Consider the following 115,343-nt stretch of genomic DNA (forward strand, 5'->3'; position numbering starts at 1 on the left):
AGCTAGAAAAACAATAGTGGAAGAGGTGATCGACCCAAGACTAGAGATTTCCTTAGAAGCGGCGCGTCAAATTAATCCTAATTACCAATTAGATGATATTGTAGAATTAGAAGTCACCCCAAAGGATTTTGGGAGAATTGCAGCACAAACTGCTAAGCAGGTAGTGACACAACGGATCAAAGAGGCGGAACGAGGAATCATCTATGAAACTTTTGTGGATCGAGAAGAAGATATTGTTACTGGCATTGTTCAACGTCAGGATCAACGTTTCATCTATATAGACTTAGGAAAAACAGAAGCTCTTTTACCAATCAATGAGCAAATGCCAACAGAAAGATTTAAACATGGAGATCGAGTAAAGGTCTATATCACCAAAGTGGAAAAGACAACAAAAGGCCCACAAATATTTGTATCAAGGACACACCCAGGTTTATTAAAAAGACTATTCGAACTGGAAGTTCCGGAGATTTATGAAGGTGTTGTAGAAATTAAATCTGTTGCAAGAGAGGCTGGATATCGATCAAAAATTGCGGTTTATTCTCAACAAGAAGAAGTAGATCCTGTAGGAGCATGTGTTGGGCCTAAAGGTGCCAGGGTTCAAACGATTGTGAACGAGTTGAAAGGTGAAAAAATTGATATCGTAAAATGGTCAAATGATATAGAAACATATATTTCAAATGCACTTAGTCCCTCGAAAGTGGTTAGTGTTGAGGTTAATGAACAAGAAAAGATGGCAAGAGTGATCGTACCCGACTATCAATTGTCATTGGCAATTGGTAAAGAAGGACAAAATGCAAGACTTGCAGCAAAATTAACTGGATGGAAAATCGATATTAAAAGCGAATCCCAGGCTACCATGTAAAAAGGTAAGGTGATTTTGATGAAAACAAGAAAAATCCCAATGCGGAAATGTGTAGCTTGCCAAGAGATGAAGCCAAAAAAAGAGTTGATTCGGATCGTTAGAACGCCAGAAAAAGAGATAATAGTGGATTTTACTGGAAAAAAATCGGGGAGGGGCGCTTATTTGTGTCGACAAGGGGAATGCTTTCAGATTGCAAGGAAGAAAAAACAGTTGGAACGGTCCCTTGAGGTTAAAATTGATGACGATATCTATGAACAATTACAATTGGAGATTAACGGGCGAAATGAGTAATCAATCTAGAATAAGTTCTATGCTTGGATTGGCAGCTAGAGCGGGAAAAGTGATCTCAGGTGAAGAACTAGTGATAAAAGGAATTCAAAAAGGGAAGGTAACCTTTGTTATTTTATCAGGAGATGCATCTGATAACACAAGCAAAAAGGTTAAGGATAAATGTTCCTTCTATCAGGTTCCTTATCGAGTGATATTTAATCGCGAGGAACTAGGACATGCCATTGGCAAATCTTCACGGGTTGTTGTCGGAATAACCGATTACGGTTTTAGTAAACAATTAGAAAACTTAGTGGAGTAGAAATCCGGAGGTGAATGAAATTGAGAGTTTATGAGTTTGCAAAGAAGCACAATATTCTGAGCAAGGAAATGGTTAATCTTCTAAAGAAACTTAACTTTAATGTAAGTAATCATATGAGTGTGATTACTGATGAGATGGTACAAAAAGTAGATAAATATTTTCATGAGTTAAAACATGGGAAAACAAAAGAAACATCATCATCAACTACAAGCAACCATGAGAGTCATATAAGTGAACTTAAGCAAAAAAAAGACATCAAGAATAAAGACAAAGAGGGATCAAAACAAGTGAAAATCGATGATCATATTGATGTAAAAGAAGTGAATAAAGTAAAAGAAGTGAATTTTGAAGAAAGTGAATCGATTGGAAAAACGAAGAAGAAATCAAAACCTAACAATAAACGTTTTGATGACAATAAAGTTAGTGATCACCGGGATGCAACTTCAAAGATTAAGGTGAATAAAAAGAGACCTTCTTCAAATCAAAAACAACCACAGCAAATAAAACAAACAGACAAACCAATAAAGAATATTGTATATACTGGCTCATTAACAGTTGGCGAATTAGCAAAAAAATTAGGTAAAGAACCATCAGAAATCATAAAAAAATTGTTATTTTTAGGAATTATGGCTACTATCAATCAAGAAATCGAATTAGAAGCCATTCAATTGATTGCCGAAGAATATGGCGTAAAAGTTGAAGAGAAGATTGAAATTGACGAAGATCAATTTGAATTGATTGAGGATCACGATGATCCAGCTGACTTAACTGTACGTCCACCTGTGGTTACGATTATGGGCCACGTTGACCATGGGAAGACCACATTATTGGATGCGATCCGTAAGTCTAAGATTGTAGCAGGTGAAGCTGGTGGAATCACCCAACACATTGGAGCTTACCAAGTCGTTATCAATGATAAAAAAATCACGTTTTTAGATACACCTGGTCATGCAGCTTTCACTAGCATGAGAGCACGCGGAGCGAAAGTTACAGATATTACCATTCTGGTAGTTGCTGCTGATGATGGAATGATGCCACAAACAATAGAGGCCATTAACCATGCAAAGGCGGCAAACGTTCCAATTATAGTTGCGGTAAATAAAATGGATAAACCTGAAGCTAATCCTGATAGGGTTAAACAACAATTGGCTGAACATGGTCTTCTTCCTGAAGAATGGGGAGGAGATACAATTTATGTACCCGTCTCTGCTTTGAAGCAAGAAGGGTTAGATGAATTATTGGAAATGATTTTACTTGTTGCTGAGGTTCAGGAATTAAAAGCAAATCCTAATCGTTTAGCAAAAGGTACGATTATTGAATCGCAATTAGATAAAGGTCGTGGAGCTGTTGCAACTGTACTCGTTCAAAACGGTACATTACGTGTAGGTGACCCAATCGTTGCTGGGGCAACTTACGGAAAAGTGCGAGCAATGGTAAATGATCGAGGAAAAAGAATTAAAGAGGCGGGACCCTCTACACCAGTTGAGATTACTGGATTAAATGAAGTACCACATGCAGGTGACCCCTTTGTTGTATTTGAAGAAGAGAGAAAAGCTAGGGTCATTGGTGAAAAAAGGGCATTAAAGCTAAGACAAAGTGAATTAAATGCCACTTCAAAAGTTACGCTTGACGATTTATATAAGCAAATTCAAGAAGGGGAAATTAAAGAATTAAATGTCATTATTAAAGGAGACGTACAAGGTTCTGTTGAGGCCCTACAAGGTTCTTTAGAAAAAATTGATATTGAAGGAGTAAGGGTAAAAATTATCCATAAAGGTGTTGGAGCTATTACTGAGACAGATGTTACCTTGGCTTCAGCTTCCAATGCCATTATCATTGGTTTTAATGTCCGCCCTGAGCCACAGGCAAGAACATCGGCTGAGCGAGAAAAGGTGGATATTCGCCTACATCGTATCATTTACAATGTCATAGATGAGATTAAAGCAGCTTTACAGGGTATGCTTGATCCAGAATATCGTGAAGTAATTACGGGGCATGCGGAAATTCGTCAGGTATTTAAGGCGTCAAATATCGGTACAATTGCTGGTTCTTATGTAACAGAAGGGAAGATTATTCGAACTGCTCAAGCTAGAGTTATTCGTGATGGTATTGTTATCTTCGAAGGAAACATCGATTCGTTAAAACGTTTTAAGGATGATGCAAAAGAAGTTGCACAAGGTTATGAGTGCGGAATCACAATCCAAAACTTTAGTGATTTTAAAGAAGGAGATATTATTGAATCCTTCGTGATGGAAACTGTCAAAAAATAATGGGGTGATGTTATGGCAAATGTTCGGATAGGTAGGGTCGGTGAACAAATTAAGAAGGAAATTAGTCAACTAATTCAATATGATTTGAAAGATCCTCGAATTGGATTTGTCACAATCACAGGTGTTGAGGTAACTGGTGATTTTTCTCAAGCCACCATTTACCTAAGTATAATGGGCCAGGAAGATGAAGTTAAAGAGTCAATAAAAGCGCTTGAAAAAGCAAAAGGATTCCTAAGATCCGAATTAGGCAAACGAATCCGTTTAAGGCATACACCAGAATTGATATTTAAAGTGGATCAGTCCATTGCTTATGGTTCCAAAATAGAGAAGTTGCTACAAGACATTAAGGAAGAACGATAAGAAATGAAGGACTTAAATGAATATAAAAGGGAGTTATCACAGGCTGGCCAATTTATTAAGCAACATGATAACTATTTGATTGTGTCACATATCAACCCAGATGGGGATACCATATCCTCATCTTTAACTATGGCGCTTTTACTAAGATTCCTTGGTAAATCTTTTACATTAGTCAATGAAGACCCTATTCCAGATAAATTTAATTTTTTGCCATTATCTGACCAAATTCTATCGATTTCAGAAATTAAAAATACATTCTCTCATGTCATTACTGTGGATGTGGCTGATCAGAAAAGGATGGGAATGATTTCACCTTTACTAACTGACGATGTAGAAATTCTTAATATTGATCATCATCCCACGAATGATCGTTTTGGCCATCTTAATGTGATTTTACCTACGGCGGCTGCAACCTGTGAAATCATGTATGACCTTGTAAAGGAATTAAATATACCACTTAGTCAAGATCTTGCATCATGTATCTATACCGGGTTATTAACTGATACGGGAGGATTTCGTTATACAAATACTTCTCCAAAGGTGATGAGAATAGCGGCAGAATTATTAGAATACGGTGTATCTCCGGGTGAAATTGCTGAAATTGCATTAGAAACGATAAGTAAAAATCATATTTCAGTTTTACAGATCGCTTTATCCCATTTACAAGTAATTGAGAATGGTTTTATCGCTTGGACTTATTTAAAAGCGAATGAGTTACCGCAAGACGTTACAAGTGATGATACAGAAGGAATTGTGAATTATACTAGAAATATAGAAGGCGTAGAGGTGGGTATCTTTTTTAAAGAAGTGAAAGGGAATGTCTTTAAAATTAGCCTGCGCTCTAAAAAATATGTAGATGTAGGAGCGATTGCAAAAGCTTATCATGGAGGAGGACATGCTAGAGCCTCTGGTTTCACATTTTATGGAGATTTAGAAGAAGTACTACAACAATTGATTGATGCAATTAAACAGTCTGAAGGATGGAAGTATCTTGAAAACAAATCGAATTGATGGGGTAATACCGATTTTAAAGCCTGCTGGAATGACTTCTCATGATGTTGTAGCAAAATTAAGAAGAATCATAGGCACAAAAAGGATTGGTCATACTGGGACATTAGACCCTGAGGTAACTGGTGTACTTCCTATCTGCATTGGAAAAGCGACCCGTTTATCAGAATATATTATGGAACAACCGAAAATTTATCAGGGTCAACTAACATTAGGCAAATCAACCACAACTCAAGATTTTACAGGGCAGGTCATTGAAGAAAAAAAGGTTAAACGAATTACAGAGTCTGATGTTCAACAAGTATTTCAAACCTTTATTGGTGAGATTGAGCAAATTCCGCCGATGTATTCTTCTGTTAAAATTGGAGGAAAAAAATTATACGAACTTGCTAGACAAGGGAAAGAAGTCGATAGAAAGCCAAGAAAGGTAACCATCTATGAGTTAAAAATACGACAAATAGACCTTTCAACTGAATTTCCAACGATAGATTTTCAAGTTAAATGTTCAAAGGGAACATATGTTAGAACATTATGTGTGGATATAGGAATCAAATTAGGATACCCTGCACATATGTCAAAATTGGTTAGGGAAAAAAGTGGCTCCTTTACGATTGAACAATCCTTTACATTGGAACAAGTAGAAAACTATGCTGATTTAGACCAATTAGATAAAATTATTGTATCTATGGCAAGTTCCCTTCCGCAATACCCTTCAATTATCTTATCTGAAAATGAGATTATTTATAAGGTTTTTAATGGACAACAAATTAAGGTAAGCTCTTTAATTGCATATGATGGTTTAGTAAAAGTATTAAATCAAAAAAATGATTTAGTTGCTATCTATCAAAAAAAATCACAGGTTTTAGAAGCAAAACCTGTTAAAGTTTTTAAAGAAGAAGAGAATTAGGTGACGTTTATGAAGGTCTTACAGCTTTCTTATCCACTTACACTAGACAGGTATCAACCTAGTGTAATTGCTATTGGTTATTTTGATGGCGTACATAAAGGCCATCAACAGGTGATTAAAAAGGCCTGTCAAATCGCAAAACAATATGATCTTCTTTGTGGTGTAATGACCTTTTTCCCTCACCCAAAAGAGGTCATTAGCAACGATAAAAAAATAGATCAGATTACCCCACTAGAAATGAAACTTCAACAATTTGAAAAAATGAATGTTGATCTAAGTTATGTTGTCCATTTTTCCAAAAGGTTCTCAAGAATCACACCTGAGGAATTTGTAAATGAATTTTTAGTTAAACTCAATGTAAAAGGGGTAGTTGTTGGGTTTGATTTTAAATTCGGTCATATGGGAATGGGTAATCCTGAAACTTTACGGAACTTAAACCAAGGTCGATTTTCTGTTGATGTAGTACATGCTTTCCAAGATGACATTGGGAAAATTAGCAGTTCAAGAATTAGAGATTATTTGTTATCTGGACAAGTGGAACTGGCAAATCAACTACTTGGTAGAAATTATTCCTTTTCTGGTCGGGTCGTACATGGAGATAAAAGGGGAAGGACGATTGGTTTTCCCACAGCAAATTTGCAATTACTTGAAGAGTATTTGACCATTAGAAAAGGAGTATATGTAGTCAAAACTCAGTATCATGGTCGTTCTTACGCAGGGGTCATGAATATTGGTTATAAACCAACTTTTTCTGATGATCAGAACCTTCCTACCTATGAAGTTTATCTTATCGATTTTGATGGGGATCTTTATGGTCAAGTATTAGAGATTGAAGTGATTAAATTTTTACGTGAAGAAAAAAAGTTCAATCACTTAAATGAATTAAAAAAACAGATCACTTATGATATTGAACAAGCAAAAAAGGCAATGATAAATATTATGATTTAATCTTTCCTTTCCTTTACTTTACTTTATATCGTTAATTATGTTATACTCTGTAATGGTTGTTTCAACTTGAAGCAATTAGTAGTGACCTTTTCTCGGATTAACGATTCACCAACGTTTCTCTGGGAATAGGCTGTAAAAACAAAGGAGGTGAATTAGGATGGCACTTAATCAAGAGCGTAAACAACAATTGATCGATGAGTACAAAGTACACGAAACAGACACTGGATCTCCAGAAGTTCAAATCGCTATCCTTACTGAAAAAATCAATTATTTAAATGAACATCTTCGTACTCATAAAAAAGACCATCACTCACGTCGTGGGTTATTGAAGATGGTTGGTCAAAGGCGTAATCTTTTAAATTATTTAAGAGAAAAAGATATTCAACGTTATCGTGAATTGATTGTTAAGTTAGGATTACGTAGATAGTTTTTTTAAAAAAGCGGGTTAATCCCGCTTTTTTTTGAATGAAAAGAAAGCACAAACAAAATCTAAATACATAATGCAAGAGAAGGAAATAATATGAAATACGTCGAAGTTCATGTTGAAATTTGAAAGGAGGCAATCTAGTAATGGATAAAAAAGTGTACCAAATGGATTTGGCTGGACGACCTCTTATTATTGAAACAGGTCAATTAGCCAAACAAGCAAACGGAGCTGTTCTAATAAGATATGGTGATACCGCTGTCTTAGTCGCGGTTACAGCCTCAAAAGATGCTAAAGACCTAGACTTCTTCCCGTTAACCGTAAACTATGAGGAACGCCTTTATGCAGTAGGAAAGATTCCAGGAGGGTTTATTAAACGAGAAGGAAGACCAAGTGAGAAAGCGATTTTAGCATCTCGATTAATCGATAGACCAATAAGACCACTCTTCCCAGACGGATTTCGTAATGATGTTCAAATTTCTGCAACAGTCATGTCTGCCGATCCAAATTGTTCCTCAGAAATCGCGGCTATGATTGGGACATCAGTAGCCTTATCTATTTCAGATATACCTTTTATGGGACCAATTGCTGGCGTGATTGTTGGACGTGTTGATGGTCAATTTATTATTAACCCAACGGTTGAAGCGATAGCAAAAAGTGATATCCATCTAGTAGTCGCTGGTACAAAAGATGCTATCAATATGGTTGAAGCAGGAGCAAAAGAAGTACCAGAGGAAGTCATGTTAGAAGCGATCATGTTTGGTCATGAAAAAATTAAAGAAATCATTCAATTCCAATCAAATATCGTTAATGAAATTGGAAAAGAAAAGATGCAAGTGGTACTTCATCAAATTGATAAACATTTGGAGCAAGTGGTTAAAGAATATGCAAAAGACCAATTAGTACAAGCTATACAAGTCGAAGAAAAACAAGCTAGACAAGATGCAATTGACCAAGTGATGAACCAAACAATTGAATATTTTACCGAAACCTATCCAGAACAATTAGGTATGATCAGTGAAATTCTCCATTATATTGTAAAAGAAGAAGTTAGAAGACTTATTCTTTTTGAAGGAAAAAGGCCTGATGGAAGGAATTTAAGCGAAATAAGACCTATTTCATGTGAAATCGGATTATTACCACGTACTCATGGCTCAGGGTTATTTACTCGTGGACAGACACAGGCTTTAAGTGTATGTACTCTTGGTGCTTTAGGAGATGTGCAAATTCTTGATGGTTTAGACCTTGAAGAATCTAAACGATTTATGCACCACTATAATTTTCCACCTTATAGTGTTGGTGAAGCCAGACCATTGCGAGGACCAGGAAGACGAGAAATTGGTCATGGGGCATTAGGGGAAAGAGCATTAGAACCAATTATTCCTCCTGAGGACGAATTCCCATATACAATCCGCTTAGTATCTGAAGTGTTAGAATCAAATGGTTCTACCTCACAAGCAAGTATTTGTGCAAGCACTTTAGCATTAATGCATGCTGGTGTTCCAATTAAAGCCCCTGTAGCAGGTATTGCAATGGGATTAGTAAAAGAAGGAAATCAAGTTGCTGTACTTACTGATATTCAAGGAATGGAAGACCATTTAGGAGATATGGATTTTAAAGTGGCTGGAACAAGCACTGGGGTAACTGCTTTACAAATGGATATTAAAATCAGTGGGATTGATCGCGAAATTCTAAAGAAAGCTTTGGAACAAGCAAAGGTCGGAAGATTATTTATTTTAGAAAAAATGTTAGCTACTATCGATAAACCAAATGTTGAATTATCAGAATATGCACCTAAAATAACCACTTTAAAAATCAACCCTGACAAAATAAGGGATGTGATCGGTCCTAGTGGCCGTATTATCAATAAGATTATAGAAGAAACTGGGGTAAAAATCGATATTGAGCAAGATGGTCGAGTCTATATTGCTTCAGTAGATCCTGTCTTAAATGAGAAAGCTAAGAAGATGATTGAAGACATTGTTCGAGAAGTTGAAGTAGGACAAACCTATTTAGGAACAGTAAAAAGAATAGAGAAGTTTGGAGCTTTTGTAGAATTGTTCCAAGGTAAAGAAGGATTGGTTCATATTTCACAGTTAGATGTAAAACGAGTTGAAAAAGTGGAAGATGTAGTTTCTGTTGGAGATCAAATTATGGTGAAAGTGACTGAAATCGATAATCAAGGTAGAATCAATCTATCTAGGAAAGCGATTTTAAAAGAACAAGAACAAAAAGATTAAAGAAGTTTGGAAGAGTCAGATTTTATTCTGTCTCTTTTTTATTTCACTGATGAAGTAAGGAAAAATTTTATAGTTTTAAATTAGGACATCACTCAATAAAATGTATTGAATAAGGAGAGTGGGGATGTCTAATGAAATGGGTTAAAATGACTGTGATTCTCTTAATAATGTTTACCCTATTTTTCAGTATTGCTAATTATAAACTAATTAACTCTTATATAAGTGTGATAAAGCAGCCAAGTAAGGAGTCAACAGAAAAATTAAGAAAAGTAATTCATAATTACGCGATCAAAAACAATATCAATCCAATTGAACCGAAAATAGATAAAATTTGGAAGTTAATCCCCGGTTATAATGGATTAGTTGTAGATGAAGAAACTACCTTAAAATTGGCTGAGAAACAAGATTTACAAGCAAACGATAAAATTCCTTATGTCTGGTTAGAAATTGAGCCGAAAAATGGGATAGATCAATTAGGGAACCACCCTATTTACCGAGGGAATCCAGAGAAACCAATGGTATCGTTAATGATAAATGTGGCTTGGGGCACAGAATATTTAGAGTCGATGCTAGATATTTTAAATAAGGAACAAGTAAAAGCTACCTTTTTTTTAGATGGTAGTTGGTTAAAGAAAAATCCAGATGTTGCAAAGAAGATAGCTGCTAATGGTCATGAAATTGGTAATCATGCTTACTCTCATCCGCAGATGAGTAGAATCAGCAATGAAAGAATCCGTGAAGAAATTTTAAAGACAGAGAAACTGATTCAACAAACATTAAATCAATCTTCTAAATACTTTGCCCCACCTTCCGGGGATTACGACCTGAGAGTGGTTAAAATAGCTCATGAATTAAAACTTCATACTGTTTTATGGACAGTTGACACGGTAGATTGGAAGAAACCCTCGCCTGAAACGATTATCAATCGGATCGTTCCAAAGGTACAAAATGGGTATTTAATCCTGATGCATCCTACAAAATCGACTGCAGAAGCTTTACCAACTTTGATAAGGGAAATGAAGAAAAAAGGGTTAATAATCAGTCCAGTTAAAGAAACTCTATCTTCAAAAAGAGTTCTTTCTGTTGAGTCATCTCCTAAATTTTGATATAGTTATATTCACAGTCTGAAGATTTTTCCTGTATAGGAGGATTTAAGTGATAAAAAGATATACATTAACAAATGGTTTAAGAGTAGTCATTGAGAAGATCCCTACAGTGCGGTCAGTGGCTATGGGGATCTGGGTAAAGACTGGGTCAAAAAATGAAAATCCAATGAACAATGGGATTTCTCATTTTATTGAACATATGTTGTTTAAAGGGACAGAAAATCGTACTTCTCAGCAGATTGCAGAGGTGTTTGATTCAATTGGCGGGCATGTAAATGCCTTTACTTCTAAAGAATATACTTGTTACTATGCAAAAGTCTTAGATGAACATCTAGAAGTTGGCTTAGATGTATTATCTGATATGTTTTTTCATTCTACTTTTGATCAAGAAGAATTAAATAGGGAAAGAAATGTAGTAGTAGAAGAGATAAAGATGTATGAAGACACACCAGATGATCAAATTCATGATCTCATTTCTAATGCAGCTTTCGGAAACCATCCACTTGGTTATTCAATTTTGGGAACTGAAGAGGTCTTACATACCATTACTAAAGAAATGATCCAAAAGTATATGAATGAAAGATACACTACAGAAAATACGGTTATTACCCTTGCTGGAAACACTCCTCCACACATTGTGGAACTGATTGAAGAAGCTTTTGGTACATTTAAACTCCATGGAAAAGAGGAACAAATTTCTGTTGCAACAGTTAAAGCTAGTGAAATCATTAAAGTGAAACAAACTGAACAATCTCATATCACCTTTGGTTTACCAGGATTAGCAGTAAATGACCCAGATATCTACTCTCTAATCTTATTAAATAATATTATTGGTGGAAGTATGAGCTCCAGACTATTTCAAGAGGTTAGAGAAAAACGTGGTTTAGCTTACTCTGTCTTTTCTTATCATTCCTCTTATCAGGATGGTGGATTATTTACGATCTATGCTGGCACTGCTCCAAACCAAGTAAATGAAGTGATCAATATTATTCAGGATATCCTTTTCTCTATTCAACAAAAAGGAATTGACGAGAAAGAAATCATAAAAGGAAAAGAACAACTAAAAGGTAGCCTGATGTTAAGTCTGGAAAGTACGAACAGTAGAATGAATCGTTTAGGGAAAAATGAGCTTTTATTGGGGAAACATCCTTCTTTAGATGAAATCATCGAACGAATAAATCAGGTAAATCAGCAATCTATTGAAAAAGTAATAAAACAAGTCTTTAATCACCCTATTTCATTTGCTATGATTAGTCCATACGAAGAGGTTCCTACGACACTTAGGAGGGATTTTCTTGTACCAAATTAAAATAAAAAGGTTACCTGGAAATGAAGATTTACCGACTCCGAAGAAAATGTCGGAATATGCTAGCGGTTATGATCTCTTCGCTTCAGTTAAAGAGAATCTTTTTTTGCAACCAGGAAAAAGCATCTTAATACCTACTGGATTTGCGTTAGAGATGCCAGCAGGAATTGAAGCACAGGTCAGGCCTCGAAGTGGTTTAGCATTAAAACATGGTATAACTGTTTTAAATACTCCTGGGACGATTGATGCTGATTACCGTGGAGAGATTAAGATTATTCTCATTCATTTAGGCACGGAGGAATTTGAAATTAAACGTGGAGATCGAATTGCTCAACTTGTTTTTATGAAGTTACCTACCGTTGAGTTAATAGAAGTAGAAGAAATTAACGAAACACCAAGAGGTATAGGCGGATTCGGTCATACTGGCCAATAAGGTCAAAGTTAAATTGGTAAAGGAGCGAAGAAAAATGAAAAAAGATACGACAGAGGATCTACTTAATGAAATAGAGAATCTTCGCAACCAATTACATCGTAAAGTTGGAAATCATTCAATTGAAGATCATGAGATACTGATGGATCATGACCTTTTACAAATGAGCAAACGTTTGGATGAGTTAATCCTTACTTATATGTCTTTGTCAAACAAAAAATAGCATGTAGAAAATAAGTGGAAGATTTATAAAGGGACTTCATGATGGAAGTCCTTTTTTTGTACTTTTTTTTACTTATATTGCATAGTAAGAGAACAGAAATGGAAAAAAGGAGAGGATCGTAATGCGTTTTAGTGAATTAAATGGCAAAGAAATTATTGATTTAAGCAGTGGAGAGCGGATTGGAACAGTTGGACATACAGAGTTAATTATTGACCCTAATTCAGGAGAAATAGAAGCAATGGTCTTGCCAAAAACATCTTTTTTAAACATAGGCAAACAAAAAGAAGAAGTTTATATTCCTTGGAATGCAATTCGAAAAATAGGGCCGGAAATGATTATCGTAGAAAAAAAAGCCAGGGTAAAATCGTATGAATAATGCTTAAAGGTTACTAAATAAAATGATAGAATGTCACCACTTTCTGGGCTATCGAATATGATGTTTTAGAAATAAGCAACTTTGCAATTTCGCTTTTTTCGAGTAAAATGTTTGGAAAGGGGTAACTTGAAATTGCTCACGGAAATTCATATGGCTTTTGTCGGTGGTGATGCTCGTCAGTTAGAAGTTATTAAAAAATGTATTGAAATGGATGCAACAATCACATTAATTGGCTTCGATAACTTAGAAAGTAAATTTGTAGGAGTTCACCAAAAAGACTTAGAACCAGATATTTTTCTTAATGTAGATGCAGTGATCCTTCCGATTGTTGGTACAGATGAAGAAGGAAATGTTGAAAGTATTTTTAGTCAAAAAAAATTGGTTCTTACAGAGGAACATTTATCAAAACTTCCCAAAAAAGCTAAAATTTATACAGGTATGGCCAAACCTTACTTAAAAAAAATATGCAACGACCTACAAATAGAATTAGTGGAATTATTGGATCGTGATGACGTAGCTATCTATAACTCAATTCCAACAGTAGAAGGCACTTTAATGATGGCCATACAAAATACTGATTTTACGATACATGGTTCTAATTCAATCGTTTTGGGCTTCGGTAGAACGGGTATTACTTTAGCAAGAATTTTACAGGCTTTAGGAGCCCACGTAAAAGTAGGTGCTAGAAGACCAGAACATATTGCTAGAATATACGAAATGGGAATGGTACCTTTCTACGTAAGCCAGTTAGAACAAGTGGTTTATGATGTTGATTTACTATTTAACACCATCCCTGAAATGGTTGTGACTGCAAAAGTAATTGCGGCCATGCCACATCATTCATTAATTATCGATTTAGCTTCAAAACCAGGTGGTACAGATTTTCGATATGCAGAAAAAAGAGGAATTAAAGCATTATTAGCCCCAGGGTTACCCGGAATCGTTGCACCTAAAACAGCTGGTCAGATTATAGCAAATGTTCTCACCAGATTAGTTTTAGAACAATTCGGCAACCAAGGGGGAAAGTAAAATGAATTTACGTGGGAAAACGATCGGTTTTGGCTTAACAGGATCTCATTGCACATTTGCAGAGGTAATGCCGGAAATAAAAAAACTGGTAGACGAAGGCGCAAATGTGATTCCAATCTTAAGCTATGCTGTTCAGACTACAGATACAAGATTTGGAGCAACATTAGATTGGCAGAAACAGTTAAAGGATATTACAGGTAACCAAATCATTATGACAATTGTTGAGGCAGAACCCGTTGGTCCAAAAGGAATATTAGATTTAATGGTCATTGCGCCAGCCACCGGAAATACGGTTAGTAAGTTAGCGAACGCCATTACTGACTCACCAGTTCTCATGGCTGCAAAAGGGCAGCTAAGAAATCTAAAACCAGTCGTTGTTGCTGTATCTACAAATGATGGCTTAGGTTTAAATGGCGTAAATATTGGACGATTATTAGCAACTAAAAATATTTTTTTAGTTCCTTTTGGGCAGGATTCTCCTACAAAAAAACCGAACTCTTTAGTAGCAAGAATGGATCTCATCAAAGATACTTGTGAAGAGGCATTAGATCATAAACAAATCCAACCTGTTTTAGTTGAAAAATTTAAATATTGATTATATTTAACTTTTAGGAGGAGAAAAAGATGAGGAAAAAAAGTAAATACAATGTGGCTGTTGTTGGGGCAACGGGAGCTGTTGGACAACAAATGATCCATTTATTGGAGAAAAGAAACTTTCCAATTGATCGTTTAAAATTACTTGCATCCAGTCGTTCCAAAGGCAAAGTTGTTCCATTTAAAGGACATGATGTCGTAATTGAAGAGGCAACTCCTGAAAGTTTTGATGATATCGACTTTGCTTTATTTAGTGCCGGTGGAAAAACTAGCAAATACTTAGCCCCGTATGCCGCGCAAAGCGGGGCTATTGTAATTGACAACAGCAATGCTTTTCGAATGGATCCCAATGTACCTTTGGTGGTTCCAGAAGTTAATCCTGAGGAAATTTTTAAACATCAAGGAATCATCGCTAATCCAAATTGTTCAACGATTCAGATGGTGACGGCATTAAAGCCGCTGTACGATCATTTTGGGATCGAACGTATTATTGTTTCCACTTACCAGGCAGTTTCAGGTGCTGGTAATCAAGCGATTCAAGAGTTAAAACAGCAATCAAAACAAGTATTAAATGGTGAAGAAGTAAGTAAAGCTATTTTACCAGTCGGTTCTTTGCCAATAAAAAAACAAATTGCTTTTAATGCGATTCCACAAATTGATGTTTTTGAAGAGAATGGCTTTACTCTTGAAGAGATGAAAATGGTAAGAGAAACGAAGAAGATTTTTGGTGATTCATCTATAAAAGTAACTGCAACTTGTGTACGCATACCTGTCGTGTATGGGCATTCTGAGTCAGTCTATGTTGAATTAAAACAATCTTATGATCTTAAACAGGTCATAGAATTATTAAAATCAGCTTCAGGTGTTGTTGTCATAGACGATCCATTACAACAAGAATATCCTTTAGCAATTGATGCAGCTGGAAAACTCGATGTTTTTGTTGGTAGAATAAGAAGAGACCTTGACCATCCAAACGCTTTAAATATGTGGGTTGTGTCCGATAATCTATTAAAAGGTGCTGCATGGAATGCAGTACAAATTGCTGAAGAAATCATAAAAAATGCAAAATAAAAGAGGGTAAAGGAATAATGGGGATTATTGTTCAAAAGTTTGGGGGTTCATCGCTTACATCGAAAGAATTTAGGCTAAGGGCAATTTATCATATTCAAAAAGAACTTTCATTAGGACATCAGGTCGTTGTTGTGGTATCGGCTATGGGGAGAAGGGGAGATCCTTATGCGACTGATACACTAATTGATCATATTAAAGAGAATGGTAATTCTTTGCCAAATAGAGAAATGGATCTGTTATTAAATTGTGGTGAAGTGATATCTGCTACTACTTTAAGTAGTATGATGTTCCAATTAGGAGTTTCGAACACTGTTTTAACTGGAGGGCAAGCAGGCATTATTACAAATGATCATTTTTCTAACGCACAAATTAAAACAATTCGACCAAGTCGGATTTTTTATGAATTAAAGCGAAATCAGGTTGTAATCGTCACTGGGTTTCAAGGTATGACAGAATCTGGCGATATTACAACCTTGGGTCGTGGGGGGTCAGACACGACAGCCACAGCATTAGGAGTAGCTTTAAATGCTGATATGGTGGATATTTTTACCGATGTGAATGGAATTATGTCTGCAGATCCAAGAATTGTACATGATGCTGAACCACTAACTGCTGTAACTTATGATGAAATATGTAATATGGCCTATCAAGGAGCCAAGGTAATCCATCCAAGAGCAGTAGAAATTGCAATGGAAAAACAAATTCCTATCCGTGTTCGATCCACATTTACCTGTGATGAAGGAACATTGGTTACTTCCTATGAAAAGATAGTTAAAAATAAGGAACAATTTAATATCAAGGATCGTATTATCACAGGAATTGCTCATGTTCCAAATATTACACAAATAAAAGTTTTTGCTAAAGAGGGGCAATATGACTTACAACTAAAAGTTTTTAAAGCAATGGCTGATCATCAGATTAGTGTAGATTTCATCAATGTGAATCCTGTTGGTGTAGCTTTTACTGTTCATGATCAAGTGGCAGATATGGCAAACGAGATTTTAGAATCAATGGGATATATGCCACAACTTACAAGAAATTGCGCAAAAATATCAATAATCGGTGCTGGAATGGCAGGTGTTCCAGGTGTCATGGCATATATTGTTGAAGCATTAACGGAAAAAGATATTCAAATTTTGCAATCTGCTGACTCTCATACCACAATTTGGGTATTAGTTCATCAAGAGGACACAGAAAAAGCCGTGTTGGCTTTGCATCATAAATTTTTTGAAATAGGAACAGAAAAGGAGTGAGAACAAGGTGGATTTTGGCAGATTAATCACAGCTATGGTTACTCCATTTAATCAAAAATTAGAAATAGACTTAGAAAAAACAAAGAATTTGGTGAATCATTTAATCAATACAGGTACAGAGACAATTGTAGTAGCTGGCACAACAGGTGAATCACCAACATTAACAAAGAATGAAAAATTGTTACTCTTTGAAAAGGTTATTGAATTTGCAGATGGTAGAGCGAAAGTAATTGCGGGTACAGGAACGAATGATACGAAATCGTCTATCGAATTGACAAAACAGGCAGAAGAAATCGGTGTAGACGGTGTAATGTTAGTTGCCCCATATTATAATAAACCTTCCCAAGAAGGTCTTTATCAACACTTTAAGTCTATTGCTGAAGAAACTGCATTGCCAATTATGATCTATAATATTCCTGGAAGGACAGGAATCAACATTCAGGCGAAAACAATGGTTCAATTGGCAAGTATCAGCAATATTGTTGCTGTTAAAGAGGCAAGTGGTGATTTAACACAAATGGCTGAAATCATTGCAAATGTACCTTCTGATTTCTATTTGTATAGTGGAGATGATAAATTAACATTGCCCGTATTAGCAATTGGAGGTCATGGAATTGTAAGTGTTGCAAGCCACGTAGTTGGTAACGAAATGAAAGAAATGATTGATCATTATTTTAAAGGAAATGTTAAAGAGGCAGCATTAGAGCATTTAAGATTATTACCACTTTTTGAAGCGATTTTTATTACTTCAAACCCTGCACCAATTAAGGCATTACTTGAAGAAATAGGAATAAAAGCTGGTTCTGTTAGATTACCTTTAGTCTCTGTAACTAGAGAGCAAATACAATTTGTTACAAATATTTATAATAGAACGAAAACCATTAGCTAAAACGAATAAATTATTTTTGATTTTTAGGGATCTATGTATCCCTATTTTTTATGTTCTAAAACTTCATCAGAAAAAAATTGCTGGTCATACTATAGTAAATAGAAGACACTTTTAAAAAAAAAACATTACTTGTTTTTTATGTTTTCATTCATGTATAATAATTTCAAGTGACTTGTGCGGTTTTTTGTGTAACTACAACTGAATATAGGAGGTATGAAGTTGCCAAAGAACAATAAAGAAAGATTGCTTATTTTCGCTCTGGGCGGATTAGGCGAAATTGGCAAAAACATGTATGTCATACAATACGCTGATGATATCGTGGTTGTGGATGCTGGATTGAAGTTTCCAGAAGAGGAGATGCTCGGAATTGATTTGGTCATCCCCGATGTTTCTTACCTTGTTGAAAATAAAGAAAAGGTAAGAGCCATCATTCTAACCCATGGCCACGAAGATCATATTGGCGGGTTATCGTATGTATTAAAAGAGATCAACGTACCGGTATATGGAACTAAATTAACGCTCGGGCTTGTAGAAAGTAAATTAAAAGAGGCAAATATTCTCAGTGAATCTAAGCTTATTTTAGTGAACAATGAGTCGGAAATTCAATTGGGGGCATTAAAAGTTTCATTCTTTAAAGTGAACCATAGCATACCAGATGCAGTTGGAGTAGTGATTGATACTCCTGAAGGTGTTGTGGTACATACTGGGGACTTTAAATTTGATTTGACACCTGTAAATAATCAAATGGCGGATATTCACAAAATGGCTGAAATTGGCAAAAGAGGTGTATTGGCTCTATTATCAGATAGTACTAATGCTGAACGTGAAGGACATACAGGATCTGAACGTTCAGTGGGAGAGTCCATTAGTGAAGTCTTTAGAAAAGCAAAACAAAGAATCATTGTGGCCACTTTTGCTTCTAATATTCATCGAATTCAACAAGTTGTTGATGCTTCAGTCGCCTACGATAGAAAGATTACCATTGTAGGTCGGAGCATGGTGAATGTTGTGAATATCGGTATTGAGTTGGGTTATCTTCACGTCCCTGAAGGTATGATTGTGGATGTAGATGAAATTAATAAATTACCTGCTGATCGTGTTGTTATCTTATCAACGGGTAGTCAAGGTGAGCCAATGTCCGCTTTGACACGTATGGCACGTTCAACTCATCGAAAACTTGATATCATGCCTGGTGATACTGTCATCATCTCTGCAACCCCTATACCGGGAAATGAAAAATATGTCGCTCGAACTGTTGACCAATTGTTTAGAATCGGTGCCAATGTGATATATGGTGGTTCGATCTCAGGAGTACATGTTTCTGGTCATGGAAGCCAGGAAGAATTAAAATTAATGTTAAATTTTATGCGCCCAAAATTTTTTATTCCTATTCATGGTGAATATCGAATGTTACGCCTTCATTCTGATTTAGCTGAATCCATCGGAATACCAAGAGAAAATATTTTTCTGTTAGATAATGGGGATACCATAGAGATTTCTAACGGTAAGGCTCGTTATGGTTCAAAGATTCCAGTTGGGAATGTCTTAATTGATGGATTAGGTGTTGGGGATGTCGGCAATATTGTTTTAAGAGATCGTAAACTATTGTCTCAAGATGGTATATTAGTTGTTGTAGTTACACTTAGCAAACAAAATGCTACGATTTTATCGGGTCCAGACATTATTTCTAGAGGATTTGTATACGTTCGTGAATCTGAGGAACTTTTAGAAGAAGCAAATCGCCTTGTCACTGTCACTTTACAAAAATTAATGATAGAGAACGTGAATGAATGGTCTTCATTAAAAAATAGTGTAAGAGATGTATTAGGAAGGTTCTTATATGAACAAACAAGAAGAAGGCCAATGATTTTACCAATTATCATGGAAGTTTAATAAAAAAGAGCAGCCAAATTAAATGGTTGCTCTTTTCCTTTGTATGATTTTTTGTAACTGCAGTTATACTACAAACATAAGGAGGAATGGAAATGAATATGGAATTAAATCTTAATAAAACGTCAATGGAAGAATCTGAAGAAGAACAACCAAACCTGCAAGAACAGCAAAAACAAAAAACGTTAATGGATACCCTTCAGAATCTTGGCCAGACAAATGTTCCAAGTATAGAAACCAATATTTTTTCCCTAAACATCATCGGACAAATAGAAGGTCACATTGTGCTTCCACCACAAAATAAAACAACTAAGTATGAACATATTATCCCCCAATTAATTGCAGCAGAACAAAATCCAAAAATTGAAGGCATTTTAATCACATTAAATACAGTTGGTGGTGATGTAGAAGCAGGGTTAGCGATTGCCGAAATGATTTCCTCATTATCAAAACCAACCGTAACGCTTGTTCTTGGGGGAGGCCATTCTATCGGAGTACCTATTGCAGTTAGTTCCGATTACTCGTTTATTGCAGAAACAGCCACAATGACGATCCATCCTGTACGTCTAACAGGCTTGGTGATTGGTGTTCCACAGACGTTTGAATACTTAGATAAAATGCAGGATCGAGTGGTTAGGTTCATAACACAACATTCCAAAATATCTGAAGAAAAATTTAAGGAACTCATGTTTAAAACTGGTGAGCTAACTCGTGATATTGGTACTAATGTTGTAGGAACGGATGCTGTAAAATACGGGTTGATCGATGCTGTTGGTGGACTTGGCGATGCGATTAAGGAACTAAATAGAAGGATTGCTGAGTGGAAAGAAACGAAAGCAAGACAGGGCGTGGTACAATGATTTTTTATAGCACGATTCCAATTGAAACCGTTTTTGATGGATTTGACCAAATGAAACTTAACTACAAAGAGGTACAAATGGGACATATGACAATGATTGTAGAGCCAACATCGGATTATCAGGCAAAAATTGTTAGATTGATTAGTCCTGTGGCACAAGATTATTTGAATCCCAAATATCAACCTGGTCAAACTCTTTATTTTAATTTTTCTGACTCTCATTAATTGCCTGTTGTTTCCTTGTTTTCCATGTTATAATGCTTATAAAAAGCAGCCTAGGTAGGCTGCTTTTTATAAGGAAGCTGATTGGAAAACGGGTGAGAAAAAATAATGGTTACAAAAAGGAAAAAAAATAGAAAACAAAGAATGAAACAACATCTTAAATTCGAAGCCTACGGTATATTACTTTTTGTGTTATTTATTATAGAATTATCCAAAATGGGCTATATTGGCGATTACCTAAATCTTTTTTTTCGATTTTTAGTGGGACAATGGGATTTTACTCTTAGTTTAATTGGCCTATACCTTTCGTTATACTTAATGACCAAAAGAAAATTTTCTTTTCATTGGTCTATGAGAAAAATTGGCCTACTCTTGATTTATATTTCACTTATTATCTTAAACCATGTAGTTTTTGTCGAAAATATTCAACTAAATGGGATGTATAAAGATATTGGAGTCTTAAAAGCAACATGGCAGCAATTTGTTCTGGAAATGAAAGATCATGGGAATGTTGATTTGGGTGGTGGAATGGTCGGAGCTTTATTTTATCAGCTATTTAATTACCTTTTTGACCATTCAGGAACAAAAGTAATATTAGTGGCACTTATTTTGGTAGGAATACTTCTTTTCTTTCATTTTTCTTATGTAGAGCTATTTAAAAAAATAAAGCTCTTTTTCCAAAACCAAATAACTGTATTAGAGGAAAAAGTCAAGGATTTTCTTTTATTACTTAATCAAAAACAACCCAAAGCAAAAAGAAGAAAATTACCACAAAAAAATAATGAAGAGCATATAGAAAATGAACCAAATTCTAATCACTTTGACCATTACGAAGAACCCATTATTCATGATTTTATGGATCGAAACGTGTCAACAAACCAGTCAACAATTAATCATAATACACATCCTTTAAATATGGATTTAGAACTAGAAAATCAAGAGGGTGACGATAATCAAGAAATTGAATTAAGTGGGATTTCTTTACAAAATGAAGAGAAAAATTATTTTATGCCTCCCTTTCATATCTTAAATTCTCCTGAATTTCAAGAACAAGGAGAAGAATTTAAAGATATTAGTAATAATGCAAAAAAATTAGAATCTACTTTAGAAAGTTTTGGTGTAAAAGCACGAGTAACACAAATACATAGAGGTCCTGCCGTTACACGCTTTGAAATTCAACCTGATGTAGGTGTAAAAGTTAGTAGGATCGTCAATTTAGCTGATGATATTGCTTTATCTCTTGCGGCAAAAGATATTCGAATCGAAGCACCTATTCCAGGAAAAGCAGCAATAGGAATTGAGGTTCCTAACTCAGAAATTGCAGTGGTTACTCTGAAGGAGGTACTAGAAAGTCAAGCATTTTATGAATCTAAGTCAAAACTAAGTCTCGGACTAGGTAGAGATATATCTGGTGAACCTATTATTGGGAATTTATCAAAAATGCCCCATTTATTAGTAGCTGGTGCTACTGGATCAGGTAAAAGTGTATGTATTAATTCAATGATTGTAAGTATTCTATATAAAGCAAAACCAAGTGAAGTAAAGTTTTTAATGATTGATCCCAAGATGGTTGAACTTAATGTTTATAATGGGATCCCCCATCTTTTATCACCAGTTGTAACTGATCCAAAAAAAGCATCAAAGGCTTTAAAAATGATTGTGAATGAAATGGAAAAAAGATATGAAAGCTTTGCTGAAAAAGGTGCACGTGATATCGAAAGATATAATGCACTTCTTATCGATGAAAGTCCTGAAAAGGCGCAAATTTTGCCATATATCGTTGTTATCATTGATGAACTAGCAGACCTAATGATGGTTGCGCCAAATGATGTAGAAGATGCAATTATTCGTTTGGCTCAAAAAGCTAGGGCTGCAGGAATTCATTTAATTGTTGCAACACAACGTCCTTCAGTTGATGTTATTACTGGTTTGATTAAAGCAAACATACCTTCACGAATTGCCTTTGGGGTTTCTTCCCAAACTGATTCAAGAACGATCATAGATATGGGGGGAGCTGAAAAATTACTTGGTAGAGGGGATATGCTTTACTTTCCTGTGGGCTACTCGAAACCTGTTCGTGTTCAAGGAGCATTTATAACTGATCTTGAAGTGGAGGCTGTTGTTCAATATGTGAAAGAACAACAACAAGCAAATTATCAAGAAGGAATTGTTACGGAACTAAATAAGCCAAATGAAGCTGAAGAAGTCGATGAGGTTCTTGATGACCTATTTTATGAAGCTGTAGAATTAGTGGTTGAAACAAAACAAGCATCTGTATCCATGTTGCAGCGAAGGTTGCGAGTTGGGTATACTAGAGCTGCAAGATTGATTGATGAAATGGAAAAGAGAGGTATTATAGGCCCTTATGAGGGAAGTAAACCACGTACTGTTCTTATTAGCATCGATCAGTATCAACAAATGAAGATCCCAATTTAAATGCTTTCATAGAAATTTTTGTTGATTTTTTGTTTAAAAAAAGTGAAAATAAATGTGAGATGTTAATGTAGTATAACGTCAGACGTCTAATATGAAAGGAATGCTTTTTAATGTCCTTAAGATCTGATCCACGGCCTCTTTATCTATTGGTTATCGATAAAATTAAGCAAGATATTGAACAAAGAATCTTAAAGCCTGGGCAGAAACTTCCATCAGAGTTTGAGTTATCTAAAGATTTGGGAATAAGTCGTGCTACCTTGCGTGAAGCTCTTCGAATTCTTGAAGATGAGAATATCATTACACGTAAACACGGAGTTGGAACATTTATCAATGCTAAACCTGTATATACAAGTGGTATTGAAGAATTATTTAGTATCACTCAAATGATTGAAAAGAATGGACAGAAAGCAGGCACTATTTATGTAAACAAAGCTTTTGCGTCTGCAACACAAGAAGATATAAAAACTTTCCATCTCGATGATTCAGATCTTGTTCTAAGAGTTGAAAGGATCAGAACTGCAGACGAAGAGCCTGTTGTTTATTGTATTGATAAAATTCCCGATAGTATATTAACGAAAGATTTTGATTTTCACCAATATGGTTCTGTATTTAAAAGCCTTGAACAACATGCTAATATTTTTATTTCCCATGCCATTACAGAAATTATTCCAATAGGTTATCATGAAAAAATTTCGCCATTATTACATTCACCACCTGAATCATCATTATTGATTTTAAAACAGCTCCATTTTGATATGAGCGATCGTCCAGTATTATTCTCAATCAATTATTTTAGGGCAGACAAGTTTAGATTTCAGGTGTTGAGAAAAAGATAAAAAGTAAGAAATGTTTTCTTTTGTAAGGAGGTGTTAATAATTTAGATAGGAATTCAATGAGTTCAATTTATTTTTAACATTATTTAAAATTAAATTGGGGGTTAAATTTATGAAAAAATTTTTCACATTAATGCTTATTTTTACTCTTGCTATGACTACCTTTTTAGTAGGTTGTGGTGCTGATAAAGAAGAAACAAAAAAACCAGACCAACAAGCTCAACCAGATCAAGCAACAGAAAAACAGCTAAAAGTTGCAATGGTAACTGACGTTGGTGGTGTGAATGACCAATCCTTCAACCAGTCTGCATGGGAAGGACTACAAAGAGCAGAACAAGAACTTGGAATTAAAGCTTCTTACAAAGAATCAAAACAAGATGCTGATTATGCACCAAATATGGAACAATTATTAGACGAAGAAAATGATTTAATTTGGGGAATTGGTTTCAAAATGGGAGATACTATTCTTGCTGAAGCTCAAAAAAACCCAGATCAAAAATATGCAATTATTGACTACGCTTATGATCAAACTCCAGAGAACTTAGTTGGGGTAGTATTTAAAGCAGAACAAGCTTCTTTCTTAGTTGGTTATATTGCTGGTAAGATGACCAAGACTGGAAAAGTTGGTTTTGTTGGTGGTATTGAAGGCGTTGTAATCGATGGTTTTGATTATGGTTTCCAAGCAGGTGTGAAGTATGCAAACCCTAATGTTACTGTTTTAAGACAATATGCTGAATCCTTTACAGACTCTGCAAAGGGTAAAGCAATCGCAAACTCCATGTACCAAGACGGAGCAGATATCGTTTTCCATGCTGCAGGTGGTGTAGGTGATGGAGTTATTGAAGCTGCTAAAGAACAAGGAAAATTCGCAATTGGTGTTGACAGAGACCAAAATAACTTAGCGCCAGATAACGTAATTACTTCTGCGATGAAACGTGTAGATAACGGTATTTACAACATTGTAAAACAGCTCAAAGAAGGGAATTTCCCTGGTGGGCAAACCGTCGTTTTAGGATTAGCTGAAGGAGCAGTCGATATTGCACCATCCTCTGACAAACACGTTCCTAAAGAAATTTTAGATGAAGTAAATGGTTTGAAAGAAAAAATTATCAATGGGGAAATTGAAGTACCTTACAATAAAGAAACCTTTGATAAATTTGAAGTAAAATAATAATTGTAAAGAAAAACTTAACGGCTCGGACAATTGTCTGAGCTGTTTCGATATGTAGATTGGATTGGAGGGTTCTTCTTTGAATCACATAGATTTCCAGGATAAAGTTGTTGAGATGAAAAGCATCACTAAGATTTTTGGAAATTTAAAAGCAAATGACAATATAAATCTAACTGTTCATAAAGGAGAAGTCCATGCATTATTAGGAGAGAACGGTGCTGGTAAATCAACGTTAATGAACATTTTATATGGACTTTATCAACCTACGTCTGGTGAAATATATATTAAAGGAAAAAAGATTGATATTACAAATCCAAACGTAGCGATTAAACATGGTATTGGAATGGTTCATCAACATTTTATGCTGGTAGAACCCTTTACAGTTGCAGAAAATATTATCTTGGGAATGGAAATAACCAAGGTACTCGGCAAACTAGATATGCAAAAGGCGATTCAGGATGTTCAATATTTGTCTGAAAAATATGGATTACATGTTGATCCTAATGCAAAAATTGAAGATATTACGGTTGGGATGCAACAAAGAGTTGAGATTTTAAAGGCTTTATATCGTGGAGCCGATATCTTAATTTTGGACGAACCTACTGCTGTTTTAACACCGCAGGAAATCAATGAATTGATTCAAATCATTCGTAATTTAACTGGTGAAGGTAAATCTGTCATTATCATAACCCATAAATTGAAAGAAATTAAGATGGCAGCAGATTATTGTACGATTATAAGAAGAGGGAAACATATTGATACTGTTGATGTAAGTGATACAACTGAAGAGGAATTGGCTGCTAAAATGGTAGGCAGAGAAGTAAGTTTCAAGGTGGAAAAAGAAGAAAGAGAACTTGGAAAACCAGTTTTCTCTATTGAAAACATTGTGGTAAAAGACAATAGGGGAATTAATGCCGTCAACGGATTGTCCCTTGAAATATATGCTGGAGAAATACTTGGAATTGCTGGTGTAGATGGAAATGGTCAAAGCGAACTCATTGAAGCCATAACTGGCCTTAGAAAGATTGAATCTGGCAGGATTTCAATTAATGGTAAAGATATTACCAATCGAATACCAAAAGAAATCATTGAAAATAAGATATCTACAATCCCGGAGGATCGACAAAAAAGAGGTCTTGTACTTGACTTCACCGTTGCTGAAAATATGATTCTAGAAAATTATCACAAGGAACCTTTTGCAAAAAAAGGAATATTAAATCATGATAAGATAAAAGAGTTTGCAAAAGAGTTGATCGAAAAATTCGACATAAGGCCAACAGATGAAAATGCCAAAGCAAGATCTCTGTCTGGTGGGAACCAACAGAAAGTGATCATTGCTCGTGAGGTAACAAATGACCCTGACCTGCTAATCGCAGCACAACCTACGCGCGGACTTGACGTAGGTGCTATTGAATATGTGCATAAAGCTTTAGTGGAACAAAGAGATAAAAATAAAGCAGTCCTTTTAGTGTCTTTAGAACTTGATGAAGTAATGAATGTATCAGACCGCATTGCCGTAATCTATGAAGGAAAGATTGTAGGAATTGTTGATGCAAAAGAAGCTGATGAAAACACATTAGGACTAATGATGGCAGGAGGTGGTGTCGATGTTGGACAAAAATAAAAACAGCAAATTATTAAGTTTATTTTCCGGAACCTTTGGTTTTACGTTGATTTCTATTTTGATCGGCTTAATTATAGGTGCCATCGTACTGTCAATTGCAGGATATAATCCGTTTGAAGCTTATAGTGTCATGTTTAAAGGGATATTTAGTAAACCCAAATATATTGCATACGCTATTATTTACGCTACACCACTCATTATGACAGGTTTATCTGTTGCCTTTGCCTTTCGTACAGGACTATTTAATATTGGTGCTGAAGGACAGTTTATTATTGGGGCATTAACAGCAGCTTTGACAGGTTACTTTTTAAAGTTGCCCCCAGTTATCCATGTCCTTGTGGTATTTGTTTTGGCTGCTACTGCTGCAGGATTGTGGGGAGGTATTTCAGGTTTTTTAAAAGCAAAATTTGGTGTTCATGAAGTTATTTCAACAATCATGTTGAATTGGATCGCATTATATCTAAATAACTATGTTGTGATGTTGGAAGGCTTTAAAAAACCTCAAAGTGAGGCATCTTATGAAGTTTTAAGTACTGCTAGCATAGGACTTTTGGAAAAATGGAAATTATCTGAAGCTGGTAGAGAATGGCTTAGAAACTTTCCATTTTTGGCTGATATGATGAGAGCACCAATTAACTTAGGATTTATTATAGCTATTTTACTAGCAATCTTAGTCTGGTTTATTTTAAATAAAACGACATTGGGATATGAATTACGATCAGTGGGATTTAACAAATTTGCTGCTGAGTATGGTGGAATTGGTGTGAAAAAAAGTATTATTATCTCCATGATGATTGCTGGTGCCTTAGCAGGGATGGCTGGTGCTGTTCAAGTATTAGGTGTTACGAAAAAAGTTGCAGTATTAGCTGCGATGGAAGGTTATGGATTTGATGGAATCGCTGTATCACTAATTGGGAGTAATACAGCTTTAGGTAGTGTTTTAGCTGGTCTATTATTTGGTGGTCTTAAGTATGGTGGACCTAAAATCCAGTCTGCTTTAGGTGCCCCATCAGAGGTCGTAAACATTGTAATGGGTACGATTGTATTCTTTATTGCTATTCCAAAGTTTATTAAAATGATGCTGTCGCTAAGAAGTAAGAAACGAGGTGAACAAGATGTTAGATAGTTTAGCATTTATTATTGGAACTACTTTGATGTATGCAACACCACTTATTTATACAGCTTTAGGTGGAGTCATCTCAGAGAATTCGGGAGTGGTTAACATTGGACTTGAAGGAATGATGACGATTGGCGCCTTTACTGGGGCAACAGTGGGTTATTTTTCAGGTGATCCGTGGATAGGATTTTTGTCTGCTGGAATTGCAGGAGGTGTATTAGCATTATTTCATGCTATTGCTTCTGTCACTTTTGCTGCTGATCAAGTGGTATCTGGTATTGCCATTAACTTTCTTGGCCCAGGACTAGCTTTGTTTTTAAGTCGTTTATTCTTTGACGGGGCAACGATGACAAAGCCAATACCATTAACTAATAAAATTCCAAGACCCTTTGATGGGGTATTTCCACAAAATTCTTTTTTAGATCTAGTGTTTAATCAGTATGCAACCGTCTATCTTGCTTTTTTTCTTGTACTTGTTATTTGGTATACCCTTTACAAAACGAAACTTGGTCTAAGAATACGAGCAGTTGGTGAACATCCAAAAGCAGCTGATACGTTGGGTGTTAACATTTATAGAATTAGATATTTAGCTGTGATTATGTCAGGAGTTTTTGCAGGTTTTGGTGGAGCGGCAATGAGCATTGCTGTTGTCTCTAATTTCAGACCTACCTTAATTTCTGGGCAAGGTTTTATTGCTTTAGCTGCAATGATTTTTGGTAAATGGAAGCCTCAAGGGGCAATGTGGGCATCTCTCTTATTTGGGGCAGCACAAGGTCTAATCGTTTACCTTGGAGGAACAGGTATACAAATTTCTTCGCAAATCTTAGCGATGTTACCATATGTATTAACATTAATTATTCTTATGGGTTTTGTAGGGAGAGCAGTTGCTCCTGCAGCAGATGGGATACCTTATGAAAAAGATCAACGTTAAAAGAAGCAATAAAAAACAGTCCTTTCATGATTGAAAGGACTGTTTTTTATTGTATCAAGATTTCATGTAAAAATTATGATAAATGGGGAAAGATAAACCTAAGCAAAAATGTTAAGGAGGATGAGAAAATGTTTATACGAATTAGAGCCAAATTCCCAGAAATAGAACATATCAATCAACCAGAGGTATTTCCTCCTGCCCCTCCAGAAGCTGAGCCATTTGAGCCGCCAATGCATCCTGAAAGACCGAATATAAAGGAGTAAAATTAATTTATGAAAGAAAGAGGAATCAACATGAACAAACGAATGTTAGCTATCCTGCTTTCAATCACATTAGCGTTAACAGGTATCTATGTTTCATATGATGAATGGTTTAAATCGGACCAAGAATCCTTTGGTAAAACTATTTTAGTCCGAGGAATGAGAGGCGGAGATGTTTACGAATTACAAGGTAGATTAAAATTATTAGGATTTTATACTGGACCAGTTGATGGGGTCTTCGGCTTAAGAACGTATAGAGCTGTTCGCCTTTTCCAATATGAATTTGGTTTAAAGATAGATGGTCTTGTTGGTCCTAAGACTAAGTTAAAGCTTTGGAAAGCGACGAAACACTGGCGGCCAGAATATACTGCTCCCAAAAAGGTAGCTAAAAAGCCTACATTGACTAGAAAGGTATCTACTTATTCAAGAGGAGGTTTCTCAGCTAATGATATTCGAATGATGGCGAATGCAGTATATGGGGAGGCTAGAGGAGAGCCTTATGTTGGTCAAGTTGCTGTGGCTGCCGTTATTCTTAATCGGGTGAAACACTCTTCTTTCCCAAATACTCCTTCAGGTGTCATATTCGAACCAGGTGCCTTTACAGCGGTTGCTGATGGACAGATTTGGTTAACCCCAAATAAAACAGCTGAGAAAGCAGTAAGAGATGCTTTAAATGGTTGGGATCCAACAGGGGGTGCGATCTATTATTTTAACCCTGACACTGCAACATCTGGCTGGATCTGGTCAAGACCACAGATTAAGAAAATTGGAAAACATATTTTTGCAAAATAGTACAAGATAGTATAATAGACCATTTATTACGGGAGTGAATTTATTTGTGGAATTGTGAATATTGTGGTAGTGATAAAGGAATGTATTATAAAGATGGCCAATTTGAAGGAATGCTTTGTTTAGATCCTAATTGTGGTCGTATTAACGAAATAAAAGAGGACCAAGTCATTTATGAAAGTGATTTATAAAGTGAAGAAGGGGGTAAATAGCCTCCTTTTTATTTTGTAAAGGCAAGAATAAAGATTATAATAGAGAATATGGTGAAAGATGGTAGTTGGATGATAATAGGAAGGAGTTGTATTACTGTTGAGACTATCTACTTCTCAAATAAATAATATAACGGTTCATTATTTGCAAACAAATAAATTCAAAACAAATACGATTGTTCTAAATATCGTCCAAGAGTTAACAGAAGAGGATGTTACAAAAATATCGTTGATCCCCAATATCTTGAAAAGAGGGACTGCTCATTTACTTTCAAATCAAATGATTCAAGAAAAATTAGATCAATTATATGGAGCATTATTCCATGTCAACGTCTTTAAAAGAGGAGAAAAGCAAATCGTCCAGTTTAATTTAGAAGTAGCAAACGAAAAGTTTATCAAAGAAGCAATAAATATATTAGCACAGTCCTTACACCTATTAAGTGATTTGTTAACAAATCCTTATACAGTGGATGAGGGGTTTAACCCTGATTTTGTCCAATCAGAAAAGCAATTATTAGCGAATCGTATCAATAGTATTTTGGATGATAAAATCCAATATGCTGAAATGAAGATGATCGATCATATGTGTAAGGAAGAAAGGTACCACCTTTTACCTGATGGGAAAATTGAAGACTTGGATCATATAACCGCTAAAAATTTGTATGACTTTTACCAGAGTTGGGTAAAAACTTCCCCTATTGATTTATTTATTGTAGGGGATTTTAACTCTGAAGAACTGTTACTAGAGATTCAGCGTCTGTTTCATATTAATCATCGTAAGGTGAAATCATTGTCTCCTACACAAGTACATGTACCCGTTAATCAAGAGAAAGTCATCGTTGAAGAGCTTGATGTGAAGCAAGGAAAATTAAACATTGGTTTAAGAACCTTTACAAGTATTCAAGATGATGATTATGTTGCATTGCTCTTATATAATGGAATCCTTGGTGGTTTTTCCCATTCTAAATTATTTGTTAATGTAAGGGAAAAAGCTAGTTTAGCCTATTATGCTGTTTCAAGATTGGATAGTCATAAAGGAATCATGACCATCCAAAGTGGAATTGAAATTGAAAATTATGATAAAGCAGTTCAGATCATTAAAGAGCAATTGAAATTGATGAAAGATGGGCAGATCTCTAACCAAGAATTTGAACAAACGAAGGCTGTTTTATCTAATCAATTAAGAGAGATGCTTGATCGTCCTAGAAAGTTGATTGACTTTGAATATCATTCTGTATTAAGTCAAAAAAATCGATCTTTGGATCAAATATTAAAGGAAATTGAAAGAACAACCATTGATGAGATTACCCAAGTAGCTCAAAAAATCAAAATAGATACGATTTATTTTTTAAAAGATAGAAAGGACAGATCTTGATGGAAAAAATCTTTTTTGAACAATTAGCTGAAACAGTATACTCAGAACAGTTAACAAATGGATTACGTGTTTTTGTGCTCTCTAAAAAGGATTATCAAAAAACATATGCAACCTTTACGACTAGATATGGGTCGATTGATCGTTCTTTCAAGATAGATGGGCAGTTGTTTAATGTACCGGATGGTATTGCTCATTTTTTGGAGCACAAAATGTTTGAAGAAGAAGATGGGGATATTTTTAATCGTTTTGCAATGCAGGGAGCTCAAGTTAATGCTTTTACAAGCTTTGATCGAACTACCTATCTTTTCTCAAGCACACAAAACGTAAAGGAAAATCTTAACACCTTATTAGATTTTGTTCAACATCCTTATTTTACAGATGAAAATGTTGAGAAAGAAAAGGGAATTATCGCACAAGAAATAAGAATGTATGATGATAATCCAGATTGGAGACTTTATTTTGGATTAATTCAATCTTTGTATTCAAACCATCCCATTCATATTGATATTGCTGGGTCAGTAGAATCTATTTATCAAATCACAAAGGAACAATTAGATCTTTGTTATCAAACATTTTACCATCCAAGCAATATGGTACTTTTTATTGTTGGTGGAATTGATCCAATAGAAATTCTCAAAGTAGTTGAAGAAAATCAATCTCAAAAAGTCTTTACTAAAAGAAAAAAAGTTGAGCGAAATTACCCTCCACAAGATGCTGAAGTGAAAGATCGCAACAAGATTCAGTTAACAGTTTCAATACCAAAAGTTTTAGTTGGATTTAAAGATCAACAAATAGGGTTAACTGGTAAAGATTTTTTATAAAGAGAATTTGGTATTCAAATTTTGTTAGAAATGATCTTTGGTACTGGATCGGATTTATATCAGGAACTTCTTGATCAAGGATTAATTGATGAAGACTTTGGCTTTGAATATCAAATAGAGAATCAATATGGTTTTTCTTTAATTGGGGGTAATAGTAAGGATCCAGACAAATTTATCAATCGAGTGAAAGAGGTATTAGAAAAGAAAAAAACAGGTGGGTTAAATCTTGATGATTTTAATCGAGTTAAGAAAAAGAAAATTGGGGACTTCCTAAGGAAAATGAATTCCCCTGAATATATTGCAAACGAATTTACACGATATATTTTTAATGAAGCGATATTGTTTGATGTATTGCCAACTCTTGAGAGTTTAAACCTATCAGATATTACAGTTCAACTAGAACATTTCAATTTTGAGCAAATGGCTGTTTCAATTGTACATTCTTAGGGAAAGCTGAGGAGAAAAACGGGAATGAAAAATATAGCGTTAGTTACTGGTGCTTCAGGTACCATTGGCTCTGCAATTGCAAAACATTTACTACTGAATAATATCGAAGTTATTATGCAATATCACCAACATCTTGATCGAATAAAAGAAATAGAACAACAGTTTATTAATCATCAGGTTAGGTTGTGGACGATACAAGCAGATTTATCAACAATAGAAGGGATCAATAATCTGTTTTTACATATTGCCCGACTTGGGTTACATCCTAGTATTCTTATAAATGCAGCAGGAATTTCTCATTATGGTCTTATCCAAGATGTCAGTTTTAAGGAATGGCAAAAGGTCATTCATTCACATGTATTGAGTGCGTATTTTTGTTCACAAAAAGTGATTCCAGAAATGATAAAGAATAAATATGGGAGAATCGTTAATATTTCTTCAATCTGGGGTGAAAAAGGAGCAGCCAATGAAGTTTTATATTCAATGGCAAAAGGAGCAATCAATACATTCACGAAAGCGCTAGCAAAAGAACTTGCTCCTTCAGGCATTACCGTTAATGCAATTGCTCCAGGAATAGTGATGTCGGATATGATGGCGAATTTTTCTCAGCTGGAACTTGAGGAAATGAAGAAAGAGATACCACTTCAACGTTTTGCTAGTCCATCTGAAATTGCAGAATGGGTTTATCATTTTTTAGATTCAAATTCCGCTTACGTAACAGGTCAAATTATTCATATCGATGGTGGCTGGAATTAAGCTTTACATCAAGAAAGAAATCAATCGATGATTTTAATTGATCCAAATCTACTAATGTATTTGTGCAAGGACCTTCTGGGCGAGTGTTGGCAATTGCAAGCACTGGAATATGTGAAGGCACATCTTTTACTCCTGCGTACAGGTCACGTTCACAAGCAACAGCGATAATACCTTTTGACTTCTTTTCTTTTAATATTTCTCTCGCTTGCGACCCACCAGCTGCGATATGAAAGTTTAAATGATAACTTTTGGTAAGCTCTATAAGTTCTTCCCTCGTTTGCTTTGATAAGCAACGAGGGACTAAAATTAAAAGTTCATCTTTTGCAATCGGTTGATAGAGAATACGTGTCAAATGATTCCCAACCTGTAGCATGGAATGGACGATCCGATCGTATGAAAAACCTAATTTTTTTCCTATTCCTAATGAGATTTTGGTGATTATTAAATCTGCTAATTGTTTATCTTTGAGATAAAAAACAAAAGGTTTTTTCAACCATAATGTTAATAGAAACAAAATAAAATAAGTAAGGATAAGAACAGTTATACTGATTGTAAGCCAATTTATAAAATTATGAGTCATAAAATTAGATATATGAGGTCGTATAAAAAAATAGACTGTCCAAATCAACCCTAGTAAAAGGATATTTGTGAGTGAGACTAGAGATAAAAATAATTTCGAATCTGTTGCAAGATTCCCCTCATTTTGTTCAATTTGCCCATTCCAATTTTCCCATTCATCACCTAATCGTCTTGGTTTAAGTTCAACGTATTCTTGCTTAGAATTCATTTCATCAATCCCTTTCATTGTTAATATATCAATATTTTGTAACGTATTATTCTTTTTTATTCACCTTTTTTTGTATAAAATATGTTAAAAACATACATATTACAAAATGAACGGAAAAACTATCCGTAAAATTCTAAACAGGAGGTTAAAAATCTATGTCAGTATTAGATAATTTTTCTAATTGGAAGAATTTTTTAAATGAACGGGTGGATCAAGCTCAAAAAATGGGAATGAATAATGAAACCATTTCTAATCTTGCATACCAGATAGGAGATTATTTAGCAGCACAAGTAGATCCAAAAAATAATGAAGAAAGATTATTAAAAGAATTATGGGATGCAAGTAACGAAGAGCAACAAAAAACATTAGCACAAGTTATGGTAAATATGGTTGATAAAAAACAATAATAAAAACCCTTCAAAAAATTGCCCCTCTGATGGGGCTTTTTTTTCAGTTTTTTTTTAAAATTAAAAGGAAATCTATCCATGATGTAGAATAACTCACAGTATGAAACTAAGCTGAGTGAGGTTTTAAAATGAATGTTGAACATCAATGGTATCTGGAATATCAAATTCATAAAAATAGGCCGGGACTATTAGGAGATATTTCTTCGATTTTGGGTATGATGTCTATTAACATTGTTACAATAAATGGAGTAGACCTGCAAAAAAGAGGAATGATTCTTCAAACGAATGACGAAGAGAAAATCAAATTATTAGGTGATGTGTTAAAATATATTGAAAATATTACAATCACTGCTTACAGGCCTCTAACTATACTCGATCGTCTTGCTGTAAGACACGGTCGGTATATTTGTAGGGATGTAACTGATAATAAAACATTTCGTTTTACTAGAGACGATCTAGGTTTATTAGTCGATTTCTTAAGCGAAATATTTAAGAAGCAAGGACATCAAGTAATTGGAATTAGAGGAATACCGAGAGTAGGAAAAACGGAATCTGTTGTAGCTGGTAGTGTCTCTGCGAATAAACGATGGACCTTTATCTCTTCTACATTACTTAGACAAACGGTTAGAAACCAATTAGCAGATGATGAATTTAATACAGATAATGTTTTTATTATTGATGGAATTGTATCTACTCTTCGATCTAATGAAAGACACCATTCATTAGTAAGAGAAATTATGAGAATGCCTGCAACAAAAGTAATTGAGCACCCAGATATTTTTATTAGAGAAACAGAATTTGACAATGATGATTTCGATTATATCATTGAACTACGCAATCATAATGATGAGGAAATCAGTTACGATTTGATCAACACAGGATTTTCATCTTTTGATATTAGTTAGAATGGAGGTGTATTTATGTCTGAATTAGGAAATATGCTTAAAGAAGTACGCATAAAAAAGGGGTATACAATTGAAGAGATACAAGAAATTACGAAGATACGTTCAAGATATATTCAGGCAATAGAAGATGGGAATTTGGATAAACTGCCAGGACAATTTTATGCCAAAGCCTTTATTAAAAGTTATGCAGAAGTATTGGAACTGGACCCAAGTGTGTTGGAAGAATACGAATCCTCGCTTAACTATTCAAAACCTGAGGAGATCACCATACACCAAGATTATCAATCCATGGCTGGACCTCCATCAAAATGGGGAAAATGGTTAGTTAAATCCCTTGTTTATATCTTAATAGGATTAATTTTATTGTTTATTTACAGGTTTATCGTTACCAATTTTGAAAAACAGCCAGAAACCATACCTGGGAAATCGATCGAGAAAATTGACTTTAGCACTACAGAACCACCACCTAAAAAACAGGAACAGGATCAAACTTCTACAAATAATGGGCAAAATTCAACAATAAATCCTGGAAAAGAAAACCAGCAAACAAAGTCTAATCTACAAATAACGAAGGTAAATTCTTCTACTTATAAAAATAGACCAATGGATGTATATGAAATTTTAGCACCAGTAAATGAAAAGGTGGAACTTCAATTAAAATTTATTGGAGAAAGTTGGTATGATATTCGTCAAGTTGATGCAAAGGGAAAACAGATCATGACAGGAATAATGAACAATGGCCAAGAAACTGAAAAAATAAAGTTAGACCAACCAATATGGGTTCATTTGGGTTATGCTGCTAATGTTGAACTCTATATAAACGATGAAAAAATAAAGGCAGGAATTGAAGATGGCCCCAAATACATTTCTATAGTAAGGAAGGAACCTTCAACACAAGTAAACCAATAGGAACAGACAAGACCTAGGCCTCCTCTTTGAGGCCTTTTTGACACTTTTTTTTTCTTGTATTATACTTGGTGAAGAATTAAGGCTTGGTAGAAAGTTGGGGGAATGAATGAAGCAAAAAAAGGTGTCAATTGTTACTTTAGGGTGTGAAAAAAACTTAGTAGATTCTGAGATTATGTTAGGCTTAGTGGAAAAAGAGGGTTACTCCATTACACAAAATAAAGATGAAGCTGATGTTATTATTGTTAATACTTGTGGTTTTATTGATGCTTCTAAAGAAGAGTCAGTGAATACCATATTAGATATGGCAGATTACAAATCGACTGGGAGGTTAAAGTCGTTAATTGTTACAGGATGTCTAAGCCAACGATACAAAGAGGAATTATTAAAGGAAATGCCTGAAATTGACGGAATCGTTGGCACTGGTGACTTTGATCAAATAGTAGAAGTAATTAAAGACTCTTTAGCTGGAAAAAAACCAATTCTTATTGGTAATCCAGTATTTTCTTATGAACAATCTTTACCTCGAAAACGATCAACACCTTTTTATTCTGCTTATATCAAAATAGCTGAAGGTTGCGACCATTCTTGTACTTTTTGTGTGATTCCTTCATTAAGAGGAAAGTTTAGAAGTCGTGGAATTCCATCCATTATTAACGAAGCAAAAGATCTTGTTGCTCAAGGAGTTAAAGAAATTAGTATCATTGCACAAGATACTACATATTATGGGATGGATAAATATGATAAAATAATGTTATCGGAACTTATTAATGAATTATCAATGATTGAAGACTTAGAATGGATTCGCCTTCACTATCTGTATCCGGGATACTTTTCTGATGAACTAATTGAGCTTTTTGCAACGAACCCCAAGTTATGCAAATATATTGACATGCCATTACAACATAGTGAAGATCATATTCTAAAAAAAATGCGTAGACCTGGACAACAAACCGATATAAGGGCATTAATTGAAAAAATCCGCACTCGTGTTCCCGATGTTGCATTAAGAACCTCTATTATTGTTGGATTTCCAGGAGAAACTGAAGAGGATTTCCAATCGCTACTTCATTTTATTCAGGAAGTTCAATTTGATCGCTTAGGGGTTTTTACTTATTCGGAAGAAGAAGGTTCCCCAGCAGCTCGCCTTCCTCAACAAGTCCCTCAAGATGTAAAAGAGAAGAGAGCAAATATTTTGATGGAAGTTCAGCGGGAAGTCGCAAAAAAAAGAAACGATCGTTTTATAGGTAAAGAATTAAAAGTATTATTAGAAAGATTTGACGAAAAAAGCCAAGTTTTTGTTGGTAGATCACAATTTGATGCTCCAGAAATTGATGGGGAAGTATTTGTGAGCATCAACAAGGCAAATATTGGAGATATCGTTAATGTGAAAATTACACATTCTTTTGAATTTGACCTCTTTGGGGAGGGTATAGAAAGTGAATCTTCCAAATAAAATTACACTTGCCAGAATCTTTTTAGTTCCACTAATCATGGTTTTTCTACTTATCAAATTTGATTTTGGAGAAATTATGATAGCTGGGAAAATTACAACATACAGTGAATTGATAGCGACGATCATCTTTATTATTGCTGCCAGTACAGATGGTTTAGATGGTTATATTGCTAGAAAAAGAAAGTTAGTTACGAACCTAGGGAAATTTTTAGATCCTTTGGCAGACAAATTACTAGTTACTGCTGCACTCATTTCCCTTGTTGAAATGCAACGTCTACCTGCTTGGATTGCTATTGTGATTATCAGTAGAGAATTTGCAGTCACTGGTTTACGCCTAGTTGCAGCTGCTGAAGGAAATGTGATTGCGGCAAGTAAACTTGGCAAATTAAAGACTGTGACACAAATTATTGCGATTGTCCTATTAATGCTTAACAATTTTCCATTTTCTTATTTTAATATTGCCGTAGACCAATGGATGATTTGGATTGCTGTTTTAATGACGATTCTTTCAGGTGTTGATTATTTTCTGAAAAATAGGCATGTGATCAGAATAACTAAACACAGTTAAGAAAAATAGTAGGTAATAGCCTACTATTATCTTTTGGAAATGGAAGGAAGGAAAACGGTCATGTTAAAAGGTGAGGTTATTGCAGTAGGAACAGAACTTTTGTTAGGGCAAATTGCAAATACAAATGCACAGTATATCTCGCAAAAAATGGCTGAATTAGGGGTTCCGATCTATTATCATGTAACTGTTGGAGATAACGGTGAGCGACTTAAAGAAGTCATTAAACAAGCTCAGACACGTTCAAACTTGATCATATTAACAGGTGGTTTAGGGCCTACACAAGATGATCTTACAAAAGAGAGTGCGGCAGAGTTGTTAAATCTTCGTATAGTCCTTGACGAGCCTTCATTTGCGAAGATCATTTCTTTTTTTGAACAGAGAAAGACCACAATGACAGAGAACAATAAAAAACAAGCAATGGTGATTGAAGGAAGTGAAATTTTTCCTAATGATCACGGTTTGGCTCCTGGCATTGCTGTTCAAAAGGAAGGAATTCATTATATTTTCCTTCCTGGACCCCCAAGTGAAATGAGACCAATGGTTGACCGATACTTTGTACCGTGGATAAAAAAACAATACCAAGGACATATTTTTTATTCCAAAGTGATGAGATTCATGGGAATCGGCGAATCAGCCCTTGAAGAAAGGATTGTTGACTTGATAGAAAAACAAGAGAACCCTACGATAGCACCCTTAGCAAAAGATGGGGAAGTAACTATACGTTTAACAGCACATGCAAGTACAGAAAATGAAGCTTTAAGCATAATTGAACCGGTTGAAAATGAGATCCATCATCGTTTGAAAAATCACCATTATGCTAATGGTGAGGAAGGAATAGAAGAAGTTGTTTTTCACTTACTAGATCGCCTACAGTTAACCTTATCTGCTGCAGAAAGTTGTACAGGTGGATTGCTTGGAAGACAATTAACAAGGATTTCTGGAAGTTCAAAAGTATATAAAGGCGGGGTCATCTGTTACAATAATGAAATCAAACACCATATACTTCATGTGCCAATAGAAATTCTTGATAGTAAGGGTGCTGTAAGCATGGAGACTGCTGAAATATTGGCAAATGAAAACCGTAAATTATTCAATACTGATCTATCTGTATCTATAACCGGTATTGCAGGTCCTGATCCGGTTGAAAATAAACCAGTTGGTTTGGTTTATATTGGAATTAGTGAAAAAGGAAAGAACACGGTAGTAAAAGAAATCCATCTGTCTGGAAGTCGGACATTTATTCAGCTCCGGGCAGCCAAATATGCTTATTATTACTTATGGGAAAGACTAAAAGAAAGGTTGACATAAGATTTATGAATCAATTTTCACAATTATCGTTACAACAAGATATTAATCGAGCTATTCATGAGATGGGATTTGAAGAACCCTCTCCTATTCAGCAGGCATGTATTCCCGTCATATTAAAAGGTAAAGATGTAATTGGTCATGCTCAAACAGGTACAGGAAAAACAGCAGCATTTGGTATTCCAATCGTTCAACTCGTTACAAAACAACCAAAAGTTCAAAGTATTGTTCTTACTCCTACTCGAGAATTAGCAATTCAAGTATCAGAAGAACTGAGGAAAATTGCCAAATACAAACGACTTAAAGTATTGCCTATTTATGGAGGACAATCAATAGGACATCAAATTCGTGCACTTAAACAAGGAGTACATATTGTAATAGGTACACCTGGCAGAGTTCTAGACCATATACGTAAAAACACATTACAACTACAGGATGTAAAGATGTTTGTGTTGGATGAGGCAGATGAAATGCTAGACATGGGTTTTATTGATGATATTGAAGAAATCATTCGTAAGACTCCTAATGATCGACAGACATTATTATTCTCAGCAACCATGCCATATGAAATTAAAAAACTAGCAAATCGCTACTTAAAAAATCCTGAAGTTATATCTATGAACAGAGGTGAAGTCACAGCACCTTCTATTGAACAAGTTTATTATAAAGTTCTGGAAAATAATAAATTAGATAGTCTATGTCGGATTATCGATCATCATGAAGTAGATTTAGGTATTATCTTTTGTCGAACCAAAAAGACTGTGGATGAGCTAACTGAATCATTGCTTGCAAGGGGATATATTGTCGATGGTTTGCATGGGGACTTAAGCCAAAATCAACGGGACAAAGTGATGAAGAGATTTAGGGAAAAAACAATTGAATTTTTAATTGCGACAGATGTTGCTGCTCGGGGAATAGATGTAGGGAACGTATCTCATGTTATTAACTATGATATCCCACAAGATCCTGAAAGTTATGTCCATCGAATAGGTAGAACAGGAAGAGCTGGAAAGACTGGTATTGCCATTACTCTTGTGACACCAAGGGAAATCAAATTGTTGAAAACAATTGAACAAGAAGTAAAAAATAAAATCACCCCACAGGAATTACCTACTATTGAAGAACTAAAATTGATTCAACAGAAACAATGGAAAAAACAATTGATTGATATAATAGAAAACAATCAAGAGAAGCTAGCAGATTTTAACCTTTTATTGGACGAGTTAGCGCAACAATATGATTGGAAAGAAATTGTTTCTGCTGCATTCAACTTGGCTTTTGTAGACAAATTTCTTTCCCAAAGTGTTCAAGATGAATACGATTTTGGAGAAACAGGTGCGAGACCTGGAATGGTTAGGTTTTTTATGAATATAGGACGAAATGTAGAGTTAACTCCGAAAGAGATTGTTCATATGATTTCAGAGGAGGTTGATATACCAGCACAATCGATTGGTAAAATCAACATTTTTGAAAAATTTTCATTTATTGAGGTTCCTGAGGAGGTAGCTCCATTTGTATATGAGGCTTTAAGATATTCAAGAGTAAATGGATATCGAATTGTTTTAGAGCCTGCTAGGCCTAAATCACAAAAAGTTTAGTTAAACAGCAAGAGAATAAACGTTCGTAAAAAACTCTTGTATATTTTTTAAATTCGGTATAAGATAAGTTTAAAGAGTGGTAGAAAATATTTTAGAAAAGGGGAGAAGACGGTGAGTGATCGTAAAGCTGCATTAGACATGGCGTTACGTCAAATAGAAAAACAATTTGGAAAAGGCTCCATTATGAAACTCGGGGAAGCCCATGCAGCCATGCAAGTTGAAACTGTATCAAGTGGCTCTTTGGCTTTAGATATTGCTTTAGGCATTGGTGGATATCCAAAAGGACGTATCATTGAGTTATATGGCCCTGAATCCTCAGGTAAAACAACTGTTGCTTTGCATGCAATTGCAGAAGTTCAAAAAATTGGTGGACAAGCTGCATTTATTGATGCTGAACATGCTTTAGACCCTCAGTATGCCAGGAATTTAGGAGTTAATATTGATGAACTTTTACTTTCCCAACCTGATACTGGTGAACAAGCTTTGGAGATTGCTGAAGCTTTAGTACGTAGTGGTGCAGTTGATATTATTGTTATCGACTCAGTTGCAGCCTTAGTCCCAAAAGCTGAGATTGAAGGCGAAATGGGTGATTCTCATGTAGGATTACAAGCAAGGTTAATGTCTCAGGCTTTAAGAAAATTATCAGGAGCTATTAGTAAATCAAAAACAATCGCTATTTTTATTAACCAAATTCGTGAAAAAGTTGGAGTGATGTTTGGCAACCCTGAAACAACACCTGGGGGTAGAGCATTAAAATTCTACAGCAGTGTTCGCTTAGAGGTTAGACGAGCTGAAACGATCAAACAAGGTAATGATATGGTGGGTAACAAGACAAAAATAAAAGTTGTAAAAAATAAGGTTGCTCCGCCATTTAAACAAGCTGACGTAGACATAATGTACGGTGAAGGTATTTCTAAAGAAGGTAGTTTATTAGATATCGGTTCGGATTTGGATATTATTGTAAAAAGTGGTGCGTGGTATTCTTTTAATGATGAGCGTCTTGGACAAGGCAGGGAAAATGCGAAACAATATCTAAAAGAGCATCCAGAGATTGCCGAATCAATAGAACAGAAGATAAGAGAATATCACAGTTTAGGTAAGGCTGTTTCTAAAAGTGCAACGGAAGAAGAGGAAGAAGAAGCCTTATTTGAAGTCTAAATGGGTATAGAATAAAGCACCTTTTTAAGGGTGCTTTATTTAATAATATTATTTTTTCAAGTGGTGAACGAGATGTCAAAATTAAAGATGATAACTAAAGTAGAACAGCAAAAAAATAACGCTAAGCGTTTTAATATTTATTTAGATGAACATTATGCATTTTCTGTTCACGAAGATATCTTAATCTCTTTTCGACTACTTAAAGGCAAAGAAATAGATGAAGAACTATTTATTAAAATCTTAGAAGAAGAAGAAAAGAATAAAATCAGGCAAAAAGCTTTGAAATATCTAAGTTATAGACATAGAACTGAAAAGCAAGTAAAACAACATTTGTTGGAACAAGGGTATGAGTTTGAACTTGTTCTCCATGTCATACGCCAATTAGAAGAACAGGAATGGATAAATGATAAACAATATGCAAATCAATTTGTTGAGCAAAGGATTCGTTTAAAACCTAGGGGGAAAAAATTAATAGCTTTAGAATTAAAAAGTAAAGGGTTAAATGATGAAGATATTGAAGAATCTTTAAATCAAATCGATGATGAAAAAGAATACCAGCTAGCATTACAATTAGCGAAAAAAAAGGTACATCAGTATCTTCATCTAGAATGGCATCAAGTTCAAAAGAAATTAGCATTTTTTTTGCAGAGAAAAGGGTTCTCCTATCCCATTATTAACCAAGTACTCCAAGAATTAAAGGATTGGTTTTTTGGACATCTTGACAACTATTCGCATGAATAATACAATTATGGTGCATATCTAGATTTGATATGATTATCATTTTCATATTTTTGTAAATTCTAGTTGAATAAGAAAAGATGAAATGAACGAGTTCAAAGGCCGAGCTGGGATCGGTCTTGTTTTTTAGGTAAGCAAAAGGAGGTGAACGTTATGGATTTTACAGAGATCGCCCTTTTGCTTGCGTCAACAACTGCAGGAATAGGTGTAGGTTATTTTATTCGCCGGTCCATTGCAGAAGCGAAGATCTCCAGTGCTGAGGAAGCAGCGAAACAAATCGTAGAAACAGCAAAGAAAGATGCTGAAGCTTCTAAGAAGGAAGTGATTTTAGAAGCAAAGGATGAGGTTCATAAGCTTAGAAGTGAAGCTGATCGAGATATTCGTGAACGCAGAAACGAAATTCAACGTCTAGAAAGAAGGTTATTGCAAAAAGAAGAAACCTTAGACAAAAAAATAGAATCGTTGGAGCGTAAAGAAGAAACTCTGAATCAAAAGGAGAAAAACATATTAGAGACGCGAGCAAAAGTTGAAGAATTATTACAGGAACAAGTTGCGGAATTAGAGAGAATCTCTGGACTAAGTACAGAAGAAGCAAAGCAAATGATCCTGGATAATGTTGAACGCGAAGTACGTCATGATGCTACTATGATGGTAAAAGAGATCGAGCAACAAGCTCGTGAGGAAGCAGATAAGAAAGCAAGAGAGATTATCACCACGGCTATACAACGTTGTGCAGCTGACCATGTTGCTGAAACCACAGTTTCCGTTGTAGCTCTTCCAAATGACGAAATGAAGGGTCGTATTATAGGGAGAGAAGGTAGAAATATTAGAGCCCTAGAAACTTTAACAGGGATCGACCTTATCATAGATGATACCCCTGAAGCAGTTATTCTTTCAGGATTTGACCCGATTCGACGTGAAATCGCAAGAACGGCATTGGAAAAGTTGGTAGCGGATGGTCGAATTCATCCAGCACGAATTGAAGAAATGGTTGAAAAGGCACGTAAAGAAGTTGATGAGCGAATTCGTGAATATGGTGAACAGGCCACTTTTGAAGTTGGGGTGCATAATTTACATCCTGACTTAATTAAAATCTTAGGACGACTTAAATTCAGAACAAGTTATGGTCAAAATGTATTGAAGCATTCGATAGAAGTTGCCCATCTATGCGGACTTATGGCTACCGAATTAGGTGAAGATGTTACATTAGCAAAACGAGCAGGATTACTTCATGATATTGGAAAGGCGATCGACCATGAAGTTGAAGGATCTCATGTTGAGATTGGGGTAGAGTTAGCGAAGAAATATAATGAACATCCTGTAGTGGTAAATGGTATTGCATCCCATCATGGAGATGTAGAGCCTACTTCAATTATCGCGGTATTAGTAGGGGCAGCAGATGCGCTTTCTGCCGCAAGACCTGGCGCGAGAAGAGAGACTCTTGAAACTTATATCAAACGATTAGAGAAATTAGAAGAGATATCAGAATCCTTTGATGGCGTGGAAAAGTCTTATGCTATACAAGCTGGTAGAGAAGTTAGAATAATGGTTAATCCAGAGCATATTGATGATAATGAATCCTATATTCTTGCTAGAAATATTACAAAACGAATCGAAAATGAGCTCGATTATCCTGGGCATATCAAAGTAACCGTAATTAGGGAGACAAGAGCTGTAGAATATGCAAAATAAAGTGGCGAATGCCACTTTATTTTTTTCAGATATGATTCAGTTATGATATTGTATAAAAAGGTATGATTAGTAAATGATTTTAAGATGGTATACATAAAATCAAGGAGTGAAAATCGTTGAGAATTTTATTTTTTGGTGATATTGTCGGTTCGATTGGGAGATCTGCTTTAAAAGATCATTTATTGAAAATTAAGGAGAGATATCAACCGCATATCATCATAGCAAATGCTGAGAATGCAGCTTCAGGAAGGGGCATTAATAAGAAAATTGTAAAAGAATTCTTCGAATTGGGGATTCATGTGCTCACGATGGGAAATCACACATGGGATCAGAAAGAGATTTATGAGTTTATTGATGATTATAAAAATTTAATACGGCCTGCTAACTTTCCTATCGGGACACCGGGAAATGGATACACAATTATCAACTTTAATGCATATAAATTAGCAGTTATCAATATTCAAGGAAGAACTTTCTTGCCTCCTTTAGATTGTCCATTCCGAAAGGCAAATGAAATTATAGAAAAAATTAAAAGTATAACCCCAAATATCATTGTCGACTTCCATGCAGAAGCGACATCTGAAAAACAAGCAATGGGTTGGTATTTAGACGGTCTAGTTTCTGCAGTTGTTGGTACACATACCCATGTCCAAACAGCTGATGATCGAATTCTACCAAAAGGTACAGCTTATATTACAGATATCGGAATGGTTGGCTCTTATGATGGGATCCTTGGTATGAGTAAAGAAGCTGTAATTGATAAATTTCTTACATCTTTACCACAAAGGTTTGAAGTTGACAAGAATGGAAGGTGGCAAATCAATGCCGTTATGATCGAACTTAATTCTGATACTGGCAAAGCAAAAAGTATAGAAAGAATTCGAATTGATCAAGAACATCCGTTATGGAATATGTAATGAAAGTTATTCGAAATTTTTTGATATTTTTCTTGGACTAGAAGGAATTTTTTAAGTATTGAACGAATATATATCATAGTAGTGTTCATCATCCATCATTCAAGGAGGGTTACAATCCATGGAAGTATTAAAAGTTTCAGCAAAATCTAGCCCCAACTCTGTTGCTGGTGCACTAGCTGGGGTGCTACGCGAACGTGGTGCCGCTGAGATTCAAGCGATTGGTGCAGGTGCACTTAATCAAGCTGTAAAAGCAGTAGCAATTGCTAGAGGTTTCGTTGCACCAAGTGGTGTTGACCTTATTTGCATCCCTGCATTTACAGATATTGTGATTGATGGCGAAGAAAGAACCGCTATTAAGTTGATCGTTGAGCCTAGATAAGTCCGACATTGAGAACCTGTTTTCCCCAAGGAAGACAGGTTTTTCTCCGTGTTTAGGAAAATGGAATGAAAAAAAATTCAAGAAAGGAAAGAAATAAATTGATCATTGATGCGCACACAGATGTCCTTTGGAAAATGTTAAATCATCCAGATATTGATTTTTATGAGGCAAGCAATCAATTAGATGTGAACTTTCCCAATATGGAAAAGGGAAATATCGACGTTCAGGTATTCGCTATTTTTGTTTCAACTTATTCTAAGACGTCTAGGTTTTCCATTGCTATGCAATCCATAGATGATTTTTATGAAAAGATTTTAAGACCTAATCAAATTCAATTAGCTACTAATTTTAAACAAATTGAATCGGGTTTAAAATTAGGAAGAAAAATAGCTTTATTATCACTAGAGGGTGCTGAAGCAATCGAAGGAGATTTGAGTAAACTAAGAGCCTTTTATCGTCTTGGTGTGAGAGCAATGGGTTTAACATGGAATCATGCTAATGAGGTTGCTGATGGAGTTGGAGAATCTAGAAATGGAGGGCTTACCTCGTTTGGCAGACTTGTTGTAGAAGAAATGAATCGCTTAGGAATGATGATCGATGTTTCCCATTTAGCTGAAACAGGGTTTTGGGAGGTTATTGAATTAACCAAAGCTCCTATTATTGCCTCACATTCAAATAGTAGACAAATTTGCAACCACCCAAGGAATTTAACAGATGAACAAATTCAAGCAATCATCGAAAATGGTGGTATGATCGGGGTTACCTTTGTTAGAGATTTTACAGCTCATAAGGAAGACCCAAATATTGAGGATTTAGTCAAACACATTGAACATATTGCAGAATTAGGGGGAATATCGAATATTGGATTAGGTTCCGATTTTGATGGTGCAACTCCAGTAGTTGGTTTGGAAAACGCCAGCAGAATAAATTGTTTAACGAATGTATTATCTAAACATTACCCAGATGATCAGGTGCAAGGCATTTTAGGTAAGAATTGGTTAAATTATTATAAAAAAATCTTATAATAATTACTAAACATTATTAAATATTGCGAAAAATGTAAAGATTCTTTGAAATAATGAGGAAATAACCGTTGATTTTAGAAAATAAGCAATATATTTTGTTCCTGCATCTTCTAAAAACAAATACAATATTGTAAACGGTTTGCATTTTTCTTGAATAAAGCATACACTTGAATAAGTTTCAGGTAATTGTAGATGTGAGGTGAAGGGGAGAAATTGAAAAAATAGTAGTTTCATAGAAACAGTTTTTAATTAACCATTTCAAAGGGGTGGAGAAAATGATTAATCAACTTTCTTGGAAAGTTGGCGGACAGCAAGGGGAAGGAATTGATAGTACAGGGGAAATTTTTGCTATTGCATTAAATCGTTTAGGATATCATTTATTTGGTTATCGTCATTTTTCATCCAGAATTAAAGGTGGTCATACAAACTATAAAATTCGTGTAAGCACTGAATCTATGAGAGCGATTTCAGACGACTTAGATATATTAATAGCTTTTGATCAAGAAACCATTGATTTGAACAGTAAGGAATTACGAAATGGTGGCGTCTTAATCGCAGATTCTAAATTTAATCCAGTTGTGACAAAAGAAAATATTCGTTTCTTTTCTGTCCCAATCACTGAAATTGCCCAGAATCTTGGTACTTCATTGATGAAAAACATGGTTGCTCTTGGTGCAACAAGTGCATTGCTGGGTTTACCTACAGAGATATTTAAAGAAATAGTAGAGGAAATGTTTTTGAAGAAAGGTCAAGAAGTTGTAAATAAAAATATGGAAGCACTTAATCAAGGTGCAGAATTTATCAATAAAGAAACAAATGGACCCTTAGAGGCTTTTCAACTTGCAAAAGCAGATGGGAAAAAGCGGCTCTTTATGACTGGTAATGAGGCTGTTGCACTCGGATGTATTTCAGCTGGAGTTCGCTTTATGTCAGCTTATCCAATTACACCTGCAACTGAAGTAATGGAATATTTGATTAAAAAATTGCCTCAGTTGAATGGTTCAGTTGTCCAAACTGAAGATGAAATAGCTGCTATTACGATGGCAATCGGTGCATCATATGGTGGTGCCCGTTCAATGACATCTACTTCTGGACCTGGTCTTTCTTTGATGCAGGAAGCAATCGGTTTAGCTGGTATTACAGAGACTCCTATTGTTATTATCGATGTGCAAAGAGGAGGCCCAAGTACAGGCTTACCCACAAAAAATGAACAAAGTGACTTTAATGCGGCTCTCTACGGAAGTCATGGAGAAATTCCAAAAATTGTAATTGCACCAAACTCTGTTGAGGATGCATTCTATGATACAGTGCAAGCTTTTAATTTAGCTGATCAATATCAATGTCCTGTTATTGTGCTTACAGACTTAGCGTTAGGTATGGGGAAACAAACGGTGGAACCTCTAGATTATGATAGGATAGAAATTGATCGTGGCAAATTCTTAGGAAATGAAGAATTACCAGAATTGGAAGGCCCAATGTATAAGAGATATTTATTTACTGAGGATGGAATTTCTCCACGTGTCATTCCAGGTCAAAAACATGGTATTCATCATGTAACTGGAGTTGAACATGCTGAAACTGGAAGCCCTTCAGAAAATCCATTAAATCGTAAAAAGATGATGGATAAACGTCTAAATAAAATTAAGAATGTTAAATTTAATACCCCTGTTTATACTAAAGCGATGCATGATAATGCAGACCTATTAATTGTTGGTATTGGATCAACCCAAGGTGTTATTGCTGAAGCAATTGGTCGTTTAGAAAATGAAGGATTAAAAGTAAACCAAGCACATATTCGTTTGGTTGCACCATTCCCTAAGGATGAAATGAAAGCGTTAATGAGTAAAGCAAAAAAAGTAATTGTTGTTGAGAACAACGGTACAGGCCAAATTGCTAACTTGATCAAATTAAATGTTGGGATGGCTGAAAAAGTTCAAAGTCTCTTAAAATATGATGGTAATCCATTCTTACCTTCGGAAATTTATAATGGATGTAAGGGGTTGATGTAAATGGCAACATTTAAAGATTTTCGTAATGATATCAAACCAAACTGGTGTCCAGGCTGTGGAGATTTTGCTGTTCAGGCTGCTATTCAAAGAGCTGCAGCAAATATAGGAATAGAACCAGAAAATTTTGCTATTGTATCTGGAATTGGTTGTTCAGGGCGTATTTCCGGCTATATTAATGCTTATGGATTTCATGGTATCCATGGTCGTGCCCTTCCTATTGCACAAGGCTTAAAAATGGCAAATCGTGAATTAACGGTTTTAGCAGCTGGTGGTGATGGAGATGGATTTGCGATTGGAACCAACCATACCATTCATTCGATTCGTAGAAATATTGATATTACTTATGTGGTTATGGATAACCAAATTTATGGTCTAACAAAAGGTCAAACATCACCAAGAAGTGCTTTTGGTACAAAAACAAAAAGTACGCCAAAGGGATCAATTGAACCATCAATTCGACCTCTAGAATTAGCCATCTCAGCTGGAGCAGGATTTGTAGCTCAAGGATTTTCAGGAGATTTAGCACAATTAACTAAAATAATTGAAGAAGGTATGAAGCATAAAGGCTTTGCTTTTATCAATGTTTTTAGTCCTTGTGTAACTTTTAATAAGGTTAATACTTATGAATGGTTTAAAGAAAATATTATAAATCTTGATAACGATCCGGATTTTGATTCTTCTAACCGTTCATTGGCAGTGCAAAAGGTAATGGAACATGATGGATTGGTAACCGGTATTATTTATAAAGACAGCGAAAGAGAATCTTATGAAAATTTAGTTCCTAATTTTAAACAAACACCACTTATTAAGCAAGATATGAGCTTATCGCGGGAAGACTTTACATCTTTTTTAAAGGAATTTGAATAAGAAAATAGTTGAATAAAATAAAAGACCACCTTTTGGTGGTCTTTTATTTATAATATAAGAGGGTCAAGTAAAGGGTATTTCTCCCTAGATCTAGGATATCCAAACTTTTGCTCATTTATACAAAAAAAGAATTATTTTTCGTATAAATTGATATGATATTCAAAATATAAGCTTGTATTTCATTCGGTTTAATTTGTCATCTTGATAAAAAATAAGGTATAATATGTATTGGTTTTTTTTCATCACATATTAGGAAGGAGTTTTCATGATGAAAGTACCTGTAGGTATTTCCAATCGTCATATTCATCTCTCACGTAAAGATTTAGATATTCTATTTGGTGAAGGGTACGAGTTAACTGTACTCAAAGACCTATCCCAACCAGGTCAATTTGCTTCAGAAGAAGTTGTTACCATCGAAGGGCCAAAAGGAAAAATCAATAATATTCGTATTCTTGGACCCGTTAGAAAAGAAACACAAATTGAAATCTCAAGAACAGATAGTTTTGTTTTAGGGGTCAAACCACCTGTTCGTGATTCAGGCTATCTTGAAGGTACTCCAGGGGTTAAGGTTATTGGCCCAAAAGGAGAAGTTGAATTAGAAAAAGGTGTAATTATTGCTGCTCGCCATATTCATTTTCATACAACAGATGCCGAAAAATTTGGTGTAAGAGATCAAGATCGTTTACGTGTAGTTGTTGAAGGTGAACGTGGAGTTATTTTTGAAAATGTTTTGGCAAGGGTATCTCCTAATTATGCTTTAGATTTCCATGTAGATACAGATGAAGGGAATGCAGCTGGATTAAAAAATGGAGATATGGTTGAAGTATTAAAATATGAGGAATAAGATGAAAGCTTCCTATAAGGGAGCTTTTTCTCTAAGGGGGATTACAAATGAAGGTAACTGTTATAGGTTATCAATCACCATATCCTGGACCAGATCACGCCGGTCCTGGTTTTTTGTTAGAGCATGAGAAAAAGTATTATTTAATTGACGTAGGAAGTGGAGTACTTTCTCGTTTACAAAAAATGATTGATTTAAATAAACTAGATGCTGTCTTTATTTCACATTTACATCATGATCATATGAGCGATTTTCTTGTTCTTCAATACGCAATTCAAATGCAATTTATTATGGAAAGAAGGACAAAGCCATTACCAGTTTATTTTCCTGGCATTCCAAATCAAATTGCAGATCTGATCCCTTTTCAACATTTTATTGATCCACATATCATTGATGAGCAAACATTGTTATATTTAAATGACTTAGAAATTTCTTTTTTACGTACAGAGCATGCAGTACCTTGTTTTGCTATGAAATTTAAAACGAGGGAAAAAACTTTTGTTTATGGCGCAGATTCTGGCACCGGTACAAAGTGGTCTCCGTTTGCAGACCAAACAGATTTACTTATTTTAGAATGTACATATATGCAAAAAGACAGGCCTGCACGACCATCAGCCCATTTGGCAACATCTGATGTGGCAGAGATTAGCCAATGGTTAAAACCGAAACAGCTATTATTAACCCATTTTTATCCTAAGTATGATCCAAAGGAAATTGAAAAAGAAGTAGTTGACTATGGTGTTTTAGGAACGTTACATCTACCTGAGTTTGGAAAGGTTGTATTTGTCTAATGACTTTGTTTCATATCTTAACCTTTGCTCAAAACTTATTAAAGGAAAGAGTTCAGACTGGCGACATCGTGGTTGATTGCACCTGCGGAAACGGAAATGATACCCTTTTTTTAGCTCAATTGGTAGGAAAGAGTGGGAAAGTATATGGTTTTGACATCCAGCAACAAGCTATAGAAAAAACGAAGGAGTTATTAAAAGAGCACCAACTTTTAGATCAAGTTAAATGCATTCAAGACAGTCATGAGCACATAACACAATGGATTAACGAACCAATCACTGCAGCTATGTTTAACTTAGGATATTTACCAGGAGGAGACAAAAAAATAACAACCCATTATGATACGACAATTAAAGCGATAGAAGGTCTACTTCCTTTATTAAAGGTTAACGGATTGATTACCATAGCTCTTTATGTTGGACACGATGTGGGAAATGAAGCGAAAGAAGTAGAAAAGTTTTTAATGAGTCTGCCGCAAAAGCAATTTTCTGTATTAAAATATCAGTTTATTAACCAAGTTAACTTCCCCCCCTATTTGATTGTAGTCGAAAAGAAAAAATAATATTTTATAAAAGTAATGAAAAGAGAGTTATACTTTCTTTATTGGATCAAAAAGCAGCAGCCTACCGACTGCTGCTTTTCTTCTACCTATCCTTCATTAGGGGAGCCAACTTTCATTTTAAAACTAGGTTTTTTCCCTTTTAAACCTTCATTATGCTCAGGAAAATATTGATATCTTTGTGATTTAGCTTCTCTAGCTCGTGGCCTTCCAACAGGCTTATAGAATTCAGTCGCAAATTCTTCTCTAGCAAAATCTCTTTTGTTATGAAAGATATCATTATGGTTAGGCATATTTTCCCCCCTCTAGAATGGTATATCTATATTCTTCCCGTCTACATAATACTCATACGAACAGCCAATGAATTCCTTTAACTACGCATGAAAAATATGATATAATAATCATCGTGACTTCAAAAACAAAATTCTGAATTTGACATAAAAGGAGGTATTTAAATGGCAAAGGAGAATCCAACGGACTTAAAATCCGAACAGGATGTTTCAAAGTATTTTATTCCCCCTGATTTAAAAAAGGCAAAAAAACGTGGTAAAGAAGATGTAAAAGTGATTAGGGATTTTGATATTCCTGAAGATATGCAAAAAATTGGAAAAGGTAAGTATTATTTAGTTCGTACCTATGGGTGTCAAATGAACGCACATGACTCTGAAACAATGGCTGGTATTTTTGAAGCGATGGGATATCAAGAAACTGAAGAAGAAAATCAAGCGGATGTCATCCTTTTTAATACGTGTGCTATCCGCGAAAATGCTGAAGATAAGGTTTTTGGTGAACTAGGTAGACTTAAACACTTAAAATTAGAAAAACCTGATTTGATTTTAGGTGTGGCAGGATGTATGTCACAAGAAGAAAAAGTGGTCAATAAAATTCTTAAGTCATACCAACATGTAGATTTAATTTTTGGAACCCACAATATTCATCGTCTTCCAGATTTGTTAAGGGACGCTTTATTCAACAAAGAACTGGTTGTTGAGGTATGGTCTAAAGAGGGAGATATTATTGAACAGATGCCAAAGGTCAGGGAAAATGGCCTAAAAGCATGGGTAAATATCATGTATGGCTGTGATAAGTTTTGTACGTATTGTATCGTCCCCTATACTCGTGGAAAAGAGCGTAGCAGACGACCTGAGGACGTCATTGCAGAAGTACGAGAGCTTGCGCGTCAAGGCTATAAGGAAATAACGTTATTGGGACAAAATGTGAATGCGTATGGGAAAGATTTAGAAATTGATTATGGTTTTGGACATTTGTTGGATGACTTAAGAAAAATTGATGTTCCTAGAATTCGGTTTATGACAAGCCATCCAAGAGATTTCGATGACTATCTGATTGAAGTATTGGCGAAAAGAGGAAATTTAGTTGAGCATATTCATCTGCCATTCCAATCGGGTAATACTGAAGTTTTAAAAAAGATGGCAAGAAAATATTCTAGGGAACAATATCTTGAGTTAGTGAATAAAATTAAGAAGGCAATCCCAGATGTGGTATTAACCACAGATATCATTGTTGGATTCCCGGGAGAAACGGAAGAACAATTCCAAGACACCTTATCCTTGGTAGAGGAAGTAGGTTTTGATTCTGCTTATACTTTTATCTATTCTCCTCGTGCAGGTACTCCCGCAGCTATAATGGAGGACAGTATCCCGGAAGAAGTAAAAAAAGACCGTCTTCAACGCTTAAATGATCTGCAGAACAGAATAAGCCGTGAGCGGAATGAAGCATTAAAGGATCAAATTGTTGAAGTATTAGTTGAAGGTGAAAGTAAAAATGACCCCGAGGTCTTATCTGGTAGAACAAGAACGAATAAGTTAGTCAACTTTAAAGGGGATAAATCGCTAATTGGCCAAATGATTGATGTGCGAATTACGGAACCACAGACTTGGACTTTGAAAGGTGAAATTGTAGCTATGCCTTTAAAGGAGGAAATTCTTGATGTCGCAAATGGATAGGGAACAAATTCTTGAAAAAGTGAAGGAATTGGCCAATTCAATTTGTGAACAAGAGGAGATTCAAATTTATCAAAAAGCTGAACGTCAGATAAAGCACCATAGAAGAATACAGGAATTGATTGTTTTAATAAAAAAGAAACAACAGGAGTTAGTCAATGCAAAACATTTAAAAAAAACAAATTATATAAAACAACTTGAAAATGAATTAGATCTATTAAATAATGAACTTCATTCGATTCCCTTAGTTAGTCAATACCAACAAAATCAACGGGAGATTAACAGATATCTTCAATCAATTATTAAGCTTTTGAAGGAACAAATTTCAGATCAACTTTTATTCGATGAGGATGATCTTCCAAACCCGGAACTCGATCAGGTTTTTCAGTTGAAACTTTGACACCTACAGATCTTTCTGTAGGTTTTTTTATTGGTTTCTTTCACCATAGACATATGCCCTGCATACTATTAATTGAGAATCGATTGAGGAGGGTACAAAATGTTGCATACAGAAAAAGACCTGCAATGTCGAGAAATAATCACTAAAGCGGTCTGTGGTAAAGGACGAAAGTTCTCTAAAGCAACACATACCATAGTTCTCGATAACAAACCATCTAATATTCTGGGAAGCTGGGCAATTAACCATTCCTTTGAAGCTGAAAAAGTTGGCGACATGATTGAAGTAGTAGGTACTTATGATATCAACTTATGGTATTCATATGCGAATAATACGAAAACAACAGTAGCTACAGAAACAGTTTCTTATGTTGAACAAGTACCACTATCTTTTCTAGATAGTAACTGCACAAATAATCATCTAGAGGTCTCAGCAATAGCTACTCAAGCTCCTACATGCATAGATGCCAAAATCGCATCAAATGGAAATGCAGTCATGGTGGAAGTAGAGAGGGAGTTTTTAGTTGAAATTGTAGGGGAAACGAAAGTTTGTGTTGTGATTTGCCCAGGAGATTGTGACGACGACAAAGGATTCTTACTGGATGATGAAGATGTGGACACAGATGAAGCAGAAGATTTAGATCCATCTTTTATCATTGATGACTTAGAGTAATGAGAGTGGTAAAAAGAGGGGGGGAATCTCCCTCTTTTTTCACTATTTGTCATGTTTCTGAATATGATAACGTTGTATCCCTAGAAAAATGGGGGAAAAAACATGACATTTATGCATTATGAAGAAATTCAAAAAAAGGAAAGTAACATGGGACTGTTAAATAAAAAGGCTCATTTTATAACCATTGATAATAATGGACTAATACAACAATTTAAACATTTAAATATTCATGGTATCAATACAATGTTAATAACAGACAAAAATGGAATAGAAAGGTTCAGAAGATTAAATTTTAAAAATATCTATCTTATTCCAGTATTCCAACAAAAAATTCTTACTTTTTTTAAACAAAAGCAAAAGAATACCACAAATTGGAGTAATAATGATATTTTCCAACAAAAAGGGAAAAAAGTGATTGAAGAAATTCCTAAGCTGAATACAAAAAGAGAACAAAGAATAATAAGTGAAATTGCCATTCGAGCAGTTTATGCTCTTAATCTAGATTATGCTTTAGTGAAAGTAGGGGTAACTGTCGGTGAAAAACCATGGATTTTATATGTAAATCCTACAATTGAAGGCAATGAAAAAATTGAAGAATTATTTAACGTGGCCATTCAAGAGTTCCTGACAAAATGGAATCAGTTATTAAGTGCTTCTTCTTATAAAGTAACCCTTGGAGCTGATCCTGAATTTGTTTTAAGAGGACCAAGTGGACAGTTGATTTTAGCATCGCAATATTTACCTAAGAAAGGATTGGTAGGCTGTGATGATATATGGACGAATCACGATCGTTCACAACTGCCATTAGGTGAATTTAGACCAATTCCTAGTGAAGATCCAAAGAAATTATTGATTAATCTTTATAGAACAATGTTATTAGGAAGTAAAAAGATAAGAAATACCCATGTTGAATGGTTAGCAGGAGCTTTACCAATTAAAGGGTATCCAATAGGTGGGCACGTTCACTTTAGTCATATTTGGCTTAATTCTTTTCTTTTAAGGGCTTTAGATAATTATTTGACTTTACCTATTTTTTTACTAGAAGACCCAAATGGAAAAGGTAGACGGCCGAAATATGGATTTTTAGGTGATTATAGGGAACAGTTTCATGGTGGGTTTGAATATCGTACCTTACCAAGCTGGATTGTTTCGCCAACGATTACGAAAGGGGTATTTGCTTTAGCCAAAATAATTGCTGAGAACTATATATACCTTTACCAAAATCCATTACAAGAAATTGAAATACAGCGAGCCTATTATGAAGGAGATAAAGATGCAATCAGGCCTGTGGTTGAAGGATTATGGGAAGAATTAAAACAACTTAAGGACTATCAAACATATCAATCCTATCTAAATCCATTAAAGAATTTAATCGATCGTGATTATTCTTGGGATGAAAATAAAGATATTAGAAAGCTATGGAAGCTCCCGCCATATCATAAATAACGTATTTTGAATCATCCACCACAAAACAAATTATATGTTATAATAAAAAGCATAAAATTGTATGTTTTAATGGAGGATGAAGATGGCCACATATACGCCAATGATCCAACAATATTTATCAATTAAGGCAGAATATCCTGATGCCTTTTTATTTTTTCGTTTAGGTGATTTTTATGAAATGTTTTTTGAAGATGCAGAAGTAGCTTCAAGAGAACTAGAAATAACTTTAACAGGCAGAGATGGTGGAGTAGAGGAAAGAATTCCAATGTGTGGGGTTCCTTATCATTCTGCTGAATCCTATATTAATAGATTGATTGAAAAGGGTTATAAAGTAGCAATGTGCGAACAAGTAGAGGATCCTAAGACAGCAAAGGGTGTGGTCAAAAGAGAAGTTATTCGTGTAATTACACCCGGAACTGTTATGGAAGGCAAAGTTTTGGAGCAGCGTGGGAACAATTATTTAGTATCTGTTGCTTATGATGCTGTATTAGACTCTTTCGGTTTATCGGTATCTGATGTGTCGACAGGTGAGTTTTATGGAACGGAGATTACTAGGAATTTTGAAGATGTTATCATGGAACTATCACAATATCATCCATCCGAAGTTCTTATTGAGGAAGATATATACCAACAACATATTCACTTGTTACAACAAGTTAATGCTACTTATACAGTATGGAAGGAAAATATTAAATTAGAACAATTAAACCAAATAGTAAGCGAACATTTCCCACATTTAGAACCAATCTCGAAATCGATCTTAATCAGTGCTGGGAATCTATTAAGTTATTTACATAAAACACAACATAAGCGATTCGTTCATTTTAATGAATTTCGTATTTATGATACGAATCAATATATGGTTTTAGATACTTTTACACGAAGAAACTTGGAACTTACACAAACTTCAAGAGATCAGTCGAAGAAGGGTTCTTTACTATGGCTTTTGGACCAAACGGAAACAGCAATGGGAAGTCGTTTGCTTCGCCGTTGGTTGGACAAGCCTTTATTGTCGGTGCATCGTATTGAAGAGCGTCTATCAGGAGTTGAGGCCTTATACAACAACCTGATATTAGCTGAAGATTTAAGCGATCAATTAAAACAAGTTTATGATTTAGAACGAATTATTTCTAAAGTATCTTATGGGAATGCCACTCCAAAAGATTTGTACCTCTTACGAAAAAGTTTAGAGCGCGTTCCTGCAATCATTCAAATAGTTATAGAAAGTGAAGCTGATCCTTTAAAAAAGATTGTCAAGGATTTTGATCTAGTACAAGATGTTTCATCACTCATTGAAAAATCGATTGTAGACGATCCACCTATTTCTTTAAAAGATGGTGGAGTGATAAAGCGCGGCTTTCATCAAAAATTAGATCAATATTATATCGCTAGTACGGAAGGAAAACAATGGCTTCAAGATTTAGAGTTTAGAGAAAGAGAAGAAACAGGTATAAAATCACTAAAAGTAGGATTTAATAAAGTTTTTGGATATTATATTGAAGTGACTAGGTCGAATTTATCCCAGGTACCTGATCGATACATTAGAAAGCAAACTTTAGCCAATGCAGAACGATATATTACAGAAGAATTAAAGGAAAAAGAGTCACAAATTTTAGAAGCTGATGAAAAAATGTTAGATTTAGAATATCAAGTCTTCATAGAGATTCGGGATGCAGTTTCTAAGCAAACTCAACGTTTACAACAATTGGCGCAAAAAATTGCATATCTTGATGTATTACTCTCTTTTGCAAAAGTAAGCTTGAAATATTCTTATGTTCGACCAACCTTTAATCAACTTGGTCACATTACTATTAAAAAAGGACGACATCCTGTAATTGAGGCTGTTCAAAAAGGACATCCTTATATTCCTAATGATGTTATTTTAAACCAGCATCAAGAGCAAATATTGTTAATAACAGGTCCAAATATGGCTGGTAAGAGTACTTATATGAGGCAAATTGCAATTACAGTGATTATGGCACAAATTGGTTGTTTTGTTCCTGCTGAGAGTGCAGATTTATCAATGATTGACCGTATCTTTACTAGAATTGGAGCTGGTGATGACTTAACAAGTGGTCAAAGTACGTTTATGGTTGAAATGACGGAGACAAAACAAGCAATTACTCAAGCTACATCAAATAGTTTGATTTTACTTGATGAAATTGGTAGGGGAACCTCCACCTATGACGGAATGGCTTTAGCTCAAGCAGTCATTGAGTATATTCATGAACATGTAAATGCAAAAACGTTATTTTCTACTCATTATCATGAATTAACTAGTTTAGCAGATCGTTTTCCAAGGATTCAAAATGTCCATGTAAATGTGATCGAAAAAGATGGAAAAGTAGTATTTTTGCATAAGATTGAGAAGGGGAAGGCAGATCGAAGTTATGGTATTCATGTAGCAGAATTAGCAGGGATGCCAAAAGAAGTGATTAAAAATGCAAAAAAGATTTTAGAAGATTTAGAAGCTCAATCAAAACGAGCTCAAGAGTCTGAAAATGATTTGGTTCAACTTGAACTTTTTGAAATTGAACCAAAAATGAAAGCGAGCAAAAAATCAATTGATCCATCTTTGAATGAAAAGATAGCTTTGTATGAAAAGGTCATGACACAAATAGATTCCCTAGATCTATTGAATATGACGCCGATGGAAGGTTTTCAAATTTTATATGATATACAGAAAAAGTTAAGGAAGTGATCACCTTGGGCAAAATAATCGTCCTAGATGACCATATTGCCAATCAAATTGCGGCAGGTGAAGTGGTAGAAAGACCAGCTTCGATTGTAAAGGAATTAATTGAAAATAGTATTGATGCCAGAAGTACAAAGATAGAAATTGAGATAGAAGAAGGTGGATTATCACTTATAAGAATAAAAGATAATGGTGAAGGAATGGATGAAGACGACGTAGATAAGGCATTTTTTCGTCATGCAACAAGTAAGATTAAAACGGGAAAAGATTTATTCAAAATTCGCACATTAGGCTTCAGAGGAGAAGCTCTGCCTAGTATTGCAGCTGTTTCCCGTTTAATCCTGAAAACTTCTTCTAATGAATTTGGTAAAGGAGTAGAAATTCAATTAGAAGGCGGCAAAATAACTCAAAAAAAAGAGATTAGTTATACTCGTGGAACTGAGATTATTGTTAGGGATGTTTTTTATAATACCCCTGCAAGGTTAAAATATATGAAATCGTTACAGACAGAGTTAGCACATATTACGGATTACGTTAATCGTTTAAGTTTAGCCTACCCTTATATTTCTTTTACTTTGATTCATAATGAACGTTTACTTTTAAGAACAAGTGGCGATGATAAACTTTTACATGTAGTTGCTTCAATCTATGGAACCAATCTGGCTAAAAATATGGTAGAAATAGTTGGGGAAGATTTAGACTTTAAAGTGACTGGTTATGTTGCAAAACCCGAGATAACTAGAGCGAATAAAAATCATATTTCTATTTTTATAAACGGAAGATATATTAAAAACTACCTATTATCGCAATCAATAATCAAAGGCTTTAATACGTTATTAATGGTTAATCGCTTTCCTATCGCTATCGTATATATTGAAATGGATTCTTCTTTAGTTGACGTAAATGTTCATCCTGCAAAGTTGGAAGTTCGCTTTAGTAAAGAACAGGAGCTTATGAAATTAATTGAAGATACGGTTTACAAAGCCCTCAATCAGCAAGCTTTTATTAGGGAACCCTTAAAATCGTCCTCTGGCACTTTCCAAAAACCAGTTCAGGAAATGTTTGATTTAACTCTGAATTACGAGAAAGGAAATTCAGAGAATAAAATAAGTTCAACTCAAAGACTTGATGATAGGATAGACCAAACCAGCTTACAGGATAACCAAGTTGTATTTACAAAAGAGGAAAACCTGACCTATGGCAGAACCATAGAACAACAACAGATAGAAAAAACCATTACTAAGTTACCCCTTTTAGATCCAATTGCTCAGTTTCAGGGAACTTATATTATTGCTCAAAGTGAAAAAGGTTTGTATCTAATTGATCAGCATGCTGCCCATGAGCGAATCTATTTCGAAAAAAATTTAGCTTTAATGAATGAAGAAATAGGGAGTAGCCAAGAATTGTTAGTACCGATCACGATGGACTTTCCTAAATCAGAAATGATACAAATCATGATGAAACTGGACCTATTCAAAAAATATGGCCTTCAAGTCGAAGCTTTTGGAATGCAAACCTTAATGTTTCGTTCCATTCCTCAGTGGATTCCTAAAGGGGAAGAACATCTTATGATTGAAAAAATGATTCAAATGGTTCTTCATAAAAATGAAATCAATTTGGAAGAATTAAGACAAGAAATGATTGCGACAACATCATGTAAAACGGCAATTAAAGCGAATCATTATCTAACAAAGCAAGAAATGGAACAATTACTTGAACAGTTAAGACAAACTAACAATCCCTTTTCTTGTCCTCATGGTAGACCGGTAATTATCCATTTCTCCACTTATGAAATTGAAAAAATGTTTAAAAGAGTGATATAAAATGATCGTAACCACCTCATACGAACCAGACCAGGAGATGATTCTTCGAGCTATAAATATTGCCAGACAAGTTGGTGGACAATTTATAGAAAGAGGCAAATTCTCATTATTAGAATTGAATAAAAGCTATAACACAAGAGAAACAATTGTGATTGAAAAAGAACTTACGAAATATTATTCTACGGAAACAGAAAATCCTTTTTTCTTTCATCCTAGTATGGCAACACTACGTATAAATCGCTTAAAACAGGGTGATAATGATATAATGGTTGATATTTCCAAACTGAAGCTAGGTGATACTTTTTTAGATTGCACATTAGGTTTTGCTTCTGATTCAATTGTTGCTTCTTTTGTGGTAGGTTCAACTGGAAAAGTAGTCGGAATTGAAAGTCAACCCATTATTTCTGCCATTGTACAAGATGGGTTGAATCAAGGATGGCCAAAGGATAAGGATATTGATCAAGCGATGAAAAGAATTGAAGTCTTGACAAAACATTATTTACCTACACTCAAAATTTTTCCTAGTAAAAGTTTTGATGTGGTATATTTTGATCCAATGTTTCGTCAAGGCCAAAGAAAATCTTCATCAATGAATCCCTTAAGAAAGTTAGCTAATGCTGAACCTATTCAAGTAGAGGCAATTGAAGAAGCAAAAAGAGTAGCAAAAAGGATGGTTATATTAAAAGAACATATCTACAGCAGGGAATTTGAAAGACTAGGTTTTACACCCATCCACCGATCATCTTCAATCACTTATGGAATAATCAATGTGAATGGGGATGAGCAAAAATGAAAGAAAATCTATTGGTCATTGTTGGACCAACAGCTGTAGGCAAGACTGATTTAAGTATTGAAATTGCCCTTCATTTCCAAGGAGAAATAATATCTGGTGACTCGATGCAGGTCTATAAAGGCATGGATATCGGTACAGCTAAGATTAGAGTTGAAGAAATGAAAGGAATCCCTCACTATTTGATTGATGAATTCAATCCTGATTATGCTTTCTCTGTAGCTGAATTCCAAGAGATTGCAACGGCAAGAATATCAGAAATTAACAGAAGGAATCATCTTCCAATTATTGTTGGAGGTACCGGTTTATACATTAAATCGGTCACGCATCAGTATCAATTTTCAAAAGCTTCGATGAATGAATCCATTCGTTCAGAATGGTATCATTATTTGGAAATATATGGTAAAAAAGCGTTGCATCAGAAACTAGCCGATATTGATCTTGAAACAGCCAAAAAGCTACATGTCAATGATGTGAAGAGAATTATCCGAGCGTTAGAAGTTTACTATCAGACAGGAAAGACCATGTCCCAGTTGCTTAAAGAACAACAACTTAAAATTCCTTACCATTTATTGATGATAGGTTTGACTATGGATAGGGAAAAATTGTATGATAGAATCAATCGTCGAGTTGATCTCATGCTTGAACAAGGGTTAGTAGAAGAGGTAGAAAAGCTACTTGAACTAGGGTATGATGAAAGATATACTTCAATGCAAGGTATTGGGTATAAAGAAATCATAAGTTATTTAAAGGGAGATCTTTCTTTGGAAGAAGCTGTTAATCAGATAAAGCAAGGAACAAGGAGATTTGCCAAAAGACAACTTAGTTGGTTTCGTCAAATGCCTGAAATTAACTGGTTCGATATGACTGAGAGAAAGGAACAAGTACAAAAAGAAATTATGGAAAAGATTTCTCATCATTTTGCAGGAAAGCTCATATATTTGAAGAATAATTAAATATTCTATACATAACATGATATCTAGGGGGTAAAGAGATGAAACAAAGTATTAACATTCAAGATTCATTTTTAAATGTGGCACGTAAAGAGAACATACCGGTTACCATTTTTTTGATGAATGGTTTTCAACTAAGAGGATTAATTAAAGGTTTTGATAATTTTACCGTTATTCTTGAAACTGAAGGAAAACAGCAAATGGTTTATAAACATGCTATTTCTACTTTTGTACCTGCTAAAAATATTTCCTTAGCACAAGAAATGAAAGAGGAATAATTATTATTTGTATCTTTCATTCAGTAAGCATTCTTTATGAAAAACATAAGGAATGCTTTTTATTTTTATCAATATCATAGTCATATAGAGTTTTTATTATAAAGGTTGGGGTGGATATGGAATATCAAATGATTAGTCAATTAGATGCACCAAATACTGTGCAAGAGTGGTTGAATCAAAAGCAGAATGAGGATGTTTACTTTATTCTTAAAGAGGAGAATAAAACTTACGTGGTGATTAGAAGAAAAGAAGTGGATTCTGGGGGATATGGTATTAAACTAGTTGGAATTGAAGAGCAAGAGAAGGATATATTAATCAAGGTGGAATATACAAATCCTAAACCAGAAGAAATCGTTACACAAGTCATCAATTCACCTGTGACTGTTCTAGAACTTGAACAAACGAACAAACCTATTCGAATAGAAGTCCAATATAATAAATGAAGAAAATAAAGAAACTCAGCCCTAAAAAAGCCTTAAAAAGGGCTATTTTTTTTAGCCAAAGATAAATCGAATTTTGGAAATCAATAGGCTTTAGCACATTTTGTTAGGCACTCGCGTATACTGTAAGGAATATGTAAATGTGAGGTGACCTATCATGAATAAGAAAGTGGCTGCTAAATCAAATCCATCCCATAAGATTCATATAGTCTTAGATAAGAATCAAGAGGTAGCTAAGTCGAAGGGACAACTGACATCGAATTACAAAGTTACCTCAACGAATTCAACGATACAGGAAAAATTCAAGGCAGTTGTCCAAGAATTAGATCGTTTAGTTGGGTTATATGAAGTGAAAAGACTTATTTTTGAAATCTTTGCATTTATTCAGATTGGCCAACAAAGGTCATCTCTAGGTTTAAAATCTGATTCTCAAGTATTTCATATGATTTTTAAAGGAAATCCTGGAACAGGGAAAACAACTGTGGCCAGAATAATAGCCAAAATGTTTAAAGAGATGGGGATTCTCTCAAAGGGACATCTTATCGAGGTGGAACGGGCTGATTTAGTAGGTGAGTATATTGGTCATACAGCCCAAAAAACAAGAGAACAAGTAAAAAAAGCCATAGGAGGAATCCTTTTTATTGATGAAGCTTATTCATTGATCAGAGGAGGCGAAAAGGATTTTGGAAGAGAATCGATCGATGCTTTGGTAAAAGCAATGGAAGATCATAAAAATGAATTTATTTTGATTTTGGCAGGCTACTCTTTTGAAATGGAGAGTTTTATCCGTTCTAACCCTGGACTTCATTCAAGATTTCCTATCCAACTTCATTTTGATGACTATTCAATTGAGCAGTTATTAGATATTGCAGAGGTAATGGTCAATGAAAGAGAATATATTTTATCTAGCTCTGCTAAACAAAAGTTGAAACAGTTTCTTACCGAAGAAATTAATAATCCACTACGAAGTTTTAGTAATGCAAGACTTGTTCGTAATTGGATTGAAAAAGCGATTCGGAATCAAGCTGTTCGTCTTATTAGTGAACAACAAATTCCAAATTCAAAACAGGTTTTGATGACCATTCAGCCTGAAGATTTTTTAGAAATTAAAATACGTGGGAAAGAATCATTCCTTTTTTAATTAAAGAAAGTCAACTTTCTTTTCCGTATTTGAGAGCCCCACAAAAGTAGTCGGAATAGCTTTTAAGGAATCCGTCACTTTTGTGGGTTTTATTATAGGGGATGTCTTTTTCGTATTAAAAGTGTATTATAGTAGTTGATGATTTTGTTAAAAAAGGGTAATGTAAAGGAATCTTTATAAGAGAAAGGAAGGACTATATATTGATGTCTGAATCAGGATTTAATGCCTTATTAAGTTAACAATATATATTAGAAGGAATGATTTTGGCATGTTTTCGTTTTTTAAATATGGCAAGGAATTCGAAAGGATAGTCATTCAAGTAGAAAAACAAATTTCGACTCGTATACAAGAGATTGATCAAATTGCAAGCTATAATCAAGGTAAAGTTTTGAAGGCTTTTCAAAACCACCATGTTTCAGATTTTCACTTACTTTCTTCAACTGGTTATGGTTATGATGACATGGGGCGGGATATGTTAGATCAAATTTATGCAGATGTATTTGAAGCTGAAGCAGGTCTAGTTCGTCCTCATATTGTATCAGGTACTCACGCTTTATCTATAGGCCTATTTGGGTTACTACGACCTGGGGATGAACTCTTATATATTACAGGTGATCCATATGATACGTTGGAAGAAGTGATTGGTATTCATGGTGAAGGTATGGGATCATTAAAAGAATGGGGAATTACATATCAATCTGTTCCTTTAACCAAACAGGGAAAAGTTAATTTTGAAGAAGTGGCCAAAAAAATCAATCAAAACACTAAAGTCATTGCGATTCAACGTTCTAGAGGATATTCATGGAGACCCTCTTTTAGTATTGAAGAAATAAAGGAGATGGTTACTTTTGTAAAGGAGATTAAACCAGATCTAATTACTTTTGTTGATAATTGTTATGGAGAATTTACTGAAAAACAAGAACCTACTGGAATTGGTGTTGATGTTATTGTTGGTTCTTTGATCAAAAATCCTGGTGGAGGTTTAGCTAAAACAGGAGGATATATTGTAGGAAAAAAAGTTTACATTGAGAAAATTTCTTACCGATTAACAGCCCCGGGTATTGGGGCGAAGGTTGGCTCCATGCATGGGCATATGGCTGACTTTTATCAAGGCTTTTTCTTAGCCCCTCATTTTGTGGGCGAAGCTTTAAAGGGGAGTATTTTTGCTGCAGCCCTATTCGAACAACTAGGTTTTGAGACCAATCCTAGTTGGAATGAAGTCAGACATGATATTATTCAAGCTGTAAAGTTCAATAATCCAAATACACTAATTACTTTTTTACAAGGGATTCAAAAAGGATCACCAATTGATTCTCACGTTATACCAGTGCCAAATCAGATTCCCGGATATCAAGATTCTGTTATTATGGCAGCAGGTACATTTATACAAGGAGCAAGTCTTGAATTATCTGGTGATGCACCTATCCGTTCTCCATATATTGCTTATGTTCAAGGTGGGCTTACCTACCACCATGTAAAATGGGGGATATTAACGGCTATCGAGATAATGGTAGACAAGGGGATTTTATCTATTGCTTAATCATATATTTTGTTTGCATTTTAGGAAAGAGGCTATATTTTGATGTGAGAGATGCCTCTTTATTTTTTATAATTTTATATGTAAGTTTTTCTAACATATTATTGACAATAAAACTAACATGAATTAAAATAAAACCATTATATGATAAGGATATATGATAAGGAGAGTTTTCATGAATGATTTTGAACGAAGAAATCGACCGCTATTTCCGATTAGTATTGTAATGGAACTTACGGAATTGTCTGCTCGACAAATTCGTTATTATGAAGACCAAGGTTTGATAAAACCAGCAAGAACCAAGGGTAGGCAACGTCTCTTCTCATTCCATGATATTGACCATCTATTAGAAATAAAAAGTCTGTTAGATAAGAAAGTAAATATAGCAGGAATAAAGGAAATTCTCTTAAGAAATGAAATAGAGCAACAAGAGCTTGAAATGAAACAATTACAACAAACACAACGGTCTGAGATCTCAAAGACAGAATTAAGACAAATTTTAAAGAGAGAAATTTTACAACAAAAGCCAGGTCAGACTTCGCTAATCCAGGGGGAGTTATCGAGATTTTTCCATTAAAACTTAAATGCGACTGCATTTGAGAATAGATAAAAAGGAGAGTATGAAGATGTCCAAATTTAGTAGAGAAGATATTATTAGGATGGCAAAGGAAGAAAATGTACGCTTTATTCGTTTAATGTTTACTGATTTAATGGGTTCTATTAAGAATGTTGAAGTACCTGTGAGTCAACTGGAAAAAGCATTGGATAATAAAATCATGTTTGATGGATCTTCTATAGAGGGATTTGTTCGTATCGAAGAATCTGATATGTATCTGTATCCTGATCTTGACACTTGGGTTGTTTTTCCATGGGGATCTGAGGAAGGAAAAGTGGCACGTTTAATTTGCGATATTTATATGCCAGATGGTACTCCGTTTGAAGGGGATCCAAGGGGAATTTTAAAAAGGGCTTTAAAAGAAGCTGAAGAATTAGGTTTTACTGCTATGAACGTTGGGCCAGAACCAGAATTCTTTCTATTTAAGACGGATGAAAAAGGAGAACCTACGTTACAATTAAACGATAATGGAGCTTATTTTGATTTAGCTCCTGTAGATTTAGGTGAAAACTGCCGACGTGATATCGTACTTACTTTAGACAGAATGGGATTTGAAGTTGAGGCTTCTCATCATGAAGTAGCTCCAGGTCAGCACGAGATTGATTTTAAATATGCTGATGCTGTTCGTACTGCAGATAACATTCAAACTTTTAAGCTAGTCGTAAAAACGATAGCTCGTAAACATGGTTTACATGCTACCTTTATGCCAAAACCCTTATATGGTGTGAATGGCTCAGGAATGCATAATCATCTTTCTTTATTTAAAGGTAATGAGAATACATTCTATGATCCAAACGATTCATTGGGGTTATCTGAAACAGCTAGATACTTTATTGCAGGCATACTTAAACATGCGCGTTCATTAGCAGCAATAACAAATCCAACAGTGAATTCATATAAAAGATTAGTTCCAGGTTACGAAGCTCCAGTATATGTTGCTTGGTCCGCACAAAATAGAAGTCCTTTAATTCGTATCCCTGCTTCCCGAGGTTTAAGTACGAGAATTGAAGTGCGTCATCCAGATCCATCAGCCAATCCATATTTAGCTTTAACTGTACTATTGAAAGCAGGATTAGATGGAATTAAGAATAAAATCAAATTGCCAGCTCCTGTCGATCGTAACATTTACGTTATGACAGAGGAAGAACGAATTGCAGAAGGAATAGATAATTTACCAGCAACTTTATTAGAAGCTATTCATGAACTATTAAAGAATGAAGTCATTCTATCTGCGCTAGGTAGCCATGCAGTGGAGCATTTTGTTGAGGCTAAACAAATTGAATGGGATCTATTTAGGACCCATGTTCATCAATGGGAAAGAGACCAATATATGAAGCTATATTAAAAAATTAAATCTATTTTAATTTAAAATGAAATCCCCCTTCATCCTTATGGAGAAGGGGGATTTATAGTAGAATTACTAATGTTAGTGAATATTTCTAAATAATCCAATTACCTTTCCTAAAATAGTCACTTGTGGTAATAAAATAGGTTTCATCGTTGAGTTTTCAGGTTGAAGTCGAATATGGTTTTTTTCTTTAAAAAATCTCTTAACCGTTGCTTCTCCCTCATCAGTCATGGCTACGACAATTTCCCCATTATTAGCTACAGGTTGCTGGCGAACAATCACATAATCTCCATCATATATACCGGCTTCAATCATGCTTTCTCCTTGAACAACAAGCATATAAACGTCATCACCATTTACAATACTAGCAGGTAGTGGAAAATAATCTTCTACATTTTCAATGGCAGTGATAGGCTCTCCAGCAGTAACCTTTCCTATCAATGGAACTCTAACCATCTCTTTGTCCATCTTAGGTAAATCATCATCTACCAAAATCTCAATAGCCCTAGGCTTTGTAGGATCTCTTCGAATTAAGCCCTTCTTTTCTAATCTAGACAAATGCCCGTGTACTGTTGAACTAGAGGCTAAACCAACAGCTTCTCCAATTTCTCTAACTGATGGGGGATAACCTTTTTCTTTCACCTTTTGTTTAATAAAATCAAAAATTGCCTTTTGTCTGTTCGATAAATTATTCATCATCATTCACCTCTGAAATACCATATCTTTCTTGTTTTTTATTATAACATAAATCAATCGATTGCGCAAACACTCGTTCGAAATTTTAGCTTGACAGGAACATTTGTTCTAAAATATAATAAAATTATAATTAAGAATAAATGTTCGGAGGGTTCTTATGAAAAGGATTTTAATAGTTTTATTTGTTATTTTAATAACGTTTGTGATCTCAACAATCGTGTATGGAAAGGAAATTAATCAGAAGAAAACGCCACAATACATTGAAGTAATAGTCCAAGAAGGTGATACATTATGGTCAATAGCCAAACCTTATTACAATGGCAAAATGGATTTTAGGGAATTGATATACAACATTCGAGAATTAAATGAATTATCAGAAGCAATGATTTATCCTGGCCAAGTGCTTAAGATTCCTCTAGACTAATTTATACTAAAATATTCTTCTTTTAGACATAATGTATTATAAAGGAGGGATAAGATGATACCGGGGTTTCCTAATGATATTGCAAGGGTAGATCCGCATTTTTTTCCACAAGAGGAATACCAGATAAGTCGAGTGAATGTGAATGAATCAACCGGAAGAGAGGAAGTCCTCCATTATTCTTATGGTCGATTTGATGATTTCAATCCATATCATCATGTTGAAACTTTAATCAATGGATACCTTCCATATGATTAGATAGGTTAATTTTTTAAACAAAGAGTAACCGCGTGTTACTCTTTACTATTTTCACCATCAGCACATTCTTGCATTGATTAAATTTCAAACTTTCATTATAATCATTTAACGTAGCACCCTATTATAGTGAAAGGAAGATATATAAAAATGAATCAATCTACGAAAATCTTTTTAGCGATGATACTTGGTATAGGGGCAGGATTTTTTATCAACCTTCTAGTTCCTGATGAAATGATTCAATTTTTAGATAAAAACATTCTGCATCTAGTAGGCGTTGGTTTTATTAAATTGATCCAATTTATAGTAGTACCATTGGTGCTTGTTTCATTAGTAACGAGTATGTCAAGTTTGGGTGACATCAAGAAAATAGGGAGATATAGCATTAAATTACTGTTTTTATATATCTTTACCTCAGTTATTTCTCTTATCATTGGTTTGATTGTGGCTTATGTTTTAAAACCAGGAATAGGCGTAGAAATGCTTCAACAAAAGGTTGAAGGAAAGCAAGGCCTTCCTTTATCTGAATGGCTATTAAGTATTATTCCTAGCAACCCTTTTGAATCGATGAGCACAGGCCATATGGTTCAAATTATTATAACGGCATTAATGTTAGGATTAGGAGTTACTCTTGCAGGAGAAAAGGGAAAACCGTTTTCTGTCTTTATCGATAGTGCAAATGAAGTTATTTTTAAGATTATGGGAATTATCTTAAGACTAGCACCTATAGGCGTTTTTTCCTTAATGGCTTCTGTGATTGCAACACAAGGATTAGGGATCATTAAGAGTTTATCATTGTATGTGATTGGATTAATCATAGCAATTTTATTGATGGCATTTGGAATTTATAGTATTCTTTTAATTGTTACAGGACAAAATCCGATTAAGTTTTGGAAGGCATTTTATCCAGCTTTTGGACTTGCATTTGGAACAGCTAGTAGTAATGCGACTCTTCCATTAGCAATGGATAATGCTGAGCATCGTTATGGTATGAAAAAGGAACTTGTTAGTTTCGCTATTCCTTTTGGAGTTTCCCTCAAAAAAGATGGTGCTGCGATTCTACAAGGTTTCACAGCAGTTTTTGTTTCTCAGATGATCGGTGCTAATTTGAGTATAAACCAAATTATTGCAGTTTTTGTAAGTGCGATCTTAGTTTCATTAAGTACTGCTGGTGTTCCTGGAGCAGGAATTATTATGATGTCTACTGTGCTAAGTGCTGCAAATTTACCGTTAGAAGCCATTGCGATTATAGCTGGTGTTGACCGTTTAACTGACACATTTAGAACAGCATTAAATGTGATTGGAGTCGTTGCAAATGCAGCGATTTTAGAGAAGTGGGAAAGGAGAACGACGTAGAAGAATGAAACAAGAAAAAATAGATCGAATTAATGAACTCTCTCGTAAATCTAAAACGGTTGGATTAACCGAAATAGAAAAAGAAGAGCAATCAAAACTTCGACAAGAATATATTGCCGCTTATCGTGAGAGTTTACGTGCACAATTACATTCTATTAAAGTCATAGATGCAAATGGAAACGACATTACACCAAATAAATTAAAAGAAGCTAAATCAAAACGAAATTTTCATTAAAGAAACGAGGAGGGTGCAGATAGATAGAAACCCTCCTTTTTGTATTCATAGGGAACTTTAAAAGTAATTGAAATATGAAAAAAAGCTATATTAGCTTATAGTTCTAAAAAATATGGTAAAATAGAAATATATAATAGCTTAAAATATAATAATTAGGGGTGAAAGGGTATTGTTATCTAGAAATTTAGACAAAGCAAGAGAAGCATACAAGAGTAATAATAAAGAAGCAAGTAAAATTGTACATCAACAAAGAAAACATGCTCCTGAAGGACATAACCAAGAACAAGGCCAATACATAAAAAGTTTTATATATGGTGGGTTAGATGGTATAATTACAACTTTTGCAGTTGTTGCTGGAGTTGCTGGTGCACAGCTTTCTTCAGGTATTGTGCTAATCATGGGTTTTGCTAACCTGATTGCGGATGGTCTCTCAATGGCAATTGGCGACTATTTAAGTACAAAGGCTGAAAATGAATTTAAACAGTCAGAAAGGGAACGAGAACTTTGGGAAGTGGAAAATTTTCCAGAGGGGGAAAAACAAGAGTTAATTGAACTTTATGTGGCAAAAGGAATGGATGAATCTGACGCTAAAGTCGTTACTGAGATTATTTCCAAAAATAAAGAAGCCTGGGTTGATATTATGATGGTTGAAGAATTAGGGATTTTAGAAGAAAATGAATCACCTGTAAAAAATGCGATTGTAACTTTTATTTCGTTTTCGGTTTTTGGTTTTATTCCATTAGTTATTTATGTAGTTGCAGGCTTTACTCCAGGGATTCAAAACTTCACATTTCTTATCGCAATCATTCTTACCGGATTTACTTTATTTGTTTTAGGTGCATTAAAAGTAAAGTTTGTTGACAAGCATTGGTTTACATCCGGGTTAGAAATGCTAATTGTCGGTGGGATCGCTGCTGCTTCGGCTTATGGAATAGGGATCTTATTATCAGGATTAGCGTAAATTATATTCTAATTAGCTGAAATGGATATACAACACAAAATGTATTTAGGAACGCCTAATGGTGTTCTTTTTTTATTTATATCTAGATGAGTGACCTTCGATTTGTCCTCTACATATTTTAATAATGACAAATCATGAGAGGGGATAAACCATGGGTATAATTAGCTTGATTTTAGTAGCAACTGCAGTGAGTATTGATGGATTTTGGGGTGGATTTTCTTTTGGATTACGCAAAATCAAAATCTCATATTTGTCTTTAATGATCATTTCTTCTTGGTCTGTGGTTGGAACGATGATAACGATGGTGCTAGGTAGTAAATTGCAAGACTATATTTCATTAAATATTGGGAAATATATAGGTGCGATATTATTATTCTTATTAGGGCTATTCACCTTGATAGAGGGAGTTAAACAAAAAAAAGAAGCTAAATTAAACCAAAAAGTGATTAGTAATCTTAAAGTAAAGAATTTAATTAAAGTGATAAACAATCCGATTCTAGCCGATATTGACCAAGAAAACGATATTAAGCCGATAGAAGGAATGATATTAGGGATTGCTGTAGCTATGGATGCTTCCATTGCAGCATTTACTTTATCCTTTTTTGACTTGAATCCTTATCTTACACCATTTTTATTTGGACTAATGCACTTTATTCTAATAGGTTTGGGTAATATACTGGCTAGAAAAAATATAATCAATGTATTTGTTGAGAATTTTTCTTTGTTGCCAGGTATTATTTTAGTTACTCTTGCTATTATTAGGTTAATGTAAAAGAATTGCAAAGTTGTTTTTCTATATATCTGAATCAATTTCATAAATGAAATTCATTGATACACAAGGTTTTCAAGCGACAAAAAAAGGAGTACCTCCCCAAAATCTCGAAATAAGTAAGTGATTAGAAAACTTAAGAGATTGGAGGATGACTCCCTATGTCTATTATACGACAAGGAAGCCTGTTTACACTAGAAGAATTGTTTGATATGGAACCTACCTATCGATTTGATGCCATATTTTCAACAATTAGCATCAATACAATATTAGTGGCAGTTTCCAAAAAAACATCATATGGCGCACTAAATTATGCTGCCATGATATTCGTTAGTTGCAAGAGTAACAGAGTGTATTCCAACTATTAAAGATCTTGTTAAACGTCTAAAAAACGATTTCATATTTCGCTTAGATTGTGGATTTCATTTATCTGATGAGATTCCATCAGAAGCTTCATTTTCAAGATTTATTCGCAAGATAAAAGAAGCAAATATCCTTGAACAAATCAATAAAGACCTTATCATCCAAGCCATTGAAGAAGGCTTCGTTGAAGACGAGCATATAGCTATTGATGCTACACACATTGAATCTAGAGATCGTTTTATTCCCAGCGATGAACCTACTGACAATTCACCAATGCAACCCAAAAAGCGTGGTCGTAAGAAAAAAGAAGAACTGGAAGCTTGGCAAAAAGAGCAAGAAGAAATCGAAAAAAACTTACCCCTTGAACCCAAATGGGGAGTAAAGAAAAATTCTGAGAATATTGGTATGGCTATAAAGGACACTTTGCTGTTGGAACAAAAAGTCAATATCTACTCTTACCATTATTATCATCAGCGAATATGAATGATTCTAAAGTTGCTATTTACAATGTGCACGCTGTAACGCTTTACAAGACGTCTTCCTACTTTGAATCCAAGTTTATGCAGTTCATTTCTTATTCGCCTAACCTCAAATGAAGGCTCTTTATAGTGGATTCTATCAATAACATTCTTAATGTTGATTTCGTCTTGTGATGGATCAATTTCAACTGGCACATGATAAGCGGTCGATCTTGAAAGACTGATGAGGCTACATTGACGTTTTATCGTCAACTTTGAACCCTTAAAATCAATTAATGACTTTTTTCCTCATTTGTGAAACCTGATTGTGCTTTTTTTAAACCAATCTATATCAAGAGTTAGTTCGCCAATTTTCTTTACAAGAAGCTGCTTTTCTTCTTCATATTCTTTTTTCAGCTTTTCGATATCTTCATTTTTTTTATTGAAGACTGCTGCCATATTCCCGACGAATTCGGCTTTCCAACGACTTAAGACTGGTTGTGCGATATCATATTTCTTTGATATTTCAACCAATGTATTTTCTTCTCTTTTTACTCATCATATTTATATCATAACTTATTTTCAAGGAATTGTGTCCAACCTTATGTGTACATTATATTGCGCATGCTTTGGGGTGGGAGGTTTTATAATTACTACCATCAAACTCTTAAATCTGGTATACTCACATAGTGGGCAATTAGTAAAGGAAAGCTTATATTTAGCTTTTTATATAGAGTATTAGAGTTTTAAGGAGGGAAAATGATGCTAGATCAAAAAAACAATTGTTTATAATCCTACAATAATCGAACCAAAATGGCAAAAATTTTGGGAGGAAAACAAAACCTTTAAAGTTCTAAATGATGATACCAAACCGAAGTTTTACGCGTTGGACATGTTTTCATACCCATCCGGTGCCGGTCTTTATGTTGGCCATCCGGAAGGATATACGGCAACAGATATCGTATCACGTTATAAACGGATGAAAGGATATAATGTATTGCATCCGATGGGCTGGGACGCTTTTGGGCTCCCGGCAGAACAGCATGCGTTGGATACCTGAGAACATCCTCGAGATATTACGTTTAAAAACATAGATAATTTCCGACGTCAGATTAAGTCATTGGGATTTTCCTACGATTGGGACCGTGAATTTAGTACAACTGATCCGGATTATTATAAATGGACCCAGTGGATTTTTTTGCAACTATATAAAAAGGATTAGCCTATGTTTCGGAAGAACCGGTTAATTGGTGTCCTGCATTGGGAACAGTGCTAGCTAATGAGGAAGTTATTGACGGAAAAAGTGAGCGTGGCAGGCATCCGGTTATCCGCAAACCGATGCGGCAGTGGGTACTGAAAATAACAGCATATGCAGAGCGTCTGCTTGAAGATTTAGAAGAATTAGACTGGCCTGAGAGTATAAAAGAAATGCAGCGCAATTGGATTGGTAAATCCAATTGCGCTGAAGTATACTTTGATATCGCTGGATTTATAATGGAAATGAAGAAAAATTAAAAGTCTTTACAACCCGTCCTGATACCTTATTTGGTGCTACATACTGCGTATTGGCACCTGAACATGAATTAGTACATAAAATTACTACCGCGCGAGAAGCGATGGAACATTTTGTGCAGATGCTTTCTCCAATAGCACTGCACATTGCTGAAGAGCTATCGCAGATTCTCGGCAACACGGAAACGATAACTTACCAACCTTGGCCGGAATACGATGAAGAGCTAACTATTGAAAACGAAGTAGAAATAGTTGTCCAAGTAAACGGTAAAATTATGGAACGGGCAAATATTCCAACCGATATGGACAAGGATGCAATGATTGAAATGGCACTTGATCTGGAAAAAGTAAAAGCAGCGATCGAAGGAAAAACACTTTGGAAAAAGATTGCTGTACCGGGTAAACTGGTTAATATTGTGGTAGGATAAAACCTACCACAATTTTTTCATAGGTGAGGGGGAAGCTGGATGCCAACAAGGATGAAATTAACTGATATTGATTTGATCAATGTTTTAAGTTCTCCAGACTTGAGTGATTATTTCAAGGAGTTTCGGGAAAAACAGTTTTTTAAAAAAGAAGTAATTTTTACTCCTAATGAGCACAGTAACTTTATTTTTTTAATAAAGACCGGTCGGGTACGGGTTTATCTGGTAAGTGAAGACAAAGAATTTACGTTATCTATTTTAGAACCGGGTGATATTTTTAGTACTCATACCAGAGCATTTTGTCAAGCCTTAGAAATTACTACAATATTAGTTGCTGATATTCAGGTTTTAAGAAAGATAATCGCAGAAATACCTGATGTAGCATTAATTATGGTTCATGTGCTTGGCGATTTACTGAAAAATTCCATCACTATTATTAATGGTTTGGCTTTTAAAGAAGCTCGCATGAGATTGGCAGAATTTATTATTAAAGCTGTAGAGGATAAGGGAATGCAAACAGCAGACGGCATTAGGGTAGAAATAGGGTTAACTACTGAAGAATTGGCTATGATTATAGGCTCTACCCGACAAACAGTATCTATGCTTTTAAATGACTTTCGTAAATCAGATATCCTTAAAAAAATTGATCGGCGATCTTTCCTCATTCAAAATTTACCAAAGCTTGAGCAGTTGGCAATGGAATAAAAACAAATTTCAGATTAATTTTTATTTTTATCGAATACTGTCGGTTACCCGACAGTATTTTTTTTCTGTGCTTGCTACAATGAATGTGATAAATATCACAGTGATATATAACGGGAGGTTAAAGAATGAAGGAGAAATTATTATCAGTGGAAGATTTAACCATTGATACAGGTGTACAGCAAATGATCCTCAAGTCACGTGATGAAGGCGTTAAAACTGCATTTGATCGCAACTCGGAAATCGGTGCACGCTGTACGTTTGGAGAATTGGGGGTTTGTTGTAAGCGCTGTCTTGCCGGACCGTGCCGCATTTTACCCGGAGGTAAAGGTCCTCAAACAGGAGTGTGCGGTGCTACTGCTGACCAGATAGTAGCAAGGAACTTTTTGGAGATGGTGGCCCAAGGAATGGCTCCTCACATTGAGCATGCCAGAGAAGTTGCATTGACCCTGTTAGAAACAGCAGAAGGGAAAGCACCATATGAGATTAAAAACCCGGAAAAATTAATCAATATTGCCTCAAGATTAGGATTAACAGTAGATGGCAAAGAAATTGAGGAAGTGGCTAAAGATGTTGCTTTAAAAGCTTTGGAAAGCTTTCAACAGCAGTATGGAATACTACCTTGGTTAGAAATGAATGCTAATCAAAAAACTCTGGCAAGATGGAAAGAGTTAAATATAATACCGGCAAATGCCCATCAGGAGTTAACAGTTGCTATTAATCGTGTAACCATGGGCTCCGATGCCGATCCGGTCAACCTGTTACTCGGTGTTATGAGATTAGGTATAACTGACGGATATGCCGGATTACACCTGTCTACTGATTTACAGGATGTTCTGTTCGGTACTCCTGGTCTAGTGAAGTCCAAATATCGTTTAGGTGTAATTAAAGAAAAAATGGTGAATATTTCTGTACATGGTCATATACCTATGCTTGCAGATAAGGTGGTTGAGTGGGCAGAAAAGCTTGAAGATGAAGCTAAAGCTGTTGGCGCTGAAGGGATTAACGTATTTGGAATCTGCTGTTCAGCCAATGAAGTTTTAATGCGCAAAGGTATACCTGTAGCAACTAATTTTGCCAGTCAAGAAGCCCCCATTTTAACAGGCGCTGTTGAAGCTATGGCAGTTGACATTCAATGTGTAATGCCTAGTTTACCTACGGTGTCAAATGATTACCATACAGAGGTAATTACTTCCCTCCCCTACTCCAAAATCCCGGGGGCTTCTCATATTGAATTTACTCCGGCAAAGGCTGACGAGGTGGCACAAGCCGTTGTCCGTAAAGGTATAGCTAATTTTGGGAAAAGAGATCCGGAAAAAATGCAAATTCCACCGGAAATTGTTGATGCTTATGCCGGATTTTCTACTGAACAAATCGTCGAGGCTCTCAAAAATGTAAACCCGGAAGATCCGTTAAAGCCATTAGTAGACAATATTAAGGCCGGTAATATTTTAGGTGTTGTAGCGTTGGTAGGCTGTACAAATCCAAGGGTTAAGCAGGATTGGGCAAATGTAGAAATGGCAAAGGAACTGCTAAAGCATAATGTGATGGTTGTGGCTACAGGTTGTTCCGCCCATTCTTTAGGTAAATTCGGATTACTATCATCTGAAGGATTGGAGTACTGTGGTGATGGATTAAAACAGGTTCTTACAGCTGTTGGTCAGGCTAATGGTATGGAAGCTCTACCTTCTGTTCTGCATATGGGTAGCTGCGTTGATAATTCACGCATAGCTGACTTGGTAAGTGCTTTAGCTGATTATATCGGTGTAGAAGCAAAGGATTTACCTGTTGCGGGTTCAACGCCTGAAATAATGAATCCTAAAGCATTAGCCATTGGTGCTTATTTCCTTGCTCATGGTGTAGACGTCCATGTTGGGATTATGCCGCCTATCGGTGGATCAGAGTTGGTTACTAATGTTTTAACGGGAAGTAAAGAAGAACATGAATTAACAACTGATGGTCTATTTGGAGGAAAAGTAATCTACGAGAAGGATCCTATCGAAGCAGCGCATGTGGTAATAGAAAGAATAAAGCAAAAAAGAGCTGAACTATTTGGAGAGTGAACTCGTTCAGCTAAAGCTGAACATCGGGGAATCAGGTGGAGAGTCCACTCCACCTGATTAATATCCCACTTATAGAAATGGGGACTTAGTCCCATATTTAAAAGATAAATACAAATTCAAAAATTATAGGGGCTGATATCATTGTTAGATAAAGGAATGAAAATTGCTGTATCGGGTAAAGGCGGAGTAGGAAAGACTTCTCTTTCCTCCCTCCTTGCACATATCTTTGCGCAAGAGGGAAAGCAGGTTTTAGCAGTTGATGCCGACCCGGATGCCAATTTCGGGACAGCATTGGGTTTTCCGCAAGATATACTGGATAAATTGACTACTATTGCTGAAGATAAAAAATTAATTAAAGAGCGTACCGGTGCAGAACCGGGGAAAACCGGTCAGGTATTTTCACTTAATCCCCGTGTTAGTGATATTCCGGAAAAATATGCAGTAGAGCATAACGGAATAAAGCTAATGCAAATGGGGAATGTAGTGACAGGTGGTGCCGGATGTGCGTGTCCGGAAAATAGTCTTCTAAAACAGTTACTTCGTCATCTTGTTGTTAAGGCGGATGATACCGTGATTGTAGATATGGAAGCGGGCTTAGAACATCTAGGACGCGGAACCGCTGAAGGAGTGGATGCATTTATTGTTGTGGTTGAACCGGGGCAAAGGAGTTTTCAGACAGCCAGGGCGGTAGTGAAATTAGCTCAAGACTTAGGAGTTACAAAAGTTTATGCAGTCGCAAACAAGGTTCGTTCCGGTGATGAAGAAATCATTAAAAAATCCTTAGACTTTATACCTATTTTAGGAATAATGCCATATGACCCGGAAGTAATTTCTGCGGATTTGTCAGGTGCAGGTGTTTTTCATAGCGCTCCAAAAAGTGTTGAATTTGGTTACAAAATATATGAACGATTATTAGAAGAAATGACCAATACCGAGGAAATGGCAATTTAACATTTAGAAAGTAGGGGGAAATATGCATATACCTGACGGAATACTTGAAGTGGAAGTTTGGGGTACTGCTACAATATTAGTAGGAGCCGTAATGTATAAAGGAGTTAATTATTCAAAAAAATATGGAAAGGTATATGGATCCAGTTATGGGGGTAATGGCAGCCTTTATTTTTGCATCTCAAATGATTAATTTTCCTTTACTTGGTGCTGCTGCTTCAGGGCACTTAATTGGTAGTGCTCTGGCAGAGATCTTATTTGGCTTTTGGCCTGCATTTATTATGACGACTGTTATTACTATAAAGGCTTTTATTTTTCAAGATGGAGGTATTTCCGTCTTGGGTGTTAACATTCTAAATATGGCAATAATTGCTCCTGCATTAGCAGTGTTAATTAAAAAAATCGCACGTATTGTTCATTTACCGATATTTTTAACAGCCTTTTTAAGCGGTTGGGTATCTGTTGTAGGAATTTCCTTTATGGGGGCTTTAGAATTAGCATTATCCGGGGTAGTGCCGTTTTTTTAGCTGCAAAGATTCTTTTCCTTTGGCATGCATTAATTGGAATAGGTGAAGGTTTAATAACAGCTTTATTACTTCCTTTTGCTATACGCTCTTCTTTTAAACTTATCAGTGAGGAGGCAATGCCATCGTGAAAAAGGTACTAATGGTTTGGTTTATCATTACAATATTAGTTGGGGGCTTTCTATCTTTACTATCTTCATCTTTTATCACCGGCACATTGTCCAATTATACGGTTTTTGGTATGGATTCTTGGCTGGGGTCCAGTTTTGCCGGCTTGACAGGAGTTCTTTTAACTTTTTCTTTATTTTTAGTACTTGGTATATTATTAGGAAGAAATAGTAAATGAATCTATTGATTGAACATCCTACTCTACGAGTAATCACTTCTTTGTTTATAATCTTTTTTGGGTTTTCAATTAGCCGGATAGATCCAATTCTGCTTTATTTAATTTTCGGGCAGGCTTTAATATTTTTAAGTAAAGTACCTCTTTCCTATTTTTGGCGTCGTTTACATTTTATACTGACATTTATTATATTTACAATGATATTCTTTCCTTTATATGAAACAGGAAGGGAAATTCAGTTTCAAAATCTCAGTATTTCTTACGATGGTCTTTTAAAAGCTATTATTTACTCTGGTAGATTATTATTTACTGTACAAATTCTTACTTTAATGCTTTACCGATTACCGCTGTCTATATTTTTCAGACACTATTTTAGCTGAAGGTTCCAGGTATATTTTTGGAATTACTCCTTTAGATATAACAAGAGGTTTTAAGAGGTTTTAATATGATTTTTATCGGGTGAATAAATAGCAATAGAAATTATGAAGACTTACCCTTGCCACTATTAAGTTAATATAAAATTTAAAATTAAATATAGAGGAAAAAAGTAGATTATAATAATATTATGTTAAGTAACAGCTGAGAAAAAATTAATGAATAAATATAATTCAATGGTACAAATTAGTAATGAACACAAGGAATAAGAGGTCATTTTTAATTATAAAATAAATTTTTTATCCAACAACCAGATAAAACGACCTCAGGAAGTATCGTAAGACGTGTAGGAAAAGCACAAGCACAGGCGGATAAAGAAATGGTTATCGAGTTAGATGAAGAAGCTGCATCTTTGCCAGAAAGTAAAAAAGTAGATTATGGGAAAAGAACGGGAAACGGATAGCTTTGTGCGAACCAAAAGTTATAATGACGGCTCAATTAACTGCAGATTTTGGGGTCCCGCCAACATTTTAACGGAAATATACACTAAGCCTACGATCACGTCCAGCTTGATGTTTTTTCTTACTCTAAGCCGGGTCTGGGCGAAATGACCCGAACCAGCAGAACTGAAATAAATCCTGAAGTTGCACAGGAAACTTTTAAATTATGGTTAATAAAAGATCCTCAAAAAATAGGCGATAAAAAAGAATTTGGAGTATATGCAAGAATTAGATTTCGTTCAAAAAACGATCAAGTGATTAGATTAGAATTTGAAGAAACAGATCGTTAGGGGATTAGAAGATTATATATAAATTTCATAACAAATTTTGGGGAAAAATAGTATTTTTTAACGTCCTATAATATATATTATGTTAACTAGAAACAAAAATTATGAGGACGAAACCTGTATTTATGGTAAATGAGTAGAATCAACACAGTCGATTTCAACCGAGTACGGCTTAATATCCAGAAGTGGAGTTTGATTTAAAGCTTCCAATCCTTTTACAGTTATTTTATTACCTTCAATTTTAATTACCTCAGCAATAGAAAAAGCAATTGGGTTGGGTCGATTAGGAGAACGAGTAGCAAATACTCCTTTTTTTTCATTGCCTTCTCTAGGTTTGATAAACAGTGGATTTCTTCGATTTGCTCGATCAAACCAATAAAGGATAATCAGATGGGAGACGTTTTCTATTCCTTTCATGCCTTCCATATACTCGACAAATACTTCTATTACTTGTGTTTCATCAGATAACCTTCCTTGTCGTGGAGCATCGAATCTTTCTTTGTAATTGCTATGGATGACACCGATTTGAACCAATTCCATTTTACTCACCTCATTTTATTAACTTTTCTTTGGTATAAATTTCCTTATCCTCAATATACCAAAAAGACTTATTTTTTGTACAATTGATAAATGCCGTCTAGGCTTAGCAAAATTCATGTAGAAAGCTATGCATTATTACTGTGACCATCATGAGGAATAATGAAGCTAACCCTTGCCAATTCGCAGGGGGTTATTTCTATTTATTCTAATTCTATTTGTAATTCTTTATAGCTACAGAGACATTGGTCAAGTGCATATTGGCGTAATCCGTCATTCTTGTACTTAATTCTAATGCGCGTTTATAATCGGGACCAAGTATTAAATCTATATGGGCTTAAGATACCTGCAACAAAAATGTAATCTGAGGATAAGTATGTCCAAAATCGACATCGCAACAAATTCAATGTACATAGATTTCCACCAATAATAACTCCTTCTGCTGTCATCAGTGCTTTTTGAAAATAATCGATAGTATATTCCATTCCTTTTAATATTCCGAACGTAGAAAAGTGAGGGCCTGAATAAGATGGAGAAACAACACGAATTTCATCCCCTCGTTTTAATTTGTTTGGTATCATGTTCGCAACCTCTTGTAATAATAAAAACGATTATTTGTCTTCACGAAGTAGATATTTATTGCCATCTTGGTCTTTAAACGAAAACATTTTCCCATACGGCATCTTCATCATTTCCCCTACTTCAACACCATTTTCCTTCATTTTTGTGAAAGCATTTTCTATGTCAGTGGTACTTAGTATGACATTTGGATGGCAAACGTTCATAGATGGATTTTGAGCCTTCATTACATTTTTGTCATATAAAACAAATGTCGTAAATTCACTCTCACTTGGACCCACTTCTAACCATGTCATATTTGGTCCCATTGGCTGTTCAAATTTAACTACAAAATTTAATTTTTCTGTCCAAAACTTTTTTGCTTCCTCTTGATTATTTACATATAACGTGATTTTTCCGATTTTATTAATCATATGTATGACCTCCTAGAAAATATCGTGAATTAATATAATTTCCCGTATGCCCTATTTTATCACTAAAATGTTACTTTTGAAACTTCACAGAAAACTTATCTGTACATGGTTTAATAAAAATTTGAGCATGGAATAACCATGCTCTAAATTTTAGCTTAATGAATTATCATCCGAATTATCATCATTTTTCACACCATTTCAAATGCATTTTATTAACGAAGAAGTCCTGCAACACTTTCTTTTTCTAGTATTTTTTTAAATACTGATCGATTTCCCAGTGATGTACTTCCCTTGCGAATTGATCGGCTTCTAACTGTTTTGCCTCAATGTATGTGGTAAATGCGTGTTCACCCATTACTTCCTTTACTAGTATATCCTTGCGCATATATTCTAACGCTGAATGTAGGTCTCTAGGGTATCTCTCTGTTTCTAACACTGGTAGATTTTCGATAACGTCAGTTACATCTCCATCAAATTCTTCTGGAGGAGTCATTCCCTTTTTGATCCCCTCTAACCCTGCTTTTAACATTACTGCAAAGACTAAATATGGGTTTGCGGTTGGGTCAGGGTTTCTTAACTCGATTCTTGTTCTCTTTCCACGTGCATGGGGAATTCGAATGAGTGCAGATCGATTTCCTCTCGACCAAGAGATATTCGTAGGTGCTTCAAACCCAGGAATTAACCGTTTATAGGAATTAATTGTCGGGTTCGTAATCGCCGCCATTCCTTTTGCATGCTTTAGTAAACCCCCAATATAATTCTTTGTAATCTTGCTAAGTTCTAAAGGATCTTGTTTATCATAAAACACATTGTTTCCTTCTTTATCCTGTAATGACTGATTACAGTGCATGGCATTACCATTTTGATTGGCAAATGGCTTCGGAATAAATGATGCGTATAATCCATGCTTATTTGCAATGTTTTTCACAATCATTTTGAACATCATCCATTTGTCAGCAATAGATAACGCATCACCGTATTTGAAATCCACCTCATGTTGTCCAGGTGCAACTTCATGATGGGCTGCTTCAATATGAAAACCAAACTTTTTCATCGTGAGAATAATGTCTTGACGTGCATCTTCCCCTTTATCTATTGGAGATAGATCAAAATACCCTGCATGATCGTGAATGTTAAAAATCGGTTCTCCTTTTTCATCCCGATAGAACAAAAAGAATTCCCCTTCAGCACCTACATTAAATTGGTAGCCCATTTCTTCTGCTTCTTTTAACACTCTTTTTAAAGTATTGCGCGGGCATCCCATAAATGGTTTTCCATCTGTTCCATATACATCACAAAAAAAGTGAGCCACTGATTTTTCATTGGGCCTCAAAGGAAATACTTGAAATGTTGTTAAATCTGGCTTCAAATACATATCGGATTCCTCAATTCGTGCAAATCCATCAATCGAAGAACCATCAAACATCAATTTCCCATTCATCGCATCATCTAATTCGTCTTTATGAATAGTCATATTCTTCGCAAATCCAAAAATATCCGTAAAAATTAACCGAATGAATTCGATGTTATGTTCCTTTACTTTTTTCCAAATGAGTTCTTTTGCCTGTTGCTCTACATTTAATTCCAAGGTAGAAGCCACGAGAACCAACCACTCCCATCATATATTTTTTACTTTGTATCGATTATCCATTAATCGCTTTCACAGATTGTTCCTCTTTTTCCCATACAACCTGCTGCCGTTTTTTCTTTGGTTTGTTCCAATATTGTTCATTTCCTGGTAGATCATCAAACCAAGTTGCATCTTTTGGGCAATCAAGTACCATGAATTTCCCATATTCGCCATGTTTAGATTGATGATATTTTAAATAAGCTTTGCCATCTTCAATCGCTAGGATTTCAATTTTGCCAGAAGAATGACTCATAGATAAACGCACCCGTTTTCCTAATCCGGATGTTCTTGCTTTTGCTTGTTCTACAATCCGGTATACACGTTCAAGTGGAAGAACAAAGTCATGGTTTCCAGCAACAGGGCGGTTGATAAAGAAATAATATGGAGTAACACCTGCCCAGGATAACTTATCTAATAATTCACCAAGAACTACAGGGTCGTCATTAATTCCTTTTAGAATAGGGGTTTGATTGACTATAATCGCCCCTGCTTCATGCAATGCCTGAAATGCCTTTTTCGCTTCGTAAGTAATTTCTTGTGGGTGATTAATATGTGCCATGATATAGATGCGTTTTTCTGGGGTTGAGAACTCTTTGATCAGATCTAATAATGATTGATCTTCGTAAATCCTCATGGGGTTAAAAACAGGGAGTTTGGAACCTAGACGAATAACTTTGACATGGGCAATCGAACGAAGTCGTTCAATAATCATTCGTAGCTTTAGGGTTGCAAGGATAAGTGAATCTCCTCCTGTTAACAACACATTATTGATTTCAGGATGTTCACTGATATATTGAATTCCTAGTTCTACATCACTCATTGCTTCTTTAATATCATTTCGGAATAACCGTTTTCGGAAGCAATAACGACAATAAGCACCACACACTTCAGAGACAATTAACAGTGCAGTGGTTTTGTACTTATGCTGACATCCAGGGACGACATAATTGGACTCTTCATCGGAAGCATCCCAACGACCATATTCCATCAATTCGCCTTGATTAGGAATCACCAATCTTCGTATTGGATCGTTCGGATCTTTCCAATTAATCAGACTTAAGTAATACTCATTGGCTCGAAATGCAAATTTTTTGGTAATTCGTTTAAGGATTTCTCTCTCCTCTTTTGGAATCTGAACAACTTGGTCAATGTCCGTAATATACTTTGGTTGTGCCATTAAATTCCTCCTTAGTTTTTATATTTTTTACTTACATTGTTTATTATAACAGCAAAATATGTAAATAGTCAAAAAATACATAAAATTATAATACTGTTCATATCCAAAATCAACTTCTTCACAATATTTTTCGATTAATCCATCAAACGTTTCTAAGAATTTTGGCTCCATCGTCTACACTTTAGTAAAGAAGAATCAACCTTTTAATTGTTAACCTATTTAATAATTATGGTTGACATATATTTTAGAGCGTATTATGATAATTCTAAATTAATCGACAATATAGGGGGAGATTTTGATGAGTACAAGAAATTGGGTTTTTGCTGCGATGATGGCTACTATTACTGCCATTCTGGCACAATTAAGCATTCCGATTGGACCAGTACCGATTACTTTATCTATTTTTGGTGTATATCTAGCGGCTGGACTACTTGGCGCTAGACTGGGAACAATCTCTATGATTATCTACGTTCTTTTAGGTGCCATCGGAGTTCCTGTGTTCGCTAATTTTTCTGGAGGGGTTCATGTTTTATTAGGGAAAACGGGTGGTTATCTTATTGGTTATATTGTGGCTACATACCTTATTGGAAAACTGTTTGAAAACTCGAAGGGTAAATCTTTACGTTATCGTTCGACACATTTTGTTATTATCTCTTTAATAGGTCTTATCTTTATCTACTTATTTGGGGCAGTGCAGCTTAAGTTAATCCTTCATCTTTCTTGGTCTAAAGCTTTTGAATTTGGTGTAGCCCCATTCATACTACTTGATATCGTGAAAATCGTTATCGCTTCAATGATCATTATCCCAATTAAACAAAGTCTCAAAGCGTCTAATTTAGTATTTGAATAAAGCAACTAGTTAAAAGAAATGGGGGAATTATATGATTCAAACCTTAAAGGAGAAAGTTATATCAGGCCATTTCATTTCAAAATATGAAGCTATCTCTTTATCGAATATTGAGGGCACAAATCTAGAAGAACTTTTAAATGCAGCAAACGAGATACGAGAATTTTATTTAGGTAATCAAGTAGATTTATGTACGATTATGAATGCAAAATCTGGCAGTTGCTCTGAAAACTGTAAATTTTGTGCACAATCTGGTCATTATAATACCGACGTTGAACAATATCCCTTAGTAGACGCGGATACTGCATTATCTCAAGCAAAAAAGGTTGAACAACAAGGAGCTCATCGTTTTTCACTTGTGACAAGTGGTAAAGGAATTGGTGATCGCGATTTCACTCAAATTTTAGGTGTTTACAAAATATTAAAAGATAACACATCAATTCAACTCTGTTCTTCCTTAGGTATTATTTCTTTTGATAAAGCAAAATCATTAAGAGAAATCGGCGTAACCACCTACCACCATAACCTAGAAACAAGTCGCCATTTTTACCCATTTATTTGTACGACACATAGCTATGATGATCGAATTAAGACGATAAAACAAGCACAAAATGCTGGACTTAACATTTGTAGTGGTGGAATAATCGGAATGGGTGAAACAATGGAAGACAGAATTGACATGGCTTTAGATTTACAACAATTAAATGTAAAATCGGTTCCAATTAATATTTTAACGCCAATACCTGGTACCCCACTAGGTAATACACCGCCTTTAGAAACCAGTGAAATTTTAAAAACAATAGCCATTTTTCGTTTTATACTTCCTACCGCTCATATCCGTCTAGCAGGCGGAAGAAAACTATTAGGTATGAACCAAGCTAAAGGTTTTCAATCTGGAGCAAGCGCTGCGCTTGTGGGAGATTATTTAACTACGGTAGGAAACAAAATTACTGACGATATAAAAATGTTAAAACAAATGGGATATGAAGTAACAAGGGAACTTGTCGTGTAAGCGATAAATTTTTTTATTCATTAACTCTGCGTGAATGAGTCCAATGTCCTAAAATTAAGATTTCTTCATTGGTTGCCCGTTAGCTACTAGGCTACTAGGTGACTTGGCTCTTACCTAGGTTAGATTTTTATTAACTAGCAATTAATGGCTTGCTGGGCACGCAAAATAACAAAAACCCCTTCTCACAATCGTCAAAAAAATATACGATTGTGAGAAGGGGTTTTGATATTAATCATATTTTCCTTAAATTTCCAATATCTCTTGCAATTCTTCTTTAGTTAAGCTTGTAATCATTTGTTCACCAGTTTGAATCACTTTTTCAACTAGTTCTTTTTTCCGTTGCTGCAATTCGTAAATTTTCTCCTCGATTGTGCCACTGGTGATAAGGCGCATGACTTGGACGATTTTTTTTTGTCCCATCCGATGTGCTCGCCCTGTTGCTTGTTCTTCTACGGCAGGGTTCCACCATAAATCAAAGAGGATTACCGTGTCTGCGCCTGTCAGATTTAAGCCGGTTCCTCCCGCCTTTAATGAGATTAAGAAGATCTCCTTTTCCCCACGATTGAAATCATTAGCCATCAAAACTCGTTCTTTGCCTGGTGTTTGGCCATCAAGATAAAAATAGTCCAATCCCTTCTCCTGCAATCTTTGGCCAATGATTTGAAGCATGCTTGAAAACTGTGAAAAGATTAATAATCGATTCCCGTTTTCTAACGAGGTCTCTACTAATTCTATGAGCTGTTCTAACTTTCCTGATTCACCTGTATAGTTCTCCAAAAAAAGCCCTGGATGGTTGCAAATTTGTCTAAGTCTAGTAAGACCGGCCAAAATTTTGATTCGGTCTTTATTAAACCCACCCGATTGGATTGATGTTTTAGTTTCATTTCGAATTTTCTCCAAATAGCCGAGATATAACTCTTTTTGCTGTTTTGTTAGCTCAGATACTTGAACGGTTTCGATTTTATCAGGAAGTTCTTTTAGAACGTCTTTCTTTACACGTCTTAAAATAAATGGTCGAACCATTTTTGAGATTTTCTCAGGCGCAATGGATTTAAAAGCCGATTTATTTGGGAAAAATCCCGGTAAAATGACTTGGAAAATAGCCCACAACTCATCAATCGAGTTCTCAATCGGTGTTCCGCTAAGGGCAAAACGTTGACTTGCTTGAATCTCCTGTACGGCTTTAAAAATCTTCGTCGTTGGATTTTTCATCGCTTGTGCTTCATCTATGATAAAGACAGAAAATTGCTTTTTTTTGTATAGGTCAATATCTTGGCGCAACATAGGATAAGAGGTAATCCAAACATCGATTTCGTTTGAAAATTGAATAAGTTCTTTTCGTTCCTCTGGATTGCCGTCAATAATTCTTACTTTTAATTCAGGAGAAAACTTTTGAAATTCATTTTTCCAATTGTAGATGAGGGATGCAGGAGCAACGACCAACATAGGTTGAAGCTCTTTTTTCTCTTTTTTTTCTGATGTCATAAAAGTTATGGCCTGAATGGTTTTACCCAGTCCCATATCATCAGCGAGGATTCCTCCTAAGCGGTAATGAGACAATGTTTTCATCCATTGAAAGCCAAAATTCTGATAATCTCGTAACGATGCCTGTAATGATTGGGGTATATCGAAATCTAACTGATCAGGATTTTTAAAATTTTTAATGAAATGGCGAAAGGTTTTCCCGAATCGAATAGATGAATCTCGACTACTGCTAACAATGTCATCAATCAGCATTCCTTTAAATAACGGTCGTTTGATCTCACCCTTTTGTAATTCTGATTTTCTAATGTCTAGCTCATCGATCAATTGATGAATGGTTGCGAAATCGTCATCATCAATGGGAACAAATGTCCCATTATGAAGTCGATAATATCTCTTCTTTTCTATGACTGATTGAAGGATATTTTGGACATCTTGCTGGTCTATTCCACTAATATCAAAACGAACATCAAGCCAATCCCCGCTCGAATCAAGATCAATAGAAACAACAGGCTTTTGCTGTTCTGGAATCATTAATAAGCGAGCGGAACGGGTCAAGTAAATTTCCGCTTTTTCTTCAAGGAGAGGTAAGGTATGGTAGAGGAATTGATAGAGATCCTCCTCTCCTACAAGGTATAACTCTTTTCCATTATATTTCAATGGAGCGCCTTCCAAAATGCTCATGATTTCTTGTTCTTTGACAATATCACGAATCAGAATGGTCTCCTGATTCTCCGTAGTCTCTGTCGTTTCTAATAAAAATGGGTTGAGTATCCGATCCCCATATTGATATTCTAAGTTCACATTTAGGATATCCTGGTTATAATCAATCCATATTTTCGTTTTAAGATCCGGTGCAAGAATTTGATCAGAAATGGTTTCGTCAATTGTCAAAGTGCCGATTTCTTCAAGTGCAGGTGTGACATTGGATAAGAATGGTTCAATTTGATCTTTAGAGATAAGTAAAGAACTATCTCTCTTATTTTTCATGAGAGAAAAGAAATCTTTCATTAGTTTTTGTTGAATAGCAGAAAGTTTATAAAATGTCCCTTTAAAATACAAATATCCATACGGTTCAAATAATATAGCTGATGTTATATCGTTTAGCTTTAATTCGAAATCCTCTTCCTTCCCCTTTTGTAACTCAAAGGAAAACGGTAACTCTTCTTCATTACAAACGTCAATGGTTGGAACCGAATGGGGTGGATATTCAAACCTTGTCTCTCGATCTTTTAATTTCAACAGCAGTTCGTCTACAACGATTGGGGGGATGATCATTTCTCGACTTTCAGTATACGAAGTATGTCTTTGATAGGGCGATGCATCTAGATACAATTGTTCATTTTTTGCAATGGCACGTAAAATTTTCAAAATCTCTTCATCTTCTTTAGAAAAAGCATGTTCAGCTGGTTCATAACTAAAATTTGCCGTAAATACATAGGATTCATGATCACTGGCTCTTAGGAAATCCTTTATATTTTTTACTACGTATGTTCGGTTTAGTCCCGTTTTCATCTCAATCGTCAGGTAATTTTCACTATAATAGGGATAATGAGATTTTGCTTTTAAGATATACTCCACCATAAGTTGATCTTTAGCAGAATTGGTATTTCGAATCTCAGTGTATTGTCTTTGAGAAAAAGTCTCAATGAATCGTGTCGTTTGTTCATTGTCTCTTTTTCTAATCGGGTTCTCTTTTAAATGGACGTTTTCTATTTGTTCACGATGTCTCACCATTTCTAGCAAAACAGCAACCTCATGCTTACACTGCCCAAATTGTTCATAAGCCAAGCAATCACAACTAGAGTCTATATAGTGATCATGCAGTTCTACCGTTACATAATAGGTATCATTACCAAGAACGTTCCCAACCCAACACTCATCTTTCGGTTCATAATATAAAGTTTTTACACGGCCTTGTTTAAAATAGGTAAGTCCCCGTTCATATGCTGTATGATTGAACATCTGTTTAATGGTTTCTTTTGATAAAATTGAAGCTGTAGGTGTCATTTGGCATCACTTTTCCCTTTGATTTATCACAATATAACCAATATCCAATATACAATGATTTCTTCTTTTCAAAAAAGGTTAAAAAAAGATTAACTTTTATATATTATTCATCAAGATCCACATTGTGGTATACTTGTTGAACATCTTCTATATCTTCCAATGCATCAATCAATTTTTCAAATTGTGCTTGTGCTTCTTCTGAAAGTGTTAGTTCATTTTGTGCAAGCATGGTTATTTCTGCAACTGTAAAATCAGTTATACCTACTTTCTTAAATGCTTCTTGAATTGCATGGAACTGGTCAGGTTCCGCATAAATGATCACTGCTTCATCTTCTTCTAAAATGTCACGTACATCTACATCTGCTTCCATTAATATTTCAAGTACTTCATCTGCTGTTTTACCTTCAATACCAATGACAGCTGTTTCATCAAATATATATGATACAGATCCACTTACTCCCATGTTGCCACCATTTTTATTAAATGCAGCACGCACTTCTGCTGCAGTACGGTTCACATTATTTGTAAGTGCATCTACGATTATCATTGATCCATTTGGTCCAAAGCCTTCATAACGAAGTTCGTCGTAGCTTTCATCTGAGCCACCTTTTGCTTTTTCAATGGCACGGTCAATAATCGTTTTTGGAACATTGTATGTTTTTGCACGCTCGATTACGACTCTTAATGCCTGGTTTAATTCTGGATCTGGTTCCCCTTGTTTTGCTGCGACATAAATTTCGCGTCCAAACTTTGCATATATACGACTCGTATTTGTATCTTTTGACGCTTTTTTGTCTTTAATATTGTTCCACTTACGACCCATCATGTTCACTCACTTTCAATTTAAATCTACACAAAAATATTAATATGATATAGCTGCTTCTTCAATATGAAGATGCAGCATTTCACTAGATTATATTATACATTAATTGCATAATTTGTACGAGTTTATTAACCAAAAATACTGACGGTAATTTAATTATAGGTCTCAAAAAAAGCAACGTGTGAAGATTACACGTTGCCCATTAAATAATTATAGTATATTTTATTGATAACTACTGTGTTCTTTCTTAGGATCATACGATTGTTCCGCCATTGATATGGATTACTTGACCAGATACATAATTTAAATCGTCAGATGCCAAATAAACATATGCTGGAGCTAATTCGAATGGTTGCCCTGCTCTTTTGATTGGTGTATTGATACCAAACATCTCAACATCAGCTCCTTTTGTCGCTGAATAGTCGATTAATTGTTTATGACCTTCATACGCTGTAATAGAAACAGTATTAATAATTGTGCTACCTTGTTGAAGGTAAGGTAGTACAGCTTTAACCATATAAAAATTGGCAAAAACATTCGTTTGAAAGGTGTGAATCAGTTGGTCTGACGTAATATTAAGAATGCTTTTTTGAGGATATTGTACTGCCTGATTATTGACTAGGATGTCTACTTTTTTAAATGTTTGGATCGTTATATGTACAACAGTCTGAGAAAAGCTCTCATTACGCAAATCACCGGGAATAGCCAAACAATTTCTTCCATGTTGCTTAATTTTTTCTGTTGTTTCAGTAGCATCCTGATGTTCATTATGATAGACAATGACAACATCTGCTCCCTCCTTAGCGAATGCAATTGCTACCGCCCTACCGATACCACTATCACCACCAGTTATAATTGCAACTTTATTCTTTAATTTTCCACTTCCAACATAGTTAGGATTTTCGAAGATTGGTTTTGGTTCCATTAAATATTCAAAAGTACATTTGTAACTTTTTCGTATCTTCAAGTCCCTTCTCAGTTAAAGGGCGAATTAAATCCTCTTTTGGGAAGCTATTCCTTTTTTGATGAGAAGGATTCAAGTATATGATGTCGAATTTCTTAATTTAGTTGATCATGTTGAACTATCGTTTTAAGTTAATTTACAAAGGAAGGAAGAGCCTCTATGATAAATCAAAAATTAGAAAAACTAAAGAATGATTGGCTTATTGAAATCACTATCCGAGAAATACAAGAGAAGCTAGAAAAAAATGAACTAACTTCTCAAGATTTGGTTCTCATGTACCTTTCTCGAATTGCTGAATACGATCAATCTGGCTCCAAAATCAACTCCATAATCGAAGTAAATCCAGAAGCTCTTCAGATAGCAGCCTTATTAGATTTCGAAAGAAAAGAAAAAGGCAGTCGTGGACCACTTCATGGAATTCCTGTTGTCATCAAGGATAATATCAATACGGCGGACAAAATGCACACCAGTGCAGGTTCATTAGCTTTAGCTAATTCTTATGCAACTGAAGATGCCTTTCTTGTGCGAAAACTTCGTGAAGCTGGGGCGATCATTTTAGGTAAAACAAACCTAACTGAATGGGCGAATTTCATGGCCGAAAATATGCCTACAGGATATAGTTCTAGAGGTGGCCAAGTAATGAATCCTTATGGTCCAGGCAAATTTATCGTTGGTGGGTCAAGTTCTGGTTCAGCAGCAGCTGTTGCAGCTAATTTTGCAGTGGTTTCAGTTGGTACTGAAACTTCTGGTTCTATTCTAAGTCCTGCTAGTCAAAACTCTTTAGTTGGTATCAAACCTACTGTTGGGCTTATTAGTCGTTCGGGGATTATTCCTATTTCACACACACAAGACACATCAGGGCCTATAGCTAGAACCGTGGAGGATGCAGTAATTCTATTAAATGTTCTTCAGGGTGTTGATCAAAACGATCCCATCACACTAAGTTCTGAACTACAAAAAATCGACTTTACCCAATTTTTAAAAGTAAACGGATTAAAAGGAAAAAGAATCGGAATCGCACGTGAGGTTTATTTTGACTACTTAAACGAATCGCAGTTAGAAGTGATGAATACGGCTATTCACCAATTAGCCAGTTTAGGTGCGGAAGTAATTGAGAACGTAACGATTCCTTCTACAAAAGAAAATTGGGATTATAACGTTTTAATATATGAATTTAAATCAGATCTCAATGCTTATTTAAAAATGCTAAATCCTTCACTAGGTATTCGTACCTTAGCTGATATTATTCGCTTCAATGAGCAAACAGGAGAATCCGCACTCAAATATGGGCAAAAAATCTTCATTGATTCAGAGAAGACAAGCGGAAATTTGACAGAGCCAACTTATTTGAATAGTTTGGAAAGGGATCAGTATTTATCCAAAGAAAAAGGTATTGATGCAGTCATGAAAGAGCATGATTTAGATGCAATCGTATTTCCGAATAACTTTGGCGCAAGCATCCCTGCAAAGGCTGGGTATCCTTCTATTACTGTTCCAGCAGGCTACACACAAGAAGGTGAACCGGTTGGAATAACATTTACTGCAAAAGCTTACAGTGAACCAACATTAATTGAAATTGCTTATTCATATGAACAAGCAACAAAACACAGAAAACCGCCAAATTTATAATATTTACGGAACATTTTCATACCTACAATATACAAAAGGCTGCATAAATGCGGCCTTTTTAATCATCCACTCATCCTATTTCGGTTATCACAGGAATCGATGCAAACTTGTCAAATTCCCTCATTTTGATTTTTAGTTCTTTTGTCGTTTGATAAGGGTCTTCAGATGACATAATCGTTGACATGACTGCAATATGATCGATTCCTCTTATAAGTAATTGTTCAATATTGTGTAAATGAATTCCTCCTATGGCTACAATAGGAATATTTATTTCTTGTTTTAGATTTTTAATAAAGGATATCCCCCTTGGTTTAAGCCCTTTCTTGCTATCTGTCTCAAAAATATGCCCTGCAAGAAGATAATTCACTTTTTTCTCAATTTTTTTCGCTTCTTGCAAATGGTGAATTGAAACGCCTATGACACCAGCAAAGTCGATTTCTGTTTTTATAAAGTTTTCATAACTTGTATGAAAGCCATCTGCTTGCACTTCTTTTGCAACTTCTAAATGATGGTTAATCACCAATTTTACCTGATTACTCTTTGTGATTTCTCTTATTTTTAATGCCAAGGGGAATAATTCTTTATTGGATAGATCTTTTTCTCGCAAAATAATGACATCGATACCACCATATATTGCTTTCTCGATGACATCTATGAAACTTCCTTTTTTTACAATTTTTCGATTCGTAATTAGATATAACATTATTCCTCATATCCTTACCCAATCTTTAAAAATCGGTTGATACCCTTTTTTGAAAATCGCTGTTCTGATTTGTTCCACACTTCGTTGATCATCGATCTCGAATTGCCCATCACCAGCATCTTCTATTGAATGTCCTCCTACTTCCGTTGATGAAGCAGCAGACATTCTTGTTACTCCTAAAGGAATCAAATTCTCACGAAATCCTTGGCGTTCTCTTGTTGAAATAGTCATACCTACACGAGGTAAAAAGATACGTAACGCTAACATAAATTGCACCAAATTCTGATCAGTTACTTCGTATATATCTTCAAAAACCCCTACATGGGGACGAATCCGTGGGAAAGATACACTGAGTTCTACATCAGGGTAATTATTTTGTAAGTAATTCGCATGAAGGCCAGTTACGAAGGCTTCACTTCGCCATTCACCTAAACCTAATAATGCTCCTATATTTACATTGCGCATTTTAGCAATACATCCCCGCTCTGGGGCATCAAGTCGGAAATGGTAGTTACGTTTACGACCTGCAAGGTGAACTTTTCGATAAATTTCCTCATTATATACTTCTTGATATACGGTAAGGCTATCTACCCCAACTTCAATCAATTGTTGATATTCTTCTATGGTCAATGGGAAAATCTCGATTCCAATCGAATCAAAATATTTTTTTAAGATGTGAACGGCATCAATCAGGTAAGAGAGTGGAGTATCTTTTTTCGATTCTCCTGTTAAAATTAAGAGATGTTTAAACCCCATACTAGCAATCGTTTTTGCTTCTTTTTCAATCTCATTTGCTGTTAATTGTTTTCTTTTGATTTGGTTATCAATACTAAAACTACAATAAGTACATTTATTCGTACAATAGTTAGAAAGATACATAGGAGTATACAATAAAACGGTTTTCCCAAAATGTTGAAGAGACAAGGTATGAGCTCTTTGCGCCATTAATTCCAAATGGTTCTCCGCTTTTGGAGATAATAATGCAAGAAATTCAATTTTATTGATTGGACGATCCTTGTGAATGATTTGTAAAATGTCTGAGTCGGTTAATTCTTCATAAAACTGTTCATAGTTAAAATTCTTATACTGGGAATATACATCAAAAAAACCCACATTAATTCACCTCTTCATATAAAAATCCTGTCAAAGGTGATGAAGGCTGAGCAAGTTGATGTTGTTCAACAAGTTTCGCATGGTAAGCGAGATACCCTGCTTTTACTGCTAAGGAAAAAGCCTTTGCCATCTGGATAGGATTTTCTGCTGTAGCAATAGCTGTATTGACTAATACTGCCGCTGCTCCCATTTCCATCGCTTCTGCTGCTTCTGATGGTTTTCCAATTCCCGCATCAACAATCACAGGAAGATCAACCTCGTTAATTATGATTTGTACTAACTCTTTTGTTTTTAATCCCCGGTTTGTACCAATGGGAGCGCCTAAAGGCATAACCGCAGCAGCACCAGCTTCAACTAATCTTTTCGCAGCCATTAAATCGGGACTCATATAAGGAAGCACAACAAAGCCTTCTTTAGCTAAGATCTCGGTTGCTTTAATCGTTTCTGCATTATCTGGTAAAAGATATTTATTATCCGAAATCACTTCAATTTTGATCCAGTTCCCTAATCCCATTGCTTTAGCAAGTCTTGCTATTCTCACTGCCTCTTCTGCATTTCTGGCTCCAGAAGTATTTGGTAGTAAAATACAGTCCTTTGGTATATATTCTAGAATATTCTCTTCTTTTGAATCTAAGTTTACACGTCGAATCGCCATGGTAATCACTTGTGATTTCGAAGCTTGAATCACGTCTGGTAGAATTTGATGATTAGGAAATTTCCCAGTACCAATGAATAGGCGACTTTTTAATTCAACTCCACCAATACTTAAATTTTTCATTTCTAAACTCCTCTCCTACTTTTTTTTTGGACTTTGTAATCAACCGCCACCAACAACACTAACAATTTCTACTTTATCTGTTTCTTGAAGGATTCTTATATCATAATGATCTTTGGGGATAATTTCAAAATTGATTTCTACGACTACAAGTGTTTGGTTTAGTTTAAGTTCATTTAACAACTCAGCCACCGTTTTTCCTGCAAATCCTGTGATTTCTTTACCATTAACAACCAAATTACCGCCTCCCTATGCCTAAATTTTATTAAGATGAAAAAGTGCTATTTGGGAAATAAGAACAAGGCTATAAAAAAGCCAAAAACCGCCCAATAATGAGCGGTTTAACTACGTTAAATTTAAACTTATGTTTTCCCTCCGCTGGCATTACCCAGATCAGGTTATTGGTCGATAGCGAATGATAGCTATCCTCTCAGCCTGTTTTCACAAGCTCCCATAACATATTAATTTTTTCATATATAAAAGTATCACAGTCAGATTTTATTAGCAATATTTTTTAGTTCTTCACTATTTCTTAAAATATTTTCAAACTCCTATTGTTTAACGTGGAAGCTAAATAATAAAATGGATGTAAAGAATTCAACTCAGAATTTTATAAGGAGCCAATTATGATCGAAAAAGCACATCAAATACTAAAAGAATACTATGGCTATGATAATTTTAGAGGCGGCCAGGAGAATATTATAACTAGTATCCTAGAAAAAAAGGACACTGTTGCCATCATGCCTACGGGAGCAGGAAAATCGCTATGCTACCAAGTCCCTGCCCTATTATTTGAAGGAGTAACTATAGTGATTTCTCCATTGATCTCATTGATGAAAGACCAAGTAGATTCTCTTGAAGATATAGGAATTCCTGCTACCTTCATAAACAGTTCATTAAGTGTTTCGGAAACGAATAGAAGAATTGATGGTGTAAACCAAGGTAAGTATAAACTATTATATATTGCCCCAGAAAGATTAGAAAATGAAGGCTTTGCTGAACTGATTATAGGGCTTGAAATATCTCTTGTTGCAGTAGACGAAGCTCACTGTGTATCGCAATGGGGTCATGATTTTAGGCCAAGCTATCGTTATATTTCTTCTTTTATCAAGCAATTACCACAAAGACCTACGATTGCTGCGTTCACAGCTACTGCGACTGAAGAAGTAAAAAATGATATTATTCATCTATTGAGGTTGTATAAGCCAAATCTGTTTGTTACAGGTTTTAACCGTGAAAATCTATTTTTTTCCGTTGTTAAAGGGGAAAACAAAAAAGATTATATACTGGATTATGCTCGGAGTCACAAAAATCAAGTAGGGATTATTTATGCAGCTACACGTAAAGAAGTAGAAACAATCTATAAAGAACTAAAGCAAATAGGTTTAAATCCTGCAAAATATCATGCGGGATTAGGCACAGAAGAACGAAAGCGGAATCAGGATGCTTTTCTTTTTGATGATGCCAATATTATGGTCGCAACTAATGCTTTTGGTATGGGAATTGATAAATCAAATGTCCGGTATGTTATTCATTATAATCTACCGAAAAATATGGAAGCTTACTATCAAGAAGCAGGACGTGCAGGTCGAGATGGTGAACCTAGTGAATGTATCTTATTATTTGGTCCACAGGATGTAATGATCCAAAAATTTATGATTGAGCAAACAGTAATGGCTCCAGAGAGAAAAAGGAACGAATATAATAAGCTGCAGGAAATGGTAGATTATTGTTATACACCGAATTGTCTCCGTAAATATATTTTAGAATATTTTGGTGAAGAAAATATACCTGATTCTTGTGGCTATTGTAGTACTTGTACTAATGATAGTGAGCTTGTGGATATTACTGAAGATGCATTAAAAATTTTCTCTTGTATTTTTCGCTTAAAAGAACGCTTTGGTAGTACCTTAGTGGCTCAAGTACTGAAAGGATCAAAGAATAAAAAAATAATTGAGTTGGGCTTTGATCGTTTATCCACCTATGGGATTATGAGTCAATATACAGAAAAAGAGATTAGAGATATTATAAATGTCTTAGTAGCAGATGGGTATCTAAATTTAACAAGTGGGCAATATCCTATATTAAAAATAACTGTAAAATCAGTTAATGTTCTAAAAAATGGCGAAAAGGTTTATCAAAAAGTACATAAGAAAAAGGATAATCTAATTGAGGATAATACATTATTTGATTTGTTGAGAAAGCTGAGAAAAGAGATTTCTTCTAAGGAAAACCTACCGCCTTATGTCATTTTTCCAGATAGTACGTTACTTGATATGGCTAGGTTATATCCAGTAGATGCTGAAGCATTATTAAATATTAAAGGTGTTGGCCAAAATAAACTGCAAAAATATGGTGATCTATTTTTAGCTGAGATTAGAAAGTATGTGGATGAAAATAAGATCAATATTAATGTATAGATATCAATCATTAAGAGAACCCACTAGGTCTCAAAAAATATTTAAGTTTATGGTGGGTTCTTTTTTTCTTTCTTTCTTTTAAGATACAGATATGCTAATATTGTTTATCTTTATTTATCATTTATACCATTCAAAAATACAGAAGTTATTATTTAATCAAAATTTTTTTTGGCTGCCTTTTGATCAATCTCTTTGATAAATTGATCCTTACCCTTAATATATTCCTCAATATCATAGGGATACTTTTTGGCTAATTCTTCTTTCAAATTAGAATAGAATTCTGCTTCATCTGGATGTTTGATAAGATAATCTCTAAACCGAATGTGCCGATCAATCTCTTTATTTCCTGTTTGAAAGATGTGAACGTGATGTGTTCGATTAAATTCATCCCCCTTTATGAAAAATCTACGATTCACAATTCCGTTTTCGCCTTTAGAAATATATCCTAATTGGTATAGCTTGTCATTGAAATGATCTACTTCATCTATTTCTTTAACTTCGATTAACATGTCTATAATCGGTTTCGCTTTTATACCAGGAATAGCTGTACTACCGATATGGTGAATATTGATGATTAAGTCGCCAAATACTTCTCTTAGGAACTGCGCTTCCTTCTCAAATTGTTTCTTCCAATTTGAAAGATGATCAACAACTTCAACTTTTCTCTTAGCTTCCATTGTAAAATACCTCATTCCATTCTTCTTTCAATGAATCCCTAAACAATCACTCCATCAGAGCAGGGTTCGATTTCCGAAAAAGATTCAACCCCTTTCTTATATCCCATCCACTAATATCAAGCAGGTGATGTATATAGATAAATCGAACGTCATAATCACTGTCTTTTGAAGGGAAACCCCACGCTACGTTATTTTCTGTTTTTCCCAGATAAATGATCAATCGTCAGCTTTAAGACCTTTGTCCTATCTTGATTTTTCTCCAAATATATCATACCCTTTTCCATATTTCCACTCGCATACTTTTTTAGAAATGCAATTAAACTTTTCCTTTTCTCTTCGACTTCAACTTCTTCAATTTTCCCGAAAACAATGACACTTTGATATCTCATACTAAATTGTTCAGGCAATGGCTTGGTTTGTCCAACAACGCAAAAAGATACCTTGTTATTACGGCCAAGAATCTCAAGCTTCTGCCCCTCTGTTGCACAATGAAAATAGATAGCCCCATTTATGTACACATAACTAAGAGGAACACCATAGGCATAATCATTATTAGCAGCCATAGATAATACACCATAATCCCCCGATTTCAACAATTGTAGCGTAGCTTCTTGATCCATTTTTCTCTCTTCTCTTCTGATCTCTTTGAACATGTCAGTTCCCCCATTTTTAGCATTTATGAATATCTCTTCATTGTCTTGAATATTTTCCAGTGTTAGTTCGCCATCTATTATCTCGCTCATGACAAAAACATTAAGATTTTGAATTAGTTACGTTTTTGCATTATATTTAAAGTTCTTCTAATTTGTTAAATTCCCTTCAATATCTAAGTGGTTTTTCAATTTTTTAAACTTAAACATTAAAAAAGCGTTAATAAGATTACAAGAATCTTAATAAACGCTCTATAGCTGTTCAATTTTATATCCCAACAATTACTCCACAAGCCATTCGTTTTCCTGCATCTCCAGCTGGTTGTGTTCTATAGTCATCAGGATTAAGATGTAAAATAACTGACTTACCTATGACGTCATTCACTCTAAACTTATTGGTAAAAAAGTTCATTCTTGCATAACCGCCATTAGAGAAAATGACTGGAAAGTCTCCTGAATGATTACCATGTGGTTGATTTGTAGGATTCCAATGGTCACCTGCTGCTTCAAATGGGGATTGTGGATTTCCTACTGTGCAGTTACCGTTCACATGAATGTGAAAACCATGAGGTCCAATTGGATCCTGGTCTCCTTTTGCAGGTTGATAGGGTGGAAGTCCACGAAGTTCCACAAAAACCTCCGTTCCATTTGCTACACTTATAAAAGCGACAAAACCAGAGATTGTAGGTGCTAAGGGTCCACCCTTGATTTGAGCATATGCACGCTTATAAACTCGTTGGTTGATATCGATAGGATAATAGGGATTGTAATAGAAATAAGGATCAAAAACCGTCATAGTAAATACTAACCCTCCTTGTTATTTAAGATCCCTTTATCCTACGTCATGAATTGGGTACCTGTGTAAGTACAATTTGACTTAATGCTTATCTTCTGTTATTATATATAGTTGTATTTAACTCAGAAATCATTTTTTTAAAGGTGAAAAGAAAAACTGGCGTTTTACTTAATTTTTCATAGAGACTTATTCACACTGGATCGGCTAAAGAGCCGTAAGGATGTTTGAGAGGCAGGGCTAACGTCGTTTAAGTTTAGAATAAATATGTGGAATATTGCCGCGGCAAGGATATTATTTATATGAGTTATTAAATACTTCATTCACAAACGAACTAGGTGATTCATCTAGTTCGTTTTCTATTTCCTTTTTTTAACTAATGATCTAATCTTAATTTTAATGTAAAAAATCAACATACCTATTCTTTAGGTATGCTTATTCTTAATCCTAGAAATCATTTGTTCACTAAAAAACATTACTTTACTTTTACCGCGGTACCTGTTGCAATACACATCATCATTCCGTCTCGTAAAGTTTCAAAATCTAAATCTACTCCAATCACTGCATTAGCGCCTAAACTTCTAGCTTTTTCTTTCATCTCTTGAATGGCAATTGATCTACCTTCTGCTAATTTACTTTCATAAGCACTACTCCGGCCACCAATAATATCTGTAATACCAGCAAGAAAATCACGAACTACATTTGCTCCCATAATGGCTTCCCCAGTTACAATATCAATATATTCTTCGATGGTTTTCCCTTCTAATGAATGGGTGGTTGTAATAATCATAACATCATCTCCTTATTTAAAATTTTCCCCTTACTTAGAATATTCCTTTTCTTTTTCTGCATACATTGTATTTGAAAAAAGAACCAGAGACAATATCTCTAGTTCTTTAGCTAAAGCTTTCATTTACTCATTTATTATATTACTTATATTACGTAAAAATAATTTGGCCACCTGCAGATAAATTGTAGAAATCTCCTACGGTAAGGATATCCTCTAATTGGTCACAAAAATCTTCTTTCTTAAGTTTAAACATTTCAACCGTAGCAAGACATGCATACAATTTACCACCAGCATCGCTGATCATTTCAATAAATTCGGGAACAGGCGGAATATCTAATTCTTCCATCTGTTTTTTCATCATATTCGTTGCGATTGTTGACATCCCTGGAAGAGCACCAATTAAAGTGGGAATGCCTAAGGCTGGGTTTCCTACCGTTGCAACCTTGATGTTATTCATTTTCTTTTTGGTAATGGCATCTAATCCGAAGAATGTGAAAAACACATTTACTTCTATACCTGCCATTCTAGCGCCATTTGCCATAATTAGTCCAGGATAAACACCTTCTAATGAACCTTTCGAGATGACAATAGATAATTTTTTAATTTTTTCATTCTCAGCCATCCTGATCCCCCATTTATACACAGCTTGCTGGTTTGCTTAATCCAGCAACTTTAGCTGCTTTTACTAGTGGACCATCTGGATATAATTCGTACAATTCTTTTGTAGAAATACCCCCAACTTTATTTACCCTTCTAATGGTTGGAAGCTTCCCATTTTCTTGGAAGTCCTTTTGTAAAAACTCAATGACCTTCCAATGTCTTTCAGTTAATTCTTCGATACCCACTTCTTTTGCCAATTCTACAGCAATCTCTTTGTTCCACTGTGCTGGATTTGTTAAGTATCCCTCCTCGTTAACATCCACAGTAAATCCAGCAATTAATTTTTCAGCCATATTTTTTACCTCCCGTTAAAAATTATTTTTTTATTTTTAAAAAAAGCTTGAAAACATTTGTATAGACCTCACCTGTTATAGTTTCTTTCCACTCGTTTTCATATGTGGTGGTACAGTTGGGATTGGAATACCCTTTAACAACATATTCCAGTAAATAAATTTGAACGCCATTTTGCCAAGATGGTTAATTCTCGTTTCTTTTAGTAATGAAAATGGTCCAATGCCCGGCAATGGGAATGTGCCTTCTACTGGTTCAACATCATAGTTAAAATCAATTAAAAATGCTTTGTTATAACCAGATTCAATATAGCAATTGGCATGGCCATCAAACTTTGCTTCTAAAGGTTTATTATTGATAAAGTTAATGATATTTTCTGTTAAGATTTCTGCTTCAAAATGCGCTACAGAACCTGCTTTTGAAGCTGGAATATCCGTGGCATCACCAATTACAAAAATATTATCATGTGCTTTAGACTGTAATGTGTGTTTATCTGTAGGTACAAAATTTAATTCGTCACCTAAATCAGATCGTTCGATTAACTCATCACCCATATTGGTTGGGATCGTCACTAAGAGATCATAATTTACTTCTTTTCCGTCTAATGACACCAGTTTATTATTCTCTGACTCTATGTGGCTTACATTAAAATTAGGAACAAGTTTAATGTTTTTTTCTTCAAATAGTTTTCCTAAGACTGCTGATGCTCTTGGTTTTGTAAATGCACTTCCAAGAGGTGTAACATAGGTAATTTCTACATCCTTACGAATCCCTTTTTCAGTAAAGAACCAGTCAGATAGGAAGAGAAATTCTAGTGGTGCAACAGGACATTTGATTGGCATTTCGGCTAGGTGAACGACTAATTTTCCACCATTCCATTCTTTGAATTTGTCCCTTAAAGCGATTGAACCATCGAAGGTATAAAAGTCGAAAATATTCTTTCTCCAGCCCTCATCAAGCCCTTCTATTTCAGAAGGAACAATCCTACAACCCGTTGCAATGATTAAAATATCATAATATAACGTAGTATTATTTTCTAAGATAACTTGGTTTTTTTCCGCCTCAATTACTTGAATAGGAGATTGAATAAATTCAATTTCATTTGGAATAAATTGTTTTTTCTGCTTTACTACATCTTTCTCAGAATAAATTTCAAATGGAATAAAAAGGAAACCTGGTTGATAATAATGCTTTTCTTCTTGGTCAACAATTGTGATGGACCATTCATTTTTGTTTAATTTCTTATTAAGATGGTTTGCCATCATGGTACCAGCTGTTCCAGCACCTAAGATTAATAGCTTCTTCATTTGTTCCTCCCCTTACTATCTAAAATGAAAATCAAAACTTATCATTTATTGTTCTTGTGATACACCCTCCTTAAATCAGAATTAAGTAACAAATATGTATTGAAAGTTTGGAAAAGGTTATTTATGATGTGGATTAAGTATGTTGATTCTATTATTTGATAAATTAATATTATCATATAATTCTTTTTGTTTAAGATTCATTTTAAAACGTTTTGTGACAATAATTTGAATATTTTTTAATCTTTATGCAATAAGAAAGGGACTTTTTTTTGTTAAATATCATACGGAAATATAAATAGTTCTAGGCTTTGAAATATTCGTATGTTATGGTTTTACATCCTCTTTTTTTTTGGTAAACTCATTATTAGTGGATTTTAAAAACATTAGTGGAAAGGTGCGCAAAATGAGTATTTTAACAGTCAAAAATTTAAGCCACGGATTTGGAGATCGAGCAATTTTTAATGATGTTTCCTTCCGACTTTTAAAAGGTGAACATATAGGTTTAATTGGTGCAAATGGTGAAGGTAAATCTACTTTTATGAATATCATTACAAGGAGACTAGAACCAGATGCAGGGCAAATCGAATGGGCTAAGAATGTTAGAGTTGGTTATCTTGACCAACACACTATACTTGAAAAAGGTATAACCATTCGCGATGTTCTAAAAAGTGCCTTTCAATATCTCTTTGATCTTGAAACTGATATGAACAGAATGTATGAAAAAATGGGAGAAGTAACACCAGAAAAACTAGAACAGCTTTTAGAAAATGTTGGTGTGATTCAAGATATGTTAACAAATAATGACTTTTACATTATAGATTCCAAAATTGAGGAAATTGGCCGAGGACTTGGATTGACAGATATCGGACTCGATAAGGTTGTACAGGAACTTAGTGGTGGACAAAGAACAAAAGTATTACTTGCAAAATTATTACTTGAAAAGCCTGACATTCTTTTGTTGGACGAACCTACAAACTATCTTGATGAACAACATATTGAATGGTTAAAACGCTATTTGCAAGAATATGAAAATGCTTTTATCTTAATCTCACATGATATTCCGTTTCTTAATAGCGTAGTTAACTTAATTTATCATATGGAAAATCAAGAATTAAATCGTTATCCTGGTGATTATGATAATTTTCTTCAAGTTTATGAAGTGAAGAAACAGCAGCAGGAATCTGCATACAAAAAACAGCAACAAGAAATTGCAGAGCTTAAAGATTTTGTTGCTAGAAACAAAGCGCGTGTTTCTACGAGAAATATGGCAATGTCAAGGCAGAAAAAGCTAGATAAGATGGATGTAATTGAGCTCGCAAAAGAGAAACCAAAGCCGGAATTTCATTTCAAGGAAGCAAGAACCTCTGGTAAATTGGTTTTTGAAACGAGGAATTTGATCATAGGATACGACGAACCACTTTCGAAGCCTTTAAATTTGCGAATGGAACGTGGACAGAAAATTGCATTGGTTGGTGCAAATGGAATTGGTAAAACCACACTGCTTAGAAGCATTCTTGGGGAAAATAAACCAATCTCAGGATCTGTTGAACTTGGTGAATATTTATCTATTGGATATTTTGAACAAGAGATAAATGAAACAAATAATAAAACGTGTATTGAAGAATTTTGGGATGAGTTTCCCTCCTATACACAGTATGAAGTACGTGCAGCTTTGGCAAAATGTGGCTTAACGACAAAGCATATTGAAAGTAAAATCGTTGTATTAAGTGGTGGAGAAAAAGCAAAAGTACGTTTATCTAAACTAATCAATAAAGAAACAAATTTATTAGTTTTAGACGAGCCTACGAACCACTTAGATATCGATGCAAAAGAAGAGCTGAAACGCGCTTTAAAGGAATATAAAGGTAGTATCCTTTTAATCAGTCATGAGCCTGAGTTTTATAAAGATATTGTAACAGATATTTGGAACGGGGAATCCTGGACAACCAAATTGGTATAGCAAAACATCCCTAGATTGTGAATAAGTAAAATGAAGCCATTCCTATTTTTGGAAATGGCTTCATTGTTCTAATCAATTAGGCATCAAATGCATATTTACCTAAAAGTGTAATAGCGATTAAGTTAATCAAAGCCATTAAACCCATAAAAAGATCTGCCATATCCCAAACGATTTGAATTTTAGCAACAGAACCAAAAAGAACCATACCAATTTTCCTATTATCTTTGGTGATTTGTTTCCAATATTAGTATGTATTTTATCTTTTTGAGTATAAAAAGGTACCCAATGATCAGTACAAAAAAAACAGCGATTACCTTCGCTATTTTTTTAATTGGAAAAGAAAGCTTTCTTTTCATTATATTATGATGGAACCCCATAAAAGTAATCGGAATACGCTTCGAAGGAGCTCGTCACTTTTGTGGGCTATCTTATATTTGTGGAACGTTCTTACCATAAAAAATTTCGATCATTTCTTTCTTTATTCTTTTCTTAATTTTTTTCCTTTCTCCTGGTGACAACTCTTTTTTAGCAGTCCCAAATAAATAATGATCCAGATCAAAGTCTTTTAGAATCATTTTTGTATGAAAAATTTTCTCCTGATAAACATTTACATCAATCATTTGATACATATCACGAGTTTTGCTTGTCATGAAATTTTGTATGGAATTAATTTTGTGATCGATATAATATTTTTTTCCGTTTACATCACGAGTAAAACCTCTTACACGATAATCAATGGTCGCAATATCTGGCTCAAAACTTGTAATCAAATAATTAAGGGCTTTAAGTGGTGAAATTTCTCCACATGTAGAGACATCAATATCTGCACGAAATGTACTAATTCCCTTGTCTGGGTGATTTTCAGGATAGGTATGAACCGTAATATGACTTTTGTCGAGGTGGCCTACGACCGCTTCAGACGATGGACCGGGCGATTCATTTTCGGTTAGCTTTATGGGCTCATCATTAAAAACCTCATTTTCAGCAACTAACATCGTAACACTCGCTCCCTGAGGCTCATAATCCTGATTAGCAATATTTAAAATATTAGCACCAATAATTTTCGATACGTCGGTTAATATTTTTACAAGTCGATCCGCATTATACTCTTCATCTATATATTGAATATATTCTTGATTTTTTTCCTGATTCAAAGCATAAGCAATATCATAAAAGTTGAAACTAAGCGTTTTTGTTAGATTGTTGAAACCATAAAGCTTTAACTTTTTGTTAATTGGTTTAATATCCATCTTTTCACCCTCAATATACAAAAATTGCTAAATCCAGTCCTAAAAATATTGTGTGATAAGAAACAAATAATATACCTTCTTTTGCGGAGATGAAATGGAATGATAAAACAAAAATACTAAAAGTAATACGTCAGGTAAATGGAAAGTAGAAGGTAAAATTTTTGTCGATTATTTTGTTCAGATTTAGCAATATTCTGTCATATCTTGCGCTTGCCCGGGAAAACTTTAGAAAACTGCGATGGTGTATTGCCCTTTACGGGAAAAATCCCGTCTCTTTTTTGAACGATTCATACAATAGTATTAAATAATAAAGCAAAATGCTGATTTGAAATTTATTTAGAAATTTTCACGATGGTTCTTCCACGAACTTTTCCTTTAACAATTTTATCTAAAGTATCTGGTAATTGAACAAGGGTTATTTCGTTTACCAATTGTTCAAACAGTCCTTCAGGTTTCCATTCGTTGGACATCTTTTTCCACACTTCAACACGTACATCCATTGGACAGTAAACAGAATCAATACCAAGTAAGTTAACACCACGTAATATAAATGGGAAAACAGTTGTAGGAATTTCAACCCCTCCAGTAAGTCCAAAAGCTGCAACCGATCCACCGTATTTTGTTGTGCTTATAACATAAGCAAGTGTTTTCCCACCAACGGCATCAATTGCTCCTGCCCAGTTTTGTTTTCCTAAAGCTTTGATTTTTTCAGGGATTAACTCATTTCGATCTATGATTTTTTTTGCTCCAATTTTTTGTAAATACTCGTGTTCTGTAGTTTTTCCGGTACTTGCTACCACTTCATATTTGAGTTTGGATAACATTGCAACTGCTATACTTCCTGCTCCACCGGTAGCGCCTGTGACAAGTATTGGACCATTTTCAGGTTGGACACCATTTTCTTGCAAGCGTTTAATCGCAAGAGCAGCAGTAAAACCAGCTGTTCCATATATCATCGCTTCTCTCATACTTAGGCCTTTAGGTAAAGGGACAATCCAATCCGCAGGAACTCTTGCATATTCACTAAATCCACCAAAATGTGAAACACCTAGTTCATAGCTTGTAACGATCACCTCATCCCCCTCTTTAAAGCGGAAATCTTTTGATGAGATGACTACACCTACTAAATCTATTCCTGGAATGAAGGGATATGTTTGGACGATTTTTCCTTCTGGGATACTTGCTAACCCGTCCTTATAATTAACGCTTGAATAGTGTACTTTAATTAAAACATCACCTTCAGGAAGGTCTGTTAAAGCTAATTGCTTAACTTGTACTGAAAAAGATTCTTCTGTTTTGTCTACAACTAGAGCTTTAAATTGATTTTCCATCATAAAACCTCCGTTTTTTTGTTTTTAAAAGTGATCTATTCAGGTAAATGTTCTGGATAGATGATCTTATCTTCATCTATCATATTAATTGCTCTTTATTTAGCTGTGAGAAAAGTTTATTGATTAAATAGGTAGTACGTTTAATTTGTTATATTATATGGTGATTGATTAGGGCTCATGATTTCACTTATTTTCATCTTACAAAATCATCACTTTCTAAAAGATTTGCTTTTTATTATAACAAGAAAGAATAAAATAAGGAAAGATGGTGATATTTAGCAATCTTTTCTTTATGTTTTTACCCGTTTTTAAAATTAGTTTATTTCCACAATTACAGATGTTTTTAATTGGCTATTAAGCGCAAAAGCATCCTGTTCTTCGCTCGAAATCCCTAAATCCTCCTCGTAATATATTGAAATGATTATAAAAACACAGGCATTTCTATAGCAATAATCACACTGTGTTATAATGGTTTCTAATGGAGGTGAGTAACATGGATCGGACAAAGCAAAAGGTAGTTTGTGACCTTTCATGGTGTCAATTAAATTTTTGGTTTGATGAAGATGGAGTAGGACAAGTCCTTCTCATCGATAAAAAGGATCCAAGTATGAATATAGAAACGACTGTAGTTTGGTTTGTAAGTGAATTTTTGAGATCGGCAGCATTTATCTTAACGAATATTCCAGAAATTGATGAGTTTCGTAAATGGGTTCTTCGTGGGAAGAAAGCCCTTGAAGAATATTATGATACGCTTCCTGAAGTGAAATAGAGAATTAGGCCATACGATGATCATATTTTTCAAGCCATAACATGAAGAATGAAGAAATCCCTGCTACAATCCCTACCAAGACCCAACCATTTTCAATCGTGAAAGTTTTTAGTAATGTGCCCATGCCTAAAGGCCCAAGCGTGTGTCCTAAACCCATAATCATTGGTAAAACGGCATTCATTCTTCCACGGTGGGAAGCTGGCGTATGGTTTACGATAAAAGGGGTAACACTGATCGATAAAATGATCTCCCCTAAGGTAAAAATAAAAGCTGAGACAAAGAAAAATACTAATGTATTTAACATGCTTAGCATTCCAAAGCCAAAAGCATAGAGAATCCCACCATATACAATTCGTCTAATCACTTTCATATGTTCAGATATTTTGGTGACGAATGGTGTAAAGAGCATAACGATAAGTCCATTAAATCCTGAAACGAGCCCAAAATATTGAGCACCTCTCTCTGCAAAATTCTCCATCATTTGCATAGGCATTAAAAATGACCATTGAGAATAGGCAAAATTATAACCAAATGCGAAGATGGAGAAATAGATGAGGATTGGTCTTTTGGCTAAAACAGCAAAAATAGACCCTTCTTCTCTTTTTTCTAACGATCTTTTTTCATCTGTAATTTCCTCTTTCGTTTTGCCAATGGTTTCTTTAATAAAAAATAGAATGAGACTTAAAGAAATCAAAGCAGTAAAGGCATCACCAATGAATACCCATGGAAGATGGTTTTTGTATAGAATTCCACCAAGAACTGGTCCTACTGCAAATCCTATATTCCATCCCATGTAAGAAAGAGCAAAGGCCCCACTCCGATTTTCTGGGGTTGTTAAATCAGCAATTAAGGAATCGTGAGCTGGTCCAGCCGTAAACATGGCTAACCCTGCAAACATCAGAATATAGACCATTGTCATAGAAGGTTCTGTTAACCCCGCAACGATATAAAGGATGATAGCAAAACTATCAAAAAATAGGATTACTTTTTTCCTTCCAATCGTATCAGCCAATTTTCCACCTAGTAAAGATGCAGGCATAAAAAACAAACCAGACAGACTGATATAAAGTCCCGCTGTTTCTTTTGAAAGTCCAATTTTGTCAGTCAATATGATTGTTAATAATGGCATGACAAAGCTTCCAAGGGCGTTGATAATCCTTGCAACAAAAATAATATAAATTTCTTTTGGCAAACCTCTGTATGGACTTAATAAAGATTTAATACTAGCCACTTCATTTCCCTCCTTTGTCAATAAGAAACCACAAAAGCAATGATCTTGTATCATTAAAAAAAGTCATGGTCCTATATGCAAAAAGACATATAGAATTTCCATGACTTTATCGAACATCGTTTAATCCTATAATAAAAAAGGCATAAAAAAGTCACAGAATCGTTACTACCTGTGACACCCTTAATTTATCCTTAATTATTCATACGCATCTCTTAAAACAGATTCAACAGGTCGTTATATGGGATTTTAGATACTTTATCAGTTTGAAAAAAGAATACAGTTCTCATGGATAACGACCTCCTTGTAAATAAAATTTAAAGTAAAACTTCAATTGCTAGTAAAATATACCATTGATTAAAGCTGTCTGTCAATCCTTGTTTTTTAATTATTCAACTCCATTTCCTTATATTCGTTCCAACGATCTCTAGCCATCTTCAATATTTTAGGGGTTACATTTTTATCCTCAAAGATCATGCTAAACCATCTTCTCATTTTTTCATAATCTCCTAAACGACCCTGTAGTTCACCAATGAGATAAATGAACGTATATTTGTCCATAGGAATTTTATCAAGATCCTCTGTTTCATAAATTTCATAGTAGGTATCTAGTGCATTTTTTAAGAAGCGAAGCTCTTCTTCTTTATTTTGTAAGTAGCGGTTTATCCAAGCTATTCTCATACATAGATTTGCTATGATAAAATTTTGTTCCTCCAAAATCGTTGCAGTGTATAAAGCAAGCTTATAACTATATATTGCATCCTGAATACTTCTCTTCTCACATAATTGTGGAACTTGGATTTTATCAATATAGTCTTGTTTTATCCGATTATTTTTTAATTCCCGTATAGGAGAAAAACTATCTGTAAATGCAAAACCACAATGAGGACAAACATTCACTTCATAAAATAAAGGATTTACTCCTTCATAATAAGGACAATAATCTGCATCTCTTTTGATTACTTTAGTTTTGCTTTGCCGCATTTTTAATGTTTTAAAATCTTCTTTACAATACAGGCATTTTACTTTTTTCTCATAAAAAACTTCATCCACAAAATCATACCCTTTCCTTTAAAACAAAACCTTTTTGAAAATCTTGCTTTCTAGCTACTTCGATAACTAGCGTGAATCTCCTGCCATTTCACAAAATCAATTTTTATTTATGCAAACGCTTGCGCTTTTCTAGTTTTAAGGATAATATGGAGTTAGATGATTAAGGAGAGGTGCTAACATGAAACAATTTCAAGCAGATGAATGGAAAGTTATTGAAGATGGGTTACATCTCAAAGAAAATCGGCTTGCAGAGAGCATGATGAGTTTAGGTAATGGCCATATGGGAATGCGTGGCAACTTTGAGGAAGATTTTTCAGGTGATTCACTTCAAGGAACTTATGTTGCAGGAGTCTATTACCCAGATAAAACCCGTGTTGGTTGGTGGAAAAATGGTTATCCAGAATATTTTGCAAAGGTATTAAATGCAACCAACTTTATCGGAATTCAAGTTGAAATCAATGGTCAAAATCTTGATCTAGCAAAAGCAAACGTTAAGGATTTTAAGCGAGAGCTTAATATGAAACATGGTTATCTTCTTCGTTCTTTTACTGTTACGGATGAACAAAATCGGCAAACGCAAATCGAAGTAATCCGTTTTTTAAGTATTGATGACAAAGAAATAGCTGTTATTTCTTACAGAGTTACTCCACTTAATTATGTTGGAGAAATTAAATTTACTCCATATCTTGATGGTGATGTGCGGAATGAAGATGCCAACTATGATGAGAAATTTTGGCTTGAAGTAAGTAAAGCGGTTACACCTTTTTCAGGAGTCTTGACCTTAAAAACTAAAAAACTTGATTTTCTGGTCACAACGGCGATGAAAGTTGCTATTGATGGTGATGTGATTGGGCAAGTTGAAGTTTATGAAAAAGAGAAATACGTTAGTAATACGATTACTGTTAAAGCAAATGCGAATAAACCAGTGACTTTATTTAAATATGTTGCTGTTACTACCAATCGTGATTATCAAAATGAAGAACTTGAAAAGATTGCAAATCTACGTGTAGAAGTTGCCTATAATCAAGGGTTTAACTCTTTATTCCAAGCACAACAACAGGCTTGGGAATCCCGTTGGAAAGAGAGTGATATTGTTATTGAAGGGGATATTGCCGCTCAACAAGGAATTCGTTTTAATATTTTTCAATTGTATCAAACCTATGATGGCGAAGACCCAAGATTGAATATCGGACCAAAAGGTTTTACTGGTGAAAAGTATGGTGGAAGTACCTATTGGGATACAGAGGCATACTGTCTTCCTTTTTATTTAAGCACTTCTGATCCAAGCATTGCTAGAAATCTACTAATTTATCGTTACAATCATTTAGAAAAAGCAAAAGAAAATGCAGCAAAACTTGGATTAAAAGGTGCACTCTATCCGATGGTAACGATGAATGGTGAAGAATGTCATAATGAATGGGAAATCACCTTTGAAGAAATCCATCGAAATGGTGCTATTGCTCATGCGATTTACAACTATGTAAATTATACAGGTGATCAATCTTATCTTTCGGAATATGGATTTGAAGTATTAGCAGAAATAAGCCGTTTCTGGGCGGATCGGGTCAATTATCAGCCGCAAAAAGATGTGTATATGATCCTAGGTGTGACAGGTCCAAACGAATATGAAAATAACGTAAATAATAACTGGTATACCAATCGCATTGCCTCTTGGACTTTAGAATACACGTTAGAAGTTATGGACTTCTTAAAAGCTAACTATCCTTCCCGTCTAAAGGATCTAATCGAGAAACTTGCCTTACAGGATCAAGAAATTGAAAAATGGAAAGAAATCATTGCGAAGATGTATTATCCTATCGAAGAAAACTTAGGAATTTTCTTGCAACAGGATGGTTATTTAGATAAAGTACAACTATTTGTCAAAGATTTACCGAAAGAGGAGTTACCATTAAACCAACACTGGTCTTGGGATCGTATTTTACGTTCATGCTTTATTAAACAAGCAGATGTCTTACAAGGTCTTTACTTCTTAAATGATCAATATACTTTAGAACAGAAAAAAAATAACTTTGATTTTTATGAACCGCGGACAGTTCATGAATCTTCTCTTTCTCCTTGTGTTCATTCTATTCTTGCAGCTGAAATCGGTTATGAAGATAAAGCTTATGAATTGTATTTACGGACAGCTCGTCTAGATCTAGATAATTATAATAATGATACAGATGACGGGTTACACATTACGAGTATGGCTGGATCCTGGCTTTCCATTGTCCATGGTTTTGCAGGAATGAGAGTCCGGAGTGGAATGATTACCTTTAAACCCTTTATTCCAAAAGCTTGGGAAGCCTACTCATTTAAAATCTTATTCCGTGGCCATTTATTAAAGGTTTCTGTCAATAAAGACGAAGTCATAATTACACAGGAACAAGGTCAATCTTTTGAAGTAAAAGTATATGATCAAATGGTTACCATTCTTGAAAATAATTCTGTAAAGATTACTACTCAAGCCTAATTGATTTTAGAAAAAGAAGCAACCGTCATTGGTTGCTTCTTAGATTTTAATTTTCATTAGAAAATGCCGGTAAGAAAATGTGAACCATAGTTCCAAGTCCTTGCTTACTTTTGAACTCCATTCTTCCTTGATGATTTTTAATAATACGATGACTAACCATGAGACCTAACCCA

Annotated in this window: 112 protein-coding genes, 6 pseudogenes and 1 riboswitch (2 of these 119 cut by a window edge); of the genes and pseudogenes, 88 read left to right on the plus strand and 30 right to left on the minus strand. The window is 34.9% G+C overall.

The genetic code is table 11. The features are described 5' to 3' along the window. The 34 genes and pseudogenes from nusA to ymfI all read left to right on the plus strand — a co-directional run. On the plus strand, nucleotides 1-862 hold the 3' portion of the coding sequence (gene nusA, locus TEPIDINF_RS03850; protein ID WP_068723910.1) for a transcription termination factor NusA. 176 nt of this gene lie to the left of the window's left edge; only the last 862 of its 1,038 coding nucleotides appear in the window; the start codon falls outside the window, past its left edge; its stop codon occupies nucleotides 860-862. A gap of 18 nt (nucleotides 863-880) precedes the next feature. After that, complete coding sequence (gene rnpM / locus TEPIDINF_RS03855) at nucleotides 881-1,153, plus strand: RNase P modulator RnpM (protein WP_068723913.1); 273 nt, start codon at nucleotides 881-883, stop codon at nucleotides 1,151-1,153. Continuing rightward, nucleotides 1,146-1,451 carry a YlxQ family RNA-binding protein gene (locus tag TEPIDINF_RS03860; protein ID WP_068723916.1) on the plus strand — a complete coding sequence of 102 codons (306 nt, stop codon included), beginning with the start codon at nucleotides 1,146-1,148 and terminating at the stop codon, nucleotides 1,449-1,451. The genes rnpM and TEPIDINF_RS03860 overlap by 8 nt, the downstream gene beginning before the upstream one ends. A gap of 14 nt (nucleotides 1,452-1,465) precedes the next feature. Beyond that, nucleotides 1,466-3,721: a translation initiation factor IF-2 gene (gene infB, locus TEPIDINF_RS03865; RefSeq protein WP_068723919.1), complete on the plus strand. Its 2,256-nt coding sequence runs from the start codon at nucleotides 1,466-1,468 to the stop codon at nucleotides 3,719-3,721. A gap of 12 nt (nucleotides 3,722-3,733) precedes the next feature. Further along, on the plus strand, nucleotides 3,734-4,081 hold the full coding sequence (gene rbfA / locus TEPIDINF_RS03870; RefSeq protein WP_068723921.1) for a 30S ribosome-binding factor RbfA: 348 nt from the start codon (nucleotides 3,734-3,736) through the stop codon (nucleotides 4,079-4,081). A 3-nt stretch (nucleotides 4,082-4,084) separates the two neighbouring features. After that, on the plus strand, nucleotides 4,085-5,092 hold the full coding sequence (locus TEPIDINF_RS03875) for a DHH family phosphoesterase (RefSeq protein ID WP_068723923.1): 1,008 nt from the start codon (nucleotides 4,085-4,087) through the stop codon (nucleotides 5,090-5,092). Continuing rightward, nucleotides 5,073-5,996 (plus strand): tRNA pseudouridine(55) synthase TruB, encoded by a 924-nt coding sequence (gene truB / locus TEPIDINF_RS03880; RefSeq protein ID WP_161937287.1) that lies wholly within the window; start codon nucleotides 5,073-5,075, stop codon nucleotides 5,994-5,996. Before TEPIDINF_RS03875 ends, truB begins: the two co-directional genes overlap by 20 nt. 9 nt (nucleotides 5,997-6,005) lie before the next feature. Then, nucleotides 6,006-6,944, plus strand: a complete 939-nt coding sequence (locus tag TEPIDINF_RS03885; RefSeq protein ID WP_068723929.1) for a bifunctional riboflavin kinase/FAD synthetase — start codon at nucleotides 6,006-6,008, stop codon at nucleotides 6,942-6,944. 157 nt (nucleotides 6,945-7,101) lie between these two features. Next, complete coding sequence (gene rpsO, locus TEPIDINF_RS03890; protein ID WP_068723931.1) at nucleotides 7,102-7,371, plus strand: 30S ribosomal protein S15; 270 nt, start codon at nucleotides 7,102-7,104, stop codon at nucleotides 7,369-7,371. A 143-nt stretch (nucleotides 7,372-7,514) separates the two neighbouring features. Further along, entirely contained in the window at nucleotides 7,515-9,608 is a 2,094-nt protein-coding gene (pnp, locus tag TEPIDINF_RS03895) for a polyribonucleotide nucleotidyltransferase (RefSeq protein ID WP_421691385.1), read from the plus strand. A 131-nt stretch (nucleotides 9,609-9,739) separates the two neighbouring features. Next, nucleotides 9,740-10,714, plus strand: a complete 975-nt coding sequence (locus TEPIDINF_RS03900; RefSeq protein ID WP_421691386.1) for a polysaccharide deacetylase family protein — start codon at nucleotides 9,740-9,742, stop codon at nucleotides 10,712-10,714. Nucleotides 10,715-10,766: 52 nt separating this feature from the next. Then, nucleotides 10,767-12,023 (plus strand): M16 family metallopeptidase, encoded by a 1,257-nt coding sequence (locus tag TEPIDINF_RS03905; RefSeq protein ID WP_082732573.1) that lies wholly within the window; start codon nucleotides 10,767-10,769, stop codon nucleotides 12,021-12,023. Then, complete coding sequence (dut, locus tag TEPIDINF_RS03910) at nucleotides 12,010-12,453, plus strand: dUTP diphosphatase (RefSeq protein ID WP_068723937.1); 444 nt, start codon at nucleotides 12,010-12,012, stop codon at nucleotides 12,451-12,453. Before TEPIDINF_RS03905 ends, dut begins: the two co-directional genes overlap by 14 nt. A gap of 34 nt (nucleotides 12,454-12,487) precedes the next feature. Beyond that, on the plus strand, nucleotides 12,488-12,673 hold the full coding sequence (locus TEPIDINF_RS03915; protein WP_068723940.1) for an aspartyl-phosphate phosphatase Spo0E family protein: 186 nt from the start codon (nucleotides 12,488-12,490) through the stop codon (nucleotides 12,671-12,673). A 121-nt stretch (nucleotides 12,674-12,794) separates the two neighbouring features. Further along, nucleotides 12,795-13,049 (plus strand): YlmC/YmxH family sporulation protein, encoded by a 255-nt coding sequence (locus TEPIDINF_RS03920; protein WP_068723942.1) that lies wholly within the window; start codon nucleotides 12,795-12,797, stop codon nucleotides 13,047-13,049. A gap of 132 nt (nucleotides 13,050-13,181) precedes the next feature. Continuing rightward, on the plus strand, nucleotides 13,182-14,078 hold the full coding sequence (dpsA, locus tag TEPIDINF_RS03925; RefSeq protein WP_421691387.1) for a dipicolinate synthase subunit DpsA: 897 nt from the start codon (nucleotides 13,182-13,184) through the stop codon (nucleotides 14,076-14,078). Nucleotide 14,079: 1 nt separating this feature from the next. Next, nucleotides 14,080-14,673 (plus strand): dipicolinate synthase subunit B, encoded by a 594-nt coding sequence (locus tag TEPIDINF_RS03930; RefSeq protein WP_068723944.1) that lies wholly within the window; start codon nucleotides 14,080-14,082, stop codon nucleotides 14,671-14,673. Nucleotides 14,674-14,702: 29 nt separating this feature from the next. Beyond that, nucleotides 14,703-15,743, plus strand: coding sequence for an aspartate-semialdehyde dehydrogenase (locus TEPIDINF_RS03935; RefSeq protein WP_421691388.1), 1,041 nt, complete (start codon nucleotides 14,703-14,705; stop codon nucleotides 15,741-15,743). A gap of 17 nt (nucleotides 15,744-15,760) precedes the next feature. Beyond that, nucleotides 15,761-16,996, plus strand: coding sequence for an aspartate kinase (dapG, locus tag TEPIDINF_RS03940; RefSeq protein WP_421691389.1), 1,236 nt, complete (start codon nucleotides 15,761-15,763; stop codon nucleotides 16,994-16,996). A 7-nt stretch (nucleotides 16,997-17,003) separates the two neighbouring features. Beyond that, nucleotides 17,004-17,885 carry a 4-hydroxy-tetrahydrodipicolinate synthase gene (gene dapA, locus TEPIDINF_RS03945; RefSeq protein WP_084818851.1) on the plus strand — a complete coding sequence of 294 codons (882 nt, stop codon included), beginning with the start codon at nucleotides 17,004-17,006 and terminating at the stop codon, nucleotides 17,883-17,885. Between the two features lie 213 nt (nucleotides 17,886-18,098). Continuing rightward, a complete protein-coding gene (gene rnjA / locus TEPIDINF_RS03950) occupies nucleotides 18,099-19,778 on the plus strand; it encodes a ribonuclease J1 (RefSeq protein ID WP_220126419.1) in 1,680 nt (559 codons plus the stop codon). A gap of 92 nt (nucleotides 19,779-19,870) precedes the next feature. Further along, on the plus strand, nucleotides 19,871-20,635 hold the full coding sequence (locus TEPIDINF_RS03955; protein WP_399168105.1) for a ClpP family protease: 765 nt from the start codon (nucleotides 19,871-19,873) through the stop codon (nucleotides 20,633-20,635). Further along, complete coding sequence (locus TEPIDINF_RS03960) at nucleotides 20,632-20,859, plus strand: YlzJ-like family protein (RefSeq protein WP_069799967.1); 228 nt, start codon at nucleotides 20,632-20,634, stop codon at nucleotides 20,857-20,859. The genes TEPIDINF_RS03955 and TEPIDINF_RS03960 overlap by 4 nt, the downstream gene beginning before the upstream one ends. Before the next feature lie 105 nt (nucleotides 20,860-20,964). After that, the gene (locus TEPIDINF_RS03965) at nucleotides 20,965-23,292 is read left to right on the plus strand and encodes an FtsK/SpoIIIE family DNA translocase (protein WP_069799969.1); all 2,328 of its coding nucleotides are present in this window, start codon (nucleotides 20,965-20,967) and stop codon (nucleotides 23,290-23,292) included. Nucleotides 23,293-23,402: 110 nt separating this feature from the next. Next, on the plus strand, nucleotides 23,403-24,128 hold the full coding sequence (locus TEPIDINF_RS03970; protein ID WP_068723956.1) for a GntR family transcriptional regulator: 726 nt from the start codon (nucleotides 23,403-23,405) through the stop codon (nucleotides 24,126-24,128). A 109-nt stretch (nucleotides 24,129-24,237) separates the two neighbouring features. After that, a complete protein-coding gene (locus TEPIDINF_RS03975) occupies nucleotides 24,238-25,296 on the plus strand; it encodes a BMP family lipoprotein (RefSeq protein ID WP_068723958.1) in 1,059 nt (352 codons plus the stop codon). Between the two features lie 115 nt (nucleotides 25,297-25,411). Then, the gene (locus TEPIDINF_RS03980; RefSeq protein WP_068727475.1) at nucleotides 25,412-26,920 is read left to right on the plus strand and encodes an ABC transporter ATP-binding protein; all 1,509 of its coding nucleotides are present in this window, start codon (nucleotides 25,412-25,414) and stop codon (nucleotides 26,918-26,920) included. After that, nucleotides 26,904-28,046, plus strand: coding sequence for an ABC transporter permease (locus TEPIDINF_RS03985; protein ID WP_421691390.1), 1,143 nt, complete (start codon nucleotides 26,904-26,906; stop codon nucleotides 28,044-28,046). Before TEPIDINF_RS03980 ends, TEPIDINF_RS03985 begins: the two co-directional genes overlap by 17 nt. Then, complete coding sequence (locus tag TEPIDINF_RS03990) at nucleotides 28,036-28,968, plus strand: ABC transporter permease (RefSeq protein WP_181482230.1); 933 nt, start codon at nucleotides 28,036-28,038, stop codon at nucleotides 28,966-28,968. Before TEPIDINF_RS03985 ends, TEPIDINF_RS03990 begins: the two co-directional genes overlap by 11 nt. 128 nt (nucleotides 28,969-29,096) lie before the next feature. Beyond that, nucleotides 29,097-29,231 carry a hypothetical protein gene (locus tag TEPIDINF_RS03995; protein WP_255421869.1) on the plus strand — a complete coding sequence of 45 codons (135 nt, stop codon included), beginning with the start codon at nucleotides 29,097-29,099 and terminating at the stop codon, nucleotides 29,229-29,231. Nucleotides 29,232-29,261: 30 nt separating this feature from the next. Further along, nucleotides 29,262-30,020, plus strand: coding sequence for a spore cortex-lytic enzyme (sleB, locus tag TEPIDINF_RS04000; RefSeq protein ID WP_068727477.1), 759 nt, complete (start codon nucleotides 29,262-29,264; stop codon nucleotides 30,018-30,020). Between the two features lie 306 nt (nucleotides 30,021-30,326). Continuing rightward, nucleotides 30,327-31,601 (plus strand): EF-P 5-aminopentanol modification-associated protein YfmF, encoded by a 1,275-nt coding sequence (gene yfmF / locus TEPIDINF_RS04005; protein WP_082732384.1) that lies wholly within the window; start codon nucleotides 30,327-30,329, stop codon nucleotides 31,599-31,601. Further along, nucleotides 31,601-32,869: pseudogene (yfmH, locus tag TEPIDINF_RS04010) on the plus strand (EF-P 5-aminopentanol modification-associated protein YfmH). Before yfmF ends, yfmH begins: the two are co-directional and overlap by 1 nt. A gap of 24 nt (nucleotides 32,870-32,893) precedes the next feature. Further along, nucleotides 32,894-33,625, plus strand: coding sequence for an elongation factor P 5-aminopentanone reductase (gene ymfI, locus TEPIDINF_RS04015; protein WP_068723969.1), 732 nt, complete (start codon nucleotides 32,894-32,896; stop codon nucleotides 33,623-33,625). On the opposite strand, the gene TEPIDINF_RS04020 is transcribed toward ymfI, so the two are convergent. Beyond that, on the minus strand, nucleotides 33,597-34,412 hold the full coding sequence (locus tag TEPIDINF_RS04020) for a DUF116 domain-containing protein (protein ID WP_068723972.1): 816 nt from the start codon (nucleotides 34,410-34,412) through the stop codon (nucleotides 33,597-33,599). The genes ymfI and TEPIDINF_RS04020 overlap by 29 nt on opposite strands. Nucleotides 34,413-34,567: 155 nt before the next feature. On the opposite strand from TEPIDINF_RS04020, the gene TEPIDINF_RS04025 reads away from it, so the two are divergent. The 18 genes from TEPIDINF_RS04025 (at nucleotide 34,568) to mnmM (ending at nucleotide 52,534) form a co-directional block, all read left to right on the plus strand. Beyond that, on the plus strand, nucleotides 34,568-34,819 hold the full coding sequence (locus TEPIDINF_RS04025) for a DUF3243 domain-containing protein (RefSeq protein WP_068723974.1): 252 nt from the start codon (nucleotides 34,568-34,570) through the stop codon (nucleotides 34,817-34,819). A gap of 128 nt (nucleotides 34,820-34,947) precedes the next feature. Next, entirely contained in the window at nucleotides 34,948-35,724 is a 777-nt protein-coding gene (locus TEPIDINF_RS04030) for a DUF3388 domain-containing protein (RefSeq protein ID WP_068723976.1), read from the plus strand. 15 nt (nucleotides 35,725-35,739) lie between these two features. Then, nucleotides 35,740-36,633 (plus strand): helix-turn-helix domain-containing protein, encoded by an 894-nt coding sequence (locus TEPIDINF_RS04035; protein ID WP_068723978.1) that lies wholly within the window; start codon nucleotides 35,740-35,742, stop codon nucleotides 36,631-36,633. Nucleotides 36,634-36,739: 106 nt separating this feature from the next. Next, complete coding sequence (rimO, locus tag TEPIDINF_RS04040; RefSeq protein ID WP_068723981.1) at nucleotides 36,740-38,086, plus strand: 30S ribosomal protein S12 methylthiotransferase RimO; 1,347 nt, start codon at nucleotides 36,740-36,742, stop codon at nucleotides 38,084-38,086. Then, complete coding sequence (pgsA, locus tag TEPIDINF_RS04045; RefSeq protein WP_068723984.1) at nucleotides 38,070-38,654, plus strand: CDP-diacylglycerol--glycerol-3-phosphate 3-phosphatidyltransferase; 585 nt, start codon at nucleotides 38,070-38,072, stop codon at nucleotides 38,652-38,654. The genes rimO and pgsA overlap by 17 nt, the downstream gene beginning before the upstream one ends. A gap of 60 nt (nucleotides 38,655-38,714) precedes the next feature. Further along, on the plus strand, nucleotides 38,715-39,962 hold the full coding sequence (locus TEPIDINF_RS04050) for a competence/damage-inducible protein A (RefSeq protein WP_068723986.1): 1,248 nt from the start codon (nucleotides 38,715-38,717) through the stop codon (nucleotides 39,960-39,962). 5 nt (nucleotides 39,963-39,967) lie between these two features. After that, complete coding sequence (locus TEPIDINF_RS04055; protein ID WP_068723988.1) at nucleotides 39,968-41,557, plus strand: DEAD/DEAH box helicase; 1,590 nt, start codon at nucleotides 39,968-39,970, stop codon at nucleotides 41,555-41,557. A gap of 111 nt (nucleotides 41,558-41,668) precedes the next feature. Next, nucleotides 41,669-42,715 (plus strand): recombinase RecA, encoded by a 1,047-nt coding sequence (recA, locus tag TEPIDINF_RS04060; protein WP_068723990.1) that lies wholly within the window; start codon nucleotides 41,669-41,671, stop codon nucleotides 42,713-42,715. Nucleotides 42,716-42,787: 72 nt separating this feature from the next. Then, nucleotides 42,788-43,456 (plus strand): RecX family transcriptional regulator, encoded by a 669-nt coding sequence (locus TEPIDINF_RS04065; protein ID WP_068723993.1) that lies wholly within the window; start codon nucleotides 42,788-42,790, stop codon nucleotides 43,454-43,456. 150 nt (nucleotides 43,457-43,606) lie between these two features. Beyond that, entirely contained in the window at nucleotides 43,607-45,145 is a 1,539-nt protein-coding gene (gene rny, locus TEPIDINF_RS04070; protein WP_068723995.1) for a ribonuclease Y, read from the plus strand. Between the two features lie 116 nt (nucleotides 45,146-45,261). Next, nucleotides 45,262-46,062: a TIGR00282 family metallophosphoesterase gene (locus tag TEPIDINF_RS04075; protein ID WP_068723997.1), complete on the plus strand. Its 801-nt coding sequence runs from the start codon at nucleotides 45,262-45,264 to the stop codon at nucleotides 46,060-46,062. 118 nt (nucleotides 46,063-46,180) lie between these two features. Beyond that, complete coding sequence (gene spoVS / locus TEPIDINF_RS04080) at nucleotides 46,181-46,441, plus strand: stage V sporulation protein SpoVS (RefSeq protein WP_068723999.1); 261 nt, start codon at nucleotides 46,181-46,183, stop codon at nucleotides 46,439-46,441. 65 nt (nucleotides 46,442-46,506) lie between these two features. Further along, nucleotides 46,507-47,466 carry a dipeptidase gene (locus tag TEPIDINF_RS04085; protein WP_421691391.1) on the plus strand — a complete coding sequence of 320 codons (960 nt, stop codon included), beginning with the start codon at nucleotides 46,507-46,509 and terminating at the stop codon, nucleotides 47,464-47,466. Between the two features lie 275 nt (nucleotides 47,467-47,741). Next, entirely contained in the window at nucleotides 47,742-49,475 is a 1,734-nt protein-coding gene (locus TEPIDINF_RS04090; RefSeq protein WP_153012003.1) for a 2-oxoacid:acceptor oxidoreductase subunit alpha, read from the plus strand. Continuing rightward, the gene (locus tag TEPIDINF_RS04095; RefSeq protein ID WP_068724001.1) at nucleotides 49,476-50,342 is read left to right on the plus strand and encodes a 2-oxoacid:ferredoxin oxidoreductase subunit beta; all 867 of its coding nucleotides are present in this window, start codon (nucleotides 49,476-49,478) and stop codon (nucleotides 50,340-50,342) included. Nucleotides 50,343-50,607: 265 nt separating this feature from the next. Further along, nucleotides 50,608-51,186: a phosphate propanoyltransferase gene (gene pduL / locus TEPIDINF_RS04100; protein WP_068724004.1), complete on the plus strand. Its 579-nt coding sequence runs from the start codon at nucleotides 50,608-50,610 to the stop codon at nucleotides 51,184-51,186. Nucleotides 51,187-51,233: 47 nt separating this feature from the next. Further along, nucleotides 51,234-51,974, plus strand: coding sequence for an MBL fold metallo-hydrolase (locus tag TEPIDINF_RS04105; protein WP_068724006.1), 741 nt, complete (start codon nucleotides 51,234-51,236; stop codon nucleotides 51,972-51,974). Further along, nucleotides 51,974-52,534 carry a tRNA 5-(aminomethyl)-2-thiouridylate-methyltransferase MnmM gene (gene mnmM, locus TEPIDINF_RS04110; protein WP_069799985.1) on the plus strand — a complete coding sequence of 187 codons (561 nt, stop codon included), beginning with the start codon at nucleotides 51,974-51,976 and terminating at the stop codon, nucleotides 52,532-52,534. Before TEPIDINF_RS04105 ends, mnmM begins: the two co-directional genes overlap by 1 nt. Nucleotides 52,535-52,620: 86 nt before the next feature. Here the strand turns inward: mnmM and TEPIDINF_RS04115 are convergent, their stop codons facing one another. Further along, on the minus strand, nucleotides 52,621-52,824 hold the full coding sequence (locus tag TEPIDINF_RS04115) for a hypothetical protein (protein WP_068724010.1): 204 nt from the start codon (nucleotides 52,822-52,824) through the stop codon (nucleotides 52,621-52,623). A gap of 162 nt (nucleotides 52,825-52,986) precedes the next feature. Between TEPIDINF_RS04115 and miaB the strand changes: the two genes are divergently transcribed. From miaB to glnA (TEPIDINF_RS04185), 14 genes are all read left to right on the plus strand, one after another. Continuing rightward, entirely contained in the window at nucleotides 52,987-54,498 is a 1,512-nt protein-coding gene (gene miaB, locus TEPIDINF_RS04120) for a tRNA (N6-isopentenyl adenosine(37)-C2)-methylthiotransferase MiaB (protein ID WP_068724013.1), read from the plus strand. Further along, complete coding sequence (locus tag TEPIDINF_RS04125; RefSeq protein ID WP_068724015.1) at nucleotides 54,482-54,895, plus strand: YlbF family regulator; 414 nt, start codon at nucleotides 54,482-54,484, stop codon at nucleotides 54,893-54,895. Before miaB ends, TEPIDINF_RS04125 begins: the two co-directional genes overlap by 17 nt. Nucleotides 54,896-54,994: 99 nt before the next feature. After that, nucleotides 54,995-55,564, plus strand: coding sequence for an outer spore coat protein CotE (gene cotE, locus TEPIDINF_RS04130; RefSeq protein ID WP_068724018.1), 570 nt, complete (start codon nucleotides 54,995-54,997; stop codon nucleotides 55,562-55,564). A gap of 102 nt (nucleotides 55,565-55,666) precedes the next feature. Continuing rightward, nucleotides 55,667-57,010 (plus strand): putative amidoligase domain-containing protein, encoded by a 1,344-nt coding sequence (locus TEPIDINF_RS04135; RefSeq protein ID WP_068724021.1) that lies wholly within the window; start codon nucleotides 55,667-55,669, stop codon nucleotides 57,008-57,010. A gap of 82 nt (nucleotides 57,011-57,092) precedes the next feature. Further along, nucleotides 57,093-59,711: a DNA mismatch repair protein MutS gene (mutS, locus tag TEPIDINF_RS04140; RefSeq protein ID WP_068724023.1), complete on the plus strand. Its 2,619-nt coding sequence runs from the start codon at nucleotides 57,093-57,095 to the stop codon at nucleotides 59,709-59,711. After that, on the plus strand, nucleotides 59,708-61,528 hold the full coding sequence (gene mutL, locus TEPIDINF_RS04145; protein ID WP_421691392.1) for a DNA mismatch repair endonuclease MutL: 1,821 nt from the start codon (nucleotides 59,708-59,710) through the stop codon (nucleotides 61,526-61,528). The genes mutS and mutL overlap by 4 nt, the downstream gene beginning before the upstream one ends. Nucleotide 61,529: 1 nt before the next feature. Further along, nucleotides 61,530-62,321: a class I SAM-dependent methyltransferase gene (locus TEPIDINF_RS04150; protein ID WP_068724029.1), complete on the plus strand. Its 792-nt coding sequence runs from the start codon at nucleotides 61,530-61,532 to the stop codon at nucleotides 62,319-62,321. Beyond that, nucleotides 62,318-63,274: a tRNA (adenosine(37)-N6)-dimethylallyltransferase MiaA gene (gene miaA, locus TEPIDINF_RS04155; RefSeq protein WP_068724032.1), complete on the plus strand. Its 957-nt coding sequence runs from the start codon at nucleotides 62,318-62,320 to the stop codon at nucleotides 63,272-63,274. Before TEPIDINF_RS04150 ends, miaA begins: the two co-directional genes overlap by 4 nt. A 38-nt stretch (nucleotides 63,275-63,312) precedes the next feature. Next, a complete protein-coding gene (hfq, locus tag TEPIDINF_RS04160; protein WP_068724034.1) occupies nucleotides 63,313-63,549 on the plus strand; it encodes an RNA chaperone Hfq in 237 nt (78 codons plus the stop codon). Nucleotides 63,550-63,665: 116 nt separating this feature from the next. Continuing rightward, the gene (locus tag TEPIDINF_RS04165) at nucleotides 63,666-63,992 is read left to right on the plus strand and encodes a protease complex subunit PrcB family protein (RefSeq protein ID WP_068724037.1); all 327 of its coding nucleotides are present in this window, start codon (nucleotides 63,666-63,668) and stop codon (nucleotides 63,990-63,992) included. Between the two features lie 154 nt (nucleotides 63,993-64,146). Continuing rightward, the gene (locus tag TEPIDINF_RS04170; protein ID WP_068724039.1) at nucleotides 64,147-65,130 is read left to right on the plus strand and encodes an AAA family ATPase; all 984 of its coding nucleotides are present in this window, start codon (nucleotides 64,147-64,149) and stop codon (nucleotides 65,128-65,130) included. 268 nt (nucleotides 65,131-65,398) lie between these two features. After that, entirely contained in the window at nucleotides 65,399-66,670 is a 1,272-nt protein-coding gene (locus TEPIDINF_RS04175) for a methionine gamma-lyase family protein (RefSeq protein ID WP_068724041.1), read from the plus strand. Nucleotides 66,671-66,842: 172 nt separating this feature from the next. Then, on the plus strand, nucleotides 66,843-67,244 hold the full coding sequence (locus TEPIDINF_RS04180) for a MerR family transcriptional regulator (protein WP_068724044.1): 402 nt from the start codon (nucleotides 66,843-66,845) through the stop codon (nucleotides 67,242-67,244). A gap of 49 nt (nucleotides 67,245-67,293) precedes the next feature. After that, nucleotides 67,294-68,628, plus strand: coding sequence for a type I glutamate--ammonia ligase (gene glnA / locus TEPIDINF_RS04185; protein WP_068724046.1), 1,335 nt, complete (start codon nucleotides 67,294-67,296; stop codon nucleotides 68,626-68,628). 81 nt (nucleotides 68,629-68,709) lie between these two features. On the opposite strand, the gene lexA is transcribed toward glnA (TEPIDINF_RS04185), so the two are convergent. After that, the gene (gene lexA, locus TEPIDINF_RS04190) at nucleotides 68,710-69,327 is read right to left on the minus strand and encodes a transcriptional repressor LexA (RefSeq protein ID WP_068724048.1); all 618 of its coding nucleotides are present in this window, start codon (nucleotides 69,325-69,327) and stop codon (nucleotides 68,710-68,712) included. 157 nt (nucleotides 69,328-69,484) lie between these two features. Here lexA and yneA point away from each other — a divergent pair, with 157 nt between their 5' ends. The 7 genes and pseudogenes from yneA to TEPIDINF_RS04225 all read left to right on the plus strand — a co-directional run. After that, a complete protein-coding gene (gene yneA / locus TEPIDINF_RS04195) occupies nucleotides 69,485-69,751 on the plus strand; it encodes a cell division suppressor protein YneA (protein ID WP_068724051.1) in 267 nt (88 codons plus the stop codon). Between the two features lie 54 nt (nucleotides 69,752-69,805). Continuing rightward, nucleotides 69,806-70,006, plus strand: coding sequence for a hypothetical protein (locus tag TEPIDINF_RS04200; RefSeq protein WP_068724054.1), 201 nt, complete (start codon nucleotides 69,806-69,808; stop codon nucleotides 70,004-70,006). 147 nt (nucleotides 70,007-70,153) lie between these two features. Further along, on the plus strand, nucleotides 70,154-71,359 hold the full coding sequence (locus TEPIDINF_RS04205; RefSeq protein ID WP_068724056.1) for a dicarboxylate/amino acid:cation symporter: 1,206 nt from the start codon (nucleotides 70,154-70,156) through the stop codon (nucleotides 71,357-71,359). 4 nt (nucleotides 71,360-71,363) lie between these two features. Next, on the plus strand, nucleotides 71,364-71,594 hold the full coding sequence (locus TEPIDINF_RS04210) for a DUF896 domain-containing protein (protein ID WP_068724059.1): 231 nt from the start codon (nucleotides 71,364-71,366) through the stop codon (nucleotides 71,592-71,594). 169 nt (nucleotides 71,595-71,763) lie between these two features. After that, nucleotides 71,764-72,555 (plus strand): VIT1/CCC1 transporter family protein, encoded by a 792-nt coding sequence (locus TEPIDINF_RS04215; protein ID WP_068724060.1) that lies wholly within the window; start codon nucleotides 71,764-71,766, stop codon nucleotides 72,553-72,555. A 151-nt stretch (nucleotides 72,556-72,706) separates the two neighbouring features. Continuing rightward, a complete protein-coding gene (locus TEPIDINF_RS04220; RefSeq protein WP_421691393.1) occupies nucleotides 72,707-73,327 on the plus strand; it encodes a manganese efflux pump in 621 nt (206 codons plus the stop codon). Nucleotides 73,328-73,485: 158 nt separating this feature from the next. Continuing rightward, nucleotides 73,486-74,190 (plus strand): annotated as a pseudogene (locus tag TEPIDINF_RS04225) (transposase); the annotation flags it as partial. A 264-nt stretch (nucleotides 74,191-74,454) separates the two neighbouring features. On the opposite strand, the gene TEPIDINF_RS04230 reads toward TEPIDINF_RS04225, so the two are convergent. Beyond that, entirely contained in the window at nucleotides 74,455-74,679 is a 225-nt protein-coding gene (locus tag TEPIDINF_RS04230) for a hypothetical protein (RefSeq protein WP_421691394.1), read from the minus strand. Nucleotides 74,680-74,926: 247 nt separating this feature from the next. On the opposite strand from TEPIDINF_RS04230, the pseudogene TEPIDINF_RS04235 reads away from it, so the two are divergent. The 8 genes and pseudogenes from TEPIDINF_RS04235 to TEPIDINF_RS04270 form a co-directional block, all read left to right on the plus strand. Beyond that, a pseudogene (locus tag TEPIDINF_RS04235) lies at nucleotides 74,927-75,758 on the plus strand (class I tRNA ligase family protein); the annotation flags it as partial. 3 nt (nucleotides 75,759-75,761) lie between these two features. Continuing rightward, the gene (locus TEPIDINF_RS04240; protein ID WP_201024206.1) at nucleotides 75,762-76,085 is read left to right on the plus strand and encodes a class I tRNA ligase family protein; all 324 of its coding nucleotides are present in this window, start codon (nucleotides 75,762-75,764) and stop codon (nucleotides 76,083-76,085) included. Between the two features lie 39 nt (nucleotides 76,086-76,124). After that, nucleotides 76,125-76,787, plus strand: coding sequence for a Crp/Fnr family transcriptional regulator (locus tag TEPIDINF_RS04245; RefSeq protein ID WP_068724068.1), 663 nt, complete (start codon nucleotides 76,125-76,127; stop codon nucleotides 76,785-76,787). Between the two features lie 125 nt (nucleotides 76,788-76,912). Beyond that, nucleotides 76,913-78,847 (plus strand): anaerobic carbon-monoxide dehydrogenase catalytic subunit, encoded by a 1,935-nt coding sequence (cooS, locus tag TEPIDINF_RS04250; RefSeq protein ID WP_068724071.1) that lies wholly within the window; start codon nucleotides 76,913-76,915, stop codon nucleotides 78,845-78,847. Nucleotides 78,848-78,988: 141 nt separating this feature from the next. After that, complete coding sequence (locus TEPIDINF_RS04255) at nucleotides 78,989-79,798, plus strand: ATP-binding protein (protein ID WP_068724073.1); 810 nt, start codon at nucleotides 78,989-78,991, stop codon at nucleotides 79,796-79,798. 155 nt (nucleotides 79,799-79,953) lie between these two features. After that, a complete protein-coding gene (locus tag TEPIDINF_RS04260; protein WP_421691395.1) occupies nucleotides 79,954-80,322 on the plus strand; it encodes an energy-coupling factor ABC transporter permease in 369 nt (122 codons plus the stop codon). 124 nt (nucleotides 80,323-80,446) lie between these two features. Then, on the plus strand, nucleotides 80,447-80,665 hold the full coding sequence (locus TEPIDINF_RS04265) for a PDGLE domain-containing protein (protein WP_421691396.1): 219 nt from the start codon (nucleotides 80,447-80,449) through the stop codon (nucleotides 80,663-80,665). A 979-nt stretch (nucleotides 80,666-81,644) separates the two neighbouring features. Beyond that, nucleotides 81,645-81,827 (plus strand): DUF3889 domain-containing protein, encoded by a 183-nt coding sequence (locus TEPIDINF_RS04270; RefSeq protein WP_068724080.1) that lies wholly within the window; start codon nucleotides 81,645-81,647, stop codon nucleotides 81,825-81,827. Nucleotides 81,828-81,947: 120 nt separating this feature from the next. Here TEPIDINF_RS04270 and tsaA read toward each other — a convergent pair whose 3' ends face one another. The 5 genes and pseudogenes from tsaA to TEPIDINF_RS04295 form a co-directional block, all read right to left on the minus strand. Next, a complete protein-coding gene (gene tsaA, locus TEPIDINF_RS04275; protein WP_069800015.1) occupies nucleotides 81,948-82,364 on the minus strand; it encodes a tRNA (N6-threonylcarbamoyladenosine(37)-N6)-methyltransferase TrmO in 417 nt (138 codons plus the stop codon). A 389-nt stretch (nucleotides 82,365-82,753) separates the two neighbouring features. Then, nucleotides 82,754-82,891: pseudogene (locus TEPIDINF_RS15230) on the minus strand (LD-carboxypeptidase); the annotation flags it as partial. An 81-nt stretch (nucleotides 82,892-82,972) separates the two neighbouring features. Then, nucleotides 82,973-83,353, minus strand: a complete 381-nt coding sequence (locus TEPIDINF_RS04285; protein ID WP_069800019.1) for a VOC family protein — start codon at nucleotides 83,351-83,353, stop codon at nucleotides 82,973-82,975. A 244-nt stretch (nucleotides 83,354-83,597) separates the two neighbouring features. Beyond that, the gene (gene glnA / locus TEPIDINF_RS04290) at nucleotides 83,598-84,953 is read right to left on the minus strand and encodes a type I glutamate--ammonia ligase (RefSeq protein WP_421691398.1); all 1,356 of its coding nucleotides are present in this window, start codon (nucleotides 84,951-84,953) and stop codon (nucleotides 83,598-83,600) included. A 43-nt stretch (nucleotides 84,954-84,996) separates the two neighbouring features. Continuing rightward, nucleotides 84,997-86,160: a KamA family radical SAM protein gene (locus TEPIDINF_RS04295; RefSeq protein ID WP_421691399.1), complete on the minus strand. Its 1,164-nt coding sequence runs from the start codon at nucleotides 86,158-86,160 to the stop codon at nucleotides 84,997-84,999. 298 nt (nucleotides 86,161-86,458) lie between these two features. Here TEPIDINF_RS04295 and TEPIDINF_RS04300 point away from each other — a divergent pair, with 298 nt between their 5' ends. Both TEPIDINF_RS04300 and bioB read left to right on the plus strand, forming a co-directional pair. Beyond that, entirely contained in the window at nucleotides 86,459-87,010 is a 552-nt protein-coding gene (locus TEPIDINF_RS04300; protein ID WP_068724092.1) for a biotin transporter BioY, read from the plus strand. Between the two features lie 31 nt (nucleotides 87,011-87,041). Further along, the gene (gene bioB, locus TEPIDINF_RS04305) at nucleotides 87,042-88,019 is read left to right on the plus strand and encodes a biotin synthase BioB (RefSeq protein ID WP_421691400.1); all 978 of its coding nucleotides are present in this window, start codon (nucleotides 87,042-87,044) and stop codon (nucleotides 88,017-88,019) included. A gap of 243 nt (nucleotides 88,020-88,262) precedes the next feature. On the opposite strand, the gene TEPIDINF_RS04310 is transcribed toward bioB, so the two are convergent. The 3 genes from TEPIDINF_RS04310 to TEPIDINF_RS04320 form a co-directional block, all read right to left on the minus strand. Further along, complete coding sequence (locus TEPIDINF_RS04310) at nucleotides 88,263-91,511, minus strand: DEAD/DEAH box helicase (protein WP_421691401.1); 3,249 nt, start codon at nucleotides 91,509-91,511, stop codon at nucleotides 88,263-88,265. Between the two features lie 103 nt (nucleotides 91,512-91,614). Further along, nucleotides 91,615-92,334: a YebC/PmpR family DNA-binding transcriptional regulator gene (locus tag TEPIDINF_RS04315; protein ID WP_421692139.1), complete on the minus strand. Its 720-nt coding sequence runs from the start codon at nucleotides 92,332-92,334 to the stop codon at nucleotides 91,615-91,617. 253 nt (nucleotides 92,335-92,587) lie between these two features. Then, complete coding sequence (locus tag TEPIDINF_RS04320) at nucleotides 92,588-93,259, minus strand: SDR family oxidoreductase (protein WP_421692140.1); 672 nt, start codon at nucleotides 93,257-93,259, stop codon at nucleotides 92,588-92,590. Nucleotides 93,260-93,457: 198 nt separating this feature from the next. Here TEPIDINF_RS04320 and TEPIDINF_RS04325 point away from each other — a divergent pair, with 198 nt between their 5' ends. Beyond that, nucleotides 93,458-94,927 carry an amidase gene (locus TEPIDINF_RS04325; RefSeq protein ID WP_421691402.1) on the plus strand — a complete coding sequence of 490 codons (1,470 nt, stop codon included), beginning with the start codon at nucleotides 93,458-93,460 and terminating at the stop codon, nucleotides 94,925-94,927. Between the two features lie 70 nt (nucleotides 94,928-94,997). On the opposite strand, the gene thiE is transcribed toward TEPIDINF_RS04325, so the two are convergent. Genes thiE through thiS form a run of 4 tightly spaced genes read right to left on the minus strand, consistent with a single transcriptional unit; the run spans nucleotide 94,998 to nucleotide 97,755 of the window. After that, nucleotides 94,998-95,630 (minus strand): thiamine phosphate synthase, encoded by a 633-nt coding sequence (gene thiE / locus TEPIDINF_RS04330; RefSeq protein ID WP_421691403.1) that lies wholly within the window; start codon nucleotides 95,628-95,630, stop codon nucleotides 94,998-95,000. Nucleotides 95,631-95,636: 6 nt separating this feature from the next. Continuing rightward, nucleotides 95,637-96,743 (minus strand): 2-iminoacetate synthase ThiH, encoded by a 1,107-nt coding sequence (gene thiH / locus TEPIDINF_RS04335; RefSeq protein WP_421691404.1) that lies wholly within the window; start codon nucleotides 96,741-96,743, stop codon nucleotides 95,637-95,639. Nucleotide 96,744: 1 nt separating this feature from the next. Next, entirely contained in the window at nucleotides 96,745-97,521 is a 777-nt protein-coding gene (locus TEPIDINF_RS04340) for a thiazole synthase (protein ID WP_421691405.1), read from the minus strand. A 39-nt stretch (nucleotides 97,522-97,560) separates the two neighbouring features. Further along, on the minus strand, nucleotides 97,561-97,755 hold the full coding sequence (gene thiS / locus TEPIDINF_RS04345) for a sulfur carrier protein ThiS (protein ID WP_069800037.1): 195 nt from the start codon (nucleotides 97,753-97,755) through the stop codon (nucleotides 97,561-97,563). Between the two features lie 115 nt (nucleotides 97,756-97,870). Further along, a riboswitch (TPP riboswitch) is annotated at nucleotides 97,871-97,983 on the minus strand. Nucleotides 97,984-98,144: 161 nt separating this feature from the next. On the opposite strand from thiS, the gene recQ reads away from it, so the two are divergent. After that, nucleotides 98,145-99,938 (plus strand): DNA helicase RecQ, encoded by a 1,794-nt coding sequence (gene recQ / locus TEPIDINF_RS04350; protein WP_421691406.1) that lies wholly within the window; start codon nucleotides 98,145-98,147, stop codon nucleotides 99,936-99,938. Nucleotides 99,939-100,090: 152 nt separating this feature from the next. Here the strand turns inward: recQ and TEPIDINF_RS04355 are convergent, their stop codons facing one another. The 8 genes and pseudogenes from TEPIDINF_RS04355 to sqr form a co-directional block, all read right to left on the minus strand. Further along, nucleotides 100,091-100,615, minus strand: coding sequence for a GrpB family protein (locus TEPIDINF_RS04355; protein ID WP_421691407.1), 525 nt, complete (start codon nucleotides 100,613-100,615; stop codon nucleotides 100,091-100,093). Nucleotides 100,616-100,664: 49 nt separating this feature from the next. Beyond that, nucleotides 100,665-100,799 (minus strand): annotated as a pseudogene (locus TEPIDINF_RS04360) (DNA polymerase beta superfamily protein); the annotation flags it as partial. 4 nt (nucleotides 100,800-100,803) lie between these two features. After that, the gene (locus TEPIDINF_RS04365; RefSeq protein ID WP_069800043.1) at nucleotides 100,804-101,268 is read right to left on the minus strand and encodes a pyridoxamine 5'-phosphate oxidase family protein; all 465 of its coding nucleotides are present in this window, start codon (nucleotides 101,266-101,268) and stop codon (nucleotides 100,804-100,806) included. A gap of 265 nt (nucleotides 101,269-101,533) precedes the next feature. Then, the gene (locus TEPIDINF_RS04370; RefSeq protein WP_421691408.1) at nucleotides 101,534-102,061 is read right to left on the minus strand and encodes a superoxide dismutase family protein; all 528 of its coding nucleotides are present in this window, start codon (nucleotides 102,059-102,061) and stop codon (nucleotides 101,534-101,536) included. Nucleotides 102,062-102,533: 472 nt separating this feature from the next. Then, nucleotides 102,534-102,848 carry a YbjQ family protein gene (locus TEPIDINF_RS04375; protein WP_068724123.1) on the minus strand — a complete coding sequence of 105 codons (315 nt, stop codon included), beginning with the start codon at nucleotides 102,846-102,848 and terminating at the stop codon, nucleotides 102,534-102,536. A gap of 148 nt (nucleotides 102,849-102,996) precedes the next feature. After that, nucleotides 102,997-103,470 carry a DsrE/DsrF/DrsH-like family protein gene (locus tag TEPIDINF_RS04380; RefSeq protein WP_068724124.1) on the minus strand — a complete coding sequence of 158 codons (474 nt, stop codon included), beginning with the start codon at nucleotides 103,468-103,470 and terminating at the stop codon, nucleotides 102,997-102,999. A 13-nt stretch (nucleotides 103,471-103,483) separates the two neighbouring features. Beyond that, nucleotides 103,484-103,801 (minus strand): TusE/DsrC/DsvC family sulfur relay protein, encoded by a 318-nt coding sequence (locus tag TEPIDINF_RS04385; protein ID WP_068724125.1) that lies wholly within the window; start codon nucleotides 103,799-103,801, stop codon nucleotides 103,484-103,486. A gap of 75 nt (nucleotides 103,802-103,876) precedes the next feature. Beyond that, the gene (gene sqr / locus TEPIDINF_RS04390; protein WP_421691409.1) at nucleotides 103,877-105,106 is read right to left on the minus strand and encodes a type III sulfide quinone reductase, selenoprotein subtype; all 1,230 of its coding nucleotides are present in this window, start codon (nucleotides 105,104-105,106) and stop codon (nucleotides 103,877-103,879) included. Nucleotides 105,107-105,509: 403 nt separating this feature from the next. On the opposite strand from sqr, the gene TEPIDINF_RS04395 reads away from it, so the two are divergent. Then, nucleotides 105,510-107,066, plus strand: a complete 1,557-nt coding sequence (locus TEPIDINF_RS04395; RefSeq protein WP_421691410.1) for an ABC-F family ATP-binding cassette domain-containing protein — start codon at nucleotides 105,510-105,512, stop codon at nucleotides 107,064-107,066. A 79-nt stretch (nucleotides 107,067-107,145) separates the two neighbouring features. Here TEPIDINF_RS04395 and TEPIDINF_RS04400 read toward each other — a convergent pair. The 3 genes and pseudogenes from TEPIDINF_RS04400 to TEPIDINF_RS04410 form a co-directional block, all read right to left on the minus strand. Further along, nucleotides 107,146-107,277, minus strand: a pseudogene (locus TEPIDINF_RS04400) (alanine:cation symporter family protein); the annotation flags it as partial. 217 nt (nucleotides 107,278-107,494) lie between these two features. Beyond that, on the minus strand, nucleotides 107,495-108,316 hold the full coding sequence (gene speD / locus TEPIDINF_RS04405) for an adenosylmethionine decarboxylase (protein ID WP_421691411.1): 822 nt from the start codon (nucleotides 108,314-108,316) through the stop codon (nucleotides 107,495-107,497). Between the two features lie 332 nt (nucleotides 108,317-108,648). Then, the gene (locus TEPIDINF_RS04410) at nucleotides 108,649-109,647 is read right to left on the minus strand and encodes an NADPH:quinone oxidoreductase family protein (protein ID WP_068724132.1); all 999 of its coding nucleotides are present in this window, start codon (nucleotides 109,645-109,647) and stop codon (nucleotides 108,649-108,651) included. A gap of 493 nt (nucleotides 109,648-110,140) precedes the next feature. On the opposite strand from TEPIDINF_RS04410, the gene TEPIDINF_RS04415 reads away from it, so the two are divergent. Beyond that, on the plus strand, nucleotides 110,141-110,416 hold the full coding sequence (locus tag TEPIDINF_RS04415; protein WP_421691412.1) for a hypothetical protein: 276 nt from the start codon (nucleotides 110,141-110,143) through the stop codon (nucleotides 110,414-110,416). Nucleotides 110,417-110,420: 4 nt separating this feature from the next. On the opposite strand, the gene TEPIDINF_RS04420 is transcribed toward TEPIDINF_RS04415, so the two are convergent. Both TEPIDINF_RS04420 and TEPIDINF_RS04425 read right to left on the minus strand, forming a co-directional pair. Next, nucleotides 110,421-111,647 (minus strand): MFS transporter, encoded by a 1,227-nt coding sequence (locus tag TEPIDINF_RS04420; protein ID WP_421691413.1) that lies wholly within the window; start codon nucleotides 111,645-111,647, stop codon nucleotides 110,421-110,423. A 381-nt stretch (nucleotides 111,648-112,028) separates the two neighbouring features. Beyond that, nucleotides 112,029-112,697 carry a DUF2225 domain-containing protein gene (locus TEPIDINF_RS04425; protein ID WP_421691414.1) on the minus strand — a complete coding sequence of 223 codons (669 nt, stop codon included), beginning with the start codon at nucleotides 112,695-112,697 and terminating at the stop codon, nucleotides 112,029-112,031. Between the two features lie 178 nt (nucleotides 112,698-112,875). Between TEPIDINF_RS04425 and TEPIDINF_RS04430 the strand changes: the two genes are divergently transcribed. Then, nucleotides 112,876-115,170: a glycoside hydrolase family 65 protein gene (locus TEPIDINF_RS04430; protein ID WP_421691415.1), complete on the plus strand. Its 2,295-nt coding sequence runs from the start codon at nucleotides 112,876-112,878 to the stop codon at nucleotides 115,168-115,170. A gap of 46 nt (nucleotides 115,171-115,216) precedes the next feature. On the opposite strand, the gene TEPIDINF_RS04435 is transcribed toward TEPIDINF_RS04430, so the two are convergent. Continuing rightward, nucleotides 115,217-115,343, minus strand: partial view of an ATP-binding protein gene (locus tag TEPIDINF_RS04435; RefSeq protein WP_421691416.1) — the 3' end only. 1,808 nt of this gene lie beyond the right edge of the window; the window shows 127 of its 1,935 coding nt (coding positions 1,809-1,935); its start codon lies beyond the right edge, outside the window; it ends in the stop codon at nucleotides 115,217-115,219.

The organism is Tepidibacillus infernus (assembly GCF_048898065.1).
GTDB classification, from domain to species: domain Bacteria; phylum Bacillota; class Bacilli; order Tepidibacillales; family Tepidibacillaceae; genus Tepidibacillus_B; species Tepidibacillus_B infernus.

Coding starts and splice junctions, on each gene's coding strand:
- rnpM (WP_068723913.1), top strand. CDS start 881: ATGAAAACAAGAAAAATCCCAATGCGGAAATGTGTAGCTTGCCAAGAG.
- TEPIDINF_RS03860 (WP_068723916.1), top strand. CDS start 1,146: ATGAGTAATCAATCTAGAATAAGTTCTATGCTTGGATTGGCAGCTAGA.
- infB (WP_068723919.1), top strand. CDS start 1,466: ATGAAATTGAGAGTTTATGAGTTTGCAAAGAAGCACAATATTCTGAGC.
- rbfA (WP_068723921.1), top strand. CDS start 3,734: ATGGCAAATGTTCGGATAGGTAGGGTCGGTGAACAAATTAAGAAGGAA.
- TEPIDINF_RS03875 (WP_068723923.1), top strand. CDS start 4,085: ATGAAGGACTTAAATGAATATAAAAGGGAGTTATCACAGGCTGGCCAA.
- TEPIDINF_RS03885 (WP_068723929.1), top strand. CDS start 6,006: ATGAAGGTCTTACAGCTTTCTTATCCACTTACACTAGACAGGTATCAA.
- rpsO (WP_068723931.1), top strand. CDS start 7,102: ATGGCACTTAATCAAGAGCGTAAACAACAATTGATCGATGAGTACAAA.
- pnp (WP_421691385.1), top strand. CDS start 7,515: ATGGATAAAAAAGTGTACCAAATGGATTTGGCTGGACGACCTCTTATT.
- TEPIDINF_RS03900 (WP_421691386.1), top strand. CDS start 9,740: ATGAAATGGGTTAAAATGACTGTGATTCTCTTAATAATGTTTACCCTA.
- TEPIDINF_RS03915 (WP_068723940.1), top strand. CDS start 12,488: ATGAAAAAAGATACGACAGAGGATCTACTTAATGAAATAGAGAATCTT.
- TEPIDINF_RS03920 (WP_068723942.1), top strand. CDS start 12,795: ATGCGTTTTAGTGAATTAAATGGCAAAGAAATTATTGATTTAAGCAGT.
- TEPIDINF_RS03930 (WP_068723944.1), top strand. CDS start 14,080: ATGAATTTACGTGGGAAAACGATCGGTTTTGGCTTAACAGGATCTCAT.
- TEPIDINF_RS03935 (WP_421691388.1), top strand. CDS start 14,703: ATGAGGAAAAAAAGTAAATACAATGTGGCTGTTGTTGGGGCAACGGGA.
- dapG (WP_421691389.1), top strand. CDS start 15,761: ATGGGGATTATTGTTCAAAAGTTTGGGGGTTCATCGCTTACATCGAAA.
- rnjA (WP_220126419.1), top strand. CDS start 18,099: ATGAAGTTGCCAAAGAACAATAAAGAAAGATTGCTTATTTTCGCTCTG.
- TEPIDINF_RS03955 (WP_399168105.1), top strand. CDS start 19,871: ATGAATATGGAATTAAATCTTAATAAAACGTCAATGGAAGAATCTGAA.
- TEPIDINF_RS03960 (WP_069799967.1), top strand. CDS start 20,632: ATGATTTTTTATAGCACGATTCCAATTGAAACCGTTTTTGATGGATTT.
- TEPIDINF_RS03965 (WP_069799969.1), top strand. CDS start 20,965: ATGGTTACAAAAAGGAAAAAAAATAGAAAACAAAGAATGAAACAACAT.
- TEPIDINF_RS03970 (WP_068723956.1), top strand. CDS start 23,403: ATGTCCTTAAGATCTGATCCACGGCCTCTTTATCTATTGGTTATCGAT.
- TEPIDINF_RS03975 (WP_068723958.1), top strand. CDS start 24,238: ATGAAAAAATTTTTCACATTAATGCTTATTTTTACTCTTGCTATGACT.
- TEPIDINF_RS03980 (WP_068727475.1), top strand. CDS start 25,412: ATGAAAAGCATCACTAAGATTTTTGGAAATTTAAAAGCAAATGACAAT.
- TEPIDINF_RS03985 (WP_421691390.1), top strand. CDS start 26,904: ATGTTGGACAAAAATAAAAACAGCAAATTATTAAGTTTATTTTCCGGA.
- TEPIDINF_RS03990 (WP_181482230.1), top strand. CDS start 28,036: ATGTTAGATAGTTTAGCATTTATTATTGGAACTACTTTGATGTATGCA.
- TEPIDINF_RS03995 (WP_255421869.1), top strand. CDS start 29,097: ATGTTTATACGAATTAGAGCCAAATTCCCAGAAATAGAACATATCAAT.
- sleB (WP_068727477.1), top strand. CDS start 29,262: ATGAACAAACGAATGTTAGCTATCCTGCTTTCAATCACATTAGCGTTA.
- ymfI (WP_068723969.1), top strand. CDS start 32,894: ATGAAAAATATAGCGTTAGTTACTGGTGCTTCAGGTACCATTGGCTCT.
- TEPIDINF_RS04020 (WP_068723972.1), bottom strand. CDS start 34,412: ATGAATTCTAAGCAAGAATACGTTGAACTTAAACCAAGACGATTAGGT.
- TEPIDINF_RS04025 (WP_068723974.1), top strand. CDS start 34,568: ATGTCAGTATTAGATAATTTTTCTAATTGGAAGAATTTTTTAAATGAA.
- TEPIDINF_RS04030 (WP_068723976.1), top strand. CDS start 34,948: ATGAATGTTGAACATCAATGGTATCTGGAATATCAAATTCATAAAAAT.
- TEPIDINF_RS04035 (WP_068723978.1), top strand. CDS start 35,740: ATGTCTGAATTAGGAAATATGCTTAAAGAAGTACGCATAAAAAAGGGG.
- rimO (WP_068723981.1), top strand. CDS start 36,740: ATGAAGCAAAAAAAGGTGTCAATTGTTACTTTAGGGTGTGAAAAAAAC.
- TEPIDINF_RS04050 (WP_068723986.1), top strand. CDS start 38,715: ATGTTAAAAGGTGAGGTTATTGCAGTAGGAACAGAACTTTTGTTAGGG.
- TEPIDINF_RS04055 (WP_068723988.1), top strand. CDS start 39,968: ATGAATCAATTTTCACAATTATCGTTACAACAAGATATTAATCGAGCT.
- TEPIDINF_RS04065 (WP_068723993.1), top strand. CDS start 42,788: ATGTCAAAATTAAAGATGATAACTAAAGTAGAACAGCAAAAAAATAAC.
- rny (WP_068723995.1), top strand. CDS start 43,607: ATGGATTTTACAGAGATCGCCCTTTTGCTTGCGTCAACAACTGCAGGA.
- spoVS (WP_068723999.1), top strand. CDS start 46,181: ATGGAAGTATTAAAAGTTTCAGCAAAATCTAGCCCCAACTCTGTTGCT.
- TEPIDINF_RS04085 (WP_421691391.1), top strand. CDS start 46,507: ATGAAAAAAAATTCAAGAAAGGAAAGAAATAAATTGATCATTGATGCG.
- TEPIDINF_RS04090 (WP_153012003.1), top strand. CDS start 47,742: ATGATTAATCAACTTTCTTGGAAAGTTGGCGGACAGCAAGGGGAAGGA.
- TEPIDINF_RS04095 (WP_068724001.1), top strand. CDS start 49,476: ATGGCAACATTTAAAGATTTTCGTAATGATATCAAACCAAACTGGTGT.
- pduL (WP_068724004.1), top strand. CDS start 50,608: ATGATGAAAGTACCTGTAGGTATTTCCAATCGTCATATTCATCTCTCA.
- TEPIDINF_RS04105 (WP_068724006.1), top strand. CDS start 51,234: ATGAAGGTAACTGTTATAGGTTATCAATCACCATATCCTGGACCAGAT.
- mnmM (WP_069799985.1), top strand. CDS start 51,974: ATGACTTTGTTTCATATCTTAACCTTTGCTCAAAACTTATTAAAGGAA.
- TEPIDINF_RS04115 (WP_068724010.1), bottom strand. CDS start 52,824: ATGCCTAACCATAATGATATCTTTCATAACAAAAGAGATTTTGCTAGA.
- miaB (WP_068724013.1), top strand. CDS start 52,987: ATGGCAAAGGAGAATCCAACGGACTTAAAATCCGAACAGGATGTTTCA.
- TEPIDINF_RS04125 (WP_068724015.1), top strand. CDS start 54,482: ATGTCGCAAATGGATAGGGAACAAATTCTTGAAAAAGTGAAGGAATTG.
- cotE (WP_068724018.1), top strand. CDS start 54,995: ATGTTGCATACAGAAAAAGACCTGCAATGTCGAGAAATAATCACTAAA.
- TEPIDINF_RS04135 (WP_068724021.1), top strand. CDS start 55,667: ATGACATTTATGCATTATGAAGAAATTCAAAAAAAGGAAAGTAACATG.
- mutS (WP_068724023.1), top strand. CDS start 57,093: ATGGCCACATATACGCCAATGATCCAACAATATTTATCAATTAAGGCA.
- TEPIDINF_RS04150 (WP_068724029.1), top strand. CDS start 61,530: ATGATCGTAACCACCTCATACGAACCAGACCAGGAGATGATTCTTCGA.
- miaA (WP_068724032.1), top strand. CDS start 62,318: ATGAAAGAAAATCTATTGGTCATTGTTGGACCAACAGCTGTAGGCAAG.
- hfq (WP_068724034.1), top strand. CDS start 63,313: ATGAAACAAAGTATTAACATTCAAGATTCATTTTTAAATGTGGCACGT.
- TEPIDINF_RS04165 (WP_068724037.1), top strand. CDS start 63,666: ATGGAATATCAAATGATTAGTCAATTAGATGCACCAAATACTGTGCAA.
- TEPIDINF_RS04170 (WP_068724039.1), top strand. CDS start 64,147: ATGAATAAGAAAGTGGCTGCTAAATCAAATCCATCCCATAAGATTCAT.
- TEPIDINF_RS04175 (WP_068724041.1), top strand. CDS start 65,399: ATGTTTTCGTTTTTTAAATATGGCAAGGAATTCGAAAGGATAGTCATT.
- TEPIDINF_RS04180 (WP_068724044.1), top strand. CDS start 66,843: ATGAATGATTTTGAACGAAGAAATCGACCGCTATTTCCGATTAGTATT.
- glnA (WP_068724046.1), top strand. CDS start 67,294: ATGTCCAAATTTAGTAGAGAAGATATTATTAGGATGGCAAAGGAAGAA.
- lexA (WP_068724048.1), bottom strand. CDS start 69,327: ATGAATAATTTATCGAACAGACAAAAGGCAATTTTTGATTTTATTAAA.
- yneA (WP_068724051.1), top strand. CDS start 69,485: ATGAAAAGGATTTTAATAGTTTTATTTGTTATTTTAATAACGTTTGTG.
- TEPIDINF_RS04200 (WP_068724054.1), top strand. CDS start 69,806: ATGATACCGGGGTTTCCTAATGATATTGCAAGGGTAGATCCGCATTTT.
- TEPIDINF_RS04205 (WP_068724056.1), top strand. CDS start 70,154: ATGAATCAATCTACGAAAATCTTTTTAGCGATGATACTTGGTATAGGG.
- TEPIDINF_RS04210 (WP_068724059.1), top strand. CDS start 71,364: ATGAAACAAGAAAAAATAGATCGAATTAATGAACTCTCTCGTAAATCT.
- TEPIDINF_RS04220 (WP_421691393.1), top strand. CDS start 72,707: ATGGGTATAATTAGCTTGATTTTAGTAGCAACTGCAGTGAGTATTGAT.
- TEPIDINF_RS04240 (WP_201024206.1), top strand. CDS start 75,762: ATGGAACATTTTGTGCAGATGCTTTCTCCAATAGCACTGCACATTGCT.
- TEPIDINF_RS04245 (WP_068724068.1), top strand. CDS start 76,125: ATGCCAACAAGGATGAAATTAACTGATATTGATTTGATCAATGTTTTA.
- cooS (WP_068724071.1), top strand. CDS start 76,913: ATGAAGGAGAAATTATTATCAGTGGAAGATTTAACCATTGATACAGGT.
- TEPIDINF_RS04260 (WP_421691395.1), top strand. CDS start 79,954: ATGGCAGCCTTTATTTTTGCATCTCAAATGATTAATTTTCCTTTACTT.
- TEPIDINF_RS04270 (WP_068724080.1), top strand. CDS start 81,645: ATGACCCGAACCAGCAGAACTGAAATAAATCCTGAAGTTGCACAGGAA.
- tsaA (WP_069800015.1), bottom strand. CDS start 82,364: ATGGAATTGGTTCAAATCGGTGTCATCCATAGCAATTACAAAGAAAGA.
- TEPIDINF_RS04285 (WP_069800019.1), bottom strand. CDS start 83,353: ATGATTAATAAAATCGGAAAAATCACGTTATATGTAAATAATCAAGAG.
- TEPIDINF_RS04295 (WP_421691399.1), bottom strand. CDS start 86,160: ATGGCACAACCAAAGTATATTACGGACATTGACCAAGTTGTTCAGATT.
- TEPIDINF_RS04300 (WP_068724092.1), top strand. CDS start 86,459: ATGAGTACAAGAAATTGGGTTTTTGCTGCGATGATGGCTACTATTACT.
- bioB (WP_421691400.1), top strand. CDS start 87,042: ATGATTCAAACCTTAAAGGAGAAAGTTATATCAGGCCATTTCATTTCA.
- TEPIDINF_RS04310 (WP_421691401.1), bottom strand. CDS start 91,511: ATGACACCTACAGCTTCAATTTTATCAAAAGAAACCATTAAACAGATG.
- TEPIDINF_RS04315 (WP_421692139.1), bottom strand. CDS start 92,334: ATGGGTCGTAAGTGGAACAATATTAAAGACAAAAAAGCGTCAAAAGAT.
- TEPIDINF_RS04320 (WP_421692140.1), bottom strand. CDS start 93,259: ATGGAACCAAAACCAATCTTCGAAAATCCTAACTATGTTGGAAGTGGA.
- TEPIDINF_RS04325 (WP_421691402.1), top strand. CDS start 93,458: ATGATAAATCAAAAATTAGAAAAACTAAAGAATGATTGGCTTATTGAA.
- thiE (WP_421691403.1), bottom strand. CDS start 95,630: ATGTTATATCTAATTACGAATCGAAAAATTGTAAAAAAAGGAAGTTTC.
- TEPIDINF_RS04340 (WP_421691405.1), bottom strand. CDS start 97,521: ATGAAAAATTTAAGTATTGGTGGAGTTGAATTAAAAAGTCGCCTATTC.
- recQ (WP_421691406.1), top strand. CDS start 98,145: ATGATCGAAAAAGCACATCAAATACTAAAAGAATACTATGGCTATGAT.
- TEPIDINF_RS04355 (WP_421691407.1), bottom strand. CDS start 100,615: ATGGAAGCTAAGAGAAAAGTTGAAGTTGTTGATCATCTTTCAAATTGG.
- TEPIDINF_RS04365 (WP_069800043.1), bottom strand. CDS start 101,268: ATGTTCAAAGAGATCAGAAGAGAAGAGAGAAAAATGGATCAAGAAGCT.
- TEPIDINF_RS04370 (WP_421691408.1), bottom strand. CDS start 102,061: ATGACGGTTTTTGATCCTTATTTCTATTACAATCCCTATTATCCTATC.
- TEPIDINF_RS04375 (WP_068724123.1), bottom strand. CDS start 102,848: ATGATTATTACAACCACCCATTCATTAGAAGGGAAAACCATCGAAGAA.
- TEPIDINF_RS04380 (WP_068724124.1), bottom strand. CDS start 103,470: ATGGCTGAGAATGAAAAAATTAAAAAATTATCTATTGTCATCTCGAAA.
- TEPIDINF_RS04385 (WP_068724125.1), bottom strand. CDS start 103,801: ATGGCTGAAAAATTAATTGCTGGATTTACTGTGGATGTTAACGAGGAG.
- sqr (WP_421691409.1), bottom strand. CDS start 105,106: ATGAAGAAGCTATTAATCTTAGGTGCTGGAACAGCTGGTACCATGATG.
- TEPIDINF_RS04395 (WP_421691410.1), top strand. CDS start 105,510: ATGAGTATTTTAACAGTCAAAAATTTAAGCCACGGATTTGGAGATCGA.
- speD (WP_421691411.1), bottom strand. CDS start 108,316: ATGGATATTAAACCAATTAACAAAAAGTTAAAGCTTTATGGTTTCAAC.
- TEPIDINF_RS04410 (WP_068724132.1), bottom strand. CDS start 109,647: ATGGAAAATCAATTTAAAGCTCTAGTTGTAGACAAAACAGAAGAATCT.
- TEPIDINF_RS04415 (WP_421691412.1), top strand. CDS start 110,141: ATGGATCGGACAAAGCAAAAGGTAGTTTGTGACCTTTCATGGTGTCAA.
- TEPIDINF_RS04430 (WP_421691415.1), top strand. CDS start 112,876: ATGAAACAATTTCAAGCAGATGAATGGAAAGTTATTGAAGATGGGTTA.